This window comes from Flavobacterium sp. UGB4466, from assembly GCF_903469665.1.
GTDB classification, from domain to species: Bacteria; Bacteroidota; Bacteroidia; order Flavobacteriales; family Flavobacteriaceae; genus Flavobacterium; species Flavobacterium lipolyticum.
Genome location: NZ_CAGKLC010000007.1, coordinates 1 through 94,308, shown reverse-complemented (window position 1 = coordinate 94,308; position 94,308 = coordinate 1). Strand labels below are relative to the sequence as shown.

The following is a 94,308-nucleotide window of genomic DNA, read 5'->3' as shown; positions in this document are numbered from 1 at the left end:
ATTTCCACATTATAGATCGGTCTGGTTACAAATGTCTTCTCATCATTTGTCAATAGCTGCAACCCTCCTGCTCTCTTGCTGTCGTAAGCATGCACCTCGATTTTGATGTAACCTCCGGGTTTATCTATGGTTCCCTTAATACCGCTCGAGTAGTTGTTGCGACGGTTGTAAAGTACTTTGTAGTATATGGTCAGTAAATCAGACTCACTGCTATTGTCTGTTTTGGGATTTGCGGACCAAAAAATTTTCTCCCCGACTACTTTTATATCGTTTCCCGGATAAGTGACAACACCACTGCCTTCACTTTCTTGTGCATATATACTAGTGTAAAAGCAATAAATCAATATAAAAATCTTTCTTGTCATAATTTATAGTTGATTAAAACCCTTAAAGTCAATCCCTCCCCTATAGCCTACCTAGCATAAGTCAAACTGAAAGCTTATTCAAAAGCATTATCTATTTTCTTTAATAAATCGATTCATTTTTCTAATGCCTTTATCCTCTTATTCAATTCTTCTATCTTTTTATTTTGATCAATGATATGAAGAAGCAGCTCCTCAACATTTTGTAAAAGACCTTCATTAAAAACATGTATTTTATATCCTTTTTCTTTTACTTCTTTTTCTGAAACTATACCCGGAAGATGTTTGTTCTCTTTAACATAGCCCTCCAAAGCACTTAAATCCATTTTTTTATAATCATTTTCAAAAACAGCGTCCTTCCAATGTGGTTTAGGAATAATATTCAGATCTGATGCTAAAATTTGTTTTTCAACAAACAAGGAGCAATCCTTTTCAAGGTCTTCTCCTATTTCAGGGTGTGTTTCTATGTTTTTAGATTCGCCAATGTAGACTTTACCTCCCACCGTTAAAGCCACTTTGTTTACCGGATTACCCGCATTTATGGCGACCTGCGCCAAATCATTGGCCTCTCCATAATCCAGAATAAGTTTCTTTGCATTGATTGCTACCTCATCATTCGAATCACCTAAAGTCACTTTATTGCCTAAATCTGAACTGATAAACATTCCATTCTCGTCACCATAGCTAATCAAATCTGTTTTTTCATTACCCACCAGCACTTTAAAATTATCATGTTGTCCAATCGGGTTACTACTGGCAACCCTCAACTCTCCCCTCATCCATGTCTTTCCTCCAACTGTCAAAGCAACTCCGTCTGTTGGAGTATCAGTATTTATGGCGACCTGTGCCAAATTATCCCCTCCTGCATTGTTCTTCAGTATCAGTTTTTTTGAATTAATCGTGACATCATCGTTTGAGTCTCCCAAAGATATCTTATTGCCTGTATTAGAAGAGATAAACATCCCATTGTCATCCCCATTACTTTGTATGTACGAAGCATAACCATCTGCCCATATAGATATATTATCCCAAGTAGCATTTTTAGTATCTTTATTTTGTGCCTTTATAACACCCGGAACCCATAGTTCCATTAAGCCACCACCGCTACTGCGGAGACACATCCCCAAACCATTAATACCATATCTACCTCCGCCAAAATGCCAGCTGTAATACTGCGGAAGAAGGTCACAACAAATGTCATCATCAGTAGCATAAGCCCAATTATTCCCTTTTATAGTTTCAAACTTTCCATCTCTAAGCAAATCTTGATAGGTATATTCCGATGTAAACTGGCTATAGCCAAAATTAACTGACAATAATACCGCCATAAGAAGAACACGCTTACCTGTTAACTGTTTTTGGTAATTTTTTAATACCGAATTTAAATTTTTCATAGCCGTCTTAATTTTAATTAAACATCTTTCTATAAATTGTCTATCGTTTTATTCTTTACACAATCCTTAACTCATATTTTTATTAAAATTAACAAAAATTAACTTACTATTAATTGGTTTTTATCTTGTAAATTATAACCACACCTAAAACAGTATCACAAAAAAAGCATTCAATACTAAATCAACTTGTTAAACAACAATTCTACTATTTTAAATCATTATCATTTTGATCGGATAATAGATGATTTCGCTTAATTACTACACCTATTATACTTTCTTACAACATATTAACCAGGTAATTCTCCAAACTGGTTGTCCTGTGTTTGTATGAAGAAATACAGGAAAACGGATAAATTCATACTATTGACACCGAAGAAGAGTTAGTTAACTTTCATTGATACCGGTAAAGAAAATTACCTGAATTACGGGGAGATGATTGTTCCAAAAATGAACAAAGGCGGTATTATTTTGTCGGATTATGTTTTGTGGAGCGGAAAAACACTGGAACTGGTTCATCCGAATGACGTTACTGCCAAAGTTTTTTGGGGTGCTTTGAGGAAGACTCTAAGGTTCTGAGATACTAAGGTGCTAAGTTTTTTTGGGGTTGATTGAATTGAACTGAAGGATAGTATTGAAAAAAAAAGCTTTAGCCAAGATAATTTGGCTAAAGTCTCTTTGTATTTCTTAAAATATATTTCTCTAGCTAAAACTGGAGACAATTGAACAAAATAATTAAAAACCAAACCAATAAGGTTCTAAGTTTTCTCTAAGAAAAAAACTTAGAACCTTACTATTTTAAAACCTTAGACCCTTTAAAAAAACTATCCCGGAAAATAGAGCGGCTTTAGCTTACGGTATACCAGATAAAGTAATGATCCGAAAAGCGCTCCAGCGAAATAGCCGGTTAAGATATCTCCCGGATAGTGTAATCCTAAGTAAATTCGGCTATAAGCGAAGATTAAAGGCCATAGGAATATAAATCCTAAAAACTTAATGCGGCGTCGCAAAACGAAATATAAAAAGGTCGCTACCGCCATAGTGTTGGCTGCATGTCCGGAGAAAAAACTAAATGATTTTCGGGTTTGCACCACACGAATTATAGTGTTGATATCGGGATTGTTACATGGACGTAGTCGTTGAACCGTGTATTTAACCAAATTGGTAACCTGATCTGTAAAAGTGATTAGCACGGCTATAAAAAGTATCACATACAAAGTTTGTTTTCCACCTATTTTTTTATACATCAAATAAAAAAACAACAGAAAAAGAGGTGTCCAATTTAACTGACTGGTAATAATCAGCCAAAGTTTATCGTATGTTTCAGAACCTAAACCGTTAAGGTACACCAATAACTCGGTGTCTAATTTTTGTATTTTTTCAAGCATATTATCTTTGGCGTTTTACAGGTCCTGAGATTGAATCGATATCTTCTTTTACTTTGTCTATTTCTGTAGTAGTGTCTCCCAATAAATTAGCGGAGTCCCCCATCAGATTGCTTTTGGCGTCATTAATTTGCGCATTGATGTTACCCGTTATATCTGTAAGTGATTTTGAGTCAAGACCATTGGCCTCAGCTCCTTTTTGAATTTCACTTTTAATATCGTTAGTAGCATTTTTCAACTGCGCCATGGCCTTCCCCATTGTACGGGCAATTTCAGGCACTTTATCTGAACCAAAAAGCATTAGCACTATAAACAGTATAAAAACTAATTCTCCTCCTCCTATACCAAACATATCTTTTATTTTTGTGTTCACAAAGATATTAAATTTTACAACGGACGGTTTTAAAATTTACTTAAAAAAAAGGGAACTGCCTCAAAAGAATTACGCTCCGCTGGAGCTTTTTAAAACTGGTAAATTGTATTTGCTATAAATATTTTGCTCCGCTGGAGCAATTTCACAAAAAAACAGTTCTTTTACGAAAGATTTCAATTTATAAAAAAATAGGGCTGTCTCAAAAATGAGACAGCCCTATTTTCAGGTTTATTTTTAATCAAATTTTGATTTTTCTTCTACTTTCGGCCAGCTATTGTTGGTAACATCAATATCGGCAGTCATTAATTTCGGATCTATCTGAATGCTTTTGATTGCTTTTTCGGTTGCATACACTTTCTTAGCGGTGTCATTATTCTTTCTCCAGATCTGGGCCGGATACTTGTAATTTTCCTTTGTTCCGTCTTCGTAAGTAATCTCAACCAAAATTGGCATGATCATTCCTCCCGGTTTACTAAACTCTACTTCATAGAAATATTTAGGTGATTTCAGACTTGCTTTTTCTTCCGCTGTAAAGGTTTGATTAACGTAATCTGACAATAGTTTTACCTCTTCTACTTTTAGTGGTTTCTTAGTCGAAGCGTTTACCTCGGCATTATCGCCAGCAACTAAATATACGAAAGGTCCTTTTTCAAATCCAAAACGTCCTTTTTTCACTTTAATATCTTTGATATCGGCAGTCGGAGTTTCAGAAACATAGTATTGTTTTACCTCTTTGATTCCGATATCTACAAAATCAGTAGAGTAAAACCATCCTCTGAAAAACCAGTCTAAATCAACTGCCGAAGCATCTTCCATTGTTCTAAAGAAATCTTCAGGAGTTGGATGTTTGAATTTCCATCTGTTGGCATAGGTTTTAAAAGCATAGTCAAACAATTCTCTTCCCATTACGACTTCTCTCAGAATATTAAGACCTGTAGCCGGTTTTCCGTATGCATTATTTCCAAATTGGTGAATGGTTTCAGAGTTCGACATAATAGGCTCTAAAAACTTCTGATCTCCACTCATATACGGAACAATATTTTTCGCAGGTCCGCGTCTTGAGGGAAAGTTCGAATCCAGTTCCTGCTCTGCCATGTATTGTAAAAAGGAGTTCAAACCTTCATCCATCCAGCTCCATTGACGTTCATCTGAGTTTACAATCATTGGAAAAAAAGTATGCCCCACTTCGTGAATCACCACACCGATCATTCCGTTTTTAACTTCTTTGCTGGTCACCCCATTTTCATCCGGACGTCCATAATTCCAGCAAATCATTGGGTATTCCATCCCCTGATCTTCTGCTGAAACTGATACTGCTTTTGGATAAGGATAATCAAAAGTATGTGCTGAATAGCTTTTTAAAGTATGTGCTACCACCATTGTGGAGGTTTCTCCCCATAACGGATTTGATTCTTTCGGATAAACAGATTCGGCCATCACTACTCTGTTTCCAATTTTCACAGCCATTGCATCGTAAATGAATTTTCTTGAAGAAGCAATTCCGAAGTCACGTACATTTTTAGCACTGAATCTCCAGGTTTTTTTCTTTTCCGAGAACCCTTTTTCCGCTGCTTCTGCCTCAGCTTGCGTTACAATTACAACTGGTTTGTCAAATGATTTCTGAGCCTGTTCGTAACGTTTTACCTGTTCTGGCGTAAAAACTTCGGCTCTGTTGGTCAATTCTCCGGTAGCATCAATGATGTGATCTGCAGGAACTGTAATGTTTACATCAAAATTACCGAAAGGCAATGCAAACTCTCCACTTCCCCAAAACTGCATGTTCTGCCAGCCTTCAACATCATTGTATACGGCCATTCTTGGGTAAAACTGAGCAATTACATATAGTTTATTTCCGTCTTTATCAAATGATTCATAACCGGAACGTCCACCACCTTCTTTTCTGTAGTTGTTAACGTTGTACCACCATTTTATGGCCAGTGAGATTTTTTCACCCGGTTTTAATGGTGTTGCCAAATTAATACGCATCATAGTTTCATTGATGGTATACGACATTGGGTTTCCTTTTATGTCTTTTACCTGTTCAATATTAAAACCGCGCTCTAAATCCTTTTTCAAATATTTACTTGAGAAGCCATCCAAAGGCAAAACAGGGCTTATTTTTTCGCTTTCCGCTAAAGAGGTTTGCGTTTTGGCTCTGGCCTGGTTCTGATCTAACTGTATCCATAAATACTCCAGAACATCAGGAGAATTATTAGAATAGGTTATGATTTCAGAACCGTCTATTCTTGATTTTTTATCGTCTAATTCAATATCAATTTTATAATCGGCCTGTTGTTGGTAGTAAGCAGGTCCCGGCGCTCCCGAAGCTGTACGAAACATATTTGGAGTAGCCAACAGATCATACATCTGGCTGAATTTGTTTGTATCGTACTTTCCTTGTTGCTTTGGAGCAACTGTTTTTTCCTGAGCGACAAGCATCGCAGGAAAAATCAACAATAATGAAAGTTTTTTCATAAAATAGTAATGGTAATTTTGTCAGGGTGTGAAAATAACAATTAAATCAATAATTTTATCCATTCTTTAGTACTTTAACAATTCTTTCCTTGAAGATTCGGTAAAGAGAATACTTTTCTTACTGCCAAATGCCGTAACGTGTGTAATATTCTGTTGCTCAGCATTCCAATCTACTAAAATCGTATTAGAGATTTCAATAGTTTTAAATTTATCGATGTCTTTTATTCGCGAATAACACACCAAAACATCACCGGCTTCTATCTCTTTAGACAAAAAGGTGATGGGTTTTGACTGACCGTTTATTTTAATGATAAAGTTTTCTGCAAGGTATTTTTTTAACAGCTCTACATCTGCTTCGGTTTCTTTATCGGTTCCTACGAATGTTTTCTTATGGTATTTTTTCTCCATACCATTATTAAGGTCATCAATAAAAATTCGGGAAGTAATCTGAATCATCTTTTTCTCAGCGGCATAATTGACCTGAAAAACACCCACATAAAACTTGTGGAATGCGAAAGCAGAAAGCGATAAAAACAATATTCCTACTAAAGGATAGATTACCTTATTTTTCATTACTGAGAAACTTTCACCTTTTTAAATTCCTTATTTTTATTAACCAGGAAATCAATCAATTCAAATTTCTGGTCTGGCCCCAAATGTTTTCTGGATTCCGGATCATTTGAACAATACAATAGAAACAATTCTATATCATCTTCTTTTAATCCCAAAGTACCGGTAAAGAAATTTGGCTTGAAATTGGCTCTGGAATATTCAATAAAAGCAAGATCCGTAACGACTTCTTCCTTATCATCATCATCTTTAGAAAGCAGCTTTTTAACATCTTTAAAAATCCTGACAAAGTTCATTCCGTATTTAATCGTCTGATCAGAATACATTGTAATATTTTTGGCTGTAGACTGCTTATCATCTTCAAACTGCATGTCGACATATTTCTGTGAACCTCCCCCAAGTGATTTTACTTTTAGATCCTTATGCACCAAAACTTCTTTCAGCTCATTACTTATTAAATCTAATGGCACTGAAAACAAAACCCCGGCACAATCTTTTTCTGTCAGCACAATTTTTTTGGACTGAAACGCCAATCCTGTAAACAACAAGGTATCCTTAGGTTTTGCCATGATATCAAACAATCCGCCTGAACCAATAAAGGTTCTCACATTGGCATTCACATTCATCACAAAACCGCTTTCAACGGCGAGTGATTTATTGGTAACTTGTCCGTGGAGGGGTTTTCTTGAATTTTGTCCTAGTGTAATTTGACAAATCAGGCATATAAGCAATAAAGTTAGGCTATTTTTCATTTTCGAGAATTATTAGATATTTTCTGGCTAGATCGGTTAACAAAAACATACTCATTGTTTTGTTTTTAGTATTCAAAGATACGGCAAAATCAGCATCATCCACACAATATAACTGAAATCCTTTAATATCTGCTACAGGTATCCGTAACCTTTCTGTGTAATAATTTTCTTCAAAAAGATATTCCATTTTTCTAAAGAGCGCCTCTTTCTTCTCTACATTAACCTCTTTTTTAAGCATGGCTGTTCTTCCGGAAATTTTGTTAAGCAACTTGTCTACCGAGGTTGAAGTCGCAGTATACACTTTTCGTTCTGCAGGGGTATATTTTTTCTGCCCGTACGGAATTATCCCTAAATTCTCAGCTGTTATATTGGCATTTTCATTCACCACTACTTCTTTCAGCTCCACTTCTTTGGCTGTCATTTTAATCTGAATCCGACCAGCATTCATATCTTCAGCTGTGATTCGTTTCTTATATCCTTCGAGATTTACTGCCGAAAACACCAAAACATCGCCTTCTTTTGCTACAATCGAAAACCCTCCGTTTGCATCTGAAACAGCCGTTACCTGAGTCGTATTATTAATGATATTCACGGACTCAACTGAAGTAGACTGCTCAAAAATCTGCCCCGAAATTTCTTTTGAAACCTTATTCTGTGCAAATCCCAACTGAACTAACAACAATAGCAGACTACTACTTATAAATCTATTTATTTTCACTTGCAATTATTTCTTTATACTTAACCGCTAATTCCGCCAGCAAAAATTCTGTCGAAGTCTTATTTTTAGAATTTAAAATCACTGTAAATCTATCATTATCTACGGCGTAATATTCAAACCCTTTCACATATTCCAAAGGAATTTTCAAATGCTCTACAAAATGCTCCAGCGTAAACATTTTTTCTAACAGCTTCATAAAAGCCTCCTTTTTCTCTACCACCGCCTCTTTTTTAAGCATAGCCGTGCGTCCTGAAAAATAATTCAGCAACGGATCGGCAGAAACAGACCCCCCTACCATACCTCCTCCGTTAGCCGTCGCATTTAAACCTGTAGCAGTACGCAATTTTCGTTCAGCTGCTGTATATGTTTTTTGTCCGCTTGGAATAATTCCCAAAGAAACAGCATTTACATTATTGTAATTTTTAACAACAACTTCCTGCAATTGATGCATTACTACATTAAGTTTTACAGTAAAGTTGATATCTGAGAAATTTTCTGCCGTTAACACCACTCTGCTTTCTTTGAATTGTATCGAAGAAAAAACAAGCTCATCACCTGGTTTAGCGTCTATAGAAAATGTACCCGAGGAACTGGTTGTTGTCATTCCCTCTGTTCTCGCATTGATGACATAAACCCCTTCGAGATCATTAACATTCGCACTTATCCGCCCGTTTAAAACGGTCTGGCTCTGAGCCTGAGACCAAGCGGTCTGCCCTAAAGCAAGAATCAGAAAACACACGAACCTGTACATGACGACAAAATTTTAAAGATTTTCTTAAAGCTGTAAAAATATCTTAATGTTCTCCAAATTTAATACTAAGGAGTTGGTAAAAATATGTTAATTAAACCCCATAAGGAAGCATTCCAAAGAGAGTTTTTTAATACCTTTAGCCGATTCAACCTGAGTTTAAACCATTATGAAAAGCATCATCATTGCCAGCACTTCTACTCTTCACGAAGGCAGCTATTTAGAGTATTTACTCCCTACTTTACAATCTCACTTTAAAAATTGCAAGAGCATTTTATTTATCCCGTTTGCCAGACCCGGAGGCATTTCGCATGACGATTATACCGCAAAGGTTTCGGAAGCTTTTGCTTCGATCGATATTTCTGTTAAAGGAATTCACGAATTTGAGAATGCAGCAGACGCCATAAAAAATGCGGAAGGAATATTTACCGGAGGCGGAAATACTTTTTTACTGGTTACACAGCTTTACAAACACAATATTATGCAGCTTCTTTCTGAAACTGTAAAAAACGGAACTCCTTATTTAGGAACAAGTGCAGGAAGCAACATTTGTGGTCTTTCTATGCAAACTACTAACGATATGCCCATCATCTACCCTCCAAGTTTTCAAACCTTAGGATTAATTCCTTTCAACCTGAACCCACATTACCTGGATCCTGACTTACAATCTAAACATATGGGCGAAACAAGGGAAACCAGAATTAAAGAATTCCATGCTTTCAACACAATACCGGTTTTAGGTTTAAGAGAAGGCAGCTGGCTGGAAGTAAAAGGCGATAAAATTACTTTGAAAGGAAACCTGCAGGCTCGTTTGTTTCTTCAAAACGAAACTCCGACAGAACTGGAGACAGGCAGCGATCTGAGCAATCTGAAATAAAATACAATTTTTTAAAATTCCAAGTTCCAGTTTATCAATCAAATTTGGAATTTGGATTTTTTTTTACATGAATACACTTGAATACAGGCAAAAACGAAAAAAGCCTCAAACAAATGTTTGAGGCTTTTTTTTAGAGCGAAAGACGAGGCTCGAACTCGCGACAACCAGCTTGGAAGGCTGGAGCTCTACCAACTGAGCTATTTTCGCATTTCTGTGGTGCAAAGATAAGGCATAAGTTCAGTAAAATCTAAGCTTTTCGGCAAAAAAATCAATAAAAAATCACATTTAATGATAACTTATTTAAAATTAAAAAGTTATAAAACCAATTATTTCTCATAAAATGGAGTTCGCATAAAAGAAACTACAGCAAAAGAAATTTATTCCGATTATCAATCCCTGCTTCGAAAGGAAAAATCAGCTGAAAGTTGTATCTTTGAAGGAAAAGTTTAGAAAACGACCGACTTAACCGGTCTTATTTAAATAATGAAAAATTAATAAGAATTATTTCATTATTTGAAAAAATCAGACCTATATTTGCCGAGAAAATCAAATTTAAATCCGGAAAATCTTTACAGAAAAGCTTCAAAAGAGTAAAGAATCTGAAAAGGCCGCAATCTAACGCAGCAAAACCTACTGCAGCGTTGATGAAGCCAATTTGATTTAACATCAAAACGCTATTGTACGTTTACGAAAAGAACAGACTTCCACCCCGGGGTAATTTAGTTCGGATTAAAAACTATAGCGTGTATTGTTTTATATTTAAAAGAATATTGAATGAAGAATTTTTACTTTTTATTTATAATATGTTTACTTATTAGCTGCAAGAAAGAAGCACCAAAAGTTATTCCCGTGGTAAAAAAAGCCGCCCCGGCTATTATACTTACTGACGAAAGAAAGGTTTCAATTGATACCGCTCTGATTGGCACTTTTAAAAGTGAAACACTTAAACTGTTCTACAACTCATCAGAAAACATGACCGTTTGGGGAAACCTAAAAAAAAGAACTTATGTTTTATCTCAATTGAGCAATGCCGAACAATTAGGTTTGGATCCTGAGGATTACAAAGCTTCGAGACTAAAAAAATTCGAAAGCAAAATTAGTTCGTTAAGCGATTCCGATCTGGCAACTTACGATGTTTTACTGACTTATAATTTTGAAAAATACCTCAACCATCTGTATAAAGGAAAACTCGATCCTAAAAAACTATACACCGATTGGGATCTGGAAGAAAAAACATTTGATGTTAACAATGTCCTGATAAAAGCATTCAACAAAAACAAACTGGATAGTATTGTAGACGGCATTCAATCAAAGGCATCTCCTTACAAACAACTTTTAAAAGCACTGGAAATCATCAATACTTTTCCGGATGACGATATCCAGCCTATTGAATCGGTTGCCAAAATCACCTTAAATGATACTAACACCGCTTTGATCAACATCAAAAAAAGACTCTTGTTCTGGAAAGACATGACCGGAAAGGACAGCCTTACTTCTATTTATGACCACAAAACTTTCGAATCGGTTAAAAAATTTCAGGAAAGACATGGCTTAGCCGCTGATGGTGTTATTGGAGTTGGAACGATAAGTGCCCTTAATTTTTCTAAAGAGAAAAGAAAACATCAAATTATCGCCAACTTAGAACGCTGGAGATGGTATACTACAGATTTGGCTGAAGACTACTTTATTATCAACATTCCTGATTACAAATTAAATGTTGTCGAAAGTCAGGACACAACCCTGGTCCGTAATGTTGTCGTAGGAACAAGTAAGAGAAAAACTCCAATCATTACCTCAAAATTAAGAACGGTGGTTTTTAACCCAACCTGGACGGTACCGCCAACTATTTTAAAGGAAGATGTGGTTCCGGCAATGAAACGCAATCGAAATTATCTGGCCAATAAAAATATTACTATTTATGATACTGCCGGAAAGGTAGTTGATCCTAATGCCTGGAACGAAAATAAACCTGGGAATTACCGTTATGTACAAAGTCCGGGTTACAATAACGCTTTGGGATTAATGAAAATTTTATTTCCAAACAATCATAGTGTTTACCTGCACGATACGAACCATCGAAATAATTTCGGAAGAAACAACCGCTCTTTAAGTTCCGGTTGTGTGCGTGTAGAAAATCCGCTGGAACTGGCTGAACATATTTTGGGAGATTCAACCAATTGGTCCAAAGATAAAATTGACACCATCATCGCTTCCAAAAAAACAACCAGTATTCGAATCACAAAAAAATATGCCTTATACCAATGGTACTGGACGGCATGGAGCAAAAAAAATCAGCTCATTTTCAGAGCTGACATTTATAATTTGGATTCGGATTTGTATGCTAAATTAAGAAATTAGCCTCTCTTCCATCGTGAAACTTCTGGATGGATGGTAGATGTACAAAAGCGATTTGTCTTTTATGATCTCAATAATTTCATTAGTCAATCCCATTGGAATTGCCGGACATCCCTGACTTCTTCCCAATCGTTTGTTGCTTCTGATAAACGATTCTGAAACATAATTGGCTCCATGCATGACAACTCCACGTTCGCGTGCATTGTCATTCACTCCGTTCTCTAGTCCGTCTAAGCGTAAGGAAACACCATGTTTACCTTTATATACTTCGCCTGTAGCATAAAATCCAAGGCTGCTTTTGAAAGAAGAATTGGCATTTGAAAAATTAGACGCAAATTCTTCTCCGGTATTTCTACCATGGGCTACTAAAGAATTAAATAAAATGGTATTGGTAGCCAAGTCAATTACCCACAAACGTTTGGTGTTTGACGACAGGCTAAAATCGATAAGTGTCAGGATGTCTTTTTGGATTATGCCTCTTTCTTTCAACAAGTAAAACCCTTTTAAGGCTTCAGAGAAAGTTCTAAGTTCAGGTAATGAAAAATGATTGGGATTTAAGGTATTGTAAATACTCTCAATTTTCGAATCAACTGTAAGCGTTTCTACTTTAGCAATAGTTTTTACAACTGCTTTTTTAACTTCGGAGGTGTTGTTTGAATCTTTACCAAAAGATAACAGCAAAAACACCAGTAATGGATAAATCTTGTAAATCATTGAATTTCTTTAGGTTAAACAGAGGTTTGGGTTTGGCAAAAGTATAAAAAAAATATACCTGGCAAAATTTAAGGCTGTAAATCAGCCCTTTTTTGGTGAAACTTTAACAGAATCAGCTTAACAAATTAGTATTTGGTTCAAAAAACAAATATTTTTGTAGGAGGTTTACTCAAGGATGAATAAAAAATTGATTTTTCGTACTTTTCTTGCAAAAAACACAGGAAAATCATTTATTTCGATCAAAACTGTAACATTTTAAAAAAACCGTGGTCTATTAATCAAAGCGCAATATCCATTCTTCTATTTTTTACACTATCATGAAAAAATTAGTTTTTATCAGCTTTCTCTTCTTTACTTTTTGGTGTCATGCTCAAAAGAAAATACTGCAGGCTGAACTGACTACCGAAAACATTTTAATTGATGGAAAACTGGATGAACCTGCATGGAAAAATGTTTCTCCTGCTACCGATTTTGTAATGTATCAGCCCGATAACGGCAAACCTATTCCTGACAATCAAAAAACCGAGGTAAGGGTTTTATACAATAATGATGCGATCTATATTGCTGCAACGCTGCACGATGACCCTTCTAAAATTTTAAAAGAAATTTCACAGCGTGACAATTTCGGAACTTCTGATATGTTTGGCGTTTTTATCAATGGCTTTAACGATGGCCAGCAAAATTTTCAGTTTTTTGTATCGGCAGCAGATGTACAGGGCGACTGCATCATGACAGATGCCAATGGCGAAGATTATTCGTGGGATGCAGTATGGCTTAGCAAAGCGGTGTTGAATGACAAAGGATGGGCAGTGGAAATCAAAATTCCCTATGCTGCCTTACGCTTTTCAGGCGGAGACAAACAAACCTGGGGCATTAATTTTTTCAGAGAGATCAGACGGGAACGTAAAAAGTATACTTGGAATTTAATCGACACCAAAATTGGAACATTCACACAACAAAATGGTAATCTGGAAGGAATCGTCAATATAAAACCTCCTACCCGATTGTTTTTTATGCCTTACGCCTCTTATTACTTAAATGCTTCAGACGGTCAAAAAACATATGGAACACTAAAAGGTGGTATGGATATTAAGTACGGTATTAATGATGCTTTTACGCTTGACGCGATTCTGATTCCTGATTTCGGACAAACAAAATACGACGATCAGATTTTGAATTTAGGTCCGTTTGAACAGCAATTCAACGAAAACAGGGCTTTTTTTACAGAAGGAACTGATTTGTTCAATAAGGGAGGTTTGTTTTATTCGAGAAGAATTGGAGGTAAGCCTTCTATAGACATTACTTTAAATGACAATGAAAAAATAATTGAAGAAGTTCAGAATGTGAACCTCATCAACGCTTTAAAAATTTCAGGAAGAACCCAAAAAGGATTAGGAATCGGGATCTTAAATGCGGTTACCGAAAAAACGTTTGCTACTATAAAAGACACTCTTTCAGGGGAAACAAGACGTGTGGTTGCTGAACCCCTAACCAATTACAATGTATTGATTTTAGATCAGCGCTTTCGCAAAAATTCTTCCGTGACTCTTATCAATACAAACGTTACCCGAAATGGACATTACAGGGATGCCAACGTAACGGCACTGGCATGGGATTTAAGAACCAAAGCCAACACCTACAGCTTATCCGGTAATGTAAAATACAGTCTGATTAACGATACTGAAGACAAAAATGGTGTTTTCAGCACCATTCGTTTTGCCGAAACCAGCGGGAACTATCGCTATAGCATTGCCTCAGACTTTGTTTCTAAAGATTTTGACCCCAACGACATGGGGATTAATTTTTATACCAATTATTACAATCTTTACGGAAATGCCAACTATCGCATTCTAAACCCTACAAAGCTCTTTAATACTTTCAGAATTGATTATGATATGTATACCGAATTCAATAAAGAATCCGGTAAAGTGCAGGATAACAAAATGAGTGCTGAAGTCAATCTTTCGACTCTGAAAAACAATTTTTACGGTGCCGGGATTGATCTTTTTCCTCTAAATTCACATGATTATTACGAGCCAAGAGCCGAAAACCGCTATGTCATCATTCCAAGAAAAATAGAAGTCTGGGGAAGCGTTTCGACTAATTACAACAAGAAATTTGCTTTGGACTTAAATCCATTTATAATCTTTGCGGACGAAGCAGGAAGAATGGCTTATGGTGTTGATGTTGGACCAAGATACCGTTTTAACGATAAGCTTTTACTAACCTATGCTTTTAGCTTTCTTCGAAGAAACAACAACAAAGGTTATATTGACGATTTTGACAACGACGATAATGACAATACTCCCGAAACGATCGTTTTTGCGAATCGAAATGTTATTACTTATTCGAACACTTTAAACGGAAAATATGCCATAAACAGTGCAATGACACTTAATCTGGCCGTAAGACAATATTGGTCTTATGCCGAAAATAAAGACATACTCGAGCTTCAGCAAAACGGAACTTTAACGCCTTATCCACAATACACCAAGAATAAAAACTCAAGCTTTTATTCCTGGAACACTGATTTATCGTATTCCTGGTGGTTTGCTCCGGGTAGTCAGCTTTCGGTTTTATATCGCAATAATGGCGTTAATTTTGAACGCATTATCAACAAAGACTTCAAACACAACATCACCGATTTACTAAACAATCAGGCCTTAAAACATATCTTTTCAGTAAGTGTGAAATATTTTATCGACTACAATGGGGTCAAAAATAAGATCAGAAGAAGAGCCTAGCGTGAATTAATTTTAAAATTTTTAGGGTTCTGCAACCAAATTAGTATTTTTTACTACGCTTCATTTTATTAAACATAATTGTCACCGCGCTTTTTTGTCGACTTTAGAAATGAATTATCTTTGTAAAAAACGAAAACTAATGAACAAGAAAGTAATCCTTATGATTTTAGACGGTTGGGGAAAATCTCCTGACCCTAAAGTATCTGCAATAGACAATGCAAATGTTCCTTTTATAAACAGCCTTTACAAAAATTACCCAAGCGCTCAGCTTCGTACTGACGGACTAAACGTTGGTTTACCCGAAGGTCAGATGGGAAACAGTGAAGTGGGTCACATGAATCTTGGTGCCGGAAGAATTGTATATCAGGATTTAACCAAAATAAACTTAGCCGTAGCGCATCAAACACTTGCCAAAGAACAGGTACTTATTGATGCTTTTACTTACGCTAAAGAAAACAATAAAAAAGTTCACTTCTTAGGATTAGTTTCTGACGGAGGTGTTCACTCTCATACTTCGCATTTACGCGGATTAATTGATGCTTCTCAGGAATACGGACTGGAAAATGTTTTTGTTCATGCGTTTACAGACGGCCGTGATGTTGATCCTAAATCGGGAGCAAAATACATTCAGGATTTAGAAGAGCACATCAAAAATACTCCTGTAAAAATTGCTTCAATCGTTGGACGTTATTATGCAATGGATCGTGACAAACGATGGGAGCGTGTAAAACTTGCTTATGATTTAGTAGTAAACGGTATCGGAACTCCGTCTAAAAATGCAGTTTCAAGCGTTCTTGACAGTTATGCACACGATGTAACCGATGAGTTTATCGCTCCAATCGTAATGGTTGACGAGCAGGAAAAACCATTGGCAACCATCACCGAGGATGATGTAGTTATCTTTTTCAACTTCAGAACCGACAGAGGCCGTGAACTTACAGAAGCGCTTTCGCAGCAAGACTTCCACGAGCAGAACATGCACAAATTAAACTTGTATTATGTAACGCTTACCAACTATGACGAAACGTACCAAAATGTAAAAGTCGTTTACAACAAAGATAATATTACCGAAACTCTGGGTGAGGTTTTGGAAAAAGCAGGTAAAAAACAAATTCGTATTGCCGAAACAGAGAAATATCCACACGTGACCTTTTTCTTTTCGGGAGGAAGAGAAACTCCATTTGAAGGAGAATCGCGTATTTTAAGAAACTCCCCAAAAGTTGCCACTTACGATTTACAACCGGAAATGAGTGCCTATGAATTAAAAGACGCTTTGGTTCCTGAATTAAACAAAGGCGAAGTAGATTTTGTCTGTCTTAATTTTGCCAATGGTGACATGGTGGGGCATACCGGAATCATGAGTGCTGCAATTAAAGCCTGTGAAGCGGTAGATGCCTGCGTAAAAGAAGTGGTAGAAGCGGCTCTTGCCAACGATTACACCACGATTGTTATTGCCGATCACGGAAATTGCGAAACGATGATTAACCCTGACGGAAGCCCAAATACAGCACATACCACCAATCCGGTGCCGATTATTTTAGTGGATAAAGAGTTGAAAAATATTCAGGATGGTGTTCTGGGTGACATCGCTCCTACTATTCTGGAATTAATGGGTGTGCCTCAGCCAAATGTTATGACTTGCCATTCGTTGCTGTAGTACGTAGTTTTTAGTCGCAGTATTCGGTCGCAGTATACAGTCGCGGTATACAGTCGCAGTTTTCAGTCTGAGTCGCGATAGTATTGGATCCTCAAAATAAATAATCCCGGCAGGTTTTTAAAAATCTGTCGGGTTTTCTATTTTAAAACGAGAATGAAACTGAATACTGTGACTGTGACTGTGACTGAGACCGTGACTGAGACCGTGACTGAGACTGTGACTGAGACTGTGACTGAGACCTTGACTGTATACTGAGACTGAATACTTAAAAAAACAAACATAAATAATAGTTAAAATTTCTTAATTAATAGCTTTACTATTATCTTTGCAAAAAAAATGTTTTTTCATGCAAATTATACTATCAAATATAAAAATGCAGATCAACGAAAAGATCTATGTAAAAGATCCGGAAACATCTGCGTTGGGAAAAAAAATAATTGAGCAGAGTATTCTTCTAATTGACGATATTGGTTTTGATAATTTTACCTTTAAAAAGTTAGGTGAAAAAATAGGTTCAAACGAAAGTTCGATTTATCGTTATTTTGAGAACAAACACAAACTGCTGGTGTATCTGTCATCCTGGTACTGGAGCTGGATCGAGTATAAATTAGTTTTTAATACCACTAACATCACCGATAAAAAAGAAAAGCTTAAAAAAGCCATCACGATTGTAACCGAAAAAATATCTGACGATATTTATACCGATCATATTAATGAGTCTATTTTAAATAAGATCATAATTGCTGAGTTCACCAAAACACTTCATACCAAAGAAGTTGACCAGGAAAACAAAGAGGGCTTTTTCTTAATTTACAAAAGAATGATTAATCGAATTGTTGAGATTGTAAAAGAAGTAAATCCCGATTATCCATTTGCCAAATCACTGGTTTCAACCATTGTCGAAGGAAGTTTACATCAGCATTTTCTAACCGATCATTTGAAAACAATTACAGATTGTAATGAGACGGTTACGACAACTCAATTTTACCTAAACCTTGCAGAAAACGTTTTGCGCTAATTATAACAAAAACAGTATGACTCCTTTAAAAAGATTTTACCATTTACTTGAACTGGACAAAAAAGACATTTACCAGATTTTTTTCTATGCCATTTTTGCCGGGTTAGTCAGTTTATCGCTTCCACTGGGAATTCAGGCCATCATTACTTTTATACAATCCGGAAGAGTTAGTGTTTCCTGGATCGTACTTATTATACTTGTAGTGGGCGGTGTGGCTCTTGTTGGAGTGCTTTCGTTTATGCAGCTGCGTATCACAGAGAACTTACAGCAAAAAATATTCGTACGTGCTTCTTTTGAATTTGCAGCCCGTCTGCCTAAAATAAAATCAGAAGAATTGTATGGCACTTACCCACCGGAACTAACGAACCGATTTTTTGATACCCTAACGATTCAAAAAGGAACTTCAAAATTATTAACCGATTTTTCTGCCGCTTTACTGCAGATTACTTTCGGAATTATTCTGTTGTCCTTATATCATCCCTATTTTATTGTGTTCGGACTTTTACTGTTCCTTCTTTTGTATTTTATTTTTAAATTCTCGTACAAATCAGGTTTAGAAACAAGTTTAAAAGAATCCAAATTCAAATACAAAGTGGCGGGGTGGTTACAGGAAATGGCCCGTAATAACTTTAGTTTCCGCAATGAACTGAATTATGACTTTGCGCTTCAAAAAAACAATTCGATCGTAGCGGGTTACCTGAATTACAGAGAGAAACACTTTAGCGTAATCAAAAAACAGTTTACCCAATTGATTATTTTCAAAGTCATTATTACAGCCAGTTTGTTGTCTATCGGAGGGTATCTGGTACTAAGCCAGGAAATGAACATCGGGCAGTTTGTTGCCGCTGAGATTATCATTTTACTTGTGATTACATCGGTAGAAAAAATCATTCTGGGGCTTGAAAGTTTCTATGATGTTTTAACTTCTGTTGAAAAAATCGGACAGGTAACGGACTTAGCTTTAGAGGAAAACTCAGAGTCTGATTCTCTAAACGATCACTGCTACAACAGCATCTCTTTAGAAACAGAGAATTTAAAATTCAAATTTCCGGATTCTCCAACCAATGCCTTAGATTCTATTACGTTAAAAATCGATCAGGGTGAAAAAATTGTTATTGAAGGTGAAAACGGATCAGGAAAAACAACGCTTATTCGATTGTTATCAGGCTTATTAAGACAAAGTTCGGGAGCTTTTTACATCAACGATGATACTTTTAGAAAAATAAATCTGAAACAATACCGCTCACAAATTGGCAGCATCATTCACAACGAAACACCATTTGAAGGCACTATTTTAGAGAACATCACTTTTAATGATCCGATGATCAGTACCGAAGATTTGAAATGGGCTCTTGACGGAGTTCAGCTTAGTCCGCTGATTAAATTATTACCTAAAGGCCTGAATACTCATATTCACCCGGAAGGAAAACAGTTATCGTCTTCTAATGCTCAAAAAATCCTGTTAGCCAGAAGTATTATCCACAAGCCAAAAGTGCTCTTTTACGAAGATCCAACAGACACCATGGATGAAAAAGTAGCGAATGAAATCATCGATTTTATTACCTCGGATAAGAACAAATGGACGATTATCGTTTCTTCCAAAAATCCATATTGGAAAACCAAATCGACGCGAAAAATTACAATGCAAAACGGTCAAATTATACTGGATCAAAAAAAACAATAAGCCATGTTAAATATCTCTGACAATAAAACAAAATTACAGCCGCTTGATCGCTATGAGACTGTAAGAAACCTAAGCAACAGGCCACATTATAAAATTTTAAACCGAATTATAATTGCATCTTCCATACTAGGAATTATTGCACTTTTACTGCCGTGGACTCAGAATATTTCGGGTTCAGGAGCAGTAACCACTTTAAAACCCAACCAAAGGCCACAATCAATTCAGAGTGTGATTTCAGGACGTATTGAAAAATGGTACGTGCAGGAAGGTGACTTTGTTAAAAAAGGAGACACAATTCTGTTTATTTCTGAGATCAAGGAAGATTATATGGATCCTAATTTGGTTGAAAACACCAAAAATCAGGTCGATGCAAAGAAAAATTCCCTAGAATCTTATGGCGAAAAAGTAACCACGCTTTCCGGTCAAATTCAAGCCATCGAAAACGAGAGAAAACTAAAACTGGAACAAGCCAGAAATAAAGTCAAACAATCGCTTTTAAAAATAAAAAGTGACAGTATCGATCTTGTAGCAGTAAAAACACAATTGCGAATTGCCAATACACAGTACAATCGTTCGGTGCAATTAAACAAAGAAGGTTTGAAACCACTTACGGATGTCGAAGAAAAACGTCTGAAACTGCAGGATGTAGATGCTAAAATCATCACGCAGGAAAACAAATACCTCACCAGCAAAAATGAATACATCAATGCCAGAGTAGAGATTAACAGAATTACGGCTGAGTACGGTGAAAAAGTAGCCAAAGCAAGAAGTGATCAGTTTACCACGCTGAGTAATAAATTTGATACGGAAGCACAAGTGAGCAAACTGGAGAATCAATATGCCAATTACAGCTTGCGTAATGGTATGTACTACATCAGAGCGGTACAAGACGGTTACATCAACCGCGCTTTGCAGGCAGGTTTAGGTGAAACGATAAAAGAAGGAACACCAATTGTAACAATAATGCCTTCTCATTATGATATCGCAGTAGAAACCTATATCAGCCCAATTGACCTCCCTTTGATCCGAAAAGGAGAAAAAGTACGCGTTTGGTTTGACGGGTGGCCTACCATCGTATTTTCAGGATGGCCGGACATGTCTTACGGAACTTTTGGAGGTACCGTTGTAGCAATAGAAAACTTTATCAGTGATAATGGTAAATACAGAATCTTAATTGCTCCGGACCCGGATGAGACGAAATGGCCAAAACAACTAAGTATTGGATCGGGCGCTCAAACTATTGCCCTATTAGACACCGTGCCAATTTGGTTCGAAATCTGGAGAACCCTAAACGGATTCCCTCCTAATTATTATAAAAGTACCCAAAAAGTAACTAAAGAAAAAAAATAATGAAACCAATACTTATCGCTTTTCTTTTTCTGGGCTGTACTGTTTTTGGCCAGCAGCCCTTCTCAAAAGAACTCACCTACAATGAGTTTTTGGGGTATGTAAAAAAATACCATCCATTGGTTAAAAATGCCAATTTGGAAGTCAGCAAAGCACAGGCCAATCTGATGATGGCACGTGGTGGTTTTGACCCAAAAATTGAAGTTGATTTCAGTCAGAAAAAATTTAAAGACAAAGAATATTATTCGATTCTAAACAGCAGTTTTAAGATCCCAACCTGGTACGGAATTGAACTGAAAGCGGGATTCGACAATAACGAAGGAGTTTACCTGAATCCTGAAAACACTACTCCCAATCAGGGATTAACTTCTTTTGGTATCAGTGTTCCAATTGGACAAGGATTGTTCATCAACCAAAGAATGGCAGATGTGCGAAAAGCTAAAATTCAAATCAAACTAAGTCAGGCTGAAAGAAAACTTCAGGCAGTTGGCATTTTGTATGATGCATCACTGGCTTATTTCAACTGGAAGAAAAACTTCGAGGAAATGAAGCTTTATGAAATGTACAACAACAATGCTGAAATTCGTCTGAAAGGAATCAAATCGCTCATCGAACAGGGCGACAAACCGGCAATAGACAGTATTGAAGCCGGAATTATTGTCAGAAACAGAGCCTTAAGCCTGGAAGATTCTAAATTAAAATTAACCAAAGCCAAACTCGAATTATCGAATTATATGTGGCTGGAGAATAACATCCCATTGGAAATTTCAGACGAGTTAGTGCCGGAAACAGCGCTTGAATCAACTTTACAGGAAACGCTGAAAACAAACGATCTACTGCAAGGCGATACCAACTTAGAAACACATCCGAAATTGAATGCTCTGCAAAATAAAATAGACCTACTCAAGGTTGAAAAAGACCTGAAGCAAAACATGCTGCTGCCTAAAATAAACGTTGGGTATTCTTATTTATCTGATCCTAGATATATTGACAATTATAAATTTGACGATTACAAAGTTGGCTTAGAATTTTACTTTCCTTTGTTTCTTCGAAAAGAACGTGGAAGTCTGAAACTGGCCAAATACAAACTTCAGGAAAATGAATTTGCTCTTGCTTTGGAACGAACACAGCTGACCAACAAAATAAGTGCACAGAAAGTAGAAATCAATTCGCTGATCAGACAAAAGAAACTGGTAAAAAATTTAGTAGAAAATAATGCCGCGATGTTAACCTCAGAAGAACGATTGTTCTCTTTCGGAGAAAGCTCATTATTTCTGATCAATACACGTGAAAACAATCTGGTTAGCGCAAAACTAGCCGCAATTGCTCTCGACAACCGATTTTACATCTCGAATTCAGAATTGTTCAAAATCATGGCCAATCCGGATTAAAGTTTAAAATCTACTTTAACACATAGAGACATATTTCTTTTTGCGTTTTTTTGTGCATTCAATTTATGTCTCTATGTGTTAAATCTTTTTGCACGCAGATCTTGCAGATTTCATAATCTTTTTAATCCCCTAATCTGTGGCTATTATCTAGACTAATAGGTCTGATACTCCTAAAATAGACATTTCACTTTTTTAAATGTATAATCCTTCTGTGTGTTAAATCATTTTTTACTGATGGATTAGACCAAATAATGATACGTCCACTCGACGGCATAAATTACAAGTCCAATCAGACCTCCTACCAAAGTTCCGTTGATTCGGATGTACTGAAGATCTTTCCCTATTTCCAGTTCTAATTTTTCTGAAACCTCCTTCCCGTCCCAACTTTTCACGGTAGACGAAATCAAATCTCCAATCACTTTTTTATTGTTTAGCAGCATCGAAAGCAAATCGTTCTTGATGAAATTATTGATCTTATCGATCATAACAGCATCTTCTTTTAATCCATTTCCGAACCCCTGAATCAAACCCGAAATATTTTTCTTAATTGACGATTCCTCACCCTTTTCCAAATCAGCTGAAATCGATCTTTTTATTTCATCCCAAATTCCGTTGACATAATCCTGAACCTCTTTTTTTCCGGCAAAACCCAGTATCACAGTATTAATCTTCTCCCGCATCTCCTCTGAATGCTTTACTTTGTCCAGAAAATTATACACATACTCGTCTATCTTAATTCGGATTGCACTTCCGGGATGTTTTGCTTCGTTTAAAAAATCAGCAAGCCCATTAAAAACTCCCTCTGTAATGCTTTTATCCGCCAAACCAAAACTTAAAAATGGTGTCGATGCTTTCACTTTTTTCCGAATCAGGTCTTTATTATTAGCAAGCTCTGTACTCATCACATTCAGCACATTTGTCAGCAGCTCCTCTTTCACATTTCCTTTTTGCAAAGGCTCTAACGCCAGCGCTACCCAATCTCCAAAGTTGATTGCTTCCAGTTTTTCTTTGAACTGAACCTGAATGAATCGCTTTACATCTTCATCTTTTATCGTTTTTAAAACTCCGGGAATAATATTTAAAGCTACAACACTGGCAATTTTATTGGCATTTTCCTCCTGTGAAAGCCAATCAGCTGCTTTCGTAGCAAAATTAAATTCTTCGAGTTTTATTTCCAGTTTCTCCCGATTCAGAAATTCTTCCGAAACAAAACTCCCTAAATTTTCACCAATTTCATTTTTCTTAGTCGGAATAATGGCCGTATGCCAAATCGGAATTCCTAAAGGATGACGAAATAAGGCCACCACTGCAAACCAGTCGGCGATACCACCCACCATCGCCGCTTCACTAAAAGCCTGAAGCATCGGAATCTTAAAATAAACCGCTACTACAAACAAAAGCACTGCGATACCTAAGAGTCCCAATGCATTATTTTTCATCCGCTTCAGGGCTTTCTTCTTTACTATATTTTCATGATCTACAGACGTCTCCATAATTTAATTCATTTCAATGATTACTAATTTACGTTTTTTCTCTGAACTAATAATTCCTCTTCATTGTCCGTTCGCCACGACCCGAGCGATAGCGAACGGACGAAGTAATTCACGAATTACTATTGGCGAACTTTATGCATAAATAGTAATTCGTTATTTTTAAACGCCTGTCATTCCTTTTAATTCGTGAATTCGTGGCGAAAAACTTTTAAATAAAAAGATAATATTAAAATTTGTACTTTTGCGAACTGAAAATCCGAAATTATGATTATTGTAAAATCACGTGAAGAAATCGAATTAATGCGCGAAAGTGCTTTGATCGTATCTAAAACATTGGGAATGATTGCTTCTGAAATCAAAGAAGGAGTAACTACATTATATTTGGACAAACTGGCTGAGGAATTTATCCGTGATCACGGTGCAGTTCCAAGCTTCTTAGGACTGTATGATTTCCCGAATTCACTTTGTATGAGTCCAAACTCTCAGGTTGTACACGGAATTCCGAACAATACACCTTTGAAAAACGGTGACGTTATTTCGGTAGATTGTGGTGCATTCAAAAATGGGTATCACGGTGATCACGCCTATAGTTTCGAAATTGGAGAAGTTGCTCCTGAAGTTAAAAAACTTTTGAAAGTAACCAAAGAATCTCTTTACGTAGGAATCAGAGAATTTAAAGCCGGAAATCGCGTGGAAGATGTTGGAAATGCGATCCAGAAATATACAGAAGCTCACGGATACGGAGTGGTTCGCGAGTTGGTAGGACACGGATTAGGGCAGAAAATGCACGAAGAACCAGAAATGCCAAACTACGGAAAACGCGGTCGCGGAAAACTATTTGTGGAAGGAATGGTTGTAGCCATCGAGCCTATGATCAATCTTGGAACCCGAAACATCAAACAACACAAAGACGGCTGGACTATTACTACCGCAGACGGAAAAGCAAGTGCTCATTTCGAACACGACGTTGCTTTAGTGGATGGTAAACCAGAAATCTTATCGACTTTTCAATACATCTATAAAGCCCTCGGAATCGAAAGCAATGAGGAAGATGAATTCCGAAAAGTGCCGCTGGTATTATAACACAGATTTCACGAATTAGCACGAAATAATAAGTTACTTAAAATTTCACTGAAGGAAGATGATGAATGAGCTGTATTTAAAAGAAGAGTCTTATAAAATTATAGGAATCTGTATGGAAGTCCATAAAATTTTAGGAAAGGGACATAGTGAAAAGGTTTATGGTGATGCTTTAGAATATGAATTTCAAAAAAACAATATCCCGTACAAACGGGAATTAAGATATTATCGTTTATAAAGATATTATATTGCCAAGTTACTATTTTGCAGACTTTGTTATTTTTGACGAAATTATTCTAGAACTAAAAGCAATTACTGCTCTAACAACAAGTGAAATAAAACAAACATTAAATTACCTGGCCGCATCACAAAACAAACTGGGTCTACTAGTTAATTTTGGAGAAGACAGCCTTAAATATAAAAGAATAATACTTTAACCCAAATCAAGGTTCGTGAAATTTCACCACAACATTAATCCGTGTTAATTAGTGAAATTCGTGTTCAAATACATTTACCGTGAAGAAACTTTTTAAATTAGTACTTAATACAATACCCCGTCCAATATTAATTCGTTTAAGTTATGTGGCACGTCCTGTTTTAGCTTTATCATTAAGAGGAAGCAAATATACTGATCCGATTGACGGGAAAAGTTTTAGAAGTTTTTTACCTTATGGATACGGGAAACAACGTAACAATGTGCTTTCGCCAAGTACACTTTCGTTAGAGAGGCATCGTTTGCTGTGGCTGTATTTAAATGATCAGACTGATTTTTTTACAGCACCTAAAAAAGTATTGCATTTTGCTCCGGAACAGGCTTTTTACAAAAGATTCCGCAAACAGAAAAATCTGGATTACACGACAACCGATTTGTTCTCGCCTTTGGCAGATGTAAAAGCAGACATTTGTAATTTGCCTTTTAAAGACAATGAATACGATGTTATTTTATGCAACCACGTTTTAGAACATATTCCGGACGACACTAAGGCCATGCAGGAGTTATTTCGCGTTTTAAAACCAGGTGGAATGGCAATTCTTCAAATCCCGCAGGACTTATCAAGAGCGGTTACTTTTGCTGACGATACCATCACCGATCAAAAAGAACGTGCCAGAATATTTGGTCAGTACGACCACGTACGTATTTATGGCCGTGATTATTTTGACAAGTTAAGAAGCATCGGTTTTATCGTTATCGAAGAAGACTATACTCATAAAATTTCTCCGGAACTGGTAGAAAAATATTGTCTGGCAAAAGGCGAAATCATTCCGCTTTGCTTCAAACAGGAAAACTAATTCTTTCACCCTATAAGTGATACAAGTTCATTTAAAAAGAGTTTTCAAATTATTGATATTTTGAAAACTCTTTATTTTTTTGCCCAATCTCTAAATTATAAGCCAACCAAATCCCTAAATCTTGGAACCTACAAAATCATTTCAGTTCTGCTTTGACATCAGTTTTGAAAAAAACCTGAATACATATATCCCAACAGCTTATATCATTGAGAATACCGATGATATCAAATATCTGGACAAAAAAGCGAGTACAGATGTACTTGAAAGTTTTGGAGTTCTTTTTCAAAATTTAGATTCCAATACAAAAAAAATACTGACGGCTTGCGACGCTTTAAAACCTGATTTTATTTTCAAGAAATTCAGCACCAAAATCAAATCGGCTAAAACAATTGCCGATTTACAAAAAGACTCCAAAATTGAATTTGCCATTCGTCAGCATTTAAAATTTAACTTAGAATCCTTTTACAATCTAATTGTAAAAGAACAATTTCCATTCTCTGCTAATATGAGTGCGGAAAAGGATTTTTATCGTTGGAGAGTCGATACAAATCCGTTAGAATTTGAACCTCAGATTCAATTTGACAAACACGCCGAAGGCATTACTTATACTTTATCTTTAAAAGAAGGCGAAACCACATTTTTACCAATGGATAAAAGTGTGGATATTCTTTTGGACGAACCAAGCTGGTTGATCATCGACAAAAAACTTGGGCAATTAAAAGAACTTAATTCTAAAAAACTGCTGCCTTTTTTAAAGAAGAAATCAATCGAAATACCGTCAAAACTAGTTGACAATTACTTCAAGAATTTCATTCCGGAAATAGCCAAAAAAATCGACATCGAATCTACCGGCTTTGAAATTGAGCTTCGTGACACCATTATTTCCTGCACGATTCAGCCTGTTTTTGATTTCTTTAAAAACTGTTATTACCTCAACCTTTTTTTTGACTATAACGGCTATTCGTTTGATGCGGGTAAAACTAAAAAAACGCACTCTTTTGTTGATTTTAGTGTTGCAAACGAACCTAAAATTATTCAGTTTAAACGAAGCGCTAATGAGATTTCCTATACAGACAAATTACTCCGTCTGGGTTTAACAAAAATCAAAAATGAATTGTTTGGATTGAGTTCAGATGTTGAGACTTCTGATCCGTATGTCAATATTCAATTCATTATTGACCATAAAGAACCACTCGAAAGTCTGGGTTTTACCATTCAGAATCTCAAACTCGAAAGCAAAGAAATCATCACCGAAAGCAACACCATTTCAATTGCAAAAGAAACAAAAGCCGATTGGTTCGACATTAAAATAATCATCACAATTGGTCCTTATAAAATCAATTTCAGCGAAATCATTCCAAACATAAAAAGCAAAGAAAGACTCTTTATGTTGCCTGACGGAAATTACTTTTTGATTCCGCTGGAATGGTTTAGTAAATACGGTTCTCTGGCAAAATTGGCAAAGACAGAAAACGGAACTGTTTTGTTGCGTAAAAGTAATTTTACTGCTTTAGACGGAATTTCAGAAATCGCCAATGATCCGGATCAAATTCATAAAGCTGAATTTACAGCTTCCGATTTATTAAAAGCAACCTTGAGACCGTATCAGATTGATGGTGTAAAATGGCTTTTGGGTCACTTTAATGCCAATCTTGGCGCGTGTTTGGCCGATGATATGGGACTTGGAAAAACGCTGCAGACTTTAGCAGTTTTAGTTGCGGTACAGGAACAACTGGGCTTTACGACCAAAACGACCAATTTTGATTTATTCTCAAACGATACGACTATCGAAAGAGAACCACTGAAGGCCTTGATCGTTCTCCCTTCTTCTTTGGTTTTTAACTGGTACAATGAAGCAGGAAAGTTTACACCTCATTTTTCAAAAATGCAATACGTGGGCAATGACCGAAAATTACTGGCAAGTAGATTAGATTCGACCGATTTAATTTTTACGAGTTACAGCATTGTTCATCGGGATATTTCCATTTTAGAAAAATATGATTTCCGTTATTTGATTCTAGATGAAAGTCAATACATTAAAAACAAAGATTCTAAGATTTTCAAAGCCATCAATAAAATCAGCACGGGGCATAAAATTGCATTGAGTGGTACACCTATTGAAAATTCACTTGACGATTTATGGTCGCAGATGCAGTTTATAAATCCGGATATCTTGGGCAGTTATGCTTTTTTCATGGAAAATTTCAAAAATCCTATTGAGAAAAAACAGAACGAAGAAGTTTTAAATGAATTAAAAAACCTGATCCAGCCCTATATTTTAAGAAGAACTAAAGAACAGGTTTTAAAAGATTTACCTGAATTGACAGAGCAGGTTTATTACTGCAATATGGATACTGAACAGGAAAAACTATACGAAAAAGAGAAATCAAAAGCACGTAACTTTTTACTGAAAACGGATGGGTCAGGTCCTGATAAAATTAGCATTATCAACACTTTAATGAAGCTGAGACAGCTGAGCAATCATCCCAAAATGGTTGATCAGGATTCTGAAGTAGATTCCGGAAAATACATTGCCGTTACGAATTACCTGAAAAACTTAGTCAAGGGAAAACAAAAAATCATCATCTTTAGCTCCTTTGTGACCAATTTGAATTTTTATACGGATTGGTGTAAAGAAAACAAAATAGAATATTGTGAGATTACCGGCGAAACTCCGTCACCAAAAAGAGAACAGCAGGTAAAACGATTTCAGGAAAAAGAAACCCCTTTGTTATTCTTCATTTCCCTTAAGGCGGGTGGCGTTGGTCTCAACATTACCAAGGCTTCGTATGTCTTATTCCTTGATCCCTGGTGGAATCCTTTTGCAGAGAAACAAGGAGTGGGAAGAGCACATCGTATCGGACAATTGAACAAAGTAAACGTAGTTCGTTTCATTTCAAAAAACACAGTCGAAGAAAAAATCATCAAGTTACAGGAAAACAAAAAACTGCTCTCGGATTCGCTTTTGGAAGAAAGTCATATCAGCGACGAAATTGAAGCTAATCTCGAATACCTGCTGGGTTCCTGATCAATTGTTTTCAAAACCTGCAAAACGGCATCCTATTACGTTCTATAAAATTGTTATATTTACAATCTTACAACTTAATAAGATGCCAAAAAAATTGTTTAGAAATCTCCTTATATTTTTCATTTTTGCTTCGGCTACTGCTCAGGAAGTACAAACGGAAGTAAATCCGCCTTACAATATTAAAACCGTCTCTTTTGTTCAGAACGGTAGTAATGTGATTCCGATCTTCGAATTGGGGGAAGCCTTTCAATTTCAATTTGACGATTTATTTGGTAATGAAGCCAATTATTATTTTGAAGTGATACACTGCGATTACAACTGGAAACCGTCTGATATTCCGAAAACAGACTACATCAGCGGTTTTGACAATCAGCGAATTACTGATTATTTAAATTCGTTTAATACACTTCAAATCTATTCGCATTACAGACTTCCTTTCCCGAATCAGTTTACCAGTCAGCTGCGTATTTCCGGCAATTATATGCTTCGTATTTTAAATGAAGACAGAGAAGTTGTGCTATCCAGAAAATTTATCTTATACGAAAATCACTGTACTGTAGCGACTCAGGTAAAAAGAAGCCGGGATTTGTCTAACATAGAACACAAACAAAATCTGGATTTTAACATCAGCTCTAATGATATTGTTTTTCAGACTCCGCTGCAAAATGTAAAAGTGCTGCTGCTACAGAATGGCAACTTTAACACTTCTATTAAAAATATTGTGCCGCAATACACCATTGGGAATCAGCTGGTGTACAAATACGATAAAGAAACTCAGTTTTGGGGCGGTAATGAGTTTTTGTATTTTGAAAACAAAGACATACGTGCGGCTAGCACCAATGTAGCCAAGGTAGGAAGCAGCGGCGACATTTATAACTCTTATTTGTTTACCAATCTGGCAAGAGCCAATCAGATTTACTCGAACAATCAGGATGTAAACGGAAATTTCGTAGTGAAGAATATCAATGCTTCCAACAATGAAATCGAAGCTGACTATGCCTGGGTATATTTCAGTCTGTCGGCCCCAACTTTCAGAGCCTCGAATAAGGACATTTACATCAGCGGGATGTTCAACAATTACAGCCTGTCTCCGGAATACAAAATGGATTACAATTCCGATAAAGGTATATTTGAAAAAGCCGTAATGATCAAACAGGGTTTTACCGCTTTTCAATACACGGTTGCCGATAAAAAAGGAGTGATTGATTATGAAAATGCCATAGACGGTAACTTTTATCAGACTGAAAATGAATACACCATCCTGGTGTATTACAGAGAAAGTACAGATCGATACCAGAGAGTGATTGGCAAAGGAAATGCAAGCTCGATAAACATCATAAATTAAAACATTGTTAAGGATTTAGGCAGAAAGATTTTTTTTCGTAGCTTTGCACCTATAACGCACACATATATACTACTTTAGTATGGTTTCTCAGATAACAAGAGGCATAAAAATATCTGTTTTGACTAGTTTTGAAGGCACTTACTTCAAGAACTATAAGATTCACTTTGCTTTTAGCTATGTCGTTACAATCGAAAATCACAGCAAAGATTCTGTTCAGTTAACTTCTCGTCACTGGGAAATTTTTGACTCTTTGAACGACCTTGAGATTGTTGACGGTGAAGGTGTTATTGGGAAAAAACCGGTTTTAAAACCCGGCGAAAATCACACTTATAGTTCAGGCTGTTTATTGTCATCTCCTTATGGTGCAATGAAAGGTCATTTTAATATGATCAACTTTACCACTACCAAAACATTCAAAGTAATTGTTCCAACTTTCAGAATGTGTGCTCCTTTTGCTTTAAACTAAAAATTAGGTTTAAAACTCCCTTTTTTATCGTTATCTTAATCACAAATTTGTCAAATTATTAATTTATCCTTTGTACTTTTGTGCAGCGTTAGATTATTCGTAACAATCAAATCGTCTAATTCTTAAATTGTCTAATTATCTAATTTTAAATAACATGCTAAAAGGATTCTTTCACGTACCAAAAGCGGTAAACGAACCGGTAAAAGGATACGCACCTAATTCACCAGAAAAAGCAGCAGTTCAGGCAGCTTACACTACTTTATGGAACTCTAAAATCGACGTGCCGTTATACATCGGAAGCGAAGAAATCAGAACTGGAAATACAAGAACAATATCAGCTCCTCACGATCACAAACATATCGTAGGAACCTACCATTTAGCTGAAAAACAACATATCGAAAAAGCGATTGCCAACGCTCTTGAATCAAGAAAAGCATGGGCAAATATGGCATGGGAACAACGTGCTGCTATTTTCTTAAAAGCTGCTGAGCTTATTGCAGGACCATACAGAGCCCGCATTAATGCAGCAACAATGATCGGTCAGTCTAAAAATATTCATCAGGCAGAAATTGATGCTGCTTGTGAGCTAATCGACTTTTTACGTTACAATGTAGAATTCATGACTCAGATTTACGGAGATCAGCCAAAATCAGATTCTTCTACGTGGAACCGTTTAGAATACAGACCTCTTGAAGGTTTCGTTTACGCGATTACTCCTTTCAACTTTACTGCTATCGCTGCTAATCTTCCTGCAAGTGCTGCTATGATGGGTAATGTTGTGGTTTGGAAACCAAGCGACAGTCAGGTTTTCTCTGCAAAAATCATTATCGATATTTTCAAAGAAGCAGGTGTTCCTGATGGAGTAATCAATGTTGTTTTTGGTGATGCCTTAATGATTACAGATACTGTTTTAGCAAGCCGTGATTTTGCAGGAGTTCACTTTACAGGATCAACTCATGTATTTAAAGACATCTGGGCTAAAATTGGTGCTAACATTCACCACTACAAAACTTACCCAAGAATCGTTGGAGAAACTGGTGGTAAAGATTTTATCATTGCACACCCAAGCGCTAACGTAAAACAAGTGGCTACAGGAATTGCCCGTGGTGCATTTGAATTTCAGGGACAAAAATGTTCTGCAGCTTCAAGAGCTTATATTCCACAAAGTTTATGGCCAGCAGTTAAAGAACAATTAGTTGCCGATGTAAAATCAATGAAAATGGGTTCTCCGGAAGATTTCGGAAACTTTATTACAGCGGTTATCCACGAAGGTTCTTTTGATAAATTGGCGAGCTTCATCGACCAGGCTAAAAAAGACGCTGATGCTGAAATCATCGTTGGTGGAAACTACGATAAATCAGTTGGTTACTTTATTGAGCCAACAGTTATCGTAACTACAAACCCAAAATATACTACAATGGAAACCGAATTATTCGGACCTGTAATCACTATTTATGTTTACGAAGATGCTAAATGGGAAGAAACTTTAGAATTAGTAGATACTACTTCTGAGTACGCTTTAACAGGAGCGGTATTTAGCCAGGATCGTTATGCAATTGAAGTAGCTACAGTAAAATTACAAAATGCTGCAGGTAACTTCTACATCAACGATAAACCAACAGGAGCTGTTGTAGGAATGCAACCTTTTGGTGGAGCAAGAGCTTCAGGAACTAACGATAAAGCAGGTTCTGCATTGAACTTATTGCGTTGGGCATCTCCTAGAACCATCAAAGAAACCTTTGTAACTCCTGAAGATTACAGATATCCTTTCTTAGGATAGTCTTAAAGCTGGAAAGTCAAAAGTCTTAAAGTCAATACCAAAAAGCCAAATCTAAAAATTTAGATTTGGCTTTTGCTTTGTTTAAACTATTGTTTTTTATTTCTGAACAGGATTTATAATTTAAAACTGGAAATAGTATGAAAACGATCTGCTTCTTTGTTTTTTTCTCCTTCAAAAGTATCATAGTTCACAACTAACAGTTTTCCTTTATAAACAATAGTCTCACAAGGATTATCCAATTGCCCGTCAGAACCGTCAGCATTATCATTTTCCCAAATTAAAGAAATAGTATTTGTATCTAAATTTAATTCGTGTACACTATTGTTTTCATAATTGGCAATGAAAATAGAGTTTCGCTTTTTATCATAAAAAAAACCATCGCAACATTTTAATTTATCCGAATCAAAAACAACTTTTTTAGATTTTACTTTTCCATCGCTGTAGAATTCTATTTTAGTAATTACTCCATCACCAAAATTTCCTGCATATAGATTTCCCTTTTTATCGAAAGCAATTCCATCAATCCCAATTGTTCTCTTGGTAACTTCAGGTTTTAAGATAAAAGTTGCAATCCGATAATTTTTCTTATTTGATGAATCCAGGACAATCTTTTTCTTATTTAATTCCTCTAACGAAAAACTATAAATTCCGCTTTCTCTTCTGTTTTCAAACAAAGCATCTGTAATATAAATTCGGTTTTTAAACCATCTTATGGCTTCTCCAAAATTAAATCCTTCGGCCAAAACCTCAGCATTTATTGGTTTTCCGTCTTTTACTATAATTCTAATTAATCTCGAGAAATTCTCTTTTCCAGCAAAAAACTGATTGTCCATAATATATAGATTCCCATCAGGGCCAAACTCCATTCCCATCGGATGTACTTTTTGTGTAACAGGATGCAATGGTAATTTGTCGAACCAGGTTATCGGTTTATCATTTTTATCGAAAGTTAAAATTTTACTGCCGTACTTTTCAAATGAAATTGCATTTGTAATCGAAAGAAATAAATTTCCTTTCTTATCAAGAGCCATCCCGTCCGGAGTTTGGCAAGTTTCGCCTAAGTCTGCAAACAAAGTAGGCCTGATTGCTCTGGAAGCCTCGTTGTATTTAATTTCTTGTTTTTTTTCTTGCGAAAATAAGTTTAAAGAACTTATTAAAATCAGAATACCAATTGTGTGTTTAATCATTTTTTTCATTTCGTTTTAGGTCCGTTTATTATTTTAAGGCGATTTTACTTCAGCATGTCACTCAGAAATAGAATCAATACAAGGATAAATTTGATCCTAATTATTTTTAAGCGAATATAATTGGAAGAACTTCTGATCATTACAGGCGCAACTGAAAAGGTAGTTTTAGCAATCAAATAATGAATAATTCAATTCTGTTGTATTCGTATGCCGAACTGCTATTATTGAAGGCAAAATCTTATTATTTATAGTCCTAAACAAAGCTTATTTCTATATTTTGTTATCTTGCTCCTATTTAAAATATCCTATGAATTTCATCAAACAAATTGATTTAAAAAGAGCAGCTCTTCATTGTTTCTACTGGATTTTCTTTTTATTTTTTTATTTTTCGAATAAATCTGACAACGAAAATTCTTATGCTTTTCTATTTATATATTCCTGGAAAATTGGAGCACAGGCAGCTGTTGGGTATGGTCTGATTTATTGGATTATTCCCCACACACTAAATAAAAAGAAATATTTACTTTTTACAATTTCCGCATTGGGCTGGCTCTATTTCATTTTTGCCCTTTTAATGATTTTAAAATTTTATTATCTCGAACCAAAATTCCCAGGTTTCTTTGATGATTGGCTTGGGCATAAAATGACCGTTATCGAAAGATTAACTTCGGTTAAATTGATGCTAAGAGAATTCTCGTTCCTTACCTATCCTGTTATTATTTTAGGTTTTATAAGTTTTAACCGTAAACAACAACGGCTTTTAAAATTAGAAGAAGAGAAAAAATCAATGGAACTGAAGATTCTAAAAAATCAACTGAATCCACATTTCCTTTTCAATACATTAAATAATCTATATACTTTAACACTAAAAAAAGATGATAAAGCACCGGAAGTTATTGCAAAATTATCTGAAATTTTAGATTTTGTTCTCTATCGCTGCAACGAAGATTATGTATCGATCGAAAAAGAAATTGCGTTAATTGAAAATTATATTGGTCTGGAAAAATTACGCTACAGCGAAAACAGATTGACTATTTCATTTACTAAAAACATCGAAGTAAGCAACAAGATATCTCCTCTAATTCTATTAACTTTTATCGAAAACGCCTTTAAACATGGGGTAATTAACGAAACCGAAAAAGCAATGATTTTTTTGCATTTAGAAAGCAACAAACAACAAATCATTTTTAGCATTGACAACACAAAACCTAAAAACGATTTTAATAAAATCTCGGATAAATCTAAAATTGGCTTAGAAAATGTTCGAAAACAATTGGATTTATTATATCCCCAAAAACATCAATTAGAAATTGAAGAAACGGAAATTACTTATGCCGTTAAACTTTACCTCAACATTTAATTTTAAGATCACAAAATGAAAACTCCTAAGATTTTTTAGAGCTATAACCAAAACTGACTCAAAACCCTTAACTTAGATTTTCTAAAAAATATTCTTTTTTTGAATGAAATACAAATGCATCATCATTGACGACGAACCTTTGGCAAGAGAATTAATTGCTTCTCATTTAGTGAATTTTGAAAATTTCGAACTTATCGATTCTTTCGAAAATGCACTTAAAGCTTATACTTTTTTAGAAACAAACACAGTCGATTTAATTTTTCTGGATATAGAAATGCCACTCTTAAAAGGCAATGAATTTTTAAAGAAATTAAAAAATCCGCCTAAGGTAATTTTCACGACTGCTTATCGGGAATATGCCATAGAAGGTTATGAACTTAATGTCATTGATTATCTCTTAAAACCTATAACTTTTGACCGTTTTTTTGTCTCGATAGAAAAATTCAAACAAGTACAGCCTTTGAAAAAGGAAACAAAATCAGACTCTGAAAATCATATTTTTGTAACCAGCGGAAGCAGAAATATTAAAATTATATTTGATGATATCTTATTTGTTGAAAGCCTAAAAGATTATATTACCATTCATCTCGAAAACGGAAAATCACATCATATTAAGCAGAATATTTCTGTTTTTGAGAAACAATTAGATGCTAATTTTGTCCGTGTTCACCGCTCTTATATCATTCAGATCAAAAAACTAACCGCTTATTCTAAGAATGAAGTTGAAATAAATACGGTCGAAATACCAATAGGAAATAGCTATAAAGAAAACTGGTTACATCATTTAGATACCGCTTTACTGAAATAAAAAAACCAATCTTAAAATGAATAAGATTGGAATTTTTAGTTTTATTTCCAAACCGGAATTTTTACAAAACTATCATTGTACCATTTGATTTTCAGAGGCACTTTAGCATCTTTAATAGTCTCGCTGCTGACCTCCTTCCCCGTTCCATAATTCAATTCCGAAAATGAGTTTTTGTTTACATTCAAAGTAATCAACAATCTACTTCCTTTACTCAGTTGTTTGCTCACCACACGAGTATTTGAAAAAGGAATACTTTCTATTTTATTGGGCTGAAGCAAATTTCTTTTTGTAATATCCTTCGCATAACTTGCCCTGCCTATAAAATAAGACAGCTCAAAATATTTCCCATCTGGCGTTACTTCAAACAAGGTAACTCCAATATCCATATCTTTTTTATTGATACTCGCTTTTATCTCCCCAAAAAATGCCCCATTTACCACTATCGGCTGACTAAAAGGTTCGCTTATAAAAACATAACCATTGGACGTGTCTACTTCGTTATCAATAATAGGATCGGGATAATAATCGTTATTAATGGTTTGTCGGTCTGCAAAATCAACTTCCTGCGGCAAATAACTTTTCTTAACCGGTTTTGTGGCATTCAACGAGTAAAATTTTCCTTTCTCTACCGGATCATTAGCAAGATACAACGTTAACACACTATTACTCATTTTAGCAATAGACGGAGCGCTTCTCCATTCATTAGCCCCCATTACCTCATAATTGACTCTGTCTTTTAAGATTGCCGGTTTGGGTTTGCCTTTCAAAATATAATCAAACCATTGATAGGTTATTTTATAGGTATTGATTAGAGCCACCTCATCTACTTTGTAACCGTTCAGAACAGCATCACCTCCTACTTGCGCACCAAAATGACCATACGGACCAATGATTAAATAAGTGTTAGCTTTAGGATTGTATTTCTCCAATTCTCTCAAATAATACAACCCTGAATTTTGAGAATCATTATAGTAACCGTCAATGGCTAAAACCGGAATATTGATCTGCGCAAAATCTTTTTCGTACGGTGCCATTTTCTGCCAGTATTCGTCAAATGACGGGTGTTTGATCCACTTTTGAAAGGACTGGTTCGGACTACCGTCAATGCTATCCATTTTTTTGTAAGCCACACCGGTTTCCCACCACTTAAACTGCATATTCCTGAAGCGCTGTCTGTCATTTCCCGCAACCGTATCCAGATATTTGTTATTTCCAACATAAAACGTCCATTCGTAATTAGGATTTATAAAAACGTTATTTTCCATAGGCAAACCCATTCCCGGTCTGGAAGCAACATACGGAACTATCGTTTTAAGTGCAGGATGCATTTTTTTACACGCTGCCCATTGCGTAAACCCGTTATAACTTCCGCCATACATCCCGACGCTTCCGTTGCACCACTCCTGTTTACTAATCCAGTCGATAACATCATAAGTATCATTAGTCTCGTTTTCATAAGGCATTATTTCGTCAGGACTAAATCGTTTCCCGCGTGAATACGACATGACTCCTATATAATCCTTATCTGCCGCTGTTTTTAAAGATTTGAGATCTCTGCCTTTTTCTCTGGCATAAATGGTATGCTGATAGATAACCGGCTTGGGAGTTAAATCTCCCTTTTTCCAAACAACGATTGCTGATATTAAAGCACCGTCTCTGGTTTTAATCATCACACTATCCTGAATGTCATAAGCGCTTTCCTGATCTTTTGATCTCGTCGCCATAGTCTGCTGCGAAAATGTCTGGATTACCGAACAGACAAAAAATACAAAACTTAGAATTAATTTCATTGTGTTATTTTGTTTAAATGGTTTTATTAAAATTTTAAAATGATTGAAAAAAGAAGTAATCATGCGGTATCTGAATTTATTTTCCGGAGCTTTATTCCAAATACAACACACTGCGTCCGACTGTTTTTAATAAATTTAAAAACGGCCTGATTTTTTATGACTTCTTCTTTTTGTTAAAGCGATTTAAAAAGAACGGACATCTCTTTTTAAACCCGTTCGGTGTAATTAATAAATTAAATCATTTAACACATAAAAACATGTTTCTTACACATAGGCTACCTCTGTGTGTTTTAAATAAGTGAAACGCCTTTTTTGAGAATGTTACTTTTATGTTTCTATGTGTTAAAAAATAATTACATCCAACAGTTTTTTTAAGTTAAATCCCATTAAGATTTTTAAATTTCACGGCCTGACGGTTTGAAACTTCTAAGAGTTCTCCCGTTTTTAACTTTACTTCCAGTTTGCCGCTAACGGTTCTGTTAACTTCCCGAATGTGATTAAGGTTGATAATTTCGGTTCTGTTTATTCTAAAAAAAACATTCGCATCCAGCATTTCTTCCCATTGGCGGAGGGAACGTCTTTGAAGAGCTTTTTTATCCTGAAAAAAAAGTCTGGTGTAATTTTCAAGAGATTCGATCCGATAAATTTCATCCAACTGAATAAAGAATCTTTTCTCTCCATCTTTAATGAAAATCTTACGGTCTTTTACTGCAACATCTCCCAAAGAATACTTTCCGGATAAAGTATTTCTTATTTTATCGATTGCTTTTGCAAAACGTTCTTCCCTAATCGGTTTCATTAAATAATCTAAAGCATTTACTTCAAAAGCCCGCACAGCATATTCATTATAAGCTGTTGTAAAAAGTACTGCCGGTGCATTATCGAGAGATTCCAGTAAATCGAAACCGGATTTTTCAGGCATCTGAATGTCCAAAAAGATCAGATCCGGCATTTTGGCTTCAATCAGACTTTTGGCTTCATCAGCATTTCCTGCTTCTCCTACAAGAACAAAATCTTCATGCGGTTTTAGTGCCCTTTTTAGTTCTTCTCTGGACAAACGTTCATCGTCTACTATTATAACTTTTATCTTTCTCATTCTGATGGGAATAAAATAGTTGCCAAAACAGTTTCGTCTTGCATTTCTTTAATTTCAAAAGAAGCTCTTCCTTTGTATTGCAACAGCAATCTCTCTTTCAGATTACCCAATCCAATACCTGAAAAATCTTTAATCTCTTTATGAAGCTTCCCCGAATTTTGAACACTGATTTTTATAAAATTGCCCGCCTGCTCTATTTTTACGGTAACAGCTCCTCCTTCTTTTCTTTTTTCAATTCCATGTTTTATCGCATTCTCCACCAGTGTCTGAATACTTAAAGGTAAAACTAAATGATCAGACAGCTTTTGATCTACTTCAATTTCCACCTGTAGACGTTCTTCAAATCGAATTTTTTCCAGCTCCAAATAATCCCTAACCAGACTGATTTCATCGTTTAAGGCTACTAAATTTCCTATATTATTGTTTAAAGAATTCCGAAGCAGATCAGATAAAAGGTCAATCGCCCGTCGCGCTGAATGCGGATCTTCTAACACCAAAAACTTAATACTGTTCAGTGAATTAAAAAAGAAATGCGGATTAAGCTGTGTACTCAGATTATTCAATTGTGCTTCTTTTAATATAATAGACAATCTGGCATTTTCTTTTACGGTTTCAATCTCTAATCTTGAATAATGATACAGATGATAGGCCAGCACCCAAATAGACATTAGTCTGGTACCTGTAATAAAAACCTGCAACTGCGTGGATTGTAAAAACGAAATAAATGAAATTGATGTGCTTTTTAAAACAAATAGCCGAACAAGGTAAAGTTTCCCCACAATCAAAAGCATGTACAACACAGAAAGTATAAGAACACTCAACACTATTCTTGGAACCAATTTTTTCAGACTGAACTTATTCCAACCTCTTATCAAAGCAAAATTTCTGTAAAGATGCGTTAATGAAATACCGATAAACACATCTAACACAAAATCAGCTATCCCAATTGTCCACATAAAACTGCTTCCAAAAAAAGCTGAAATCCCCCAATACAAGGAGGTTACCATCCATCCAATGAGCTGAATTTTCCAATATGCAGATAATTTTACCATCATTCTCAAGTCAAAAACTGTTATGCTGTAGTAAAGATATTCCACTAACGGAGATTGAGCAAATAAAAGTACATAAGCGAAAGATAACTGCGGACGAATGACGTTCTTTCCTGAATTAACACATAAAACAGACTAAAACCGGATCTTAAATCAACCCTAGTTGTATCTGTCTTTTAAAACCTTATAAAAATAGATGTTTTTACCTACAAAAACAATCAATGATTAATGACGAAAATACGTTTCTTCCTTCATTCATATTTAGAATCATTCCAAATTACAACTTTGTCTTATCATGTTATTTATATATCCTATCGTTACATTAAAAGAGAAAAAACCAATATAAATTTGCAGTATAACCCCAAGAAAAAACATAAATTTTAACCTCAAAAAAACGAGAAATAAACTTCATAAACAATTACTATACAATCCAGTTTCAACAAAGGAATCAACTAAAAAATCAACAATTGACTTATGAAAAGCTTGAAAAATGCTCCGCAGATTATTCTAAACTCAAAACACATTGGGCATCCAATTGATTTCAAATGGAATAAAAAGAAGATGGAAAAGTTCTTAGATCCTCTGGATGAATACAAAGAACTCGAAACTGCATTGTTAAATATTAATCATAAAGCAACGGTAGGACTTAGCGCTGCTTTACTGGAATGGATCTACTGGCGTTTTATAGGCCATAATACAAGTATCACTGATACCGAAAAACGCATCGAAGCACTTTGGTGTTCAATTAAAGATCCGGAGTTATCAAGTCCTTTATTATTTGACCCTAATTTTGACATTCCGGCTTCAGGGCCTATAGATGGGCCATTATGGGTGGCACATATGACCGTGAGAATGATCGATGTAAGATATAGAAAAGGGTCTTACTTTTTACAAAATGAAATTACAGGACTGGTACTGCTTGCCCGTCATATAACGCCTAAGAGAAAAAAATTTGACAATTGGTTCAACAATATTCTTATACAATTAACTTATCTGTATCCGTGTCCGTATACAAATGAAGATCTTGATGAAACGGATGAAAAGGTATACGATTCCCATAACGAATCAGTAATCTGCCGAGATTTTTTCTTTAATCCTAAATTTCGCTATACCATCATGGCATCAGAAAAAGCGGTGAATAAATACATCCAAAATTCAGATCAAAAAAGTAATCCGTTCCTGCAACTATCACAAAAAGTTTCCTAATTATGATTTACTAATACTATTTTAAATGCAAAACCCAATAATGCTCTGAAAACAGACAAGCATTATTGGGTTTTATTTTATAGCTTCTAAACAGTGAACTTTAAAGGCAAATGGACTACCTTTTTAGTTTCAAAGAACTCGTCTTCAAAAATAGTCGACAAATCATATAAAGTAGCTTTTGGAAAAGCTGCCAATTCTTCTGTTAAGTCTCCTCCCTTTAAATATAGAATTCCATTTTTCAAAGTGTGCTTATGCTGCTTCTTTATTTTACCTTTTACCCAAGAAACAAAATCCGGCATATTGGTTACTGCGCGACTTACAATAAAATCAAAATCACCTTTCACCAATTCAGCACGCTTTTGTTCTGCTTTAACATTTTTCAATTCTAACGCATCTACAACTCCCTGAACCACCTTAATTTTTTTTGCTATCACATCGATCAGATAAAAACGGGTTTCAGGAAAAAGAATGGCCAACGGAATTCCGGGAAACCCACCTCCGGTACCCACATCCAAAACCGTTGCCCCCGGTTCAAACTTCATAATTTTAGCAATTCCAAGCGAGTGCAAAATGTGTTTTGTATATAAAGCATCAATATCTTTTCTTGAAATAACATTGATTTTTTCATTCCAATCGTGGTATAAAAAGTCTAACTTTTGAAATTGCTGGATTTGAAGTTCAGTCAAATCCGGAAAATATTTCAATATCTCATCCATTGCTCTAATTTTTTTAACAAAAGTAGTACTTTACGATTGAAATATTTAACTCAATTTTGCAAATTGAAAATTTATAATAATTACCTTTGAAACCTATTTAAATTAATTATGAATAACACTGCGCCTACATTTGCGAAGCAAGACAATCTGAAGTTCTTCAGAACGCTTAACTCACGAGTAAACAATTACTTCAAAGAGAACAATATTCAGAAAACAGGAAACTGGAAGCTGCATTTAAAAGCCATTATTCTTTTCGCTGTTTTCTTAACACCATACTTCTTAATATTAACGCTTAACATGCCTTTCTGGGCACAATTACTCCTAAATATCCTTATGGGAGTTGGTATGGCCGGAATTGGTATGAATGTCATGCATGATGGAAATCACGGGTCGTACTCTTCTAAATCATGGATCAACAAAATCATGGGGGGAAGTATTTACGTATTAGCCGGAAACGTTCACAACTGGCAGGTACAACATAATGTACTTCACCATACCTATACGAACATTCACGGTCATGATGAAGATCTTGATGCCGGAAGAATCATTCGTTTTACCCAAAATGCAGAATGGCACCGTTTTCACAAATTCCAACATTACTATTCTTTTTTCTTATACGGACTTTTGACTTTTAATTGGGCTCTAACAACCGATTTCAAGCAAATGAAAAATTACCTGAAAAGAAAATTATCCTACGGAGCACCACAAAGTCCAACTAAATTATGGACCGTTCTTGTAATCACAAAAATCATCTATGTTTTAATCTGGATGGCTTTACCAATGATTTTAGGTGTAATATGGTGGAAAGTTGTGATCGGATTTTTCGTTATGCATTATACTGCCGGATTAATTTTAAGTATCGTTTTTCAATTGGCACACGTAGTAGAAGAAACTTCAAATCCGGTTCCGAATGAAGAAGGGGAAATGGAAAACACCTGGGCCATTCACCAATTGTATACCACTGCTAATTTTGCACCAAAAAACAAAATAATCAACTGGTTCACAGGAGGTTTAAACCATCAAATTGAACACCACATTTTTCCAAATATCAGTCATATCCACTACGGAAAAATTGCCGAAATTGTAAAACAAACTGCCATCGAATGCAACTTGCCTTATCATGAATTCAAAACGATGAGAGGAGCTGTATTAGCACATTACAGACACTTAAGAGATCTTGGAATAAAACCCGAGCTAGCATAAAATAAGAAACTATTAATCATTAACCGTCTTTAATTAAAGTTGAAATTAAAGACATTCAAAAATTTTATAATGAATCATATTCTTTCAGACAGAATCAACAACTTAGCGACATCACAAACTTTAGCAATGGCTGCTTTAGCACGCGAATTAAAAGCACAGGGAAAAGACATTATCAGTTTAAGTTTAGGAGAACCGGATTTCAATACGCCGGATTTCATTAAAGAAGCAGTTAAAAAAGCAGTAGACGAAAACTACAGTACTTATTCTCCGGTAGAAGGTTATTTAGAATTGAGAGAAGCAATCTGCAAAAAATTTAAAAGAGACAATGCATTAGAATACAAACCATCTCAAATTGTGGTTTCTACAGGTGCAAAACAATCTTTATACAATATTGCCCAAGTAATGTTAAACGATGGTGACGAGGTTATTTTACCGGCACCTTACTGGGTTTCTTACTTTGAAATCGTAAAACTTTCAGGCGGAGTTCCGGTTGAAGTTCCTACTTCTGTAGATACGGATTTCAAAATGACGCCTGAGCAATTAGAAGCTGCCATCACACCAAAAACAAAAATGATGTGGTTCTCTTCTCCTTGCAACCCATCCGGATCTGTATACAGCAGAGAAGAATTGACAGCGCTTGCAAAAGTGTTGGAAAAACATCCAAATATTTATGTAGTTTCAGACGAAATTTATGAGCACATCAATTTCTCAGGGACTTTCTGCAGCATCGGATCAATTCCGGGAATGTTAGAAAAAACGATCACTGTAAACGGAGTTGCAAAAGCATTTGCTATGACAGGATACAGAATTGGTTATATCGGAGCTCCTGAATTCATCGCAAAAGCGTGTGTAAAAATCCAGGGACAAGTAACTTCCGGAGCAAATTCTGTAGCACAACGTGCCACAATTACAGCTGTAGAAGCCGATCCGAGTGTATTAAACCACATGGTTCAGGCTTTCCATACTCGCAGAGATTTAGTTGTTGGATTACTTAAAGAAATTCCTGGTGTAAAAATCAACGTTCCGGAAGGAGCTTTTTATGTTTTCCCTGACGTTTCTTCTTTCTTCGGAAAAACATTAAGAGGAACTGAAATTAAAGATGCAAACGATCTTTCGATGTATCTTTTAGGAGAGGCCAACGTAGCAACGGTAACTGGTGATGCCTTTGGAAACCCAAATTGTATCCGTTTCTCTTATGCTACAAGCGACGATATCTTAAAAGAAGCATTACGCAGAATCAAAGAAGCTTTGACTGTGTAACGACTTACAAACAATAACCAAAAGGGTGTTTTCTTTCGAAAACACCCTTTTTTTATCTAATCGATTAAAAGCGAAGCAATCTCTTTTGTAATTCCAGTCGGCGAATTACAATCGCAATTACTTAATCCTACTACATAAACCTGTTCTGTCGGTTCATAAACCCCCATCGATTTAAAGCCAAAAATACTTCCCCCATGCTCGCGAACAATTTTATCCTTTACTTTTTCTAAATGCCAGCCATATCCATAATCAATATTTGTTCCATCATTTAGCTTATAATTTACAAATGCTTTCTTTGTAGAAGCGGGATTTAATAAGGTATTCGCATTTATTGCATATTGCCATTTCAACAGATCATCAACATTTGATAGTATCGAACCCGAAGCATACGGAATAGAGAAGCTGATATAATTGGCATTAATAAAACCATCCCTCTCTCGATAACCCGAAACCCTGTTTTTAATCATTTTATCATGGCTCGCGTAATAGGTATTTTCCATTCTGGTTTTCTTAAAAATATGCTGTGTTATAAAGGCTTCATAAGTCTGTCCGGAAACCATTTCAATGATATACCCCAAAAGCACATATCCCGAATTACAATATTTATATTTTTCACCCGGCTTAAAATCGATGGGTTCATTTTTAAAAAAATCTACCAGTTCTTTTGGAGACAAATCTTGTCTGGCAATATCTTTTATAGCTTTCATACTCGTAAAATCTTTAATTCCTGAAGTATGCGTTAGTAAATGATGTACCGTAATCTTATTCCCACTTGTTGGATAATCTGGAATAAACTTCGTGATTTCATCATCAAGTTTAAGCTTCCCCTGCTCTGCCAGCATCAAAACAGCAACTGCCGTAAATTGTTTGGTCATGGATCCGATTTCAAAAACAGACTCGGGTTTCATTTGAACATTCATTTCTAAATTGGCCATTCCAAAAGCTTTTCGATACACTACTTTTCCTTTCTTAACCGCCAGAAAAACAGCCCCGGGATTTTCAGGTTGAAACTTTGAGGCAATTAAATTATCTATTTGGGTTTCTAAACTCTGAGCCGACAGTCCCGAACAGATAATTAGAAACAGAACAATAAACGATTTTAAGAAGGCTTTCATTTTGTGATTATTTAGTCTGATTGATAAAAGCTTTGACGACTTCTATCTGCTAAAGGTTACAGAAAGTATATTTTTAGAATTTACGGGGGATTTCGCCGCGGCGAACCGGGCTATTCGCTGTATCTTTTGCTTTTTAAAGAAAAAAGCAAAAGGATATCGCTCCTATCCCTAACCCAAAAAATAAGCTGCAGCAGAACAAATTACATTTTAGCACTCCCCTAACAACCCCATATTTTTAAATCATTTTATTAGTATTTTTAACAAATCAATAAAAAAATTATTGAATCTGTTTTTTACAAGGTTCTCCTTAAAAACAATAAACATGAAAAATATAATTGCTACAATCGTATTATTGCTCACAATAGGAATGTTCATAACATCCTGTACTGTAACCAAAAAAATAACCATAACCGAATCAAAACCCTATACACCGATATCTAAAGAACTATTTGATACCATTGTAAAAATGGACGGAGTTGTTTTTGAAGCTGCTAACAAAGGTGATTTAGAAAAATTAAAAACTTTATTCGCAGAAGACCTTGAATTCTTTCATGATACGGGAGGACTAGACGACTATACAAAAACAATGGAAAACTTCCGACGAATTTTCACCAATTACGGATACACAAGAAGAGTTCTGGTAGAAGGAAGCATTGAAGTTTACCCCATTAAAGATTATGGAGCCATACAAACCGGATTGCATAAATTCTGCCGACTTGAAAAGGGAGAGCTCATCAACTGTGGTACCTATAAATTTACTCATATCTGGAAAAACACCCCTATAGGCTGGAAAATTACCCGAGTCATTAGCTATGGGCATTAAAAAAGATAAAACTAATTAAGTACTTATAACTAACTACTAGCAAAAGTACTTTGACTACAATTAAAGCAAAAAAATTATCTTAATATTTGAAACTTCCCTTTCGAGAAAGAAAACCACTTAGTCAGTAAACCAAGTAGTTCTTGGTTTATCAGAATTTAAAAATATTTTATTATTTTCGCGCCAACCAAAAAATATTTTATGAATCTAACATTACGCAATTCTTTCTTAATTACAATCCTTAGTTTATTTTTTAACAATGAGGCAAAATCCCAAGCAACAGGTAATGCCATTAAAGGTTCTATAGGCTTTGCCTCAAGCAGCTCTTATTATATTGAAAACTATGGTAATCAAGAGGAAGTCGATGTTATGGGAGGAGGTTTTTATTTACAGGGAGAATATATCATTGGAGTAAAATCATGGTTTAGTATACGTCCATATGCAGGAGCTATATTTACATCAGTTGATAAAAATCAGAATTTACAAAATCAACCGCAATACAAAGTAACAACCAATGCTTTTTTAGTCGGAACAAAAGTACGTCTGTGTGCACCAATTCCTTGGGTAGCCCCTTTTATTGAAGGGGGAATTGGTACTTCGATAGGTAAATTTGAAACCTTTACACCAGGGGTTAATTTCAACAAAAGCGACATGTTATTACACATTCCCTTTAGTCTTGGATTAGCCATTGGCCGAAAAAATAATTTTGAAATTGCAATTTCGGGATACTTTCACCCAGCAGCTAAGCAATCGTCTGCGATATTAGGCTTAGGATATACTTTCCCTTTAGATTAATAAATCAAAAAGTATCTTAGTTCAAAAGGTTACTTATTAAAAACCATCCGGTGATTTTTTTTAGTTCCAAACAAGTAATGAACAGATTAAAATCATCTGAAAACAAATAAAAACAACAACCTTAATCATCATCATTCCATATAAGTTAACAATTCCAAAAAAAACACCTCAGCATTAGCAAACTCGAAATATTTATAAGAACTTTGCAAACTTTTTTGCGTGAATACCACAAAAGCCTAAAGTACTTAAAATGAAGAAGAAGATTGAAATATTAGCTCCTGCCAGGGATTTAATTGGAGGAATGGCCGCCATAAACAGTGGTGCCGATGCTGTTTATATTGGTGCACCGCAATTTGGAGCACGCTCAAATGCCAACAATTCTATCGAAGATGTAGCAGCATTGGTACAATATGCACACCTTTTTAATGCACAGGTTTTTGTAGTTATGAATACCATTTTGTACGATAACGAACTCGAAACCTGTCGCAAAATGATTTGGGAATTGTACGACATTGGTGTTGATGCCCTGATTATTCAGGACATGGCGATCATGGAAATGGACTTACCTCCTATCGTACTTCATGCCAGTACACAAGCCAATAATCGTGATGCCGATAAAATTAAATTCCTTAAAGATGCTGGAATCAAACGTGTGGTTTTAGCCCGCGAATTGAACTTACATCAAATTAAAACGATATACGACGAAGCTGATGTTGAATTAGAATTTTTCGTAACCGGTGCATTATGTGTATCCTTTAGCGGAAACTGTTACATGAGTGTAGCCAACGGAGAACGCAGTGCCAATCGCGGTTCCTGCGCACAAAACTGCCGTTTACCCTACAACTTAATTGACGGAAACGGAGAAACCCTAATCAGAAACAGTCACTTGCTTTCGATCAAAGATTTAGACATTTCAGATCAGATTCCGAATCTAATTGAAGCCGGAATCGTTTCTTTCAAAATCGAAGGCCGTTTAAAAGATGTGGTTTACGTTAAAAACAACGTTTCTTATTTACGTCAAAAACTAGACAGCTATTTAGAAGGCGTAGGAAGTGATAAGTACATGAAAGCCTCTTCAGGAACATGTACCTATACTTTTGATTCTTCTTTAAGCAGAACTTTCAACCGTGGTTATACGGATTATTTCGTAAACGAAAGACACAGTTCCATTGGTTCCTGGGAAAGCCCAAAATCAAAAGGCCAATATATCGGTAAATTAATCCGAACAGTTGGAAACGCTTACGAAATCGAAAACGGCGAATTACTAAACAACGGTGACGGACTTTGTTTCATCAACGAAAACAATGAAGCTGACGGAATCTATGTAAACAAAGCCGAAAACGGGAAAATTTATCCAAACGTTTTAAAAGAAGTAAAAGACGGAACTTTTATTTACCGTAACAACGATGCCGCTTTCATCAAAATTGTTGAGAGAGAGGATAGTGCTGTTCGTAAATTGAGCACTACTTTATTACTTACAGAAACCGCAACAGGTTTCGAATTAATCGCTACTGATGAAGACGGTAATGTAAGCACTGTTAGCTTGGAACATGCGAAAGAGCAAACTAAAACGGGTGAATCTATCGAAGAAAACATTAAAACTCAATTGGCTAAAACAGGTTTTACGCCTTACACCGCCGATGAAATCAATATTATGTTTTCTCAAAACTGGTTCCTTCCTATTTCAAAAATCAATGAAATGAGAAGAACTGTTTACGATCAGTTGACTGAAATTCGTCTGGCCAATTACAAACGTGAAGAACACCAACTCGTTAAAACATCTCATCCGTATCCGGAAACTAAATTGGATTTCATGTATAATGTTTCCAACAAAACGGCCCGTAAATTCTACGAGCGCCATGGTGTTACCGAAATTGAAAAAGCATTCGAACTACAATGGGATCCGGGAAAATCACGTGTGATGACCACTAAATATTGCATCAAATACGAATTGAAAAAATGTCCGATACACCAAAAAGATATCGCAGGTGTTAAGGTAAAAGAACCCCTGGTTTTAAAACAAGGCGAATTAGAATACAAACTGAAATTCAACTGCAAACCTTGTGAAATGGAAATCTGGGAAAAAGATGCAGAATTCGAAATAGAAGAAGATCATTTTCATTAGAATTTTAACCGCAAAGAACGCAAAGATATACACTAAGGTTCGCAAAGATTCATTAATCTTTGCGAACCTTTTCTTTTTACTGAATATCAAAAGCTTTGCGTTCTTAGCGTAATTCCCTGCGGATTTTATGGTTAAATTCACCCCGTTATTTCTCCGTTTTATCATTTAGACATAAGGAGAAATCACACAAGAAACTCAAACCCAATTGTCGTCAATCTTTATCAAATTACGAGTGTGATTTTTCCCTTGGATCGAAATGACAAACTACACGGTTGCTTTATCTAAAAGACAAAAACTTAGCGCTCTTTGCGTAATTCTTTGCGAACTTTGCGGTTAAACTCTTTTTTCGCTACTTTTACTTCTCCAACAACACAATTAATCCAAAATGAAAATACTACTCCTTGGTTCGGGTGAACTGGGCAAAGAATTTGTCATTGCCGCTCAACGAATCGGACAAACTGTAATTGCTGTCGATAATTACGAAAATGCTCCTGCTATGCAGGTAGCACACAGCTTTGAAGTCATCAACATGCTCGACGGCGAAGCACTGGACCGAATCGTAGCCAAACACCAGCCCGACTTTATCGTTCCTGAAATAGAAGCTATCCGAACAGAACGTTTTTACGATTACGAAAAACAAGGCATTACCGTTGTTCCATCTGCGAAAGCAGCCAACTTTACCATGAATCGAAAAGCGATTCGGGACCTGGCATCAAAAGAACTGGGATTAAAAACCGCAAAATACCAATATGCAACTTCGGCAGAAGAACTTCAAAAAGCCGTTCAGGAAGTTGGAATTCCCTGCGTAGTAAAACCTTTAATGTCTTCTTCCGGAAAAGGACAATCTACAATCAAAACGGAAGGCGATATTGAAAAAGCCTGGCAATATGCCGTTGCAGGCTCACGTGGTGATGTCATCGAAGTTATCGTGGAAGCTTTTGTAGATTTCAATTCTGAGATTACACTTTTAACCATTACTCAAAATAACAATCCAACACTTTTTTGCGCTCCAATCGGACACCGCCAGGAACGCGGTGATTACCAGGAGAGCTGGCAGCCTGCAAAAATTTCTGATGCCGATCTATACGAAGCGCAGGACATGGCCGAAAAAATTACCGAAGCCCTGGGAGGAGCAGGCCTTTTTGGTGTTGAATTTTTCTTAACCAACGAGGGTGTTTATTTCTCAGAACTCTCCCCACGCCCACACGATACCGGAATGGTAACTCTTGCCGGAACACAAAATTTTAATGAATTCGAATTGCATTTACGAGCTATTTTAAGCTTGCCAATCTTCGAAATTACTCTTGAAAAAGCCGGTGCAAGTGCCGTGATTCTGGCCTCACAAGACTCGACAAATCCAACTTTTACCGGAATTGAAAAAGTAGCCGCTTTACCTAAAACTGATTTCAGAATTTTCGGAAAGCCAACTTCAAGACCTTACCGCCGAATGGGAGTTGTTTTAAGTCATGACTCTCTCACAACGCCAATCGACGAAATCACAGAACGTGCCAAAACAACTTCAAAACTAATAACCGTAAACTCTTAAAAAATGAAAAACGCATTATTTGCACTGTTCCTGCTTGCCGGAATTTCAACTCAGGCTCAGGATAAGAAAACAAATGAAAAACCTGTAATCGTAGAAACCGCTTGTGGCGAATGTCAATTTGGAATGAAAGGCAAAAGCTGTGATTTAGCCGTTCGCATTGACGGCAAGACTTATTTTGTAGACGGAACAACAATTGACGAACATGGTGATGCACATGCCGAAGATGGTTTCTGTAATGCTGTTCGCAAAGCTTCAGTTGTCGGAAAAATAGAGAATGATCGCTTTAAAGCAAACTCTTTCAAGCTGATAAAAGAAAAATAATGGCATTAATTCTTGAAAATATAGCCAAACACATTTCATTGACTCCTGAAGAGCAGGCTCATTTTTTATCCAAAACGGAAACCCATTTTTACAAGACAAAAACCATTTTACTGAATGCCGGCGAAGTTTGCACCCATTCGTATTTTGTAAATTCGGGAATTCTAAGAAGCTTCAACATCAATGATAATATTGTCGAGCATGTTCTGGCATTTGCTTGTCAGGGCTGGTGGATGAGTGACATGTACAGCTATTTTTCACAGAAACCGGGAGAACTTTTTATAGAAGTTTTAGAAGAGGCAGAAGTCGTTTCTTTATCCAAAGAAAATCAGGAGCAATTGTATCTCGACATTCCTAAATTAGAACGTTTTTTCAGAATTTTAATTGAAAATTCTCTGGTTGCCAACCAACAACGCTTAATGGATAATTTAAGTCTGACGGCAGAAGAACGCTTTGAAAAATTTTGTGCTAAATACGGCACATTGGTTCATAAAGTCCCTCAAAAGCAAATTGCTTCTTTTATTGGTGTAACACCTGAATTTTTCAGCAAAATGAAAGCCAGGCTTTTAAAAAAGTAAAATTAAACCATTAAGATATTAAGATACATTAAGCTAGACTTAATCTTTCTTATTTTTTTAAGAACATAAAGCTTAACTTTCTTAATATCTTAATGGTAAAAACAAAGAATTAAAACTGCTCAACCTCTGTTGAATGTTTCATTGCTGTAGTGGAAGACCTTCCTATCGTTACCGTATTTTGAACCGCATCAAAATAAGAAGTCCCAACAAAAGCCTGATGTTTTACTGCTCTGAATCCGTTTTGTTGCAAAGCAAATTCTCTTTCCTGCAATTCAGAATATCCTGCCATACCACGTTCTTTATAGGCTTTAGACAATTCGAACATACTGGTATTTAAAGCATGGAATCCTGCCAAGGTAATGAACTGAAATTTATACCCCATAGCCGCCAGATCTTCTCTGAAAGTTTCCATTTCTGCTACTGATAATTTAGCAGCCCAGTTGAAAGACGGAGAACAATTATATGCCAGCATTTTACCCGGAAACTCTTTTTTCATTGCATCCGCAAACTTCTTCGCATAAACCAAATCAGGATTACTGGTTTCCATCCAAATCAAATCAGCATAAGGCGCATAACTTAATCCTCTTGCAATTCCCTGATCGATTCCGCTGTTTACATAGAAAAAACCCTCATTGGTCTTTTCTCCGGTAATAAATTTTGCATCTCTCGGATCAGCATCACTGGTTAGCAAATTAGCTGCATCCGCATCTGTTCTGGCTACAATTAATGTCGAAACGCCCATAACATCAGCAGCCAAACGAGCTGCGATCAATTTGTTAATCGCTTCCTGAGTAGGCACCAAAACTTTTCCGCCTAAATGTCCGCATTTTTTAGCAGAACTCAACTGATCTTCAAAATGAACACCAGAAGCACCCGCTTCAATCATCGATTTCATCAATTCGAAAGCGTTTAAATTTCCGCCAAAACCGGCTTCTGCATCGGCTACAATCGGAACCAAATAATCTTTTTTATCTTCAACCTGGTTTACCACCTGAATCTGATCAGCTCTCAACAAGGCACTATTAATTTTTTTTACCACCATCGGCACGCTATTCACCGGATAAAGCGATTGGTCAGGATACATTTCTCCTGCCAGATTTGCATCGGCAGCCACTTGCCAGCCACTCAAATAAATCGCTTCTAAACCAGCATCGACTTCCTGAATCGCCTGATTTCCTGTTAAAGCACCTAAACCAGCAACATAATCCTGACTTTTTAACTTTCTCCATAATTTCTCCGCCCCCATTTTAGCAATAGAATGCTCAATATGATAAGAGCCCTGAAGCGTCACCACCTCAGTAGCAGTATACGGACGTTCAACACCTTTCCATCTTGGGTTTGTGATCCAATCGTTAATCAATTCCTGAATTCTGTCTTCTGTTGTTTTCATAAAAATATAAGTTAAGTTGGTTAGTAAGTAAATAGTTTGCAGTCGCAGTTCACAGTTCTGACTGTGACTTGTAAAAGGTTTATTTTTCACGCCGATTTTTAATGATCAGCGCAACGTTTTTTATAAATATTTGTAACATGGAAGGGTTAAAAAATCAACGAAATCGGGATTTACAACCAGTCTTTCCAAAACTTTCTCCGCTAACGGGAATTGACGGTTTTCGTAATTTTCCTCTCCCAGCTCGTCTTTAATTTTTTTGAATTCCTCTAAAGCCAACTCATGATAATACGCCAGATTCAGTATTTGTCCGTTATCCAAAGTCACCTTATTCTGAAGCCACTGCCACAATTGCGATCTTGAAATCTCGGCCGTAGCAGCATCCTCCATCAGATTGTGCAAGGCTGCGGCACCTTGTCCGTTTAGCCATGAAGCCAAATACAAAACCCCAACATTAATGTTTTTGCGAACCCCATTTTCTGTTATAATTCCAATTGGCGGCTCTATCAAATCGGCTTCTGTTATTTTGCGATATTCTTTTTTAACATGAATTTGATTGGGAGTTGGCATTCCGGCATCGAAAACATTTTTAGCCAGAGCAACCAAATCCGGATGCGCTACCCACGTTCCATCGTGACCATTCTTTACTTCACGTTCTTTATCGGTTTTTACCTTTGCGAAAGCAATTGCATTTGCCTCCTCATTATTTTTAATCGGAATTTGAGCAGCCATCCCTCCGATAGCATGAATACCTCGTTTATGACACCTTTGAATTACCAGATTCGAGTAAGCGTTCATAAAAGGCGAAGTCATATTGACCTGATCGCGGTCCGGAACAATAAACTTTGAATGCTTGCGGAATTTTTTAATGTAAGAGAAAATATAATCCCAACGCCCGCAGTTCAATCCAACAATATGATCCTTCAATTCAAAAATAATTTCGTCCAGCTGAAAACTTGCTGTTATAGTTTCAATTAAAACAGTAACCTTTATCGTTCCTCTTTCTAACTTCAAATAATCTTCGGTAAAATCAATTACAGTATTCCACCAGCGCGCTTCCAGATAATGTTCCAATTTTGGAATATAAAAATAAGGTCCTGAGTTATTTTCTAAAAGTCTCTTATGATTATGAAAAACATACAAACCAAAGTCTACCAAAGAACCTGAAACCGCATTTCCATCAATCGAAAGATGTTTTTCTGGTAAATGCAATCCACGTGGACGCACGATTAATGTCGCAATCTTTTCATTCAGGTGATACGATTTATGCTTAATCAAATCGGTATAAGAAATCGTCTTGTTAACCGCATCAATCAAATTCACTTGTCCGTCCATTAAATTTTGCCAGGTCGGAGAAGTACTGTCTTCAAAATCTGCCATAAAAGTTTTCGCTCCTGAATTCAACGCATTGATAATCATTTTGCGATCAACCGGTCCCGTAATCTCAACTCTACGATCCTGTAAATCTTTTGGAGTTTCTCCTGCCACCCAATTACTTTCTCTGACGGTTTTTGTTTCGGAAGGAAAAGACGGCATGACGCCCTGATCAAAAGCGGTTTGTTTTTGTTCGCGTTGCAGTAACAATAATTTTCGTTGTGAATCGAATTTTCGATGCAGTTCGGTTATAAAAACAATTGCCTCTTCTGTCCAGATCTTTGGATAAGAAAGCTTCTTTTCGGCCAAAAACTCCATAGCCGTCTCGGTAATCTCTAATTGGTTTTTCATCGTTGTTGCTTTTGATTAGTTCTCCATTATTCGTCATTTTTTGCTAATAAAAGATCTTTTCTCCTATAACAATCTGACCGTTAATATTTTCTACACCACAATATTAGAAAAAAGTTTTTTACAAAACAAGCGAACGTTCGCTAAATTTACAAAAAACTTTTTTGGCGATTATTTTTAGATTACTTACATTTGATATTATGGATATCGAAAAAGACTATATAAAGCTGATTTTTGGGCTAAAACTCAAGCAGGTTCGCACTCAGAAAAACCTCTCTCTTTTTGGTTTGGCTAAACTGACCAATCTTTCAAAATCGTATTTGAACGAGATTGAAAAAGGAAAGAAATATCCAAAAACAGATAAAATTTTGCTTTTATGCGAACATTTGGATGTTACGTACGACCAAATGGTTTCTTTAAAACTGGACAACAACCTCGCTCCGATTGGAGAAATCTTAAAATCAGGAATTTTAAAAGAGATTCCTCTGGAGCTTTTTGGCATTCAGGAAGCGGACCTAATCGACATTATTGCCAATGCCCCCGCCAAAGTCAATGCGTTTATCAGCACCATTATTGAAATTGCCCAGCATTACAATCTGAGCAGGGAGAGTTTTTTCCTCGCCGCCTTACGATCGTATCAGGAAGCACACAGTAATTATTTTGAAGATCTGGAAGATAAAGTAATTGCTTTTTCTAAGTCCTTTCAGATTAATTTAGATTCAAAAATCACTATTAAGGAACTCGAAGCCATTCTAAAAGAGGAATTTGACTACACTATCAAAGAAATTGCCTTCACGGATCAGGAAGCCTTAGAAGATCTGCGCTCTATCTATGTCCCAAAAAGCAAAACCCTCTTACTTTCAACAGAAATCGACGATCCGCAGAAAGCTTTCATTCTGGCCAAAGAAATTGCTTACAATTACCTCAATCTATCCGATCGCTTACTGACGTTCAGCTGGATCAAGTTTGAAAACTTTGACCAGGTATTGCATAATTTCTATGCTTCTTACTTTGCAGGCGCTTTATTATTACCGAGACAATTGATCGTAGGTAAAATCAATGACTTTTTAAATAACGAAAAGCCAAATCCGGAAGAATTTGTAACGCTGATCGAAAGTTTTGAAGTTTCGCCGGAATCTTTTTATCAAAGATTAACTAATTTACTCCCTAAAGATTTCCATCTGAAGAACTTATTCTTTTTAAGAATGTCACATAAAATTGGTTCTGACGTTTATCAAATCAAGAAAGAACTGCACATCACCAATCAGCAGGAACCACATGCAAACGAAACCAACGAGCACTATTGCAGAAGATGGGTTTCGGTAAAAACCATAGACGAAGCAATCAAACAGAACAAACCACATTTTTTTGATGCTCAGACCTCAAGTTATGTCCATAGTGGAAATGAATACCTGGTTTTTTCATCAGCCACAAAAGATCCTTTCATCAAAGACAACATAAGAAGTATTTCGGTTGGTATTTTAATCAATCCAACCATGAAAAAGAAATTCAAGTTCATTGAAGGAAAACCGCTTGTCAAACGAATTGTAGGGGTCACCTGCGAAACCTGCGACGTAAAAGACTGCCTTGAAAGAGCCGCTCCGCCTATCGCATTGGAAAAGAAAAAACGCCACGAGAATACGGATACTGTTGTGCAACAGTTTATTGCGCAATACAGCTAGTCTTTTTTAGATTGTTAGACTTCTTAGATCGTTAGACTTCTTAGATCTTTGGATTATTAGATTATTAGATTATTGGATTGCTGGATTATTGAATTATTAGACTGTTTAGATTGTTAGACTTCTTAGATCTTTGGATTGTTAGATTATTGGATTGCTGGATTATTGGATTGCTGGATTATTGGATTGCTGGATTATTGGATTGCTGGATTGCTGGATTATTGGATTATTAGACTGTTTAGATTGTTAGACTTCTTAGATCTTTGGATTGCTGGATTATTGGATTATTAGATTGCTTAGATCGTAAACATGAAATCCAGCCCATCTCAATCGCTGCAAAAGCCTCTGTACCTTTGCAACTCTGAGCCTTTGCACCTAAAAACCTCAGCAACTCAGAACCTCAGCCCCTTTTTCTTAATCTACATTAAGTGCTTTTCAGGCATGTTGATCGTAAATTTGTACTATAAAAAATAACAAAACAATTATCATCATGGAAAATATAGTAATACACAAAGCAGAAACAAGAGGAAACGCAAATCACGGATGGCTTAATGCCTATCACAGTTTTAGCTTTGCGAGCTGGTACAATCCGGAAAGAATTCAGTTTGGAGCGCTTCGAGTTCTAAATGACGATACTATTGCGGGCGGAATGGGTTTTGGAACTCATCCTCACGATAATATGGAAATCATTACCATTCCGTTAGAAGGTGATTTAGCACACAAAGACAGTATGGGGAATACCGAAATCATTAAAAATGGTGACATTCAGGTGATGAGTGCCGGAACCGGAATCCAACATAGTGAGTTTAACCCAAATGCCGATCAGCAAACGAAGCTGTTACAAATCTGGTTGTTTCCTAACCAAAGAAATGTAACGCCGCGTTACCAACAAATCACTTTAGATGTTGCCGACAGACACAACAAACTGTCTCAGGTTTTATCTCCAAATGCTGATGATGAAGGAGTTTGGATCCATCAGGACGCCTGGTTTCATATGGGGAATTTCGATTCCGGCATCGCTACAACCTATAAATTAAAAAAAGAAGGAAACGGAGTCTACGTTTTTATCTTAAAAGGAAATGTAACGATAAACGGTCAGGAATTGAACACTCGTGATGCTATGGGAATCTCTGATTTTGAAACTTTAAACATCAAAGCCAACACTGAGGCCGAATTCCTGCTAATGGAAGTTCCTATGAATTATTAATTTGTAAGACACTTCACATACATTTCAAAAGAAGCGATAATTATACTGAATCACAGTACGTTATCGTTTCTTTTTTTTTCTCAAAGCACAAAAAAACCAAAAAGAAGTATTAAATTTATTAATAGAAAATTGGTCTGAATTTAAAACTAAAATTAACCGCAAAAATTTTCAATCATGAATCCAAATGACCTTACGAAAGAATATAGCAATGGAGAAGTAACCATTGTATGGCAGTCCCGGAAATGCATTCATTCTGCCAATTGTGTAAAAAACAATCCCGATGTTTTTCACCCAAAAGAAAAACCATGGATCATTCCTGAACGCTCTACAACAGAAAAAATTATTTCAACCATTCACAAATGCCCGTCAGGAGCATTAAGCTTTTACATGAATGACAAAAGCTAATTTTCTTGCCACAGATGAAAGAAATTTTTTCTGAATTGAAATATATTAATCCATGAAAATCATTTAATGCGTAGCAAAAAACTAAGACTCTTCCCTCTAACCGGGGGACTCTCAGAGCAACAATAAAAGATGCGATACTCCAAAAGTCATCGCATTTTTTATTTCTTAATCTAGGTTAAGTCCCTTACGCTCACTACCACCGTAACTTTGTCCTATCAAAATGAAATTAATTATTTAAAAGATAAAATTATGGCAACTACAAAATGGTCAATAGACCCAACACATTCAGAAATTGGTTTTAAAGTTAAACATATGATGTTTACAAATGTTTCAGGTAAATTTGGTACTTACGATGCAACAATCAATACAGACGGAGACAATTTCGAGAATGCTGCAATCGAATTTTCAGGAGACATTACTTCTATTGACACTGCAAATACAGACAGAGACAATCACTTAAGAAGTGGCGATTTCTTTGATGCTGAGAATCATCCAAAACTAACTTTCAAAGGTTCTTCTTTCAAAAAAATAAATGAAGGGAGCTATGAATTAACCGGAGATCTAAACATCAAAGGTATCTCAAAATCAGTAACTTTTCCGGTAGAATTTAGTGGAACTATGACTGATCCGTGGGGAAATACAAAAGTCGGATTAAATATCGAAGGAAAAATAAACCGTAAAGATTGGGGTCTAAACTGGAACTCAGCTCTTGAAACCGGTGGTGTTCTGGTTGGAGAAGAAGTAAAATTAAACATTGAATTACAGTTTGCAAAACAAGCGTAATCCGATTTTAAATTAAATTTAATTGGTGGCTAAAAGGGCTTCGACTTCACTCAGCCGGACATTTGATAACTTTAAAGCTCAAGTGCCGGGCTGAGCGAAGCCGAAGCCCAACTCTTTTTTACTTCTTATTCCTAAATTCCGTTGGCGATAATCCCGTTTGTTTTTTAAAGAATCTGGAGAAATACGAATAATCTTCGTAGCCTACTTTAAACGCTACTTCGTTAACCGCTAAATGCTTGTCAATCAACATTCTTTTTATCTCCAAAATCACACGATCCGTAATCACTTCTGTGGCCGTTTTTTGCAAAATTTCATTGCAGATGCGGTTCAAATGTTTTAAAGTAATACTTAACTTTTCGGCATAAAAAGACGGTAATTTTTCTTGTTTGAAATAGTGCTCCAAAAGCATTTCGAACTTGTCAATTTTAATATTATACGAATGCGCCTGATGTGAATAGGTTTCGTTGTATTTGCGGGCTATTTCAATATGAATACAATCCAGCAAATTCAACATTTTATCCAGTTGATATCGCCCCTCCTGAATACTTTCCTGAATTAATAAATCAAAATAAGGTCGGATTTTAGTGATTCCTTTTTCTTCAAAAACCATTTCCGGCCGATTGTGAATCGAATGGTAAAAATTATATTCGTTAATATTCTTCTGTCCGAAATATAAATTATACAACTCCTGTGAAAAAATAATCACAAAACCCTCAATATCTTCGGATAAGCTCCAATGATGCATTTGTCCCGGCTGTAGCACAAACAGGCTTCCCTTTTTAATTTCAAACTGATCAAAATCAATTTCGTGCTGTCCCGAACCTTTCGTAAAAAACACCATCAAATACGAATCATGCCGGTGTGGTTCTTCTACAAAACTGTGACTTTTTAAATGCTCTTTGAAGGTATTGACATAAAAATCACGATGAATATCATTACAGCTAAAATTCTGAACACTGTAAACCGGGTATTTTTTCATATCTGTAGAATTTATTTTTTATTGGTCACATATGCGATTGCCCAATCCTCTTTTTCGTTTACAAATTCGTTTAAGGCAGGCGATTTTACAATAAATGTCTTTATTGTGCTATAAGTAGCGAAGATATAAAAAAGACTTTAATCCTGTTCTGAATTACCTTTGTATAAATAAAAAACAACAAGATCATGTCAAGTGCATTAACTCATATTTTAAGCAACGAATGTCCTATTTGTCATAAAGGAAAGGTTTTTACAGATAAAAATATTTTTTTCACTTTTGGCCTTCCAAAGATGAACGAATTTTGCAGTCACTGTAATTATAAGTTTCAAAAAGAGCCTGGTTATTTCTTTGGTGCTATGTATGTAAACTACGGATTAACAGTCGCTCAGGGAATTGCAACATACTGTATTGCACAATTTTTCTTCGAAAAGAATTTCGATTTAAGGATTATTCCAATTATCGCTGTCGTCATTACCCTACTCACTTCTTTCAATCTTCGATTTTCGAGATTAGCATGGATTTACATGTTTAAGGATTATACGAAGTAAAAAAATGCTACTTTTGCCTTTCAATTGAAACTAATTTTCAATTCAAAAAAATTCAATCTTTAAATTAGACAAATGAAAGCATACGTATTTCCGGGTCAGGGCGCACAATTTACAGGAATGGGCAAGGACTTATATGAAACATCGGCTTTAGCCAAAGAATTATTCGAAAAAGCTAATGAAATTTTAGGTTTTAGAATTACAGATATCATGTTCGAAGGTACTGCCGAAGAACTAAAAGAAACTAAAGTTACACAGCCTGCAGTATTTTTACACTCTGTTATTTTAGCTAAAACTTTAGGAGACGATTTTAAACCAGAAATGGTTGCAGGACATTCTTTAGGAGAATTTTCAGCCTTGGTTGCCAACGGAACTTTGTCTTTTGAAGACGGTCTTAAATTAGTTTCTCAACGTGCTTTAGCTATGCAAAAAGCTTGTGAAATCACCCCATCAACAATGGCTGCGGTTTTAGGTTTAGCTGATAATACTGTAGAAGAAGTTTGCGCTTCTATTGACGGAATAGTTGTTGCGGCAAATTACAACTGTCCTGGACAATTGGTAATTTCAGGAGAAACTTCGGCTGTTGAAAAAGCTTGTGAAGCTATGAAAGCTGCCGGTGCAAAACGTGCTTTAATTTTACCTGTTGGAGGAGCATTCCACTCTCCGATGATGGAACCAGCAAGAGAGGAATTAGCTGCTGCAATTGAAGCCACTACATTCTCAACTCCTGTTTGTCCGGTTTACCAAAACGTAACCGCAAATGCTGTTTCGGATGCAAACGAAATCAAAAAGAACTTAATCATACAATTGACTGCTCCGGTAAAATGGACACAATCTGTTCAGCAAATGATCGCTGACGGCGCTACTTTATTCACTGAAGTGGGTCCGGGTAAAGTGTTAGCAGGTTTGATCAACAAAATTGACAAAGAAGCGGTTACTGCGAATGCATAATTAGTATTCAGTCTCAGTAACAGTTTTCAGTTACTCACTACATAAAAAAAAATCCTCATGAACAAGATTGTTTATGAGGATTTTTTTTTTATAACCCTTTTGCTTCTGCACAATAATTATTTATAATTCTTGCAATGAGGTAATTTTGATCTTTTTCATCAAAGAAGATATACCAGGTTGTCCTGACATTCGGTTTGTAAAAAACATAGTTTGAACCTAAATATTGAAGTGATTTTGAAGCTTTCTTATGGGAACAATTTTTTATTCTTTCGGGAACTGCTCGATAAATATTAGAAACATATTGTTCTGCAGATGCTATAAAACCAAAGTATTCATTTTTATACAATGTCATAACTAAATCATCAAGATACACAATCACCGAGAGTGTAAAAACAACTTCTATTTTCCCCACCATTCTCTAATCCTTCTGATTGATTCTGCTTTTGCTTCTTCCAGCGTTAATCCTTTTGCAAACTCGGCATCAAAATCAAAAGTTTCCCGATCGATTCCTTTAAAGTTAGATTTTTGAACTTCATATTCTACAGCAGGCTCTTCCACCTTGCTAGCTCTAGCTTCTTCTTTTTTCTTTTTCATAATTCCTACAATTTATTCTTACAAATTTATAAAAATAAATTAAGCCAAAAATAAAAATCCCAAATAATCTAAATAGATCATTTGGGATTTTTATCGCTTACTTTTCAAAAGGATTTGTTTTTACAGCTCTTTTGCTTCTGCACAATAATTATTTATAATTCCTGTAATCAAATAATTTTGATCTTTTTTATCAAAGAAGATATACCAGGTTGTCCTGCCATTGGCTTTATAAAAAACATAGTACGAACCTAAATAATGAAGTGATTTTGGTGTTTTCTTATGTGGAAAACTTGAAATACCTGAAATAACAAAATCAACTATTTTGCCTACATAATTCTGAGAGGACTCCAGATAACCAAAATACTCCTCTTTAAAAAGTGCAAAAACTAAATCTTCAAAGGAATTAAGAACTTCTTTTTCAAATATTATTTTTTCCACGAATAAGCCTCTATTCTTTTAAAAATTTCGGCTTTAAATTCTTCCGGCGTTAATCCTTTTGCAAACTCGGTATCAAAATCAAAAGTTTTTCGGTCTATTCCTTTAAAGTTAGATTTTTGAACTTCATATTCTACAGCAGGCTCTTCCACCTTACTAACTCTGGGTTTTTCATTTTTCTTTTTCATAATTCCTACATTTTATTCTTACAAATTTACAAAATAAAGTAAACCAATAAATAAAAATCCCAAATAATTTTTAGTTTATTTGGGATTTTTCTTATGTTTTTATTTTCGTCTGAAAAAAATTAAGAACGAACTTTCTGTTCCCATTTCCAGGCACTTGCCATGGCTTCGTCTAAACTTAATTGGGCTTTCCAGCCTAAAACATTATTTGCTTTATCTGTATTTGCGTAAGCTTCTGTAATATCACCTTCACGACGTGGCATAATCTTATAAGGTAATTTTTTATCGCTTACTTTTTCGAAACTGTGAATTACTTCTAAAACCGAGCTTCCTTTTCCGGTTCCTAGATTGAAAGTTTCAACTTTTTGTAAATTCTTTTTAGCCAACAAACGTTGTAAGGCAATTACGTGCGCTTTTGCCAAATCTACTACGTGAATATAATCACGAACTGCTGTACCATCAGGAGTTGGATAATCATCTCCAAAAACCGATAATTCCTGACGCAATCCTACGCCAGTTTGTGTAATGAAAGGTACTAAATTTTGAGGAACACCAATTGGTAATTCGCCAATCTCAGTCGTTGCATGAGCTCCAACCGGGTTAAAATAACGCAATAAAATTGCACTGATATTGGTTACTTTAGCTGTATCAGTAATAATTTCTTCACCTATCTGTTTCGTGTTTCCGTAAGGCGAAATCGCCACCTGTACCGGAGCATCTTCAGTAATTGGCATTTTTTCAGCCTGACCATAAACGGTACAAGACGAGCTAAAAATAAAACTCGCTTCAGGTTTTTGCTGCAATTCCTGCAATAAATACACTAATGAAGCAATGTTGTTTTCGTAATACAACAATGGATTTTCAACACTTTCACCAACTGCCTTTGAAGCTGCAAAATGAATTACTCCGGTAACATCGTTATGCTTTTTAAAAAACTCCCGCACCGACGCTTTTTCTCTTAAATCCAATTTTTCGAACAAAGGTGTTTTTCCTGTAATGGTCGTAATCCCTTTTAAAACGTCTTCTGTAGAATTCGAAAGGTTATCAATAATGACTACTTCAAAACCTTCATTTTGCAATTCTACAACGGTGTGAGAACCAATAAATCCTAATCCTCCTGTTACTAATACTTTCATTTTGCGGTTATTTTGTGCTGTTGTTTATTTGGTTTAATCTTTATTATTTATTCAAAAATTCCAAAACAGAATCGGTTATAAATTTGATTTGCTCATCATCCAGTTCTGTATGCATTGGCAAAGCAATTACTTCTTTTACCAATTGGTTGGTCACTGGAAACTGCTCTTCTTTGTAACGAGAATCAGCATAAGCTTTTTGTGAATGCAACGGAATCGGGTAATAAATCGCACACGGAATTCCTTTATCCAATAAATGCTGCATCAAAGCATTACGATCTGCATCAATAATTCTCAATACATATTGATGAAAAACATGATCATTTTGACTTGCATCAAATTCCGGCGTAATAATATGTGTATTTCCGGCAAAAGCTGCATTGTATTTTGTTGCCGCTAAACGACGTGCTGCATTGTACTCATCCAATAATGGCAATTTTGCATTTAGAACTCCGGCCTGAATACTATCCAAACGTGAATTCACTCCTACAACATCATGGTGGTAACGCTCATACATTCCGTGATTTACGATCCCGCGAATGATATGCGCTAATTTATCGTCGTTGGTAAAAATTGCTCCTCCATCTCCATAACAGCCTAAGTTTTTAGACGGAAAAAATGAAGTTGCCGCTACATGACCAATTACCCCTACTTTGCTTTTTGCTCCTGATTTAGAAATATAATCTGCTCCAATTGCCTGTGCATTGTCTTCAATTACATATAAATTATGTTCGGCAGCAATTTCCATAATAGCATCCATATTTGCTGCACGTCCAAATAAATGTACCGGAACAATTGCTTTTGTTTTTGGTGTAATCGCTTTTTTTAGCGCTTCAATATCGATGTTCATATTTACGACATCAACATCCACTAAAACCGGCGTTAATTGTAACAAAGCAATTACCTCAACCGTAGCTGCAAAAGTAAAATCGGCAGTAATTACCTCATCGCCCGGTTTCAAATCCAATCCCATCATGGCAATTTGCAAAGCATCGGTTCCGTTTGCACATGGAATCACATGTTTTGCCCCCAGATAATCTTCCAGATTTTTTTGAAACTGGTGTACTAAAGGACCGTTTATGTAAGTATTGGTATCCAAAACCTCCTGAATAGAGGCATCAACTGTAGTTTTTATTTTTTCGTATTGACTTTTTAGGTCAACCATTTGAATTTTTTTCATTTTCAATATATTTTAAAATTAAAGACTTGCATTTCATTCAGCGTCTCTAAAAGGAGGAACAAAAATAGTTATTTAATACCTTCAAACCAATGAAAATAATCGAAAGAACCGTAATTTAGCCACAAAAACAAACAGATGCTTTTTCTCTATAATTTAGTTATTTCTATTGCTGGCTTTTTTCTGAAAATTGTAGCACTTTTTAGTCCGAAAATTAAGCTTTTTGTCGAAGGTCGTAAAAATGTTTTCACGATTCTTGAAGAAAAGATAAGGCCTTCAGATAAAACCATCTGGTTTCATTCGGCCTCGCTTGGCGAATACGAACAAGGCCTGCCAGTAATCGAAAAAATCAAAGAAAAATATCCTTCCCACAAAATCATCGTTACTTTTTTCTCTCCTTCAGGTTATGAAGTACGCAAAAACAATACTGTTGCAGCTGTTACGCTGTACCTTCCATTGGACACTAAAAGCAATGCCAAGAAATTCTTAAAGCTAGCTCACCCTGAGTTGGCATTTTTCATAAAATATGAATTTTGGCTGAATTACTTAAATGAATTAGAGAAAAGTCAAATACCGACCTATTTAATTTCCGGAATTTTCAGAGACAATCAGATGTTTTTTAAATGGTACGGCGGTTTTTACAGAAAAGCATTAAAAGCATTCACTTACTTTTTTGTTCAAAACGAAAATTCAAAAGAAAAAATAAAGAGTATCGGCTTTGACAATGTGATTGTTTCAGGAGACACTCGTTTTGATCGTGTAAATGCTATTTTAGAAAGAGACAATACTTTGGATTTTATCGAAAAATTCAAAAACAATACCCCAACCATCATTATAGGCAGCTCTTGGCCTAAAGATGAAGCATTAGTAGCAGAATACATCAACCAGGCATCCGAAGATGTAAAATTCATCATTGCACCTCACAACATTAAGAGTGATCAGATCGCAAGCCTGAAAGCGCAAATTACTAAATCAACAATATTATTCTCCGAAAAAGAAAATGCCGACTTATCTAATTACAATGTCTTTATTATAGATACTATTGGATTGCTGACTAAAATTTACAGTTACGGGACAATTGCTTATGTTGGCGGCGGATTTGGAAATCCCGGAATCCACAATATATTAGAACCGGCTACTTTTGGAATTCCAATTGTAATTGGTCCCAACTACTCGAATTTCGCCGAAGCAATTGAACTGGTAGCCCTCAAGGGATGCCTTGTAATCTCGAACAATCAGGAATTAAAGCAAAATCTTGATCGTTTGCTTCAGGACAAAGCGTTTTTAGAAGAAAAGAGTCAAATTTGCAAATCGTATATTCAGAACAATAAAGGAGCTACAAACAGCATCATGAATATCGTCGCGTAACCTTTTTATACGAATCGTACGTGATTCAGAAACAACATTACTCACAAAAGGGCTCATTTAAGCTCTTTTGTTTTTTTTCAGCACCACCTAATATTCTAAAAAAGATAAAACAAACTGCAACCAAGAGGATAAAAACCCCCAATTCTCTTATTGAATCTTCAATAAAAAATAATTTAGACAAAACATACCGTAATTTAACATATTTTTATTAATTTGGCACATTATTTGATAAATAAGATAATCGTGAGCAATGAAAATATTTTAAAAAAAAAATAAAAAAATATTTTACATATTAAAAAATTTATATCTTTGCCACGAATTAATAATTAACCTTTTATAATAAAGTAAGATGAAAAAAGTATTTTTAAGTTTAGCTGTTGTTGCTGTTTTAACTGTTGTATCTTGTAAAAAAGCTGACGCTGCAGCTACTGAAGCTGTAGATTCTACTGCTGTTGCTGTTGATTCTGCTGCTGCTGTAGTTGATTCTGCTGCTGCAACTGTTGATTCTGCTGCTGCAAAAGTTGACTCTGCTGCTGCAAAAGTTGAAGAAGCTGCTGCTCCTGCTAAAAAGTAATTCTAAATTACTCAAAAAAATAAAAAGCTATCTCTCTGTAGATAGCTTTTTTTATGCCCTATACCCAACAAAACCACAACACCTTCCCTAACCATAACACACGTTATAAAAAAAAAAAAAAAAAAAAAAAAAAAAAAAAAAAAAAAAAAAAAAAAAAAAAAAAAAAAAAAACTGATAAGTCTTCAAAACTCACCAGGCTCTCATACAATTACCAAAACTCACAGAAAACAAAAGACACTCTTTTATTTCCTAATCCTCTACTTCTACTTCCTCACCCACAACTTCATCTTCAAAAATAGATTCACTTGAGGAAAAATCCAAAATCTCAGCTCTCGAAGCATAAGTCACAATTTCCTTGATTCCTTTCTGCAAAAGCAATTCCGTCGTATATTTTCGACTTGTAGCGAAATGAAGCTCTCCCAACATCAATTTAAAAAAATACCTTCCCCCAGCCCCTTTAAATTTTAAAAACCGAGCCATCTCTATATTTACCTTAAACTTCTCGATATCCTCTTCGCACTCAAACCTCAATTCATAACTAAGACTCGTAAATATCACCTTGCCCTTTCTCGAAGTAAATACGAATTTATATTCATCATTAAAACGCTTACTAATTACAAAGGCACCCATATTATTATTTTAGATTTTAGATTGTTGATTTTAGATTGTTGATTTTTGATCTTAGATTCTTAGATTCTTAGATTCTTAGATTCTCTAAAACAAATCTGCTTCGCAGATTTATTTTAGAACTCCTGGATTTACACCATAAAAAAAGCCTCTTCAAAAGAAGAGGCTTTAGTACTCAGAGCGGGACTTGAACCCGCACGAACATTGCTGTTCACTGGATTTTAAGTCCAGCGTGTCTACCAATTTCACCATCCGAGCATTAGATGATATAGAGCGAAAAACGGGGCTCGAACCCGCGACCTCGACCTTGGCAAGGTCGCGCTCTACCAACTGAGCTATTTTCGCATTTCAAATTCTAATTAAGAACTGCAACACTTGATTTGTTCTGTATTGCGAGTGCAAATTTAGGACATTTATTCAATTACACAAGCGTTTTTCGAAAAAAAAATCCACTTATTTTATAACTTTCTGATAACCTAAACTTTAAATATGAAATTTATTTTCGTACCAACATTCTTTTAATCTCATTAAGTTTCATCAACGCTTCAACTGGTGTGATCGCATTAATATCAAGCCCCAGAATTTCTTCTTTTATCTCTTCCAGCAAAGGATCATCTAAATTAAAGAAGCTCATCTGCATTTCATCATTCTCAGACTTCACACCATTTAACGCTTCACTTGAGTGGTTTTTCTCCAGTTTTTTCAACATCTTTTGCGCCTTCAAAATTACAATCTGAGGCATTCCGGCCATTTTTGCTACATGAATTCCAAAACTATGAGCACTTCCTCCTTTTACCAGTTTACGAATGAAAAGCACATTGTCTTTTAACTCTTTTACCGCAACATTATAATTCTGAATTCTTGGCAACGATTCTGTCATTTCATTCAATTCATGATAATGCGTTGCAAACAAGGTTTTAGGTCTTCCCGGGTGTTCGTGTAAAAATTCGGCAATCGCCCAGGCAATCGAAATCCCGTCATATGTGCTGGTTCCTCTTCCAATTTCATCCAGAAGCACCAAACTGCGATCTGAGATATTATTCAAAATAGAAGCGGTCTCATTCATCTCTACCATAAAAGTAGACTCTCCCATCGAAATATTATCCGAAGCACCTACTCTGGTAAAAATCTTATCTACAATCCCCATTCTCACACTATCAGCAGGAACAAAACTTCCCATTTGAGCCAACAATACAATTAAAGCCGTTTGTCTCAAAATAGCAGACTTACCCGACATGTTAGGACCGGTAATCATAATCAACTGCTGCGTCTCTCTGTCTAAATAAACATCATTAGCAATATAAGGCGTTCCAACCGGCAATTGCTTTTCAATAACAGGATGACGTCCGTTTTTGATCTCTAACTCAAACGTTTCATCAATTTCGGGACACACATATTGATTTTCTATAGCCAATTGTGTAAACGAACACAAACAGTCCAGCTGCGCCACCAAATTAGCATTCATCTGTACCGGCTTGATATAAGTTCCAATCCAGATCACCAATTGCTCAAAAAGCTCTGTTTCTATCTTGTAAATCTTCTCTTCTGCTCCCAGAATTTTAGTTTCATATTCTTTTAATTCCTCAGTAATATATCGCTCTGCATTAACCAATGTCTGCTTGCGAATCCACTCTTCAGGAACTTTATCTTTGTGCGTGTTTCTAACTTCAATATAGTAACCAAAAACATTATTAAACGAGATCTTAAGCGAAGAGATTCCGGTACGCTCCGATTCTCTTTTTTCAATTCCCTCCAGATATTCTTTTCCGGAAGTAGAAATAGCACGCAAATCGTCCAATTCCTCACTGATTCCTTTTGCAATAGCATTTCCTTTAGCCACCGCAACAGGCGCATCCTGATTTAAAGTATTTTTAATTTTTTCTCTTAACAAATCACAGGCATGCAGACTGTCTCCGATCACCTTCACCGCTTCCTGCGGACTTTCAAGTGCCAGGGTTTTAATTGGAATAATTGCATCCAACGATTCTTTCAGATATACAATCTCACGTGGCGAAACTTTTCCCGTTGCTATTTTAGAAATCAAACGTTCTAAATCTGAAATTTGCTTGATCTGATACTGAATACTTTGTAAAACTTCCGAATTGTTTTTTAAATAAGAAACTACATCATGACGACTTTTTATCCTGGCACTGTCTTTCAAAGGCAAAGCCAGCCAACGCTTCAACAAACGTCCTCCCATTGGCGAAAGCGTTCTGTCAATCACATCCAAAAGGGTTACCGCATTTGGATTGTAGCTGTGGTACAATTCCAAATTCCTGATGGTAAAACGATCCATCCAGACATAAGCATCTTCGGCAATACGCTGAATCGCCGTGATGTGCTGCACACGATTATGCTGCGTTTCCGACAGGTAATACAAAATTGCTCCGGAAGCAATAATTCCTTCTTTTAACTCTTCTACTCCAAAACCTTTTAAGGAAACCGTCTGAAAATGTTTCGTCAGCGTTTCCAAAGCATAATCTTCCTTATAAATCCAGTCTTCTAAATAAAAGCTATGAAAATCATCTCCAAAAGCATCCTTAAAGTCACTTTTATTTTGTTTCGGAACCAAAACCTCACTCGGATTGAAGTTTTGCAGCAATTTGTCGATGTACTCTGCATTTCCCTGAGCCGTTAAAAACTCTCCTGTAGAAACATCCAGAAAGGAAACTCCGATATTTTTGTTAGCAAAATAAACCGATGCTAAAAAGTTATTTGATTTGGATTGTAAAACTTCATCGTTTAAAGAAACTCCGGGAGTTACTAATTCAGTTACCCCGCGTTTCACAATCGTTTTAGTCATTTTTGGGTCCTCTAGCTGATCACAGATAGCCACACGAAGTCCGGCTTTGACTAATTTTGGCAAATAGGTATTGACAGAGTGATGCGGAAAACCGGCCAAAGCAGTTTCTGTATCAGAACCGGCGCCTCTTTTGGTTAATGTTATTCCCAGAATTTTTGAGGCTCTAATAGCATCTTCTCCAAAGGTTTCATAAAAGTCTCCTACTCTAAAAAGCAAACAGGCATCAGGATATTTTCTCTTGATTTCATTGTATTGTTTCATTAAAGGTGTCTCTTTAACCACTTTCTCTTTCGCTGCCAAATTATTGTATTTTAAATGAAAAAATTAAGACAGCGAATTTATGACATTTTGGAGGAATATCTAGGTGGTGCAAAAATTAAAATATTTTAAGCTTTTTTTAAGTTGAGATATAAGAATTTTACATAGATTTGTGTTAATTAAAAAAGACTCTAAAAAAGATGAAAAAAATAATTTTAATCGCTATGTTAGCTGTAGTTGGAATTACAGCTTCTAATGCTCAAAGCACTAAAAAAGGTAAAATTGCCAAAGTTGAAGGTGCAGGAATGGCTTTCGAAACAGAAACCATTGATTATGGAACTATTGCTCATAATGCAGATGGGAAACGTGAGTTTGTTTTTGTAAACAATGGAACTAAACCTCTTATCATCACAAACACAACCGGATCTTGCGGTTGTACAGTACCAACAACTCCAAAAGAGCCAATCGCTCCTGGTGCTAAAGGTATTATTGGTGTAAAATATGCTACTGACAGAGTTGGTGCTTTTACAAAAACTGTAACTGTAACTTCTAATGCTGAAGGACAACCAACAAAAGTGCTTACTATTAAAGGTACTGTTTTACCAGATCCGGTAAAAAGCTAATCTGAAAAGTAAAATAGAATAATTCAAAAAGCTTCCTTAACTTTGGAAGCTTTTTTTATGACCTGAATAAACCTATGAGAAAACTTGAAAATAGCGAACTGGACCGTAAATCGATAGAGGATTTTAAAAAATCAGACAAAACTCCTTTAATTTTAGTCTTAGATGATATCCGCAGTCTGCACAATATTGGATCTGTGTTCAGGACCGCTGATGCTTTTTTAATTGAAAAAATAATCCTGTGCGGTATTACCGCCACTCCACCCAATAAAGAAATCCACAAAACGGCTCTTGGCGCTACTGAGACTGTGGCCTGGGAACATCACGAAAATATATTGGAAGTAATCGAAAATCTTAAAAAAGAAAATATCCTGACGCTTGCCATCGAACAAGTTGAAAGTTCTATTTTCCTTCAGGATTTTAAAACGGAGAAAAATCAGAAGTATGCATTGGTTTTTGGCAATGAGGTTTACGGAGTTGCTCAGGAAGCAGTTGCTCTTTGCGACGGCTGTATTGAAATCCCGCAATTAGGCACCAAACACTCTTTAAATATTGCGGTAAGCGCCGGAATTGTGGTTTGGGATTTATTTCAGAAATTAAACTGGCCAAAATAGGCAATGTGGCAATTTGATAATTAGATAATGTGATAATTGTCTAATTATCTAATTATCTAATTAAAAATCTTCTTCTGGATTTCGTCCAAGATAAAAAGGTAATCTTTATGGTTTTTCACGAAATCACGATCGGAAACATCAATAATCAGCACGTTTAAATCAGTTTGGGATTTAATATATTCTAAATAGCCATTATTAATTTTATCAAGATAACCCGCCTCAATATTCTGCTCATAGTTGCGTCCGCGTTTTTTGATGTTTTGCAGCAGCCTTTCAGAATTCTGATACAAATAAACATACAAATCAGGTTTTGGCATTTCTTTATAGATAATATCAAACAAATTTCGATACAATCGATACTCGTCTTCGGCAAGGGTAATTTTAGCAAAAATCAAGGATTTAAAGATATGATAATCGGCTACAATAAAATCTTTAAACAAATCAAATTGTGCCAGATCATCTGATAACTGCTGATAACGGTCTGCCAGAAAAGACATTTCCAACGGAAAAGCATACCTGTTCTGATCTTTGTAAAATTTTGGCAAAAAAGGATTGTCAGCAAAACGTTCTAAAACCATTTTTGCATTAAAATCCTCCGCTATTTTTTGCACCAAAGTGGTTTTCCCTGCCCCGATATTTCCTTCGAAAGCAATGTAGTTGAAGTTCTCCAATGCAATTTCGCGTATCGGATTTTTCAATTCCTGAACTACTTCACAAACACTATCGTCAGGCGAGATTGCAATTAATTCTGTAATGGATTTTTGAAAAACAGGATGTTCCCAGTCTAAACCTAAATCCTGCATAGGAAGCAAAACAAACTTTCTGTTTTGCATTAACGGATGTGGAATCTGCAATTTTTCGGACTCGATAGTTTCATCATCGTAAGTAATCAGATCAATGTCGATAATTCGGGACTGATACCCTTGTTGCTCAGATCTGATTCGGCCTAATTTTTTTTCTACTTTTAGAACCTGACTTAATACTTTTTGCGCCGATAAATAGGTATGCAAAACCAATGCGCAATTATAAAAAGCATCACTTTCAAACCCCCAGGCAGGAGTTTCATACAGTTTTGAAACCCTGATTACAGTCCCCACTTCTTTATGTATCAAATCGATACACGTTTCGATGTTTGTTAACCTGTTTCCCTGATTGCTGCCTATTGATAAAACGATTTGATGCTGTGACTTCATAATTAATGCAAATTAACTAAAACTATTTTAGAATTAACTACATTATTTGATTCAAGACTTAGAAGTTTCCAACTATTTCAAACTCTTTCTTGTTCTCTTTGTTTTCTGAAACCCTCTTCAAAAATGCACTTAAATTGCTTGTTAAAGGTAGTTGGTTCTGGCTTTTCCAAAATTGTTCTGAGTAAGGAAATTTCACTTTAAAAATATCCTTATCCATCGACAAATTCGACTTTGCTTTTTCAGCAATAAAACTATTGGTTACAAAAAAATTGGTACTGTAATCATAAAAAGCTTTTATATTTTTTTCACTTACAAGTAATTCTACCCTAACATCCGATTTTGCGTTATTCAAATAATATTTATTGGTGCTGGCACTCTTCTTATAATTTGAAGTGGTTTTAAAACTCGTGGTTCGATATTCTACTTTGTCCTTTTTTTGAAATGGTACTTTTTCTCCATTATCATAAAGATCAAAATAGGTTTCTACAATAGCATAGTCATTCTTATTAATTATAAAATAGCCACTGGTTTTTTGTTCAATTGTATTTTCTGACTTTTTGATAAAACTAATTTTAAAAAAATCACCTGCTACATTTTTTTCCTTAGTAAGTTCGAAATCTTCCGTTTTGATAGAGATCATAGCATTTATATCAAATAATTTTTCGAAACTCTGAAATTCGAAATACACAAAATCAGCCTTATCTTTTATCCCAACTTTCCTCATATTCAAAATCTCAACTTCACATTTATTGTCAGGTTGTGTTTTGGTTTTAAAGATGCTTTTTCTCGATACTTTACCATAAATATCCTGTAATCTTTCTAATTCATCATTTCGTTTCAAGACACATCGCAAGAAGAAGTTTTCATTGTAAGGTTCGAATATGTAATTCTCTTTCATTTTGGCATATACTTTTTTCATTATAGCCATTTCTTCTCCCACTACTACTTCATCAAGTTCAATGGTTTTACTTTGCAAAAAGATCGTATCCTGTTTGTTTATTTCGGCAAAGCTGAGTTTCAGATTTTCATATCCAATCAAACTAAAATTCAATTCATCCTGATCGGAAATAAAAGAAAAAACACCTTCCTCATTCGTTAGTGAATTGTCCTTTTGATTGTAAATATTTACTTTTTCCAGAGGAAGCTTTGTCAATTTATCGACTACCACTTTTTTAGTTTGGATTTTTTGAGCCCCGGCATAAAAGCCAAAGAGAAAAAAACTCCACAGAATTACTTTATCTTTCATATTTAAGTATTTGGTTTCCTCAAATATAAATTATTCCGGACTCAAACTATATTTATCTTACAAAATATCTTATCTTTAGTTTAATGCACTAAAAATGCAGAGGCTACAACCATTTCATCCGATCTGATATTCGAATTAATTTGTTTTTAGATTACTTTTGTAACAAACCAACCTTTTTAGATACTTATTAAAAAAATATACTTATGAAGTTTTTAGGAAATGTAATTGCCACTGTTATTGGTATTTTTGTATTTATTATCCTCTTCTTTTTTGGGGTCATTCTTATTGGAGCAATTTTTGGAGGAGACGATGCTGTTTCCGTGAAAAGTGATTCTGTTATTGAATTAAATTTAAAACAAATTCAAAACGATTATGCCGGAAAATACAAAGACCCGTGGGTAACTGTTTTTTCGGATAAAAAAGGCATCGGCTTAACAGATGTAATCAATGCTATTGAAGCGGCGAAAACCGATGATAACATTAAAGGAATCTCTATTTTAAATGATGAGTCTTCTTTAGGTCTGGCACAATACAAAGATTTGAGAAATGCACTTGAAAGTTTCAAAAAATCAGGAAAGTTTGTATGGGCATATGCCAATACGTACTCGCAAAAAGAATATTATCTGAATTCTGTAGCCAATACTATTTATTTGAATCCTGCCGGAGATTTAGATTTCAAAGGTCTTTCGTCTGAGGTGATGTTCTTCAAAGATTTTCAGGAAAAATCGGGCATTCACATGGAAGTGATTCGTCACGGAAAATACAAAAGTGCTGTTGAACCTTTTCTGGAAAATAAAATGAGTGATGCCAACAGAGAACAGGTTACTGCTCTTTTAAACTCCATCTGGACTACGGTTACGACTGATATTTCAAAAAGCAGAAATATTCCGCTACCGAAACTAAATGAAATCGCCAATGGATTACTGGCCAGAACTCCGGAAATGGCAAAAGCACAAAATCTGATAGATGTTATTGCCTATGAAGATGTGTACCATAACGCGATCAAAAAAGCGCTAAAAGTAACGGGTGATGACGATTACAATAAAATTTCGATTTTAGATTATACTCAAAACAACATTACAACTGCCCTGACCAATACTGCTACTGACCAAATTGCTATTATTTATGCACAGGGTGAAATACAAGGCGGCGAAGGAGATGTTACCGTAATTGGTGAAGGTTCTATGCGACGTTCTTTACAGGAGGCACGCAAAAATGAAGACGTAAAAGCAATCGTGCTAAGAATAGACAGTCCGGGAGGAAGTGCTTTGACTTCTGACCTGATCTGGAGAGAAATCGAGATAACCAAAAAAGTAAAACCGGTTGTGGTTTCTATGGGGAATTATGCCGCATCGGGCGGTTACTACATTGCCTGCAACGCCAACAAAATTTTTGCAGAAAGCAATACGATTACAGGTTCTATAGGTGTTTTTGGAGTACTGCCTAACTTCACTCCCTTAGCCCACAAATTAGGAATCAACACAGAGCAGGTAAAAACACATGAAAACTCTGCAAATTACAGTCCGTTTGTACCTGTTGACGAAAAATTTAAAGCCTTTACTTTAGAAGGAGTTGAGCATATTTACAAAACCTTTGTAACACATGTTGCGGAAGGCCGAAAAATGACTTTTGCACAGGTGGATTCGATCGCACAAGGAAGAGTCTGGTCAGGAAGCGAAGCTTTAAAAATTGGATTAGTAGATCAGATTGGAGGTTTGAATGACGCTATTGCTGAAGCTGCAAAAATTGCAAAAATCAAAACGTACAGCACACAAAACTATCCTGAATACCAGAAAACATTCAATGACCTTCTTTCCAATCTGCCATTTGCGCAATCAAAAGAAGCATTTATCAAGGAAGAAATTGGCGAAGAAAATTATATGCTTATTGAGCAGGTTAAAAGACTTCAAAAACAAAAAGGAGTTCAGGCCATGCTTCCATTTGGAATAAACATTAAATAGTTTCCTTTTAAAAATGAAGAATTTATTTGTCCTCGCTGCTATTCTGTTGCTGAGTTTTGTGAATGCTCAGAATAAAACTGAAGTTGCTTTTACAGAAACTCCTATTGTTTTAAAAATTAACATCGATCAGCTTTTTGGTACGTTGACCACTCCGAATTTAGAAAAAAGATACCCGGTAGCTTTACTCATTTCAGGTTCGGGGCCTACGGATCGTAACGGCAATAATCCGATGATGAAAAACAATTCTCTGAAAATGCTGGCGGAAGCACTGGCAAAAAACGGAATTGCATCATTACGATACGACAAAAGAGGAATTGCAGAAAGTAAACCGGCTGCTATCTCCGAACAAACTCTTGTATTTGAGAATTACACCGAAGATGCCAAAAGCTGGATCAATCTGTTAAAACAAGACAGACGCTTCTCTGAAGTAGTTGTAATTGGTCACAGCGAAGGTTCTCTGATTGGAATGATTGCCGGAGCCAAAGCCAATAAGTTTATCTCAATTGCAGGTGCAGGAGAATCTGCCGACCAATTGATCAAATCGCAAATTGCTTCTAAATCAAACAAACAAGTAGAGGAATTAACCTTCCCGATTATTGATAGTCTGAAAAGCGGATTCACGGTAAAGAAAGTAGACCCAATGCTTAATGCTCTTTTCAGACCAAGCATTCAGCCTTATTTAATTTCCTGGTTCAAATACAATCCGCAAAACGAAATCAAAAAACTAAATGTTCCTATTTTGATCGTTCAGGGAAATCAGGATTTACAAGTGACCGTAAAAGATGCTGAACTCTTATCGAAGGCCAATAAAAATGCCGAACTCCTGATCGTTGATAAAATGAATCACGTCATGAAAATCATCGACGGAGATCATCAGGCCAATCTGGAAAGTTATAAAAATGAGAATCTGCCCCTCTCAGAAATCATGGTCAATAAGATTATTTCTTTCATTAAAAAATAATCGGCAATCATAAAAACTCTAAAAATCCGTTTGAACTTATATTCAGGCGGATTTTTATTTGGAACAAACAGAAGTATATTCTTAGGTTTAACAAAAACTTTATTTATGAACTCCATCAAAAAAAACTATTTTTGCAACAATCAGTTAGCAATTTAACCCCTCAAATTTATTTATATGGTAAAGAAAATTTTAAAAATAACAGCTATAGTTCTTGTAGTCCTTGTAGCGGCCTTATTTGCCATTCCGTATTTCTTTAAAGATCAAATAAAAGCTAAAATCTCAGAAGCGATCAACAAAAGTGTTGATGCGAAGGTAAGTTTTACAGATGCCGATCTAAGTTTGTTTAAAAACTTTCCAAATGCCACTGTGGGAATCGAAAAACTGGTGATCATCAATAAAGCTCCATTTGAAGGAGATACTTTGGTTTCATTAGGCGAGCTGAATTTAAAAATGAGTATTAAGGAACTTTTCAAGGGAAAAGAAGAACCTTTAAACATACAGGGAATCAGCTCTACCAATGGTCTGGTGAATATTATTTTCAACAAAGACGGTGTTGGTAATTTTGACATTGCACTAAAAGACAAAGAAAAGGACGTGAAAGACGACAAAAGCAAACCGCTTTCACTGAAAATTCAAAATTATAAAATCGAAAATTTCACTTTCAGATACATCGATCAGGGATCTAAAATAAAAATGGTCATAGACAGTTTGAACCATGAAGGAACGGGCGATTTTACCAATTCAAAATTAGATTTAACAACAAAATCTGTTGCTAATGTTTCATTGGATATGGATAAGATCAATTACATGAAAAATGTAAAACTAACTTTAGACGCTGTATTGGGAATTGACCTTGAAAAAAGCAAATATACTTTTAAGGAGAATAAAGCTTTAATCAATCAATTGCCTTTAGAATTTGACGGGTTTATTCAGATGGTGGATGCCGGACAAATTTATGATCTGAAGTTTAAGACTCCCACTTCATCCTTTACGAATTTCTTAGGACTGATTCCTTCTGCTTACGCTTCAAGTCTGGACGGTGTAAAAACAACCGGAGATTTTACTGTAGCCGGTTTTGCTAAAGGTGAATTAACCGAAACTACTGTTCCTAAATTTAATGTGGCAATTGTTTCTAACAATGCTTCGTTTCAATATCCAAACCTTCCAAAATCGGTTCAGAATATTGTAATTGACACGAAAATCATCAACGAAACGGGAATCCTGAACGATACTTATGTTAATTTGGATAAACTTTCCTTCCGAATCGATCAGGATGTTTTTAACGCCAAAGCTAATATCAAAAACATCACGCAAAACCCTATCGTGAACGCGGCCTTGAAAGGAACCATCAATCTGGCGAATCTTTCTAAAGCTTATCCAATTAAAATGGACAAACCTCTTGCCGGTGTTTTAAAAGCTGATGTGACTACACAATTTGATATGGCTTCTGTTGAAAAAAGTCAATACCAGAATATCAAAAATGCCGGAACCATGAGTTTGTCCGGATTTAAATATACGGACGAAAACAATAAATCGATGAACATCAGTACGGCATTGGTCGAGTTCAATCCGAGTACCATCAACCTGAAAAAATTTGACGCCACAACCGGAAAAAGTGATTTAAGCATTAACGGAGTGCTGGAAAATTTCTATGGTTTCATGTTCAAAAAACAAGAACTAAGAGGAAACTTTAATATGAGTTCAAATCAGCTGGCAGTGAATGATTTTATGACTTCAGGAACTCCTGCTACAGAAAAAGCAGCTGCAAAACCTACTGAAGCGATGAAAATTCCGGCGTTTTTAAATTGTACTTTAAATGCTAAAGCCACTACCGTTTTATACGACAATCTGAAACTAAAAGACGTTTCGGGACGATTAATCGTTAAGGACGAAAAAGCTACCTTAGAAAACTTTAAAACCTCTATTTTTGGAGGAACAATTGGTCTTAACGGAGCTGTTTCTACCAAAACAAAAGTGCCAACTTTTGACATGAATTTAGGTTTCAATCAGGTGGATATTGCGCAGACTTTTACGCAATTAGACATGATGAAAAAAATTGCTCCTTTGGCAGGAATTATCAATGGAAAATTAAATTCGACTATAAAATTAAACGGAAACTTAGACGATAAAGAGTTGACTCCGGATCTAAAATCAATCTCGGGAGATCTTTTGGGACAGCTGCTTTCAACTACTGTAAATTCTAAAAACTCAACCGTTATCAATGCCTTAACTTCTAACCTGAAATTTATTGATCCTAATAAAATAAACCTGAATGATATTAAAGCGGCTCTAACATTTGATAACGGAAAAGTGAGCGTAAAACCATTTGACATCAAATATCAGGACATTAAAATTACAATTGGCGGAACTCATGGTTTCGATCAAACGATGAACTATAATTTAAAATTAGATGTTCCGGCAAAATACTTAGGAAATGAAGCCAATGCCTTCCTTGCTAAAATGTCTCCTGCAGATGCTGCAAAACTGCAAAACATTCCAATAAATGCTGTGCTTACAGGTAATTTTTCGCATCCAAAAGTATCAACGGATATGAAAAGTGCTGTGACCAGTCTGGCTACGCAGGTTGCGAATCTGCAAAGAGACAAACTGACTCAAAAAGGAACTTCGGCTCTTAACGATTTTATCAATAAAAACACTAAAGCTAAAGATACCACTAAAGCTGCCGCTACCGAAAAAGAGCAAAAAACTCAAGAGGTTACTAAAAAAGCCAGTGACTTAATCAATGGCTTGTTTAAGAAGAAAAACTAAACAAAAAAAGGCATCTACGGATGCCTTTTTTTTGTTTCTTATAATTTTAAATTGCTTGTCCTATAGTATTAAGTTTTCCATTGTTCAGGATGGAGTTTATGATTTTTACATAATCCTTTTTAGTCTGCAAATTAATATCTATTCCGATGCTGCAATTGTCGTAAGGTTCATATTTTTTAAGGTTTGAGACCGAGAAAAGCCCAATCGTCGGAGTCTGAACGGCACTGGCTAAATGCATGATTCCGCTATCAGCTCCAATAAACAAATCAGTATTGGCAATTACCGACCCTATTTCGCGAATATCTTTACTGTAAAATGTAGGTGCCTGAAATGCAATTTGCGAAACATTTTCTACAGGCAGGATCTCGATAATATTATAGTCTTTATATTCCTCTTTAAGTTGCCCGTAAAAGTTCTCCCACCACTCTTCCGACAAGCATTTTGCTCCTGTCGCATACGTAAAAATACAGATGGTTCTTTTAGAATCAGGCACTAAGTCATTCAAAATTTTCTTTCCGTTAGCAATTTCGGCAGAAGATAGTTTAAGGTCAATCGGGGCTATTATTTTGTTGCTTTTTGCTAATCCAAGTTTCGTTAAATAATTTCGGAAGTTATAAACGGGATATTTCGCAATATGATCGTAGTCTTTTTTTACAAGTTGAGATTCATCATTTAAATCTCCGTAAAATTTATATTTAGCATTAGAGAATTGGACTGCTAAACGTCCTGAAGAAGAGTTTTGATCTACGTTGATCGCAACATCGTATTTTTGTGTTTTTATTGAAATCCAGACATTCAGATATTCCAATAAGCTTTTGAACGGTTTTTTAGGCAAACCAATAACCTTATTGATGTTTTGATAATTTCCAAAAATGACCAGAGCTAAAGCTCCCTTAACAAACAAATCGACTTTACAATTTGGAAACATATCGTTGACTTCCTGAACAAGCGGCGTAATCAATAATAAGTTTCCGAGTCTGGCATTTGGCCTGCAGATCAGGACCCGCCTAATTTCTGTTTTATCCACTAAAACAATATGCTGCTCTGACCTTGGCTTTCCGATGTTCTTAGTGAGACGGTGCATTACGCTGCGCCTGACCACATTTATTCGTTTTAAAACACTCATCTTTATAATCCATTTATTAATTAAATATTTGTCCTTGGAAATTCAAAAAAAAACTTTCATTTCGCTTTTTGCTAAACTAGGTTCTCTTTAGATTTAAAATTAAAATCTTCTAATAAATAATTATTATAAAATTGTAATCAAATGTTTCAACATTCAAATTACAATTTTACTAAAACAGTATTATAAATATACTAAAACACTAACAAACAATTCCTTATAAAGTGTTTTTCTTTCTTTAAATGTTAAACGGCAATACTAACCACATAACCTTCCGAACCTCTGACATTAAAAACAGTTCCGTTCTCAAAGATTAAATATTGTCCTTTGATTCCGGTTAATTTCCCCTGAAAAGTTGGGGTTTTATCCAGATTCAGACTGGTTACTTTAGTCGGATAATTTAAAACGGGATACTGCAATTCATACAGATCATTTTTTTGGGTATAAAAATATTCCTGTACTTCTGCCGGAATCAAACTTTCTACTTTTGCCTTTTCAGCCAGCAGGTCGAAACTTTCACCTGTATTTTGAAGCATCTTTCTCCAGTTTGTTTTATCAGTATAATGGTCTTTTAATGCCACCTCAGTAATTCCGGCTAAATATCGGTTTGGAACCTCAACAATCGCAATAGCCTGCGTGGCTCCCTGATCGATCCAGCGTGTTGGAACTTGAGTTTTACGCGTTACTCCAACTTTTACCTCACTTGCCAAAGCCAGATATACCACATGAGGCTGAAGCTGTACTTTTTGTTCGTACTCCAAATCACGGTCTGCAATTCCTAAGTGTGCGGTACTGAGTTCCGGTCGCATAATCCAATCTCCAACAGCAGGGCTTGAGTAAAAACACTCATAACAAAATCCCTGACGGTAGATCTTTTTCTTCTTGTGGCAATTCAGACATTCAAACCCGACGAAATTAATCTCAATTTCTTTGTTCAGTAATTGATTCATGTTTAAAAAACTGTCTTCAAATACCAAATAATACTGAATTGGAGCCCCCATTTCAGTTTGCATTTTTGTAAGTACGCCTTGATATGTCATTAGAATTTAGATTGCTGATTGTAGATTTTAGATTTGTCGGTCTGAATTCTGAATTTTAAGAGTTAAAATTCAGCCGAACCGGAATGTTTAATAAAAATAGCATGTTATTTTTTACAAAAAAACACTATTTTTGATACAACGGCAAAGTTACTATTTGTCTTTCGATATTCAAATTTTAAGGTTCCTGATTTTACGCGAATCTAAAAATCTAAAATCTAAAATCAGAAATCTAAAATATAAATTTCACCCATGCCCTTATCAATAATCAACTCTTTCGCTTCGTGGGTCCTAAAACAAAGGATACATCAAATAGAACTTTTTCTAAAATATCCGAATGAAGTTCAGGAAGAACTGTTGCACAATTTGCTGACCGCTTCAGAAAATACTATTATAGGGAAACAGTATGATTTTGAATCGATTAATTCTTATCAGACTTTTGCTGAAAGAGTACCGATTGCTACTTATGAGGAGCTTCAGCCATTGATTGAACGTACGCGTCAGGGGGAACAGAATGTATTTTGGGAAACGCCAATAAAATGGTTTGCTAAATCGAGCGGAACTACGAATGCCAAAAGTAAATTTATTCCTGTGAGTAATGAAGCTCTCGAGGATTGTCATTATAAAGGAAGTAAAGATTTGCTTTGTTTGTACCTCAACAACAATGAGGATTCGGAATTGTTCCTGGGTAAAAGTCTTCGTCTGGGCGGAAGTTCTCAGATCTACGAGAACAACAATACGTTCTTTGGAGATTTATCCGCTATTCTGATTGAAAACATGCCAATCTGGGCCGAGTTTAGCAGTACTCCGAGCAGTAAAACTTCGCTGATGAGCGAATGGGAATCTAAAATTGCTGCCATTATAAATGAAACAAAAAACGAAAATGTAACCAGTTTTGCGGGCGTACCGTCATGGATGCTGGTTTTAATGAATAAAGTTTTAGAAAATACAGGAAAAGAAAGTCTCTTAGATCTCTGGCCTAATCTGGAAGTTTATTTCCATGGAGGTGTAAGCTTCTCTCCTTATAAAGAGCAATACAAAAATATTTTACCAAGCAAAGATTTCAGGTACTACGAAATATACAATGCTTCTGAAGGCTTTTTTGCCATTCAGGATTTAAACAATTCGAGTGATTTATTGCTGATGCTGGATTATGGCATTTTCTATGAATTCATATCGATGGATACGTTTGGAACTCCAAATCAAAAAGTAATTCGTCTGGCTGATGTTGAACTAAATAAGAACTATGCAATTGTCATTACGACGAATTCCGGTTTATGGCGTTATTTGATTGGGGATACGGTTCGTTTTACTTCTCTAAATCCATACAGAATCAGAGTAACAGGCAGAACGAAACATCATATTAATGTTTTCGGCGAAGAATTAATGGTCGAAAATACCGATCAGGCCATTGCCAAAGCCTGTCAACTGACTCACACCGAAGTGATCGATTACACCGTTGCGCCAATTTTTATGCAGGACAAGGAAAAAGGGGCCCACGAATGGATGATTGAGTTCAAGAAAAAACCTGCCGATGTGGGGCTTTTCCAAAAAGTGCTGGATGAAACACTACAAACTTTAAATTCGGATTACGAAGCCAAACGTCATAACAATATGACTTTAAATCCTCTGGTGATTAATGTGGCACGTGAGAACCTGTTTTACGACTGGCTAAAAGAGCGGGACAAATTAGGCGGACAACATAAAATTCCTAGACTTTCGAATCAGAGGGATTATTTGGAACAGCTGAAAGAGATGTAAAAATGCCTACCATAAATTTTCACGAACAAATTATGACAGAAGTAGATTTATTGCAAAAGAGAGGAATTAACTCTCGAAAATATATATTGAAGGATAACAAAATAATTGTAGATGTAAAGTCACTTCGGAAAAATGATAAATACGAAGTAAAACTAGATCAATTGGGATTTGATATACACTATAGATCAGATAATACTATTCCTGGAAAACTTTTTTTTTGCGTTTGCATTACTCTTATAATTGCTTTGACAATTTTATATATTTTCACTACTCAAGTTAATCAAGGAACCTTAATATTCAATTATATAATCTGGGGGACAATAGCTTCAATAGCATATTTTAAACAACATCAAGACGACATATATTTAACCGGAGGACAAACAACTCTTGTTTTCTACCGAGATATACCTCAGGAGAAAAATGTTTTAGAGTTTATTGAAAAGATTAAAACAAATACAAGAATTTATCTTAAGGAAAAATATACAAATTTTGATAATATCTTTTCAGAACATGATTTTTATAATCGGATTAATTGGTTAAAAGACATGAAAATCATTAACTCTTCTGAATATGCGGAGTATAAATCAAATTTTGAAATAAATAGACTATTGTAATTAAAAAGCTAATAGAATTACCCAATCTCGATTGACACAAGCTTTAGATAGTGGTACAAAACATATCTAAACTTGGCTTTAGCCAAATTCTACTTTGCTAAACATATTTGGCTAAAGTCTCAACTTGTTTCAATCTTTATTTCTCCAACTAAAGCAGGAGGCTAGTCAAAACAAAACGACTTATAAAAGAAGAACCTCAATCAAAAACCGCGTTAATTCGAATGGAATCAATAGAAAAAATCCAGAATTCACTTCCAATAGGTTATCTGTTTCTTGTCGTGCTGGGAATTTTAAAAGAATGCGTTTTCTTTTTCCAATTGAAAATAAACATTCTGAAATATTCAACCATTATGGATATTCTTGTCAGCCCCATTGCTGATCTAACAGCGAATCCAATTATCATTTTAAGTCTAATTGTTTTTGCTGTTTTTATCATACTTTTTATCAGCTTATGCTACAAGCATCGCAACAAAAGCTGGGCAAAAAAAATAATCGGCACCAAACCGGATGGCAATAAATTCTCAGACATAGAGATCAAGAGCAAGCTGAAACATTTTTTTTTAATTTCGATTGGAATTGGACTGTTAAGTTTTTTCCTTGGTTTAGGAATTGGTGAAGGGTACAAAATCGCAGAAAAAATTAAGTCGAATAAACTGCAATACGAACAAAAACTCACCTTTAACACAGGAGAAACAGAAACCATTTTTTTGATCGATGTTAATAGTGCTTACTATTTTTATCTTACTCCAAAAAACAATGCCATCAAAGTTGCCCCTCTGGGAGCCATTAAGAATATTGAATTAACGTGCTTAGAATCTACAAAATGAAAAATGCCATTCTGATTCTACTTTTTATTTTTATTTCTTGTACCAATACAAAAGAGCAGCATCAAAAAATAATCGTTATTCAACCTTTAGGAGATTTCAAAATTGAACAGGCAAAAAGTGTCTTCAATAAAATCAAAACGATTAACCCTAATGTTATTTTAAGAGCCAATATTCCCTTCCCGAAAAATGCATTTTACCAAGCCCGAAACAGGTATCGTGCCGACACTATTATTAAAACCATCAAAGAGAATGTGGGCAAAGATTCTGTAATTGTGGGCTTATCCAACAGCGACATTAGCGTTACCAAAGGTAAAAACAAGGATTGGGGCGTTATGGGACTGGGGTATCATCCGGGAAAATCCTGCGTCGTTTCTGATTTTAGGCTCAGCAAAAGAAATAAAGAAGTACAATTTTACAAAGTTGTTTTGCACGAATTAGGTCATACCGAAGGTCTGCCTCATTGTCCTGTAAAAACATGTTTAATGAGAGATGCTGAAGGAAAAAATCATTTAGATGAAGAAACCAATTTTTGCTTAAAATGTAAAAACTATTTAATAGGAAAGGGGTGGAAACTAAACCATCCTGCGACCTAAAATCTCAAAATACGCTATTCAATTAACCCAAAACCAACATAAAATGAGCAACAAAAAATTTAGTAAAATGACTACTGAAGAGTTACGTAAAAGCGAAAAAGTATCAAAATCAGCCGCGTATGCATTTGCCGTAATTTTTCTTTTATTAATTATCGCTAACATCTACCTTGTATTTTTAAAAGGATTTAGCGCTGTTCAAATTGTTCCTATTGCCTTGCTACCGCTACTTCTTTTAATTTTTAAGACTTCAAAAGACATTAAAACTGAATTGAAATCCAGAGAGAAATAAGAAACTGTAATTCCAATGCAACCCATGAGGGATAGAAGAGAAAATCCTTTTGTGTCCGCCGCGACGGACACAAAAGATTACTTCGCTTGTGCGCAATGGATAGCCCGACCTACTTTTTCAGTGGGGCATGCCCATAGCTTCGACTTCGCTCAGCCTGACCAAAATGAGCAAGATCAAAGCTCTTTTTGGCATTAAAGGCCTTTGGCTTTGCTCAGCACGACAATAGATTTACATCATATCAATATACCTGTCATGGTAGCCTAATAAATACAAAACTCCGTCAAGACCCAAACTTGAAATTGACGTTGCTGCATTTTCTTTTACTTTGGGTTTGGCATGAAAAGCGATTCCCAAACCTGCTAAATTGATCATTGGCAAATCATTGGCACCATCTCCAACCGCAATGGTCTGGTTGATGTGAATTCCTTCTTTGTCGGCGATTGCTTTAAGGTATTCGGCCTTCTTTTGACCGTCTACAATATCGCCTATATATTTTCCGGTAAGTTTACCGTCTTTTATCTCTAATTTATTGGCATGAACATAATCGATGCCCAATTCTTTTTGAAGATACTCACCAAAATAGGTAAATCCTCCGGACAAAATTGCGGTTTTGTATCCATAATATTTCAGGGCTTTCATTAAGCGGTGCGCTCCTTTTGTAATTGGTAAATTGAGGGCTACATTCTGCAAAACATCTTCGCTCAATCCTTCGAGCAATGCCATACGCTGTTTGAAACTTTCGTTGAAGTCAATCTCGCCATTCATTGCTGATTCTGTGATAGCTCTAACCTGATCTCCCACTCCGTTCAGCTCAGCCAGTTCGTCGATTACTTCGGTCTGAATTAAAGTCGAATCCATATCGAAGCAAACTAAACGCCTGTTTCGTCTGTAAATATTGTCTTCCTGAAAGGAAATATCCACATTTAACGTTCTGGAAATTTCCATAAAACTTGCTGTCATGTCAATCTTATTTACGATCTCTCCGGTCACGGACAATTGTATGCAGGAACGAGGATATTCTTCCAGATCTACAATAGAAGTTCTTCCTGTTAATCTTATGATAGAATCAATGTTCAGATTTTGGGCCGACATTATTTTGGTTACGGCAGCCAATTGAGAAGCAGCCAGTTTTTCGCCCAAAATATTGATAATATAACGTTGTTTAGATTGTGATTTCACCCACTTTTCGTAATCCTCGATAGAAATTGGAATAAATTTTACTTTAATTTCTAATTCATAAGCTTTGAACAATAAATCTTTTAAAACGGGGCCGGAAGAGGAACCTGCCTGAATTTCGAATAAAATTCCCAGAGAAAGTGTATCATGAATATCAGCCTGACCAATATCTAAAATATTTGCATCATAAGTTGCCAATACAGCGGTTAAACCTGCTGTTACTCCTATTTTATCATGTCCTGAAACTTTTAATAAAATAATCTCTTTATCTTCTGTTGCCATTTTATGTTTATTGATTTTACGAAGCGACAAAAATCGGCAATCTAATGTTGATAAAAAAGGATATTGCTTGTTTTTTAAAAACAAAAAACACCTAATACTGTGCTTTTTGGAGTAATTTAACAATAATGTTCAGGGATTGGAATAACCTAACTTTTTCGATCTCTGAATTGTTTTTTTATCACAGATTTCAAGGATTAAAATGGTGAATCCCTGAAATCTTTTGTATAGTGATAAAATATAAGAAGTTGTTTTTAACCTGCCTGGTTTTCATCAAAGTTAACCATCCAGCTTACATCAAACTTATCTTTGAACATTCCAAAATAAGCTCCCCAAAAGGTTTTTGCCATCGGCATATAAACAGTCCCTCCTGCCGAAAGTCCGTTAAAAATACGATCTCCTTCTGCTGCACTGTCCACATTTATGGAAATGGAGAAATTGCCTCCAAAGGTTACATCTCCGGATTGCTCACTGCTGTCGCTTCCCATCAGGATGGTGTTTCCAATTGGCAATGAGACGTGCATGATTCGGTTAGCATCTTTTTCAGATACCGGAGCACCACATCCTTCCTCGCCTTCCGGCATTTCATTAAATCTTCCGATATACGGAAATTCTCCTCCAAAAACGGATTGATAAAACAGAAATGCTTCTTCGCAATTTCCGTTAAAAATTAAATAAGGGTTTACTGCTGTTGCCATGATATTTGTTTTTTTGTTTGTTGTTTGTTTTTTATTTTTCTGAGAGTTCTTTAGCGGTCTCCAGTCCCTTTGGAAATGCTTCCTTAAAATAATCGATGTATTTTTCGACTACATCTACCTGAGCTACCAAATCAGTAAATTCGTCATCGGCTGTCAATCGATACGTTTCCATAGCACCTGTCCATTTTTTGGTTTCTTCGTCAAGAGGCAATTCTTTAAAGTCTTTAATTTCGCCTATATGTTTAAAAGCCATATACTCATTTGGAATTTTCGTTTCAATGACACTGTTCATTCCTTCTCCATTTGGAGACAAGAAATGTATTTTATCGCCCTGATTCCATTTACTTATGGCATATGAACCTTCGCAAAAAGATCCTGTCCACTTCTTATACGTTTCCTCGTCCCATAAAACTGCCCAAACTTTTTCTATCGGGGCTTTAATTCTAATTTTAAATTCTAATGTTTCCATACTCATGATAGTTTACTAAAATCCATAAATAAAACATTCCATCGATGACCGTCTAAATCTGCAAAACCGCAGCCGTACATCCATCCCTGGCTTTCTGACGGTGGAGCAAAAACAGTTCCTCCGGCTTGTTTAACTTTCCTTGCCAGTTCATCTACTTCAGCAGTACTTTCAGCATCAATCGAGATCAGAACTTCTGTACTTGTTTTAGTATCTGTTAGTTGATTATGAGAAAAACTGGTAAACAATTTTTCTTCAAAAAGCATTACTACAAATTTTCCTTCTCCAATCACCATACAAGTTGACTTTGGTGTGTCGTGTTCTTCATTAAAAGAGAATCCTATTTCCGAAAAAAAAGCCTTTGATTTTGCCACCTCTTTTACTGGCAAATTCAGCCAAATTTGTTTTGTCATTGTAACTCTTTTTAAAATTAAATTCTATCTCTGTGGTGTCAATCAGTGCCTTTGTCACTTTGCTTCTTTGAACCTTTGAGCCTAAAAAAACTAATTACTTTCGGTATAACTTTTAAAATTATCCATGATGGCTTGCCAGCCTCCACGCTGCATTTCTTCAGAGTTTTCTGTTTCGGGATCAAATTTTTCAATTACCTCAACTCCGCTCGGTGTTTCTTTAAAAGTAATTTCAACTTTTCTTCCATCTTCTAAAATGTATTCAATAGCTTTATTCTGCTCTACTACAGTATACTCTCCTCCAAAATCAAAACTCATACTACCATCCTTTGCCGCCATAGTCGATGTAAATTTTCCTCCAACTCTCAGATCATTTTCAGCATGAGGTGTATGCCAATCCGGAGAAGCAAAATTCCATTTTGTAATATGTTCCGGTGCTGTCCAAAATTCCCAAACTTTGTCTACTGATGCATTAATCGTGTTTTGTACTGTTATCATTTTGTTTCTTTTTTTTAAATTATATTTTTAAAATTGGTTCTTGTTTCGTTTTTTATTTAGTTATTCTCAACATACTCTTTAAAACAGTCAATCACAGCCTGACACCATTGCTGCTGCATGTTTTCAGGGTTTTCTGTTTCAGGTTGAAATACTTCTGTGAGAATTACTTTTTCATCACTTTCTTTAAAATGAACACTTCCGGTTCTGTTATCGGATAGTTTATACTCTATTAATACAAAAGTTTCTACCCGGATATAAACTCCTTCAAAATCAAAAGTGGCAGTTCCGTCTTTCGCAGCCATCGTATATTTGAATTTACCTCCAGCCTTCAAATCATTTTCGGCATGAGGGGTATACCAGTCCGGAGAACCAAAACTCCATTTTACAATATGTTCCGGCGCTGTCCAAAATTTCCAGACTTTGTTTACAGCTGCGTTAATCGTGTTTTGTACGGTTATCATTGTTTATTTATTAAAATCAAAGATCTTTCTTTATAAAATTACAAATTATTTAAAGCAAATTTAGTTTTTTAGCATTAGCTTTAAGTTACATTAAAAGTCATTTTTAGGGTCATTTAAGACAAAATACTTACTTTTGTAACCTCTCATTTTTCCAAAAACCAATGCAATCATGACTAAGAAAGTAGGATTAATTGTTCCGCACGACTATAAATTACTAAGTATAGCGGCCATTTTAGAAGTTTTTGAAACTGCCAACAAACTTGCTAAAGAAGACGAAAAGCCTTTTGAGATTATGGTATTTCAATTGACAGAACAGATCAAAGAAGCAAATTTGTTTGGCTATAAAGTAAATCCGATTGAAGGTTCTGCAACTATCCTTGAACTTATTCTAATTCCGGCTTTTACTACGGATAATATGAGCGAAATGATCACAAAAAACAAAAACTTTATTCCATGGCTCAAAAAGCACCATCAGTCCGGTGCCGAGTTGGCCAGTTTTTGTACGGGTGCCTTTTTGTTTGCCGCATCCGGTTTGCTTAACGAAAAGTTGGCCACAACTCATGTCGATGCCTGCAGTGCTTTTACCAAAGCGTTCCCACTCGTAAAATTGAAGCCCGAAGAAACTTTAACGGCCGACGGTAGTTTGTATACCAGCGGAGGCTCTACCTCAACATTTCACCTGTTGATTCTTTTGGTTCAGAAATATTGTGGAAATGAGATTGCAGTTCAGATTGCAAAGATTTTTTCGATCGACCTAAACCGATACAAGCAGAGTTATTTCAGTACTTTTAGACCCAACCATTTGCACAATGATGCTTTAGTTGCCATGCTGCAGCAAAAAATAGAAAGTCAGTACCATACGATCGAAAAACTGGAAGAAATCACCAAAGACATTCCTACCAGCACCCGAAATATGACGCGACGCTTCAAACAGGTTACCGGCATCCCGCCTATTGAATACCTGCAAAATATAAGAGTCGAAAGTTCAAAGAAATATCTAGAACAAACGCAACTTTCGATTTCTGAAATTATTGAAAAAACCGGCTATAATGACCCTAAAGCCTTTAGGAAAGTTTTTTATAAAATGGTAGGCATGAAACCTATTGAGTATCGGGAGAAGTTTAGGGTGCAGTAATGATTGTTTTCTACTGTATTATAACTTTACTGCTAATCTTTTTAGCCAGTAAATCAGTTATCATTAATGGTAAATACAATTATTTCAAATTTGTTTTCGAAAGTTTTCCTGGCATATAATTATCCCAATCATAAACCTGATTCTTAAATGAAGAATCAATTCTTGCTGTAGGCTGATACAGTTCCAACCAAAATTTTTCTTTGTCAACAACAATAAATTTCTCCATTTTTTCCTTTTCTTTCTTTTTCATTAAAAGCCAATGACTGACCAACATCGGAAGCCCCAAAACAATTAGAACAATGGCAAATTTTTTAATATCCTTCACACAAATCCATTTTTGCAAATGTAGGAAAAAAATTATAATAAATAAATTAACTTAGAAAGTTCTTTTCTTCACCAAAAAACCTGTTCGAATTAACAAACAGGTTAAGAAACTTATAAATAAGAGTTTAATATGTTATAAACCCCCCCTCATCTCCTTTAAGAATATAATCAAAAGAGAGTATTCTGCCGTCTATTAAATAGAAATATTCAACTGGTTTATTTTTACTTATTAAAATAAAAATTTTATCGGTATCTCTAGAAAAAAAAACTTTATCATGCTTATAGTCTTTATAGCCTACCACATAAAAATCTTCTGAATTTAAGAGCACTTTTTTATCTTCTTTTATCTTTTTCAAATGTTTACTAAGTATCTCTATTCGGTCATCTAAAGAATACTTTACATCAGAGTTTACTGTTTCAAAACAGATAAAATTATCTGCAATAAATCTCGTCGATCTCTCTTCAAAAAAAACAGATTTCACAAAATTAGTTACCATGTCAGTCTCATTTATTTTATTCTGACATGCAATAGTCGGTGTTTTTAATAGTAATACGACAACTAAAAACATACATTTATTAATTTTCATTTAGCAACCTCCTTTCTTTTTTGACGAAATTCTCTTTCTACAATATTACATTACTAAAAAACTATAAAAGTATAATCTTCGGAACCAGCTTTTTGGAACCCAAAAAAAGATACTATTTTATCTTTTTCGATTAAAAAATACTGAGGAGCACCATTCCTTAGATCAACTTTATAAATCTCCTTCCTTTTGTCTCCTGCTAGATTTTTGAATTTAATTTTATCAGTCTCAGGAAAAGAATTATAAGAAGAGATAAAAAAATTATTCTCCATTATATCTTTTTTTAATAAAAAGAAATTTCCCTTTTCTTCATTAGCCAGATTACGAAAGTCCATCACCATATATGCACCTTTTTTACATTGATCTGCATCAGAACATTTAATATATCTAGCAACTATTTCTTCTGGATCAATATCATTAATATATAATGCTTTATAAAAATCTCTTATCAGCTTTATTTCATTATTCTCTTGACCATATGAATCTACCGAATAACCAAGAATCAGAACTAGTACTAAACTTAGACATTTCATTTGTTATAATTTAAATTATCAATTACAATATCCTTTTCTCTGTGGAGCATTGCTTTTAGTTGTCGTTTTTGTCGTATTTAGAAAATTACCATTTCTAACATCATCGCCTAAATTCCCTGGAGATGTACCATTAAAAGTAAAACTGGAGGCCTTTGTTGAAGGAAGATTAATCCCTCCTAATTTACCAACAGCAATACCAAAATCAGTACAAGCATATCTATTTTGCATAATCTTTATCGCTACTTAAAAATATTAACTTTAAGTAATTGGAAAGTTCAGATATCAAGCCCATTTATTACTTACTTTCTTACAAACTATTACTGTAGTAGCACCCCATCCATCATAATTGCAGGGGTTACTGAAAAAAATAAAAACCACTTTTTTGTCTTTGGAATAGATTGGAGGTGAGACACTAAACCTAATAGCTTCATAAGGTGTCGATTCACTATATTTTATAAAAGGATATTTGAATTTAGTTAAATTCCAATTTACTTCTTCTCTCTTTTGATTGGCTAAATATTCAAAGTTCATTGATTTAATTAGCTTTTTTATTTTTACAGAATCTATCGGTGTATAAAAATACTCTTCAAAAGCTTTTTTAGTGAAGAATCTTTTTTGATCTTTAAATACTAGACTCTTTTCATAAAGAGCTACAGCTGTATCGTTATCCTTTACATATAACTGTTTTCTACCCTCTATTAAACTATTTGTTATTTGGTTTATTACCTCATAATCTTCGTTATCAACTTTGCTGCTTGTTTGACCAATAGCAACATTAACTAATAAAGAAAAAAACAAAAAAATGAAGTGCGCTCTCATATTTTTTAATTTACGTTTTTTACTTTCTCTTCTTTTTTATAAACTTTATCAAATAATATACACACCCTAATACAAACACTAATAAAACAGGGAAAAAATAGCTTACAAGATAAAATGTATTGGAAATACAAAAATTAAAATTGTACTCGAAGAAGTAAAGAAGAATTAACAATAATCCGGTAATTGCCAGAAATATTAAAAAATCACTTTTCATTTTCTTTGATAATCACATTATTAAAAAAAGCAATAAACATCGTAAAACAGCCAAACTCTGTATCTTGAAAACTAATATCTTCAACAACTGAATTAAGTATTTCTTTTGGAAATTTTTTGTATAAAAATTTATCCTCAACTACTGCTTCAATATCCATAACTAATTCATTTATAGTTCTTATTTCTATATTTTTTTCTTCTAAATTAGTTACTTCTGATTTGGAGAAATACAAGTCAATTATATTTTTTTGAACTTTAATTACATAATATGGTACTA

Annotated in this window: 87 protein-coding genes, 3 tRNA genes and 3 pseudogenes; 46 read left to right on the top strand and 47 right to left on the bottom strand. The window is 35.4% G+C overall.

Annotation, left to right across the window (positions count from 1 at the left end; genetic code table 11):
• Window positions 1-365: hypothetical protein (locus tag JO950_RS03770; protein ID WP_202701309.1), on the bottom strand; the 365-nt coding region annotated here is incomplete at its 3' end.
• Between the two features lie 113 nt (window positions 366-478).
• Window positions 479-1,756, bottom strand: coding sequence for a hypothetical protein (locus JO950_RS03765; protein ID WP_202701307.1), 1,278 nt, complete (start codon window positions 1,754-1,756; stop codon window positions 479-481).
• Between the two features lie 384 nt (window positions 1,757-2,140).
• On the opposite strand from JO950_RS03765, the pseudogene JO950_RS22445 reads away from it, so the two are divergent.
• Window positions 2,141-2,296: pseudogene (locus tag JO950_RS22445) on the top strand (methyltransferase); the annotation flags it as partial.
• Window positions 2,297-2,577: 281 nt separating this feature from the next.
• On the opposite strand, the gene JO950_RS03755 reads toward JO950_RS22445, so the two are convergent.
• From JO950_RS03755 to JO950_RS03725, 7 genes are all read right to left on the bottom strand, one after another.
• Complete coding sequence (locus JO950_RS03755) at window positions 2,578-3,141, bottom strand: phosphatase PAP2 family protein (RefSeq protein WP_202701305.1); 564 nt, start codon at window positions 3,139-3,141, stop codon at window positions 2,578-2,580.
• Between the two features lies 1 nt (window position 3,142).
• Window positions 3,143-3,490: a twin-arginine translocase TatA/TatE family subunit gene (locus JO950_RS03750; protein ID WP_202701304.1), complete on the bottom strand. Its 348-nt coding sequence runs from the start codon at window positions 3,488-3,490 to the stop codon at window positions 3,143-3,145.
• Between the two features lie 255 nt (window positions 3,491-3,745).
• Window positions 3,746-5,986: a M1 family metallopeptidase gene (locus tag JO950_RS03745; RefSeq protein ID WP_202701301.1), complete on the bottom strand. Its 2,241-nt coding sequence runs from the start codon at window positions 5,984-5,986 to the stop codon at window positions 3,746-3,748.
• Window positions 5,987-6,052: 66 nt separating this feature from the next.
• Entirely contained in the window at window positions 6,053-6,559 is a 507-nt protein-coding gene (locus JO950_RS03740) for a DUF6702 family protein (RefSeq protein WP_202701299.1), read from the bottom strand.
• Window positions 6,559-7,308, bottom strand: coding sequence for a hypothetical protein (locus tag JO950_RS03735; protein WP_202701297.1), 750 nt, complete (start codon window positions 7,306-7,308; stop codon window positions 6,559-6,561). Before JO950_RS03735 ends, JO950_RS03740 begins: the two co-directional genes overlap by 1 nt.
• On the bottom strand, window positions 7,298-8,026 hold the full coding sequence (locus JO950_RS03730; protein ID WP_229999964.1) for a carboxypeptidase-like regulatory domain-containing protein: 729 nt from the start codon (window positions 8,024-8,026) through the stop codon (window positions 7,298-7,300). Before JO950_RS03730 ends, JO950_RS03735 begins: the two co-directional genes overlap by 11 nt.
• The gene (locus JO950_RS03725; RefSeq protein WP_202701295.1) at window positions 8,013-8,777 is read right to left on the bottom strand and encodes a hypothetical protein; all 765 of its coding nucleotides are present in this window, start codon (window positions 8,775-8,777) and stop codon (window positions 8,013-8,015) included. Before JO950_RS03725 ends, JO950_RS03730 begins: the two co-directional genes overlap by 14 nt.
• Window positions 8,778-8,943: 166 nt before the next feature.
• On the opposite strand from JO950_RS03725, the gene pepE reads away from it, so the two are divergent.
• Window positions 8,944-9,651: a dipeptidase PepE gene (gene pepE, locus JO950_RS03720; protein WP_202701293.1), complete on the top strand. Its 708-nt coding sequence runs from the start codon at window positions 8,944-8,946 to the stop codon at window positions 9,649-9,651.
• Window positions 9,652-9,785: 134 nt separating this feature from the next.
• On the opposite strand, the gene JO950_RS03715 is transcribed toward pepE, so the two are convergent.
• Window positions 9,786-9,858: transfer RNA gene (locus tag JO950_RS03715), tRNA-Gly, on the bottom strand.
• Between the two features lie 567 nt (window positions 9,859-10,425).
• Here JO950_RS03715 and JO950_RS03710 point away from each other — a divergent pair.
• Window positions 10,426-12,009, top strand: coding sequence for a murein L,D-transpeptidase (locus JO950_RS03710; RefSeq protein ID WP_202701291.1), 1,584 nt, complete (start codon window positions 10,426-10,428; stop codon window positions 12,007-12,009).
• Here the strand turns inward: JO950_RS03710 and JO950_RS03705 are convergent.
• Window positions 11,998-12,720: a murein L,D-transpeptidase catalytic domain family protein gene (locus JO950_RS03705; RefSeq protein ID WP_202701289.1), complete on the bottom strand. Its 723-nt coding sequence runs from the start codon at window positions 12,718-12,720 to the stop codon at window positions 11,998-12,000. The two genes, JO950_RS03710 and JO950_RS03705, sit on opposite strands and share 12 nt — an antisense overlap.
• Window positions 12,721-13,037: 317 nt before the next feature.
• Here JO950_RS03705 and JO950_RS03700 point away from each other — a divergent pair, with 317 nt between their 5' ends.
• The 6 genes from JO950_RS03700 to JO950_RS03675 all read left to right on the top strand — a co-directional run bounded on the left by JO950_RS03700 (window position 13,038) and on the right by JO950_RS03675 (window position 22,561).
• Window positions 13,038-15,464 carry a DUF5916 domain-containing protein gene (locus JO950_RS03700; protein WP_202701287.1) on the top strand — a complete coding sequence of 809 codons (2,427 nt, stop codon included), beginning with the start codon at window positions 13,038-13,040 and terminating at the stop codon, window positions 15,462-15,464.
• A gap of 139 nt (window positions 15,465-15,603) precedes the next feature.
• A complete protein-coding gene (gene gpmI / locus JO950_RS03695) occupies window positions 15,604-17,121 on the top strand; it encodes a 2,3-bisphosphoglycerate-independent phosphoglycerate mutase (protein WP_202701285.1) in 1,518 nt (505 codons plus the stop codon).
• 346 nt (window positions 17,122-17,467) lie between these two features.
• Complete coding sequence (locus JO950_RS03690; RefSeq protein ID WP_202701283.1) at window positions 17,468-18,139, top strand: TetR/AcrR family transcriptional regulator; 672 nt, start codon at window positions 17,468-17,470, stop codon at window positions 18,137-18,139.
• A gap of 16 nt (window positions 18,140-18,155) precedes the next feature.
• Window positions 18,156-19,823 carry a peptidase domain-containing ABC transporter gene (locus tag JO950_RS03685; protein WP_017497805.1) on the top strand — a complete coding sequence of 556 codons (1,668 nt, stop codon included), beginning with the start codon at window positions 18,156-18,158 and terminating at the stop codon, window positions 19,821-19,823.
• 3 nt (window positions 19,824-19,826) lie between these two features.
• Window positions 19,827-21,173: an HlyD family secretion protein gene (locus tag JO950_RS03680; RefSeq protein ID WP_202701281.1), complete on the top strand. Its 1,347-nt coding sequence runs from the start codon at window positions 19,827-19,829 to the stop codon at window positions 21,171-21,173.
• Window positions 21,173-22,561 carry a TolC family protein gene (locus tag JO950_RS03675; RefSeq protein WP_237732269.1) on the top strand — a complete coding sequence of 463 codons (1,389 nt, stop codon included), beginning with the start codon at window positions 21,173-21,175 and terminating at the stop codon, window positions 22,559-22,561. Before JO950_RS03680 ends, JO950_RS03675 begins: the two co-directional genes overlap by 1 nt.
• A gap of 239 nt (window positions 22,562-22,800) precedes the next feature.
• On the opposite strand, the gene JO950_RS03670 is transcribed toward JO950_RS03675, so the two are convergent.
• Window positions 22,801-24,054: a DUF445 domain-containing protein gene (locus JO950_RS03670; protein WP_202701278.1), complete on the bottom strand. Its 1,254-nt coding sequence runs from the start codon at window positions 24,052-24,054 to the stop codon at window positions 22,801-22,803.
• 264 nt (window positions 24,055-24,318) lie between these two features.
• Here JO950_RS03670 and map point away from each other — a divergent pair, with 264 nt between their 5' ends.
• The 7 genes and pseudogenes from map (at window position 24,319) to pruA (ending at window position 33,043) form a co-directional block, all read left to right on the top strand.
• Complete coding sequence (map, locus tag JO950_RS03665) at window positions 24,319-25,137, top strand: type I methionyl aminopeptidase (protein WP_017497801.1); 819 nt, start codon at window positions 24,319-24,321, stop codon at window positions 25,135-25,137.
• A gap of 61 nt (window positions 25,138-25,198) precedes the next feature.
• A pseudogene (locus JO950_RS03660) lies at window positions 25,199-25,571 on the top strand (GxxExxY protein).
• A 79-nt stretch (window positions 25,572-25,650) separates the two neighbouring features.
• Window positions 25,651-26,424 carry a class I SAM-dependent methyltransferase gene (locus JO950_RS03655; RefSeq protein ID WP_026110123.1) on the top strand — a complete coding sequence of 258 codons (774 nt, stop codon included), beginning with the start codon at window positions 25,651-25,653 and terminating at the stop codon, window positions 26,422-26,424.
• A gap of 121 nt (window positions 26,425-26,545) precedes the next feature.
• Complete coding sequence (locus tag JO950_RS03650) at window positions 26,546-29,452, top strand: DEAD/DEAH box helicase (protein WP_202701276.1); 2,907 nt, start codon at window positions 26,546-26,548, stop codon at window positions 29,450-29,452.
• An 82-nt stretch (window positions 29,453-29,534) separates the two neighbouring features.
• On the top strand, window positions 29,535-30,797 hold the full coding sequence (locus tag JO950_RS03645; protein ID WP_202701275.1) for a DUF5103 domain-containing protein: 1,263 nt from the start codon (window positions 29,535-29,537) through the stop codon (window positions 30,795-30,797).
• A gap of 79 nt (window positions 30,798-30,876) precedes the next feature.
• Window positions 30,877-31,263 carry a Co2+/Mg2+ efflux protein ApaG gene (gene apaG / locus JO950_RS03640; protein WP_041517556.1) on the top strand — a complete coding sequence of 129 codons (387 nt, stop codon included), beginning with the start codon at window positions 30,877-30,879 and terminating at the stop codon, window positions 31,261-31,263.
• Window positions 31,264-31,417: 154 nt separating this feature from the next.
• The gene (pruA, locus tag JO950_RS03635; protein ID WP_202701274.1) at window positions 31,418-33,043 is read left to right on the top strand and encodes an L-glutamate gamma-semialdehyde dehydrogenase; all 1,626 of its coding nucleotides are present in this window, start codon (window positions 31,418-31,420) and stop codon (window positions 33,041-33,043) included.
• Window positions 33,044-33,156: 113 nt separating this feature from the next.
• Here the strand turns inward: pruA and JO950_RS03630 are convergent, their stop codons facing one another.
• Window positions 33,157-34,230, bottom strand: coding sequence for a hypothetical protein (locus JO950_RS03630; RefSeq protein WP_202701273.1), 1,074 nt, complete (start codon window positions 34,228-34,230; stop codon window positions 33,157-33,159).
• A gap of 307 nt (window positions 34,231-34,537) precedes the next feature.
• On the opposite strand from JO950_RS03630, the gene JO950_RS03625 reads away from it, so the two are divergent.
• Window positions 34,538-35,590: a sensor histidine kinase gene (locus tag JO950_RS03625; RefSeq protein ID WP_202701272.1), complete on the top strand. Its 1,053-nt coding sequence runs from the start codon at window positions 34,538-34,540 to the stop codon at window positions 35,588-35,590.
• A gap of 103 nt (window positions 35,591-35,693) precedes the next feature.
• Window positions 35,694-36,398, top strand: a complete 705-nt coding sequence (locus JO950_RS03620; RefSeq protein WP_202701271.1) for a LytTR family DNA-binding domain-containing protein — start codon at window positions 35,694-35,696, stop codon at window positions 36,396-36,398.
• Between the two features lie 41 nt (window positions 36,399-36,439).
• Here the strand turns inward: JO950_RS03620 and JO950_RS03615 are convergent, their stop codons facing one another.
• The 3 genes from JO950_RS03615 to JO950_RS03605 form a co-directional block, all read right to left on the bottom strand.
• Entirely contained in the window at window positions 36,440-38,188 is a 1,749-nt protein-coding gene (locus JO950_RS03615) for a CocE/NonD family hydrolase (RefSeq protein ID WP_202701270.1), read from the bottom strand.
• A 376-nt stretch (window positions 38,189-38,564) separates the two neighbouring features.
• A complete protein-coding gene (locus JO950_RS03610; protein WP_202701269.1) occupies window positions 38,565-39,284 on the bottom strand; it encodes a LytTR family DNA-binding domain-containing protein in 720 nt (239 codons plus the stop codon).
• A complete protein-coding gene (locus JO950_RS03605; RefSeq protein ID WP_237732268.1) occupies window positions 39,281-40,381 on the bottom strand; it encodes a sensor histidine kinase in 1,101 nt (366 codons plus the stop codon). Before JO950_RS03605 ends, JO950_RS03610 begins: the two co-directional genes overlap by 4 nt.
• A 426-nt stretch (window positions 40,382-40,807) precedes the next feature.
• Here JO950_RS03605 and JO950_RS03600 point away from each other — a divergent pair, with 426 nt between their 5' ends.
• Window positions 40,808-41,539 carry a hypothetical protein gene (locus tag JO950_RS03600; protein WP_202701267.1) on the top strand — a complete coding sequence of 244 codons (732 nt, stop codon included), beginning with the start codon at window positions 40,808-40,810 and terminating at the stop codon, window positions 41,537-41,539.
• An 86-nt stretch (window positions 41,540-41,625) separates the two neighbouring features.
• Here the strand turns inward: JO950_RS03600 and rsmG are convergent, their stop codons facing one another.
• Window positions 41,626-42,255 carry a 16S rRNA (guanine(527)-N(7))-methyltransferase RsmG gene (gene rsmG, locus JO950_RS03595; protein WP_017497786.1) on the bottom strand — a complete coding sequence of 210 codons (630 nt, stop codon included), beginning with the start codon at window positions 42,253-42,255 and terminating at the stop codon, window positions 41,626-41,628.
• A gap of 108 nt (window positions 42,256-42,363) precedes the next feature.
• Here rsmG and JO950_RS03590 point away from each other — a divergent pair, with 108 nt between their 5' ends.
• Together JO950_RS03590 and JO950_RS03585 are read left to right on the top strand one after the other, a co-directional pair.
• Window positions 42,364-43,458, top strand: coding sequence for an acyl-CoA desaturase (locus JO950_RS03590; RefSeq protein ID WP_202701266.1), 1,095 nt, complete (start codon window positions 42,364-42,366; stop codon window positions 43,456-43,458).
• Window positions 43,459-43,527: 69 nt separating this feature from the next.
• Window positions 43,528-44,718 carry a pyridoxal phosphate-dependent aminotransferase gene (locus JO950_RS03585; protein WP_202701265.1) on the top strand — a complete coding sequence of 397 codons (1,191 nt, stop codon included), beginning with the start codon at window positions 43,528-43,530 and terminating at the stop codon, window positions 44,716-44,718.
• 56 nt (window positions 44,719-44,774) lie between these two features.
• Here the strand turns inward: JO950_RS03585 and JO950_RS03580 are convergent, their stop codons facing one another.
• Complete coding sequence (locus JO950_RS03580) at window positions 44,775-45,833, bottom strand: serine hydrolase (RefSeq protein WP_202701264.1); 1,059 nt, start codon at window positions 45,831-45,833, stop codon at window positions 44,775-44,777.
• Window positions 45,834-46,155: 322 nt separating this feature from the next.
• Between JO950_RS03580 and JO950_RS03575 the strand changes: the two genes are divergently transcribed.
• The 6 genes from JO950_RS03575 to JO950_RS03550 all read left to right on the top strand — a co-directional run bounded on the left by JO950_RS03575 (window position 46,156) and on the right by JO950_RS03550 (window position 52,015).
• Complete coding sequence (locus tag JO950_RS03575; protein ID WP_202701262.1) at window positions 46,156-46,656, top strand: nuclear transport factor 2 family protein; 501 nt, start codon at window positions 46,156-46,158, stop codon at window positions 46,654-46,656.
• A 198-nt stretch (window positions 46,657-46,854) separates the two neighbouring features.
• Window positions 46,855-47,448 (top strand): hypothetical protein, encoded by a 594-nt coding sequence (locus JO950_RS03570; protein ID WP_202701261.1) that lies wholly within the window; start codon window positions 46,855-46,857, stop codon window positions 47,446-47,448.
• 250 nt (window positions 47,449-47,698) lie between these two features.
• Entirely contained in the window at window positions 47,699-49,573 is a 1,875-nt protein-coding gene (locus JO950_RS03565; RefSeq protein WP_202701258.1) for a U32 family peptidase, read from the top strand.
• 385 nt (window positions 49,574-49,958) lie between these two features.
• Entirely contained in the window at window positions 49,959-51,119 is a 1,161-nt protein-coding gene (purT, locus tag JO950_RS03560) for a formate-dependent phosphoribosylglycinamide formyltransferase (RefSeq protein ID WP_202701256.1), read from the top strand.
• A gap of 3 nt (window positions 51,120-51,122) precedes the next feature.
• A complete protein-coding gene (locus JO950_RS03555; protein ID WP_202701254.1) occupies window positions 51,123-51,440 on the top strand; it encodes a DUF6370 family protein in 318 nt (105 codons plus the stop codon).
• Window positions 51,440-52,015: a Crp/Fnr family transcriptional regulator gene (locus JO950_RS03550; RefSeq protein WP_202701252.1), complete on the top strand. Its 576-nt coding sequence runs from the start codon at window positions 51,440-51,442 to the stop codon at window positions 52,013-52,015. Before JO950_RS03555 ends, JO950_RS03550 begins: the two co-directional genes overlap by 1 nt.
• A gap of 109 nt (window positions 52,016-52,124) precedes the next feature.
• Here JO950_RS03550 and aceA read toward each other — a convergent pair whose 3' ends face one another.
• A complete protein-coding gene (gene aceA / locus JO950_RS03545) occupies window positions 52,125-53,405 on the bottom strand; it encodes an isocitrate lyase (protein ID WP_017497777.1) in 1,281 nt (426 codons plus the stop codon).
• Between the two features lie 120 nt (window positions 53,406-53,525).
• Window positions 53,526-55,127 carry a malate synthase A gene (gene aceB / locus JO950_RS03540; protein WP_202701250.1) on the bottom strand — a complete coding sequence of 534 codons (1,602 nt, stop codon included), beginning with the start codon at window positions 55,125-55,127 and terminating at the stop codon, window positions 53,526-53,528.
• A gap of 197 nt (window positions 55,128-55,324) precedes the next feature.
• Here aceB and JO950_RS03535 point away from each other — a divergent pair, with 197 nt between their 5' ends.
• The 4 genes from JO950_RS03535 (at window position 55,325) to JO950_RS03520 (ending at window position 59,198) form a co-directional block, all read left to right on the top strand.
• On the top strand, window positions 55,325-56,806 hold the full coding sequence (locus JO950_RS03535; protein ID WP_202701248.1) for a helix-turn-helix domain-containing protein: 1,482 nt from the start codon (window positions 55,325-55,327) through the stop codon (window positions 56,804-56,806).
• Between the two features lie 487 nt (window positions 56,807-57,293).
• The gene (locus JO950_RS03530) at window positions 57,294-58,010 is read left to right on the top strand and encodes a pirin family protein (RefSeq protein WP_017497774.1); all 717 of its coding nucleotides are present in this window, start codon (window positions 57,294-57,296) and stop codon (window positions 58,008-58,010) included.
• Between the two features lie 174 nt (window positions 58,011-58,184).
• Window positions 58,185-58,415, top strand: a complete 231-nt coding sequence (locus JO950_RS03525) for a (4Fe-4S)-binding protein (protein WP_202701247.1) — start codon at window positions 58,185-58,187, stop codon at window positions 58,413-58,415.
• A gap of 249 nt (window positions 58,416-58,664) precedes the next feature.
• Window positions 58,665-59,198: a YceI family protein gene (locus JO950_RS03520; RefSeq protein WP_202701246.1), complete on the top strand. Its 534-nt coding sequence runs from the start codon at window positions 58,665-58,667 to the stop codon at window positions 59,196-59,198.
• Between the two features lie 118 nt (window positions 59,199-59,316).
• Here JO950_RS03520 and JO950_RS03515 read toward each other — a convergent pair whose 3' ends face one another.
• Window positions 59,317-60,177 (bottom strand): helix-turn-helix domain-containing protein, encoded by an 861-nt coding sequence (locus tag JO950_RS03515; protein ID WP_202701245.1) that lies wholly within the window; start codon window positions 60,175-60,177, stop codon window positions 59,317-59,319.
• A gap of 185 nt (window positions 60,178-60,362) precedes the next feature.
• Between JO950_RS03515 and JO950_RS03510 the strand changes: the two genes are divergently transcribed.
• Both JO950_RS03510 and fabD read left to right on the top strand, forming a co-directional pair.
• Window positions 60,363-60,725 (top strand): hypothetical protein, encoded by a 363-nt coding sequence (locus tag JO950_RS03510; protein ID WP_017497770.1) that lies wholly within the window; start codon window positions 60,363-60,365, stop codon window positions 60,723-60,725.
• Window positions 60,726-60,797: 72 nt separating this feature from the next.
• Window positions 60,798-61,673, top strand: a complete 876-nt coding sequence (fabD, locus tag JO950_RS03505) for an ACP S-malonyltransferase (RefSeq protein WP_202701244.1) — start codon at window positions 60,798-60,800, stop codon at window positions 61,671-61,673.
• 88 nt (window positions 61,674-61,761) lie between these two features.
• Here fabD and JO950_RS03500 read toward each other — a convergent pair whose 3' ends face one another.
• From JO950_RS03500 to JO950_RS03475, 6 genes are all read right to left on the bottom strand, one after another.
• On the bottom strand, window positions 61,762-62,088 hold the full coding sequence (locus JO950_RS03500; protein ID WP_202701243.1) for a hypothetical protein: 327 nt from the start codon (window positions 62,086-62,088) through the stop codon (window positions 61,762-61,764).
• The gene (locus tag JO950_RS03495; RefSeq protein WP_202701242.1) at window positions 62,073-62,267 is read right to left on the bottom strand and encodes a hypothetical protein; all 195 of its coding nucleotides are present in this window, start codon (window positions 62,265-62,267) and stop codon (window positions 62,073-62,075) included. The genes JO950_RS03500 and JO950_RS03495 overlap by 16 nt, the downstream gene beginning before the upstream one ends.
• 120 nt (window positions 62,268-62,387) lie before the next feature.
• Complete coding sequence (locus JO950_RS03490; protein WP_202701241.1) at window positions 62,388-62,705, bottom strand: hypothetical protein; 318 nt, start codon at window positions 62,703-62,705, stop codon at window positions 62,388-62,390.
• Entirely contained in the window at window positions 62,693-62,890 is a 198-nt protein-coding gene (locus JO950_RS03485) for a hypothetical protein (protein WP_202701240.1), read from the bottom strand. Before JO950_RS03485 ends, JO950_RS03490 begins: the two co-directional genes overlap by 13 nt.
• A 119-nt stretch (window positions 62,891-63,009) precedes the next feature.
• Complete coding sequence (galE, locus tag JO950_RS03480; RefSeq protein ID WP_202701238.1) at window positions 63,010-64,023, bottom strand: UDP-glucose 4-epimerase GalE; 1,014 nt, start codon at window positions 64,021-64,023, stop codon at window positions 63,010-63,012.
• Between the two features lie 43 nt (window positions 64,024-64,066).
• On the bottom strand, window positions 64,067-65,200 hold the full coding sequence (locus JO950_RS03475; RefSeq protein ID WP_202701230.1) for a DegT/DnrJ/EryC1/StrS aminotransferase family protein: 1,134 nt from the start codon (window positions 65,198-65,200) through the stop codon (window positions 64,067-64,069).
• 135 nt (window positions 65,201-65,335) lie between these two features.
• On the opposite strand from JO950_RS03475, the gene JO950_RS03470 reads away from it, so the two are divergent.
• Complete coding sequence (locus JO950_RS03470; RefSeq protein ID WP_202701229.1) at window positions 65,336-66,565, top strand: 3-deoxy-D-manno-octulosonic acid transferase; 1,230 nt, start codon at window positions 65,336-65,338, stop codon at window positions 66,563-66,565.
• Between the two features lie 349 nt (window positions 66,566-66,914).
• A complete protein-coding gene (locus JO950_RS03465) occupies window positions 66,915-67,139 on the top strand; it encodes a hypothetical protein (protein WP_017497763.1) in 225 nt (74 codons plus the stop codon).
• A 249-nt stretch (window positions 67,140-67,388) separates the two neighbouring features.
• Here JO950_RS03465 and JO950_RS03460 read toward each other — a convergent pair whose 3' ends face one another.
• From JO950_RS03460 to mutS, 4 genes are all read right to left on the bottom strand, one after another.
• Window positions 67,389-67,769: a DUF1508 domain-containing protein gene (locus JO950_RS03460; RefSeq protein ID WP_070908668.1), complete on the bottom strand. Its 381-nt coding sequence runs from the start codon at window positions 67,767-67,769 to the stop codon at window positions 67,389-67,391.
• A gap of 169 nt (window positions 67,770-67,938) precedes the next feature.
• Window positions 67,939-68,024 (bottom strand) — tRNA-Leu (locus JO950_RS03455).
• A 14-nt stretch (window positions 68,025-68,038) separates the two neighbouring features.
• Window positions 68,039-68,111: transfer RNA gene (locus tag JO950_RS03450), tRNA-Gly, on the bottom strand.
• A 151-nt stretch (window positions 68,112-68,262) separates the two neighbouring features.
• Entirely contained in the window at window positions 68,263-70,869 is a 2,607-nt protein-coding gene (mutS, locus tag JO950_RS03445) for a DNA mismatch repair protein MutS (RefSeq protein WP_202701228.1), read from the bottom strand.
• Window positions 70,870-71,027: 158 nt separating this feature from the next.
• Here mutS and JO950_RS03440 point away from each other — a divergent pair, with 158 nt between their 5' ends.
• Window positions 71,028-71,450: a DUF1573 domain-containing protein gene (locus JO950_RS03440; protein ID WP_202701227.1), complete on the top strand. Its 423-nt coding sequence runs from the start codon at window positions 71,028-71,030 to the stop codon at window positions 71,448-71,450.
• A gap of 74 nt (window positions 71,451-71,524) precedes the next feature.
• Window positions 71,525-72,061 carry an RNA methyltransferase gene (locus JO950_RS03435; RefSeq protein ID WP_202701226.1) on the top strand — a complete coding sequence of 179 codons (537 nt, stop codon included), beginning with the start codon at window positions 71,525-71,527 and terminating at the stop codon, window positions 72,059-72,061.
• Between the two features lie 56 nt (window positions 72,062-72,117).
• Here the strand turns inward: JO950_RS03435 and folK are convergent, their stop codons facing one another.
• Entirely contained in the window at window positions 72,118-73,254 is a 1,137-nt protein-coding gene (folK, locus tag JO950_RS03430) for a 2-amino-4-hydroxy-6-hydroxymethyldihydropteridine diphosphokinase (protein WP_202701224.1), read from the bottom strand.
• Window positions 73,255-73,312: 58 nt separating this feature from the next.
• Entirely contained in the window at window positions 73,313-74,500 is a 1,188-nt protein-coding gene (locus JO950_RS03425) for a carboxypeptidase-like regulatory domain-containing protein (RefSeq protein WP_202701223.1), read from the bottom strand.
• A gap of 203 nt (window positions 74,501-74,703) precedes the next feature.
• On the opposite strand from JO950_RS03425, the gene sppA reads away from it, so the two are divergent.
• From sppA to JO950_RS03410, 3 genes are all read left to right on the top strand, one after another.
• The gene (gene sppA, locus JO950_RS03420) at window positions 74,704-76,461 is read left to right on the top strand and encodes a signal peptide peptidase SppA (protein ID WP_202701222.1); all 1,758 of its coding nucleotides are present in this window, start codon (window positions 74,704-74,706) and stop codon (window positions 76,459-76,461) included.
• A 13-nt stretch (window positions 76,462-76,474) separates the two neighbouring features.
• Complete coding sequence (locus JO950_RS03415) at window positions 76,475-77,422, top strand: alpha/beta hydrolase (protein ID WP_202701221.1); 948 nt, start codon at window positions 76,475-76,477, stop codon at window positions 77,420-77,422.
• Between the two features lie 174 nt (window positions 77,423-77,596).
• Window positions 77,597-80,191, top strand: a complete 2,595-nt coding sequence (locus JO950_RS03410) for an AsmA family protein (RefSeq protein ID WP_202701220.1) — start codon at window positions 77,597-77,599, stop codon at window positions 80,189-80,191.
• Window positions 80,192-80,237: 46 nt separating this feature from the next.
• Here the strand turns inward: JO950_RS03410 and JO950_RS03405 are convergent, their stop codons facing one another.
• Entirely contained in the window at window positions 80,238-81,317 is a 1,080-nt protein-coding gene (locus JO950_RS03405; protein WP_202701219.1) for a glycosyltransferase family 9 protein, read from the bottom strand.
• Between the two features lie 242 nt (window positions 81,318-81,559).
• A complete protein-coding gene (locus JO950_RS03400; RefSeq protein ID WP_202701218.1) occupies window positions 81,560-82,354 on the bottom strand; it encodes a DUF2797 domain-containing protein in 795 nt (264 codons plus the stop codon).
• Between the two features lie 249 nt (window positions 82,355-82,603).
• Here JO950_RS03400 and JO950_RS03395 point away from each other — a divergent pair, with 249 nt between their 5' ends.
• The 5 genes from JO950_RS03395 (at window position 82,604) to JO950_RS03375 (ending at window position 86,435) form a co-directional block, all read left to right on the top strand.
• Window positions 82,604-84,112, top strand: coding sequence for a GH3 auxin-responsive promoter family protein (locus tag JO950_RS03395; protein ID WP_202701217.1), 1,509 nt, complete (start codon window positions 82,604-82,606; stop codon window positions 84,110-84,112).
• Window positions 84,113-84,144: 32 nt separating this feature from the next.
• Entirely contained in the window at window positions 84,145-84,726 is a 582-nt protein-coding gene (locus tag JO950_RS03390) for a hypothetical protein (RefSeq protein ID WP_202701216.1), read from the top strand.
• Window positions 84,727-84,947: 221 nt separating this feature from the next.
• Complete coding sequence (locus JO950_RS03385; RefSeq protein WP_202701215.1) at window positions 84,948-85,553, top strand: hypothetical protein; 606 nt, start codon at window positions 84,948-84,950, stop codon at window positions 85,551-85,553.
• Window positions 85,550-86,146, top strand: a complete 597-nt coding sequence (locus JO950_RS03380; RefSeq protein WP_202701213.1) for a Zn-dependent protease — start codon at window positions 85,550-85,552, stop codon at window positions 86,144-86,146. Before JO950_RS03385 ends, JO950_RS03380 begins: the two co-directional genes overlap by 4 nt.
• A gap of 43 nt (window positions 86,147-86,189) precedes the next feature.
• Complete coding sequence (locus JO950_RS03375; protein ID WP_202701211.1) at window positions 86,190-86,435, top strand: redox-active disulfide protein 2; 246 nt, start codon at window positions 86,190-86,192, stop codon at window positions 86,433-86,435.
• Window positions 86,436-86,663: 228 nt separating this feature from the next.
• On the opposite strand, the gene serB is transcribed toward JO950_RS03375, so the two are convergent.
• The 6 genes from serB to JO950_RS03345 all read right to left on the bottom strand — a co-directional run bounded on the left by serB (window position 86,664) and on the right by JO950_RS03345 (window position 90,423).
• The gene (gene serB, locus JO950_RS03370) at window positions 86,664-87,893 is read right to left on the bottom strand and encodes a phosphoserine phosphatase SerB (protein ID WP_202701209.1); all 1,230 of its coding nucleotides are present in this window, start codon (window positions 87,891-87,893) and stop codon (window positions 86,664-86,666) included.
• A 251-nt stretch (window positions 87,894-88,144) separates the two neighbouring features.
• Window positions 88,145-88,588: a VOC family protein gene (locus JO950_RS03365; RefSeq protein WP_202701207.1), complete on the bottom strand. Its 444-nt coding sequence runs from the start codon at window positions 88,586-88,588 to the stop codon at window positions 88,145-88,147.
• Window positions 88,589-88,619: 31 nt separating this feature from the next.
• Entirely contained in the window at window positions 88,620-89,057 is a 438-nt protein-coding gene (locus JO950_RS03360) for an SRPBCC domain-containing protein (RefSeq protein ID WP_202701205.1), read from the bottom strand.
• Window positions 89,058-89,059: 2 nt separating this feature from the next.
• A complete protein-coding gene (locus tag JO950_RS03355) occupies window positions 89,060-89,467 on the bottom strand; it encodes a VOC family protein (RefSeq protein ID WP_202701203.1) in 408 nt (135 codons plus the stop codon).
• A gap of 90 nt (window positions 89,468-89,557) precedes the next feature.
• On the bottom strand, window positions 89,558-89,962 hold the full coding sequence (locus JO950_RS03350) for an SRPBCC family protein (protein WP_202701201.1): 405 nt from the start codon (window positions 89,960-89,962) through the stop codon (window positions 89,558-89,560).
• Between the two features lie 56 nt (window positions 89,963-90,018).
• On the bottom strand, window positions 90,019-90,423 hold the full coding sequence (locus JO950_RS03345) for an SRPBCC domain-containing protein (RefSeq protein ID WP_202701199.1): 405 nt from the start codon (window positions 90,421-90,423) through the stop codon (window positions 90,019-90,021).
• 169 nt (window positions 90,424-90,592) lie between these two features.
• Here JO950_RS03345 and JO950_RS03340 point away from each other — a divergent pair, with 169 nt between their 5' ends.
• Window positions 90,593-91,558 (top strand): GlxA family transcriptional regulator, encoded by a 966-nt coding sequence (locus JO950_RS03340; RefSeq protein WP_202701191.1) that lies wholly within the window; start codon window positions 90,593-90,595, stop codon window positions 91,556-91,558.
• Window positions 91,559-91,637: 79 nt separating this feature from the next.
• Here JO950_RS03340 and JO950_RS03335 read toward each other — a convergent pair whose 3' ends face one another.
• The 6 genes and pseudogenes from JO950_RS03335 to JO950_RS03310 form a co-directional block, all read right to left on the bottom strand.
• Window positions 91,638-91,883 carry a hypothetical protein gene (locus JO950_RS03335; protein WP_202701189.1) on the bottom strand — a complete coding sequence of 82 codons (246 nt, stop codon included), beginning with the start codon at window positions 91,881-91,883 and terminating at the stop codon, window positions 91,638-91,640.
• A gap of 124 nt (window positions 91,884-92,007) precedes the next feature.
• A complete protein-coding gene (locus JO950_RS03330) occupies window positions 92,008-92,469 on the bottom strand; it encodes a hypothetical protein (protein WP_202701187.1) in 462 nt (153 codons plus the stop codon).
• A gap of 53 nt (window positions 92,470-92,522) precedes the next feature.
• Window positions 92,523-92,999, bottom strand: a complete 477-nt coding sequence (locus tag JO950_RS03325; protein WP_202701185.1) for a hypothetical protein — start codon at window positions 92,997-92,999, stop codon at window positions 92,523-92,525.
• Window positions 93,000-93,017: 18 nt separating this feature from the next.
• Window positions 93,018-93,227, bottom strand: coding sequence for a hypothetical protein (locus tag JO950_RS03320; protein ID WP_202701183.1), 210 nt, complete (start codon window positions 93,225-93,227; stop codon window positions 93,018-93,020).
• Window positions 93,228-93,281: 54 nt separating this feature from the next.
• A complete protein-coding gene (locus tag JO950_RS03315) occupies window positions 93,282-93,818 on the bottom strand; it encodes a hypothetical protein (protein ID WP_202701181.1) in 537 nt (178 codons plus the stop codon).
• 203 nt (window positions 93,819-94,021) lie between these two features.
• Window positions 94,022-94,308, bottom strand: a pseudogene (locus JO950_RS03310) (hypothetical protein); the annotation flags it as partial.

Coding starts and splice junctions, on each gene's coding strand:
- JO950_RS03740 (WP_202701299.1), bottom strand. CDS start 6,559: ATGAAAAATAAGGTAATCTATCCTTTAGTAGGAATATTGTTTTTATCG.
- JO950_RS03550 (WP_202701252.1), top strand. CDS start 51,440: ATGGCATTAATTCTTGAAAATATAGCCAAACACATTTCATTGACTCCT.
- purT (WP_202701256.1), top strand. CDS start 49,959: ATGAAAATACTACTCCTTGGTTCGGGTGAACTGGGCAAAGAATTTGTC.
- JO950_RS03585 (WP_202701265.1), top strand. CDS start 43,528: ATGAATCATATTCTTTCAGACAGAATCAACAACTTAGCGACATCACAA.
- JO950_RS03320 (WP_202701183.1), bottom strand. CDS start 93,227: ATGCAAAATAGATATGCTTGTACTGATTTTGGTATTGCTGTTGGTAAA.
- JO950_RS03590 (WP_202701266.1), top strand. CDS start 42,364: ATGAATAACACTGCGCCTACATTTGCGAAGCAAGACAATCTGAAGTTC.
- JO950_RS03520 (WP_202701246.1), top strand. CDS start 58,665: ATGGCAACTACAAAATGGTCAATAGACCCAACACATTCAGAAATTGGT.
- gpmI (WP_202701285.1), top strand. CDS start 15,604: ATGAACAAGAAAGTAATCCTTATGATTTTAGACGGTTGGGGAAAATCT.
- JO950_RS03745 (WP_202701301.1), bottom strand. CDS start 5,986: ATGAAAAAACTTTCATTATTGTTGATTTTTCCTGCGATGCTTGTCGCT.
- pepE (WP_202701293.1), top strand. CDS start 8,944: ATGAAAAGCATCATCATTGCCAGCACTTCTACTCTTCACGAAGGCAGC.
- JO950_RS03345 (WP_202701199.1), bottom strand. CDS start 90,423: ATGATAACCGTACAAAACACGATTAACGCAGCTGTAAACAAAGTCTGG.
- galE (WP_202701238.1), bottom strand. CDS start 64,023: ATGAAAGTATTAGTAACAGGAGGATTAGGATTTATTGGTTCTCACACC.
- JO950_RS03325 (WP_202701185.1), bottom strand. CDS start 92,999: ATGAAATGTCTAAGTTTAGTACTAGTTCTGATTCTTGGTTATTCGGTA.
- JO950_RS03475 (WP_202701230.1), bottom strand. CDS start 65,200: ATGAAAAAAATTCAAATGGTTGACCTAAAAAGTCAATACGAAAAAATA.
- JO950_RS03705 (WP_202701289.1), bottom strand. CDS start 12,720: ATGATTTACAAGATTTATCCATTACTGGTGTTTTTGCTGTTATCTTTT.
- JO950_RS03610 (WP_202701269.1), bottom strand. CDS start 39,284: ATGAGAAAGATAAAAGTTATAATAGTAGACGATGAACGTTTGTCCAGA.
- JO950_RS03575 (WP_202701262.1), top strand. CDS start 46,156: ATGAAAAATATAATTGCTACAATCGTATTATTGCTCACAATAGGAATG.
- JO950_RS03555 (WP_202701254.1), top strand. CDS start 51,123: ATGAAAAACGCATTATTTGCACTGTTCCTGCTTGCCGGAATTTCAACT.
- JO950_RS03515 (WP_202701245.1), bottom strand. CDS start 60,177: ATGAAAAAATACCCGGTTTACAGTGTTCAGAATTTTAGCTGTAATGAT.
- JO950_RS03525 (WP_202701247.1), top strand. CDS start 58,185: ATGAATCCAAATGACCTTACGAAAGAATATAGCAATGGAGAAGTAACC.
- JO950_RS03645 (WP_202701275.1), top strand. CDS start 29,535: ATGCCAAAAAAATTGTTTAGAAATCTCCTTATATTTTTCATTTTTGCT.
- JO950_RS03625 (WP_202701272.1), top strand. CDS start 34,538: ATGAATTTCATCAAACAAATTGATTTAAAAAGAGCAGCTCTTCATTGT.
- JO950_RS03580 (WP_202701264.1), bottom strand. CDS start 45,833: ATGAAAGCCTTCTTAAAATCGTTTATTGTTCTGTTTCTAATTATCTGT.
- JO950_RS03630 (WP_202701273.1), bottom strand. CDS start 34,230: ATGATTAAACACACAATTGGTATTCTGATTTTAATAAGTTCTTTAAAC.
- JO950_RS03355 (WP_202701203.1), bottom strand. CDS start 89,467: ATGACAAAACAAATTTGGCTGAATTTGCCAGTAAAAGAGGTGGCAAAA.
- JO950_RS03390 (WP_202701216.1), top strand. CDS start 84,145: ATGACAGAAGTAGATTTATTGCAAAAGAGAGGAATTAACTCTCGAAAA.
- serB (WP_202701209.1), bottom strand. CDS start 87,893: ATGGCAACAGAAGATAAAGAGATTATTTTATTAAAAGTTTCAGGACAT.
- JO950_RS03675 (WP_237732269.1), top strand. CDS start 21,173: ATGAAACCAATACTTATCGCTTTTCTTTTTCTGGGCTGTACTGTTTTT.
- aceB (WP_202701250.1), bottom strand. CDS start 55,127: ATGAAAAACCAATTAGAGATTACCGAGACGGCTATGGAGTTTTTGGCC.
- JO950_RS03360 (WP_202701205.1), bottom strand. CDS start 89,057: ATGGAAACATTAGAATTTAAAATTAGAATTAAAGCCCCGATAGAAAAA.
- JO950_RS03400 (WP_202701218.1), bottom strand. CDS start 82,354: ATGACATATCAAGGCGTACTTACAAAAATGCAAACTGAAATGGGGGCT.
- JO950_RS03750 (WP_202701304.1), bottom strand. CDS start 3,490: ATGTTTGGTATAGGAGGAGGAGAATTAGTTTTTATACTGTTTATAGTG.
- JO950_RS03405 (WP_202701219.1), bottom strand. CDS start 81,317: ATGAGTGTTTTAAAACGAATAAATGTGGTCAGGCGCAGCGTAATGCAC.
- JO950_RS03725 (WP_202701295.1), bottom strand. CDS start 8,777: ATGTACAGGTTCGTGTGTTTTCTGATTCTTGCTTTAGGGCAGACCGCT.
- JO950_RS03570 (WP_202701261.1), top strand. CDS start 46,855: ATGAATCTAACATTACGCAATTCTTTCTTAATTACAATCCTTAGTTTA.
- JO950_RS03440 (WP_202701227.1), top strand. CDS start 71,028: ATGAAAAAAATAATTTTAATCGCTATGTTAGCTGTAGTTGGAATTACA.
- folK (WP_202701224.1), bottom strand. CDS start 73,254: ATGAAGTCACAGCATCAAATCGTTTTATCAATAGGCAGCAATCAGGGA.
- JO950_RS03485 (WP_202701240.1), bottom strand. CDS start 62,890: ATGAAAAAGAAAAATGAAAAACCCAGAGTTAGTAAGGTGGAAGAGCCT.
- map (WP_017497801.1), top strand. CDS start 24,319: ATGATTATTGTAAAATCACGTGAAGAAATCGAATTAATGCGCGAAAGT.
- JO950_RS03470 (WP_202701229.1), top strand. CDS start 65,336: ATGCTTTTTCTCTATAATTTAGTTATTTCTATTGCTGGCTTTTTTCTG.
- JO950_RS03350 (WP_202701201.1), bottom strand. CDS start 89,962: ATGATAACAGTACAAAACACGATTAATGCATCAGTAGACAAAGTTTGG.
- JO950_RS03380 (WP_202701213.1), top strand. CDS start 85,550: ATGAAAAATGCCATTCTGATTCTACTTTTTATTTTTATTTCTTGTACC.
- JO950_RS03565 (WP_202701258.1), top strand. CDS start 47,699: ATGAAGAAGAAGATTGAAATATTAGCTCCTGCCAGGGATTTAATTGGA.
- aceA (WP_017497777.1), bottom strand. CDS start 53,405: ATGAAAACAACAGAAGACAGAATTCAGGAATTGATTAACGATTGGATC.
- JO950_RS03465 (WP_017497763.1), top strand. CDS start 66,915: ATGAAAAAAGTATTTTTAAGTTTAGCTGTTGTTGCTGTTTTAACTGTT.
- JO950_RS03395 (WP_202701217.1), top strand. CDS start 82,604: ATGCCCTTATCAATAATCAACTCTTTCGCTTCGTGGGTCCTAAAACAA.
- JO950_RS03620 (WP_202701271.1), top strand. CDS start 35,694: ATGAAATACAAATGCATCATCATTGACGACGAACCTTTGGCAAGAGAA.
- JO950_RS03340 (WP_202701191.1), top strand. CDS start 90,593: ATGACTAAGAAAGTAGGATTAATTGTTCCGCACGACTATAAATTACTA.
- JO950_RS03495 (WP_202701242.1), bottom strand. CDS start 62,267: ATGAAAAAGAAAAAAGAAGAAGCTAGAGCTAGCAAGGTGGAAGAGCCT.
- JO950_RS03435 (WP_202701226.1), top strand. CDS start 71,525: ATGAGAAAACTTGAAAATAGCGAACTGGACCGTAAATCGATAGAGGAT.
- JO950_RS03365 (WP_202701207.1), bottom strand. CDS start 88,588: ATGGCAACAGCAGTAAACCCTTATTTAATTTTTAACGGAAATTGCGAA.
- JO950_RS03615 (WP_202701270.1), bottom strand. CDS start 38,188: ATGAAATTAATTCTAAGTTTTGTATTTTTTGTCTGTTCGGTAATCCAG.
- JO950_RS03765 (WP_202701307.1), bottom strand. CDS start 1,756: ATGAAAAATTTAAATTCGGTATTAAAAAATTACCAAAAACAGTTAACA.
- JO950_RS03415 (WP_202701221.1), top strand. CDS start 76,475: ATGAAGAATTTATTTGTCCTCGCTGCTATTCTGTTGCTGAGTTTTGTG.
- JO950_RS03425 (WP_202701223.1), bottom strand. CDS start 74,500: ATGAAAGATAAAGTAATTCTGTGGAGTTTTTTTCTCTTTGGCTTTTAT.
- JO950_RS03315 (WP_202701181.1), bottom strand. CDS start 93,818: ATGAGAGCGCACTTCATTTTTTTGTTTTTTTCTTTATTAGTTAATGTT.
- JO950_RS03710 (WP_202701291.1), top strand. CDS start 10,426: ATGAAGAATTTTTACTTTTTATTTATAATATGTTTACTTATTAGCTGC.
- JO950_RS03735 (WP_202701297.1), bottom strand. CDS start 7,308: ATGAAAAATAGCCTAACTTTATTGCTTATATGCCTGATTTGTCAAATT.
- JO950_RS03330 (WP_202701187.1), bottom strand. CDS start 92,469: ATGAAAATTAATAAATGTATGTTTTTAGTTGTCGTATTACTATTAAAA.
- fabD (WP_202701244.1), top strand. CDS start 60,798: ATGAAAGCATACGTATTTCCGGGTCAGGGCGCACAATTTACAGGAATG.
- JO950_RS03600 (WP_202701267.1), top strand. CDS start 40,808: ATGAAAAGCTTGAAAAATGCTCCGCAGATTATTCTAAACTCAAAACAC.
- JO950_RS03500 (WP_202701243.1), bottom strand. CDS start 62,088: ATGGTGGGGAAAATAGAAGTTGTTTTTACACTCTCGGTGATTGTGTAT.
- JO950_RS03685 (WP_017497805.1), top strand. CDS start 18,156: ATGACTCCTTTAAAAAGATTTTACCATTTACTTGAACTGGACAAAAAA.
- JO950_RS03530 (WP_017497774.1), top strand. CDS start 57,294: ATGGAAAATATAGTAATACACAAAGCAGAAACAAGAGGAAACGCAAAT.
- JO950_RS03690 (WP_202701283.1), top strand. CDS start 17,468: ATGCAAATTATACTATCAAATATAAAAATGCAGATCAACGAAAAGATC.
- JO950_RS03755 (WP_202701305.1), bottom strand. CDS start 3,141: ATGCTTGAAAAAATACAAAAATTAGACACCGAGTTATTGGTGTACCTT.
- JO950_RS03680 (WP_202701281.1), top strand. CDS start 19,827: ATGTTAAATATCTCTGACAATAAAACAAAATTACAGCCGCTTGATCGC.
- sppA (WP_202701222.1), top strand. CDS start 74,704: ATGAAGTTTTTAGGAAATGTAATTGCCACTGTTATTGGTATTTTTGTA.
- rsmG (WP_017497786.1), bottom strand. CDS start 42,255: ATGGATGAGATATTGAAATATTTTCCGGATTTGACTGAACTTCAAATC.
- JO950_RS03510 (WP_017497770.1), top strand. CDS start 60,363: ATGTCAAGTGCATTAACTCATATTTTAAGCAACGAATGTCCTATTTGT.
- JO950_RS03460 (WP_070908668.1), bottom strand. CDS start 67,769: ATGGGTGCCTTTGTAATTAGTAAGCGTTTTAATGATGAATATAAATTC.
- JO950_RS03670 (WP_202701278.1), bottom strand. CDS start 24,054: ATGGAGACGTCTGTAGATCATGAAAATATAGTAAAGAAGAAAGCCCTG.
- JO950_RS03700 (WP_202701287.1), top strand. CDS start 13,038: ATGAAAAAATTAGTTTTTATCAGCTTTCTCTTCTTTACTTTTTGGTGT.
- pruA (WP_202701274.1), top strand. CDS start 31,418: ATGCTAAAAGGATTCTTTCACGTACCAAAAGCGGTAAACGAACCGGTA.
- JO950_RS03385 (WP_202701215.1), top strand. CDS start 84,948: ATGGAATCAATAGAAAAAATCCAGAATTCACTTCCAATAGGTTATCTG.
- apaG (WP_041517556.1), top strand. CDS start 30,877: ATGGTTTCTCAGATAACAAGAGGCATAAAAATATCTGTTTTGACTAGT.
- JO950_RS03535 (WP_202701248.1), top strand. CDS start 55,325: ATGGATATCGAAAAAGACTATATAAAGCTGATTTTTGGGCTAAAACTC.
- JO950_RS03410 (WP_202701220.1), top strand. CDS start 77,597: ATGGTAAAGAAAATTTTAAAAATAACAGCTATAGTTCTTGTAGTCCTT.
- JO950_RS03375 (WP_202701211.1), top strand. CDS start 86,190: ATGAGCAACAAAAAATTTAGTAAAATGACTACTGAAGAGTTACGTAAA.